The organism is Microbulbifer maximicatervae (SeqCode), assembly GCF_056231245.1.
This window is the reverse complement of sequence record NZ_CP174334.1, coordinates 4,222,230-4,305,000: the sequence shown is the minus strand read 5'-3', so window position 1 is coordinate 4,305,000 and position 82,771 is coordinate 4,222,230. Positions and strand designations below refer to the sequence as shown.

The 82,771-nt window shown below is 49.2% G+C and carries 64 protein-coding genes and 2 rRNA genes (2 of these 66 only partly in view); 18 read left to right on the top strand and 48 right to left on the bottom strand.

Annotated features, from left to right (window positions below):
* Positions 1–2,775: ribosomal RNA gene (locus ACJJIS_RS18815) — 23S ribosomal RNA — on the top strand; it begins 107 nt to the left of the window's first position.
* Between the two features lie 203 nt (positions 2,776–2,978).
* Positions 2,979–3,094, top strand: a 5S ribosomal RNA gene (rrf, locus tag ACJJIS_RS18810).
* 790 nt (positions 3,095–3,884) lie between these two features.
* On the opposite strand, the gene ACJJIS_RS18805 is transcribed toward rrf, so the two are convergent.
* The 5 genes from ACJJIS_RS18805 to ACJJIS_RS18785 all read right to left on the bottom strand — a co-directional run bounded on the left by ACJJIS_RS18805 (position 3,885) and on the right by ACJJIS_RS18785 (position 8,723).
* Entirely contained in the window at positions 3,885–5,294 is a 1,410-nt protein-coding gene (locus ACJJIS_RS18805) for a M20/M25/M40 family metallo-hydrolase (RefSeq protein WP_444906451.1), read from the bottom strand.
* Between the two features lie 30 nt (positions 5,295–5,324).
* Positions 5,325–5,675, bottom strand: coding sequence for a hypothetical protein (locus ACJJIS_RS18800; RefSeq protein WP_282934336.1), 351 nt, complete (start codon positions 5,673–5,675; stop codon positions 5,325–5,327).
* 4 nt (positions 5,676–5,679) lie between these two features.
* Positions 5,680–6,447 (bottom strand): TSUP family transporter, encoded by a 768-nt coding sequence (locus tag ACJJIS_RS18795; RefSeq protein WP_475708803.1) that lies wholly within the window; start codon positions 6,445–6,447, stop codon positions 5,680–5,682.
* Positions 6,448–6,458: 11 nt separating this feature from the next.
* Positions 6,459–7,076: a 1-acyl-sn-glycerol-3-phosphate acyltransferase gene (locus tag ACJJIS_RS18790; protein WP_444906448.1), complete on the bottom strand. Its 618-nt coding sequence runs from the start codon at positions 7,074–7,076 to the stop codon at positions 6,459–6,461.
* A gap of 63 nt (positions 7,077–7,139) precedes the next feature.
* Positions 7,140–8,723, bottom strand: a complete 1,584-nt coding sequence (locus tag ACJJIS_RS18785) for a peptide chain release factor 3 (protein ID WP_444959307.1) — start codon at positions 8,721–8,723, stop codon at positions 7,140–7,142.
* Positions 8,724–9,000: 277 nt separating this feature from the next.
* On the opposite strand from ACJJIS_RS18785, the gene ACJJIS_RS18780 reads away from it, so the two are divergent.
* Positions 9,001–10,767, top strand: coding sequence for an aminopeptidase P family protein (locus ACJJIS_RS18780; protein WP_475708802.1), 1,767 nt, complete (start codon positions 9,001–9,003; stop codon positions 10,765–10,767).
* A 34-nt stretch (positions 10,768–10,801) separates the two neighbouring features.
* On the opposite strand, the gene ACJJIS_RS18775 is transcribed toward ACJJIS_RS18780, so the two are convergent.
* The 14 genes from ACJJIS_RS18775 to ACJJIS_RS18710 all read right to left on the bottom strand — a co-directional run bounded on the left by ACJJIS_RS18775 (position 10,802) and on the right by ACJJIS_RS18710 (position 26,930).
* Positions 10,802–11,476 carry a response regulator gene (locus tag ACJJIS_RS18775; RefSeq protein ID WP_444895235.1) on the bottom strand — a complete coding sequence of 225 codons (675 nt, stop codon included), beginning with the start codon at positions 11,474–11,476 and terminating at the stop codon, positions 10,802–10,804.
* Between the two features lie 6 nt (positions 11,477–11,482).
* Positions 11,483–12,931, bottom strand: a complete 1,449-nt coding sequence (locus ACJJIS_RS18770; RefSeq protein WP_475708801.1) for an ATP-binding protein — start codon at positions 12,929–12,931, stop codon at positions 11,483–11,485.
* A gap of 534 nt (positions 12,932–13,465) precedes the next feature.
* The gene (locus ACJJIS_RS18765; RefSeq protein WP_475708800.1) at positions 13,466–13,987 is read right to left on the bottom strand and encodes a hypothetical protein; all 522 of its coding nucleotides are present in this window, start codon (positions 13,985–13,987) and stop codon (positions 13,466–13,468) included.
* A 245-nt stretch (positions 13,988–14,232) separates the two neighbouring features.
* Positions 14,233–15,531 (bottom strand): YHYH protein, encoded by a 1,299-nt coding sequence (locus ACJJIS_RS18760; RefSeq protein WP_475708799.1) that lies wholly within the window; start codon positions 15,529–15,531, stop codon positions 14,233–14,235.
* 283 nt (positions 15,532–15,814) lie between these two features.
* On the bottom strand, positions 15,815–16,357 hold the full coding sequence (locus ACJJIS_RS18755) for a hypothetical protein (protein ID WP_444895231.1): 543 nt from the start codon (positions 16,355–16,357) through the stop codon (positions 15,815–15,817).
* Between the two features lie 30 nt (positions 16,358–16,387).
* Positions 16,388–17,935, bottom strand: coding sequence for a YHYH protein (locus ACJJIS_RS18750; protein ID WP_444934851.1), 1,548 nt, complete (start codon positions 17,933–17,935; stop codon positions 16,388–16,390).
* Positions 17,936–17,965: 30 nt separating this feature from the next.
* Positions 17,966–19,330, bottom strand: a complete 1,365-nt coding sequence (locus ACJJIS_RS18745; RefSeq protein ID WP_444895229.1) for a YHYH protein — start codon at positions 19,328–19,330, stop codon at positions 17,966–17,968.
* A gap of 441 nt (positions 19,331–19,771) precedes the next feature.
* Entirely contained in the window at positions 19,772–21,082 is a 1,311-nt protein-coding gene (locus ACJJIS_RS18740; protein WP_475708798.1) for a YHYH protein, read from the bottom strand.
* Positions 21,083–21,285: 203 nt separating this feature from the next.
* Positions 21,286–22,668, bottom strand: a complete 1,383-nt coding sequence (locus ACJJIS_RS18735; RefSeq protein ID WP_475708797.1) for an MATE family efflux transporter — start codon at positions 22,666–22,668, stop codon at positions 21,286–21,288.
* A gap of 123 nt (positions 22,669–22,791) precedes the next feature.
* On the bottom strand, positions 22,792–23,268 hold the full coding sequence (gene rimI, locus ACJJIS_RS18730) for a ribosomal protein S18-alanine N-acetyltransferase (protein WP_444918962.1): 477 nt from the start codon (positions 23,266–23,268) through the stop codon (positions 22,792–22,794).
* On the bottom strand, positions 23,265–24,053 hold the full coding sequence (locus ACJJIS_RS18725; protein WP_475708796.1) for a uracil-DNA glycosylase family protein: 789 nt from the start codon (positions 24,051–24,053) through the stop codon (positions 23,265–23,267). The genes rimI and ACJJIS_RS18725 overlap by 4 nt, the downstream gene beginning before the upstream one ends.
* The gene (locus ACJJIS_RS18720; RefSeq protein ID WP_475708795.1) at positions 24,054–25,589 is read right to left on the bottom strand and encodes a 2-isopropylmalate synthase; all 1,536 of its coding nucleotides are present in this window, start codon (positions 25,587–25,589) and stop codon (positions 24,054–24,056) included.
* A 382-nt stretch (positions 25,590–25,971) separates the two neighbouring features.
* On the bottom strand, positions 25,972–26,451 hold the full coding sequence (locus ACJJIS_RS18715; RefSeq protein WP_445363201.1) for a MarR family winged helix-turn-helix transcriptional regulator: 480 nt from the start codon (positions 26,449–26,451) through the stop codon (positions 25,972–25,974).
* Positions 26,451–26,930: a glutathione peroxidase gene (locus ACJJIS_RS18710; RefSeq protein WP_282934317.1), complete on the bottom strand. Its 480-nt coding sequence runs from the start codon at positions 26,928–26,930 to the stop codon at positions 26,451–26,453. Before ACJJIS_RS18710 ends, ACJJIS_RS18715 begins: the two co-directional genes overlap by 1 nt.
* Before the next feature lie 171 nt (positions 26,931–27,101).
* Between ACJJIS_RS18710 and ACJJIS_RS18705 the strand changes: the two genes are divergently transcribed.
* Positions 27,102–29,033 carry a cytochrome c/FTR1 family iron permease gene (locus ACJJIS_RS18705; RefSeq protein ID WP_445355086.1) on the top strand — a complete coding sequence of 644 codons (1,932 nt, stop codon included), beginning with the start codon at positions 27,102–27,104 and terminating at the stop codon, positions 29,031–29,033.
* A gap of 49 nt (positions 29,034–29,082) precedes the next feature.
* Here ACJJIS_RS18705 and ACJJIS_RS18700 read toward each other — a convergent pair whose 3' ends face one another.
* The 4 genes from ACJJIS_RS18700 to ACJJIS_RS18685 form a co-directional block, all read right to left on the bottom strand.
* Positions 29,083–30,906: an MFS transporter gene (locus ACJJIS_RS18700; RefSeq protein ID WP_444906433.1), complete on the bottom strand. Its 1,824-nt coding sequence runs from the start codon at positions 30,904–30,906 to the stop codon at positions 29,083–29,085.
* Positions 30,907–31,080: 174 nt separating this feature from the next.
* Complete coding sequence (locus tag ACJJIS_RS18695) at positions 31,081–32,967, bottom strand: MFS transporter (RefSeq protein WP_475708794.1); 1,887 nt, start codon at positions 32,965–32,967, stop codon at positions 31,081–31,083.
* 170 nt (positions 32,968–33,137) lie between these two features.
* Positions 33,138–35,198, bottom strand: a complete 2,061-nt coding sequence (locus tag ACJJIS_RS18690; protein ID WP_475708793.1) for a M13 family metallopeptidase — start codon at positions 35,196–35,198, stop codon at positions 33,138–33,140.
* Positions 35,199–35,348: 150 nt separating this feature from the next.
* Positions 35,349–36,557: a TonB family protein gene (locus tag ACJJIS_RS18685; RefSeq protein WP_475708792.1), complete on the bottom strand. Its 1,209-nt coding sequence runs from the start codon at positions 36,555–36,557 to the stop codon at positions 35,349–35,351.
* Positions 36,558–36,902: 345 nt separating this feature from the next.
* Here ACJJIS_RS18685 and ACJJIS_RS18680 point away from each other — a divergent pair, with 345 nt between their 5' ends.
* The 4 genes from ACJJIS_RS18680 to ACJJIS_RS18665 all read left to right on the top strand — a co-directional run bounded on the left by ACJJIS_RS18680 (position 36,903) and on the right by ACJJIS_RS18665 (position 43,318).
* Positions 36,903–37,613: a Crp/Fnr family transcriptional regulator gene (locus tag ACJJIS_RS18680; protein WP_413664353.1), complete on the top strand. Its 711-nt coding sequence runs from the start codon at positions 36,903–36,905 to the stop codon at positions 37,611–37,613.
* 340 nt (positions 37,614–37,953) lie between these two features.
* Entirely contained in the window at positions 37,954–39,168 is a 1,215-nt protein-coding gene (locus ACJJIS_RS18675) for an efflux RND transporter periplasmic adaptor subunit (protein WP_475708791.1), read from the top strand.
* Positions 39,165–42,314: an efflux RND transporter permease subunit gene (locus ACJJIS_RS18670; RefSeq protein WP_444895218.1), complete on the top strand. Its 3,150-nt coding sequence runs from the start codon at positions 39,165–39,167 to the stop codon at positions 42,312–42,314. The genes ACJJIS_RS18675 and ACJJIS_RS18670 overlap by 4 nt, the downstream gene beginning before the upstream one ends.
* 83 nt (positions 42,315–42,397) lie before the next feature.
* Positions 42,398–43,318 (top strand): phosphoribulokinase, encoded by a 921-nt coding sequence (locus ACJJIS_RS18665; protein ID WP_444895217.1) that lies wholly within the window; start codon positions 42,398–42,400, stop codon positions 43,316–43,318.
* A 70-nt stretch (positions 43,319–43,388) separates the two neighbouring features.
* On the opposite strand, the gene ACJJIS_RS18660 is transcribed toward ACJJIS_RS18665, so the two are convergent.
* A complete protein-coding gene (locus ACJJIS_RS18660; protein ID WP_444895216.1) occupies positions 43,389–44,306 on the bottom strand; it encodes a hypothetical protein in 918 nt (305 codons plus the stop codon).
* Between the two features lie 1,183 nt (positions 44,307–45,489).
* The gene (locus ACJJIS_RS18655; RefSeq protein WP_282934304.1) at positions 45,490–45,894 is read right to left on the bottom strand and encodes a hypothetical protein; all 405 of its coding nucleotides are present in this window, start codon (positions 45,892–45,894) and stop codon (positions 45,490–45,492) included.
* Positions 45,895–46,166: 272 nt separating this feature from the next.
* Here ACJJIS_RS18655 and ACJJIS_RS18650 point away from each other — a divergent pair, with 272 nt between their 5' ends.
* Complete coding sequence (locus ACJJIS_RS18650; protein ID WP_413664359.1) at positions 46,167–46,619, top strand: methylglyoxal synthase; 453 nt, start codon at positions 46,167–46,169, stop codon at positions 46,617–46,619.
* A 185-nt stretch (positions 46,620–46,804) separates the two neighbouring features.
* Positions 46,805–47,230 (top strand): ExbD/TolR family protein, encoded by a 426-nt coding sequence (locus ACJJIS_RS18645; RefSeq protein ID WP_413664360.1) that lies wholly within the window; start codon positions 46,805–46,807, stop codon positions 47,228–47,230.
* Positions 47,231–47,357: 127 nt separating this feature from the next.
* Here the strand turns inward: ACJJIS_RS18645 and ACJJIS_RS18640 are convergent, their stop codons facing one another.
* Positions 47,358–48,140: a tryptophan 2,3-dioxygenase gene (locus tag ACJJIS_RS18640; protein ID WP_413664361.1), complete on the bottom strand. Its 783-nt coding sequence runs from the start codon at positions 48,138–48,140 to the stop codon at positions 47,358–47,360.
* Positions 48,141–48,269: 129 nt separating this feature from the next.
* Between ACJJIS_RS18640 and ACJJIS_RS18635 the strand changes: the two genes are divergently transcribed.
* The 3 genes from ACJJIS_RS18635 (at position 48,270) to ACJJIS_RS18625 (ending at position 51,521) form a co-directional block, all read left to right on the top strand.
* Positions 48,270–49,517, top strand: coding sequence for a Zn-dependent hydrolase (locus tag ACJJIS_RS18635; protein ID WP_444895215.1), 1,248 nt, complete (start codon positions 48,270–48,272; stop codon positions 49,515–49,517).
* An 88-nt stretch (positions 49,518–49,605) separates the two neighbouring features.
* On the top strand, positions 49,606–50,526 hold the full coding sequence (locus tag ACJJIS_RS18630) for a dimethylarginine dimethylaminohydrolase family protein (protein WP_475708790.1): 921 nt from the start codon (positions 49,606–49,608) through the stop codon (positions 50,524–50,526).
* Positions 50,527–50,741: 215 nt separating this feature from the next.
* Positions 50,742–51,521, top strand: a complete 780-nt coding sequence (locus tag ACJJIS_RS18625) for an enoyl-CoA hydratase (protein ID WP_444895214.1) — start codon at positions 50,742–50,744, stop codon at positions 51,519–51,521.
* Between the two features lie 45 nt (positions 51,522–51,566).
* Here the strand turns inward: ACJJIS_RS18625 and glpQ are convergent, their stop codons facing one another.
* The 16 genes from glpQ to ACJJIS_RS18545 form a co-directional block, all read right to left on the bottom strand.
* On the bottom strand, positions 51,567–52,655 hold the full coding sequence (glpQ, locus tag ACJJIS_RS18620; protein WP_475708789.1) for a glycerophosphodiester phosphodiesterase: 1,089 nt from the start codon (positions 52,653–52,655) through the stop codon (positions 51,567–51,569).
* Positions 52,656–52,809: 154 nt separating this feature from the next.
* The gene (locus ACJJIS_RS18615; protein WP_444895212.1) at positions 52,810–53,229 is read right to left on the bottom strand and encodes a hypothetical protein; all 420 of its coding nucleotides are present in this window, start codon (positions 53,227–53,229) and stop codon (positions 52,810–52,812) included.
* 459 nt (positions 53,230–53,688) lie between these two features.
* Complete coding sequence (locus ACJJIS_RS18610; RefSeq protein ID WP_444906427.1) at positions 53,689–55,320, bottom strand: long-chain fatty acid--CoA ligase; 1,632 nt, start codon at positions 55,318–55,320, stop codon at positions 53,689–53,691.
* Between the two features lie 100 nt (positions 55,321–55,420).
* A complete protein-coding gene (locus ACJJIS_RS18605; protein ID WP_413664368.1) occupies positions 55,421–56,884 on the bottom strand; it encodes a M48 family metalloprotease in 1,464 nt (487 codons plus the stop codon).
* 30 nt (positions 56,885–56,914) lie between these two features.
* Positions 56,915–57,577 carry a hypothetical protein gene (locus ACJJIS_RS18600; protein ID WP_475708788.1) on the bottom strand — a complete coding sequence of 221 codons (663 nt, stop codon included), beginning with the start codon at positions 57,575–57,577 and terminating at the stop codon, positions 56,915–56,917.
* Positions 57,578–57,589: 12 nt separating this feature from the next.
* Entirely contained in the window at positions 57,590–58,252 is a 663-nt protein-coding gene (locus tag ACJJIS_RS18595) for a hypothetical protein (RefSeq protein ID WP_444906425.1), read from the bottom strand.
* Positions 58,253–58,275: 23 nt separating this feature from the next.
* The gene (locus ACJJIS_RS18590; protein WP_413664370.1) at positions 58,276–59,280 is read right to left on the bottom strand and encodes a VWA domain-containing protein; all 1,005 of its coding nucleotides are present in this window, start codon (positions 59,278–59,280) and stop codon (positions 58,276–58,278) included.
* On the bottom strand, positions 59,277–60,359 hold the full coding sequence (locus tag ACJJIS_RS18585) for a VWA domain-containing protein (protein WP_444914769.1): 1,083 nt from the start codon (positions 60,357–60,359) through the stop codon (positions 59,277–59,279). Before ACJJIS_RS18585 ends, ACJJIS_RS18590 begins: the two co-directional genes overlap by 4 nt.
* The gene (locus ACJJIS_RS18580; RefSeq protein WP_413664371.1) at positions 60,349–61,653 is read right to left on the bottom strand and encodes a hypothetical protein; all 1,305 of its coding nucleotides are present in this window, start codon (positions 61,651–61,653) and stop codon (positions 60,349–60,351) included. Before ACJJIS_RS18580 ends, ACJJIS_RS18585 begins: the two co-directional genes overlap by 11 nt.
* Positions 61,654–61,691: 38 nt before the next feature.
* Positions 61,692–62,486 carry a MotA/TolQ/ExbB proton channel family protein gene (locus tag ACJJIS_RS18575; RefSeq protein ID WP_475708787.1) on the bottom strand — a complete coding sequence of 265 codons (795 nt, stop codon included), beginning with the start codon at positions 62,484–62,486 and terminating at the stop codon, positions 61,692–61,694.
* A 24-nt stretch (positions 62,487–62,510) separates the two neighbouring features.
* Positions 62,511–62,720 carry a hypothetical protein gene (locus ACJJIS_RS18570; protein ID WP_413664372.1) on the bottom strand — a complete coding sequence of 70 codons (210 nt, stop codon included), beginning with the start codon at positions 62,718–62,720 and terminating at the stop codon, positions 62,511–62,513.
* Positions 62,721–62,729: 9 nt separating this feature from the next.
* Positions 62,730–64,820, bottom strand: coding sequence for a PEGA domain-containing protein (locus ACJJIS_RS18565; RefSeq protein ID WP_475708786.1), 2,091 nt, complete (start codon positions 64,818–64,820; stop codon positions 62,730–62,732).
* A 273-nt stretch (positions 64,821–65,093) separates the two neighbouring features.
* On the bottom strand, positions 65,094–66,650 hold the full coding sequence (locus ACJJIS_RS18560) for an ABC transporter permease (protein ID WP_475708785.1): 1,557 nt from the start codon (positions 66,648–66,650) through the stop codon (positions 65,094–65,096).
* 101 nt (positions 66,651–66,751) lie between these two features.
* The gene (locus ACJJIS_RS18555; RefSeq protein WP_413664375.1) at positions 66,752–67,972 is read right to left on the bottom strand and encodes a hypothetical protein; all 1,221 of its coding nucleotides are present in this window, start codon (positions 67,970–67,972) and stop codon (positions 66,752–66,754) included.
* Positions 67,973–67,989: 17 nt separating this feature from the next.
* Positions 67,990–68,781 carry a hypothetical protein gene (locus ACJJIS_RS18550; RefSeq protein WP_475708784.1) on the bottom strand — a complete coding sequence of 264 codons (792 nt, stop codon included), beginning with the start codon at positions 68,779–68,781 and terminating at the stop codon, positions 67,990–67,992.
* A 542-nt stretch (positions 68,782–69,323) separates the two neighbouring features.
* Positions 69,324–70,622, bottom strand: a complete 1,299-nt coding sequence (locus tag ACJJIS_RS18545) for a hypothetical protein (RefSeq protein ID WP_475708783.1) — start codon at positions 70,620–70,622, stop codon at positions 69,324–69,326.
* A 618-nt stretch (positions 70,623–71,240) separates the two neighbouring features.
* Here ACJJIS_RS18545 and ACJJIS_RS18540 point away from each other — a divergent pair.
* From ACJJIS_RS18540 to ACJJIS_RS18530, 3 genes are all read left to right on the top strand, one after another.
* Complete coding sequence (locus ACJJIS_RS18540) at positions 71,241–72,305, top strand: branched-chain amino acid aminotransferase (RefSeq protein ID WP_444895206.1); 1,065 nt, start codon at positions 71,241–71,243, stop codon at positions 72,303–72,305.
* A 342-nt stretch (positions 72,306–72,647) separates the two neighbouring features.
* Positions 72,648–73,250: a Yip1 family protein gene (locus tag ACJJIS_RS18535; RefSeq protein ID WP_413664379.1), complete on the top strand. Its 603-nt coding sequence runs from the start codon at positions 72,648–72,650 to the stop codon at positions 73,248–73,250.
* Between the two features lie 76 nt (positions 73,251–73,326).
* A complete protein-coding gene (locus ACJJIS_RS18530; protein WP_475708782.1) occupies positions 73,327–74,355 on the top strand; it encodes an alpha/beta hydrolase in 1,029 nt (342 codons plus the stop codon).
* A 2-nt stretch (positions 74,356–74,357) separates the two neighbouring features.
* Here the strand turns inward: ACJJIS_RS18530 and ACJJIS_RS18525 are convergent, their stop codons facing one another.
* Positions 74,358–74,870 (bottom strand): hypothetical protein, encoded by a 513-nt coding sequence (locus ACJJIS_RS18525; protein ID WP_475708781.1) that lies wholly within the window; start codon positions 74,868–74,870, stop codon positions 74,358–74,360.
* A gap of 219 nt (positions 74,871–75,089) precedes the next feature.
* Between ACJJIS_RS18525 and ACJJIS_RS18520 the strand changes: the two genes are divergently transcribed.
* Both ACJJIS_RS18520 and ACJJIS_RS18515 read left to right on the top strand, forming a co-directional pair.
* Positions 75,090–76,385, top strand: a complete 1,296-nt coding sequence (locus ACJJIS_RS18520; RefSeq protein ID WP_475708780.1) for a parallel beta-helix domain-containing protein — start codon at positions 75,090–75,092, stop codon at positions 76,383–76,385.
* Entirely contained in the window at positions 76,375–77,535 is a 1,161-nt protein-coding gene (locus ACJJIS_RS18515) for an SO2930 family diheme c-type cytochrome (RefSeq protein ID WP_475708779.1), read from the top strand. Before ACJJIS_RS18520 ends, ACJJIS_RS18515 begins: the two co-directional genes overlap by 11 nt.
* 101 nt (positions 77,536–77,636) lie before the next feature.
* Here the strand turns inward: ACJJIS_RS18515 and ACJJIS_RS18510 are convergent, their stop codons facing one another.
* The 5 genes from ACJJIS_RS18510 to rsxC form a co-directional block, all read right to left on the bottom strand.
* Complete coding sequence (locus tag ACJJIS_RS18510) at positions 77,637–78,344, bottom strand: TetR/AcrR family transcriptional regulator (protein ID WP_282934272.1); 708 nt, start codon at positions 78,342–78,344, stop codon at positions 77,637–77,639.
* Between the two features lie 333 nt (positions 78,345–78,677).
* Positions 78,678–79,391: an electron transport complex subunit E gene (locus ACJJIS_RS18505; protein ID WP_282934271.1), complete on the bottom strand. Its 714-nt coding sequence runs from the start codon at positions 79,389–79,391 to the stop codon at positions 78,678–78,680.
* Complete coding sequence (rsxG, locus tag ACJJIS_RS18500; protein WP_413664384.1) at positions 79,391–80,095, bottom strand: electron transport complex subunit RsxG; 705 nt, start codon at positions 80,093–80,095, stop codon at positions 79,391–79,393. The genes ACJJIS_RS18505 and rsxG overlap by 1 nt, the downstream gene beginning before the upstream one ends.
* Complete coding sequence (locus ACJJIS_RS18495; protein WP_444906414.1) at positions 80,095–81,147, bottom strand: RnfABCDGE type electron transport complex subunit D; 1,053 nt, start codon at positions 81,145–81,147, stop codon at positions 80,095–80,097. The genes rsxG and ACJJIS_RS18495 overlap by 1 nt, the downstream gene beginning before the upstream one ends.
* On the bottom strand, positions 81,147–82,771 hold the 3' portion of the coding sequence (gene rsxC, locus ACJJIS_RS18490; protein WP_475710372.1) for an electron transport complex subunit RsxC. The gene runs 427 nt beyond the window's last position; only the last 1,625 of its 2,052 coding nucleotides appear in the window; its start codon lies off the right edge, out of view; the stop codon is at positions 81,147–81,149. Before rsxC ends, ACJJIS_RS18495 begins: the two co-directional genes overlap by 1 nt.

Genomic DNA, 82,771 nt, shown 5'->3' with positions numbered 1-82,771 from the left:
AGAATGTCCGAATGGGGAAACCCACTCCTTTTAGGAGTATCCATAACTGAATACATAGGTTATGGAGGCGAACCCGGGGAACTGAAACATCTAAGTACCCGGAGGAAAAGAAATCAACCGAGATTCCCTTAGTAGCGGCGAGCGAACGGGGATTAGCCCTTAAGCTCTTTATGTTTTAGTGGAAGGTTCTGGAAAGTACCGCGATACAGGGTGATAGCCCCGTACACGAAAAGGCATTTAGAGTGAAATCGAGTAGGTCGGGACACGTGTTATCTTGACTGAATATGGGGGGACCATCCTCCAAGGCTAAATACTCCCAGCTGACCGATAGTGAACCAGTACCGTGAGGGAAAGGCGAAAAGAACCCCGGAGAGGGGAGTGAAATAGAACCTGAAACCGTATACGTACAAGCAGTAGGAGCCCTTCGGGGTGACTGCGTACCTTTTGTATAATGGGTCAGCGACTTATTGTCTGTAGCAAGGTTAACCGCTTAGGGGAGCCGTAGAGAAATCGAGTCTTAATAGGGCGTTTAGTTGCAGGCAATAGACCCGAAACCCGGCGATCTATCCATGGGCAGGTTGAAGGTTGAGTAACATCAACTGGAGGACCGAACCCACTAATGTTGAAAAATTAGGGGATGACCTGTGGATCGGAGTGAAAGGCTAATCAAGCCGGGAGATAGCTGGTTCTCCTCGAAAGCTATTTAGGTAGCGCCTCGCGTCTCACCCTCGGGGGTAGAGCACTGTTTGGGCTAGGGGGTCATCCCGACTTACCAACCCCATGCAAACTCCGAATACCGAGGAGTGCAATCGCGGGAGACACACGGCGGGTGCTAACGTCCGTCGTGGAAAGGGAAACAACCCAGACCGCCAGCTAAGGTCCCAAATATCAGTTAAGTGGGAAACGATGTGGGAAGGCCCAGACAGCTAGGAGGTTGGCTTAGAAGCAGCCATCCTTTAAAGAAAGCGTAATAGCTCACTAGTCGAGTCGGCCTGCGCGGAAGATATACCGGGGCTCAAACTGATAACCGAAGCTGCGGATGCTCTTAGGAGCATGGTAGAGGAGCGTTGTGTAAGCCGTTGAAGGTGGATCGGGAGGTCTGCTGGAGGTATCACAAGTGCGAATGCTGACATGAGTAACGATAAGGGAGGTGAAAAACCTCCCCGCCGGAAGACCAAGGGTTCCTGTCCAACGCTAATCGGGACAGGGTTAGTCGACCCCTAAGGCGAGGGCGAAAGCCGTAGTCGATGGGAAACAGGTTAATATTCCTGTACTCGCTATTACTGCGATGGAGTGACGGAGAAGGCTAGGCCAGCATGGCGATTGGTTGTCCATGTTTAAGGTTGTAGGCTGGGGACTTAGGCAAATCCGGGTCCCTAAGGCTGAGAACTGATGACGAAGCCCACTTAGTGGGTGAAGTGGTTGATGCCCTGCTTCCAGGAAAAACTTCTAAGCTTCAGGTAATAGTGAATCGTACTCTAAACCGACACAGGTGGTCAGGTAGAGAATACCAAGGCGCTTGAGAGAACTCTGGTGAAGGAACTAGGCAAAATGGTACCGTAACTTCGGGAGAAGGTACGCCGGTTTTGGTGATGGGACTTGCTCCCTAAGCTGAGGCCGGTCGAAGTGACCAGGTGGCTGCGACTGTTTATTAAAAACATAGCACTCTGCAAACTCGTAAGAGGACGTATAGGGTGTGACGCCTGCCCGGTGCCGGAAGGTTAATTGATGGGGTTAGCTTCGGCGAAGCTCTTGATCGAAGCCCCGGTAAACGGCGGCCGTAACTATAACGGTCCTAAGGTAGCGAAATTCCTTGTCGGGTAAGTTCCGACCTGCACGAATGGCGTAACGATGGCCACGCTGTCTCCACCAGAGACTCAGTGAAATTGAAATCGCTGTTAAGATGCAGTGTACCCGCGGCTAGACGGAAAGACCCCGTGAACCTTTACTACAGCTTTGCACTGAACTTTGAGCCTATTTGTGTAGGATAGGTGGGAGGCTTTGAAGCAATGACGCTAGTTGTTGTGGAGCCGTCCTTGAAATACCACCCTGGTATGTTTGAGGTTCTAACTCTGGTCCGTTATCCGGATCGAGGACAGTGTATGGTGGGTAGTTTGACTGGGGCGGTCTCCTCCCAAAGAGTAACGGAGGAGTACGAAGGTGCACTCAGCATGGTCGGAAATCATGCAATGAGCATAATGGTATAAGTGCGCTTGACTGCGAGACAGACATGTCGAGCAGGTACGAAAGTAGGTCATAGTGATCCGGTGGTTCTGTATGGAAGGGCCATCGCTCAACGGATAAAAGGTACTCCGGGGATAACAGGCTGATACCGCCCAAGAGTTCACATCGACGGCGGTGTTTGGCACCTCGATGTCGGCTCATCACATCCTGGGGCTGAAGCCGGTCCCAAGGGTATGGCTGTTCGCCATTTAAAGTGGTACGCGAGCTGGGTTTAGAACGTCGTGAGACAGTTCGGTCCCTATCTGCCGTGGGCGTTGGAGATTTGAGAAGAGTTGCTCCTAGTACGAGAGGACCGGAGTGAACGAACCTCTGGTGTTCCGGTTGTCACGCCAGTGGCATTGCCGGGTAGCTATGTTCGGACGGGATAACCGCTGAAAGCATCTAAGCGGGAAGCCTCCTTCAAGATAAGATCTCCCTGAGGCCTTGAGCCTCCTGAAGGGCCGTGGAAGACTACCACGTTGATAGGCTGGGTGTGGAAGCGTTGTGAGGCGTTGAGCTAACCAGTACTAATTGCCCGTGCGGCTTGACCATACAACAGAGATGGTTACTAACGACTAGCTAAGCTAGCGGATTGTGAGTTAGAGACATACGATCGCTTGCGGTGTATTACTACAGATTGTTTTACCGACTTATTTGGGGTTATCGCCGGTCAATAACATGACCGAGGCAAACAGCGATAACGCGGCAGGCCAAGCACATTGCTTATAAGACCAACGCCAACCCAAGCCAGTTTGCCTGACGACAATAGAGTTGTGGAACCACCTGATCCCTTGCCGAACTCAGAAGTGAAACGCAACATCGCCGATGGTAGTGTGGGGCTTCCCCATGTGAGAGTAGGTCATCGTCAGGCTTCTAATCCGAAAGGGCCACCCAACAGGGTGGCCCTTTTTTTATGGCTAAAAATATTTTAAAGAAGCAAAAAACAAAAATAAAAAAACTAAGAAAGGGAAAGCAGGAATTACTAAGTCGAAATTAAATAGAAAAAATAAAATAGTTCTGAAGAACTTTAATACTCAACTTTCTATTTAAAAAATCAGTCAGTAATTAAAAAAAGAAAAACCTAAAACTACCTGAGCACCTTAAACAGACGCTCTCCTAAAAAGCCTATAAAAATAGGTCTTTACCGATCTTCTCTCCAAATGCCTTTACACTCACTCAAAAAATAATCAAACAAAAATAACTCGCGTAAAACTCAGAAAAGTACCCATACCACTCCCGCCAAAAATTAAATTTAGCCGGTAAAAATATCGGTGATTTTTTAGTCTCTGCAGTAATCCCTTGTAACACGGGGCCTGCAGCCTGTTTATTAAAGTTATACACAACTCTATCCAGACTTTCTGTTAGTAACACCTGGCTGTGGAAATCCGCGCAAAAAGTGCTGCTTTTTTACCCGCCTTCAATAGAGCCAAGCAACCACGGGGCTGGCCGGGGATATCCCGGAGTTATACACAACTCTATCCATGGTTTCTGTTGGTAACAAAGGCGCCATAAAACGGACATCAGTTATTAACAGTGTTATGAGCGATAAATCTGTGGATTACTGCGGCTGATTGGTACGCCAGTATTCGAGAGAAGAAAAATTTGGGGATAAAAAAAGCCCCACCAGGTGGGGCTTTAAAAATATCGTCTGTATCTTTTATTTATTCAGAGGCAGTAGGAACTCGGCCCAAGTCTCCTTCCATTTCTGTGGTCAGGAAAGACATTACAACCCAGGCCGCTACATTCTGGCGAAGATTCTCAGGGTCGACTTTATCCAGGGTATCGTTGGGTGTGTGGTGATAATCGAAGTAGTCGGTGCCGTCCTGGTATAGACCAAAGGCTGGCACACCGCGCGCAACAAACACACTGCTATCTGGGCCACCGTAAGATTCATTATTTCCGCGCTCAATACCCAGGGGGGCGAGGAGTTGCATCATTTGATCTGCAATATCAAATTTGCTCTCAGGGAGACGGGTATCGAAACGCCAGACTTTCCCTGCTCCAAAGTCTGATTCGGAGACGGCAATAATATTGTCCAGTTCTTTTACGTGTGCCTCAACATACTGCTTAGCACCTACCAATCCGATTTCCTCTGCACCAAACAGCACGACTCGCAAGGTACGACGGGGGCGCTGTGGCAGCTCAGCAATTAGACGTGCAGTTTCCATAACAATGGCAACCCCAGCTCCGTCGTCCAAGGCCCCGGTGCCTTCATCCCAGGAATCCAGGTGCGCACCGATAATCATGACTTCTTCAGGTTGCTCACGGCCAGTAATCTCACCGATGACATTAAAAGAGGGGCCGTCACTCAGTCGCTCAGTTTCAACATCAAGTTTTACCTGGACTGGCTTGCCGCGTTGGAGCATAGCCTCGAGCAGGTTTGCATCAGGAGCGGAAAGTGCGAGTGCAGGAACTGGGTTTTCCACATCATCAACCGACATCATACCGGTGTGGGCAAATCGGTCTGAGTCGGTTCCTACGGAGCGCAACAGCATGGCAGCAGCCCCTTTTTCAGCGGCAGCGCGCATTCCCAACTTGCGGCCTTGCGCCGCAGGGCCGTAGCCTTCTCCCGTGCGCGCTCTCTCCATACGCTTATTGATAAAAGCAATTTTGCCTTTCACTTGGCTGGCTGGGGCCTTCAACAGGGCCTGCACATCGGGAAACTCGATAATTTCCGCTGTTAACCCTCCCGCAGGGGTGGCGGCGCCATAGCCGAGGGAGGAGACAACTAGTGGCTGGGGGAAAGGGGATATGACTTCGGCGTGAGCATGGCCACGAATCCAGCGGGGTACCTCAATTTGCTCGGTATAGACGCGATCAAAGCCAAATGCCTTCATTTTGTCTTGTGCCCAGGCAACGGCTCTTTCATCGCCCTCAGTGCCTGTCCGTCGTGGTCCAACCTCGACGGTCAAAGACTCTACAATACTGTAGGCGTCGGAGCTTTCCAGTGCCCGGTCACGTAATACTTCCGCCACAGATACATCTTCCTGTGACAGAGGGGCTGCCTGGGCTATTCCCAGTGCCATGGTAGTGATCAGTCCCCCGGTAAGGGAAAGCAGTGGTTTCAACATCGGTCTATCCTTTGTTAATACTCTTCAGTCTTAAGCTTTTGGCTCGTTATTTGATGAGGCCGCGATCAGTTGCTCGCGAATTTCACGTAACTTGCGCAGGCCTTTTTCTGTAAATAAGTAGGGCGGTTCGCCTGTATATTCGCTGTCTTCAATATTGAGGCAACGTTGTCGCATCTCTTCAAGCTTTGGGTCGTGTCGCATTGGGCAGGCGAGGAGTGCTCGCCATTCAGTATCGCTGGCTTGCCCGGTGATTACATCTTCAAGGCCCTTAACAAAACTGCCTCGGTCCATTCGAAATCTGGGTCTGCGCAGGTGCATAAGAACCCAAACCACAATAACAAAGGCAATGAAAGAAAGAATAAGCGTTGCCAGCCAGGTCACGATATCAATCCTCCACTAATAGTTTTATTGCCACAGCAATGGTGGCAATAATGATTACCGGTTTGATAATACTGGCACCTCTTGCAATCACGAGGTTGGAGCCAATACGAGCTCCTACAACCTGGGCAAAAGACATAGCGATAGCGAGCAATAGAAAAATATGGCCTCCAGCGATAAAAATTAGCATAGAGGTCACATTGGTAGCGAGCACAATAGGTTTTGTTGATGCCGTAGCCGCACGCATATTGTAGCCGAGTAGCGCTGCGAAGGCGGCTGCAGAGATAGACCCCATCCCAGGGCCAAAGAAGCCCCCGTAAAAGCCGAGCCCACCGCCAACAACTAGATTAAAAGTAACGTTACTGATTCTGGGTTTTGAGTCAATGTCGGAAATGCGGGGGGACAGAATAAAGTAGAGGGCAATAGCAATGAGCAGGATGGGAAGTAAGGTATTGAGACCAGCCTCCCCAAATGAAGCGACTGTTAAGGTGCCTAGGCAGGAACCGATAATTGCAGCAAGTAGTCCTGGCCAGAGGGGGCGTAAATTCAACTGGCCTTTTTGCAGGAAGTTAATGGTGGATGATAGGGTGCCAAAGACGCTTTGAAACTTATTGGTACCGAGAGCATCGAGTGGGGGAATGCCGGCCCAGAGTAAAGCGGGGAGGGTGATTATTCCCCCTCCCCCGGCGATCGCACTGACAAAGCCTGCGGTAAAGGCGATTACTGTCAGTATCAGGTAGGTATAAGTAGAAAGCTCACTACTTAACTGTATCACGAGTGGACTGGTTACCCCTTTTCAAGAGTACTTTCATTATCGTGGTAATACCCCTGATACTTGCTAAAGCGCTTTTGGATCTCTGCCATATCCTGTTCCAGATCACCGATAGGCTGGTACAGGGAGTCAATGCAAATACGCTTATTGGGAAAGTCCCAGGCAACAAGCAAAATAGGAACTTGAGCGGTATAGGAAATCCTTAAAAAACCGTTCTTCCAGCGCCCTACTTTTTTGCGGGTCCCCTCGGGAGTAATCCCCACCCACATTTTTTCATTTTCCCGGTAACTCGATGCAACTTGTAGAGCGATATTACCTGCGGCGCGCCTATCGGTAGGAACACCTCCAAGCCACATAAATAGTCCTTTAAACGGGAAGAAAAAAGCTTCCTTTTTCATGAGCCAGGAAATTTTAATACCCAATGCCATAATAAATGGCATGGCAACCACAAAATCCCAATTGGATGTGTGGGGAGCCAAAGCTACCATGACTTTTCTTTCTGGAGGGATTTCCCCATCCATTCGCCAGCCGAGCACCTTGATTATCAACTTGCCAATAGCTTTGGTGATGCGATTGCCCAGCCGAGGTACTTCATTGGGTACTTCAGTAGGTATTTCTACAAACTGACTCATTATTTGCCTCTTTCTTACTGCTGTCACACTAAGGTTTCAACAAAGGTACTTAGCCTTGCTGCTTTAGTGTTCCCGCGTGGCATAAAAGCGAACTTCCGGATAGCGCTCTTCAGCCAATTGTAAATTAACGCGCGTCGGTGCCAGGTAGGTCAGGTGTCCGCTGCCATCGAGTGCCAGGTTGGTACTGGCCTTGCGCTTGAAATTCTCTAGTTCTTTGGCACTTTCACTATCTACCCAGCGCGCAGTGTTCACGTTGACGTTTTCGTAGATGGCTTCAACTTTGTATTCGTCTTTTAATCGGTAAGCGACTACTTCGAACTGTAGTACACCAACTGCGCCCACGATAATGTCGTTGTTATCCAGCGGGAAAAATACCTGGGTGGACCCCTCTTCAGAAAGCTGCTGAAGCCCTTTTTGTAATTGCTTTAATTTGAGAGGGTCTTTTAAACGTATGCGACGGAACAGCTCCGGGGCGAAATTGGGAATGCCGGTAAATTTCAGTGCTTCGCCTTCGGTAAAGGTATCGCCGATCTGGATAGTACCGTGGTTGTGCAAACCAATAATATCGCCGGCAATGGCCTCTTCTACGTGGGTTCGGTCGCCAGCCATAAATGTCACCGCATCGGCAATTTTTACATCCTTGCCAATGCGCACATGCTTCATTTTCATACCGCGATTGTAGGTGCCGGAGCAGACACGCATAAAGGCAATTCTATCGCGGTGTTTGGGGTCCATATTCGCTTGGATCTTAAAAACAAAGCCGGAGAATTTATCTTCGCTGGGCTCTACTTTTCTCTCTTTGGTTTCCCGGGATTGGGGTGAGGGCGCCCATTCAACGAAACCATCGAGCATTTCCCTTACGCCAAAGTTACCCAAGGCCGTACCGAAAAATACCGGGGTCAGTTCACCGGCAAGATAAGCTTCCTGGTTAAACTCATGAGTGGCTCCACGAACCAATTCAATCTCTTCCCGAATATCCTCTGCGTACTCGCCAAGTAGTGCGTCAGCCTCAGCGGAGTCCAGACCCTTAATTTGAATATCATCGGGAATTCTGTGGCCCTGACCCTGGGAGAATACATGGATGGTATCGGTATAGAGGTTATAGACCCCCTTGAAACCTTTTCCTGAACTCAAAGGCCAATTGATAGGGGCAGCCTGGATATTCAGAACTTCTTCAATCTCATCCATTACCTCGATTGGGTCGCGAATATCCCGGTCGAGTTTGTTGATAAATGAGAGAATCGGCGTTGTTCGCAAGCGGCACACATTCATCAACTTGATGGTGCGGTCTTCCACACCTTTGGCCCCGTCAATCACCATCAGTGCGGAGTCGACGGCGGTGAGTACCCGGTAGGTATCTTCAGAGAAGTCTTCGTGCCCCGGTGTATCCAGTAGGTTTACAGTCCTCTCTTTGTAGGGGAACTGCATAACGGAAGAGGTAACAGAAATACCGCGTTCCTGTTCCATCGTCATCCAATCAGAGCGTGCGTGGGGACCTTTTTTCCCCTTAACGGAGCCCGCTTGCTGGATTGCATTCCCGAACAAAAGAAGCTTTTCGGTCACGGTTGTTTTACCGGCGTCCGGGTGGGAAATAATGGCGAAGGTGCGGCGGCCGGCAAAGCCTGCCAGGGAAGAACTTTGACCCATACTTTAAGATTCGATCACTGGATATTCGAAAAAAATAGGGGCGTATTATACACGCAGGCGTTGCTCCGAGGGTGGGGTATACTGCGAAATTAGACTTGTCAGTTTACCAGCTCGGCGAATGGGGTCATGTCAATGGGCTGAGTTGCCAGCGGGACTGGCACACCTGGACAATTTGCTCAAATCCATTTGGATTAACGCTGTACTCTGCTGTGGCCAACAGTCATCGAGGGGCTTTTAGCGGTGCAGTGGCAAACTCAGTTATTGAAGGGGAGAGGTTATGAGCCGAGAGCGTTTACAGGCATTGCGGGAAGAGTTGCAGCGGCAGAGTGTCGATGCTTTCTTGATACCCCGGGCTGATGAGTACCAAAATGAAAGTGTGCCTGCGGCAGATGAGCGACTGCCCTGGCTGACTGGTTTCACTGGTTCCGCAGGAATGGCTGCGGTAGGCAGTCGAGAAGCGGCATTATTTGTTGATGGTCGCTATACCTTGCAGGCGCAGCAACAACTTGGTGATCAACCCATTGAGTTAATGAGCTTCAGTCAAGTCGCGATCATTGAGTGGCTGTGTAGTCAGCTGGATGCCGGTCAGTCTCTGGGGTATGACCCGCGACTGCACACGGAGCCGGGATTGGCCTTGATCAAGAAGCGATTGGCCGAAAGGGATATCCAACTACAGCCGATGGAACAGAGCCCGATTGATGCCATCTGGAATGACCGCCCCGCATCTCCCTGTGGGCCTGCACGCCCACACCCCTTCATCTTTACTGGTGAGCATTCCAAAGAGAAACGGCAGAGGATTGCCCGACGTCTCGCAGAAAAACGAGCCGATGCTTTATGGCTACCAAATCCTGAAAGCTGTGCTTGGCTTTTTAATATCCGTGGAGAGGATATTCCGCACTTACCAGTGGCCTTGGCCAATGCAGTCCTTTATCGGGATGGCAGTGCAACTCTTTATTTGGGGGAGGACGCTGTAGGGGATGCGTTGATCGAGCACTTGGATAAAGATGTAAGTCTAGTCGTGGCCAAAGGGGAATTATTTGAAAATATTAAGCGCCGCCACGTCAATAAAATATGGATAGATCCCCTGATTAGCAACAGTTGGACTTTACAGCAATTGCGGGCACTGGATATTGAACTAATGCTGGAAGGTGACCCGGTCACAGAAGCCAAGGCCTGTAAGAATGCGATTGAACTGGCAGGCAGCCAGGCTGCACACGAAAGGGATGGTGCTGCGGTGTGTGAATTCCTGGCGGAAATACCTGAACAGGTTGCCACAGGCCATTTTGACGAATTGTCCGCAGTAAAGCTTTTACGAAGTAAAAGGGAGGCTCGCGAAGGCTTTCAGGGCAACAGTTTTGAGACAATTTCCGGCTATGGTCCGAATGGGGCCATTGTGCACTATCGGGTGAGCCCTGAATCCAGTTTGGCTATAAAGCCAGAAGGGGTATATCTGTGCGATTCTGGAGGCCAATATCCAGATGGCACCACTGATATTACCCGAACTGTTGCTCTGGGTGAGTTCCCGCCTTCGGCAAAAGAAAATTTTACCCGGGTTTTAAAGGGACATATTGCAATTGCGACTTTGCGATTCCCCAGGGGGACTTGTGGAGAGCAAATTGATGCGCTTGCACGCCGTTCGCTGTGGGAGGTAGGGCTGGATTATGCCCATGGTACCGGTCACGGTGTTGGTAGTTTCTTAAGTGTTCACGAGGGGCCACAGCGGATAGGTAAGGCTGTAACAGGTGTTGCTCTTCAGCCGGGGATGATCGTTTCCAACGAACCGGGGTTTTATCTCACTGGGCAGTACGGCATCCGTATTGAAAATTTGGTGTTTGTGAAAAAGAGCGAAAATTATCCAGATTTTCTAGAATTTGAAGAACTTACGTTAGCTCCGATCGATCGTAATTTGATTGACGTGGCACTACTCACTGAGACTGAACGGGAATGGCTGAATCGCTACCACCAGAGGGTGCGAGATGTGATTACCCCGCTGGTTACTGAAAAAACTGCTGAATGGTTAAAATTGGCTACTGAAGCTTTGTAGTGTGAATCTGGGGGCTGCGTGCCCCCAGGCATAATTAATTTATCTCAAACTTATAGCCAGCACCGTAGACAGAGTGAATTAACTCTTTTTCAGGCATAAGCACTGATATTTTCTTGCGCACTTTTTTGATGTGGCTATCAATAGTTCGGTCGCTGATTACGCGGTAGTCGGAATAGATACGGTCCATGATTTGTTCGCGGGAAAAAATTCGACCGGGCTCACTGTAAAGTAGGTCAAATAGGTGGAACTCCAGCGCAGTAAGGTTGGCGTCTTTACCTCCGATTCGCAGTTGCCCGGTATTTCTATCTAGTTCGATGCCACCATTTCCGACTTCGCCCTTTTGTGGTCGACGGCGCAGCACCGCTTTCACCCGTGCGACGAGTTCCCTGGGGCTGTAGGGTTTACAAACATAGTCGTCGGCACCGGATTCCAGGCCGCGCAAACGATCGGGTTCCTCAATTTGCGCAGTCATTATAATAATTGGAACGTCGTTGCCTTTTTGGCGAATCTCTTCGCAAATCTCCATCCCATGCCGCCCAGGTAGCATCAGGTCGAGAAGGATCAAATCCGGTTTCATAGTTTCCACTTTGGGGACAACCTGATTACCATCAGAAATGATCTCGGCTTGATAGTCGGCGGCATGAAGATAATCCAGTAGTAGGTGCGCAAGTTCGGTTTCATCTTCGACTATTAATATTTTGGCGCTCATAACTTCCTACCATTTAATCCTTTGGCTTAGGGGTAAAAAAATACTTATTTCAAGGCCGCCCATAGTGGACGGAGTTGCAGAAATGCTACCCTCGTGTGCTGTAACAATATTTTGGCAAATTGACAGCCCCAAACCCGCACCGCCGGTTTCCCGGCTGCGTGAACTATCTGCCCTATACAGGCGCTCGAACAGGTGTGGTATATCAGCACTGGCAACACCGGGGGCGGAGTCGGCGAAAGTGATAATGGCTGTTCGGGCTTCACAGCGCGCAGTTACTTTGAGTTGTCCCCCACTATCGGTGTAGCGCAGGCTGTTGGTTAACAGGTTGCTAAATAACTGATTGAGGCGTGCTTCATCTGCGTAGACTAACTTATCTTCCGATAGTTGGAGGTCGCTGCCCAAGCGAATACCTTTCTGGTCGAATGGAATTTCAAAGTCTTCGATAACACTTCGTAGGATATTTTCCAGGGAGATGTCGGACTTGCAGTAACTTAGTGCCCCCGCGTCGGAGAGAGACAACTCATAGAGATCATCTATCAGGCGGCTCAATTGTTGAATTTTGCTGTGCAGTATAAGCAGGTTCTCTGGTGTGGCTGATCTGATACCGTCTTGAATGGCTTCAATCTGCCCTTTTAATACTGCGAGAGGTGTGCGCAGCTCATGCGAAATATCTGCCATCCATCGGTTTCGGGCATGTTCGTTTGCTTCCAGCGTTGCGGCGAGCCGATTAAAGTCAGCACTTAATTGGCCCAGCTCATCTCGCTGCTCTATATCAATACGGGTTTTGAAGTTGCCGGATGTAAGATGGGATGTCGCTTCGGTCAGCTTACGGATGGGCCTTACCAGCTGCCAGGCAAGGGGGATGGCAATGGCCAGTGCCAGAATGAAGGTGGCAACAGAGATAAGAGCGAAAGTCCGCGATTGCTCTTTAACAAACCCTACGGCCAAATCATCATCTAACACGGGTAGTGGATTGATAGCCAGGTAACCAACGGTTTCACCGTCCACAACCAGAGGCTGCATTACCATGTTCTCAGATCCTGAATAACGACCTATCAGAGGTCTTTTCTCTTTGTTCAACAGGACCAGGCGGGCATTAAGCGACTTGCCCACTGCGTGTTCAGGTGGGGGCTCAGGCGGGCGGCGGGGGCCCCTCGTACCCGGAGGTGGACGATGTGGGGGTGGCATATCCTCAAAGTGACTGGACATCACGCGTCTGTGGAGTCTTTGCCAGCGCCTGCTATTGCCGTCGATAGATTGCCAGCTCCCTTCGCTGGCGTAGATTTCTTGTAACTCATCTACCAAATCGCCGACCTCGCGAAGCTCCTGAGACTGGATATAGGTCATAAAGCCATGCTTAAAGCTCCACTGAAAGAATACGAACATTCCGCCAACAGTAATTGCTGTAGTCAATAAGAAAGCGAGGCTTAGTTTATAGCGAATATTTAACGACATAGCCGGTAGCTTGGATTTCAGTAGCCTGTGTTCACAGTGAGCTCAGGTGCATTTTACTCTGTTTCCACTGAGGAAACGCGGCTCAGAAGATCAAGCCTACACTTACTGTAAATATCAGAGCAATCTTTTAACACTCCGAGAGTCTCACGATAAGAGCCCGAGCTAAGGAGCCTCTGAATAACTCCGTAATACCTCTGCGGGTCTTGAAGTCTGCAGATGTTAGGCGCAGCTCGCCGAGAATGGCCGTAGCCCTTTGCAAGAGCTGCAACGCAGCAGATGCGGCCTTCAAGGCCCGCCCTTCGGGGCTTGCAGAGCGATTCACACTCCGCGTTGCGACTTCTTGAAAGATCTAGACATTCCTGCGAAGCCGCGCCTTGATTGTGAACCGCTCTGCATGCCAGAGGCATCACGGAGTTATTCAGAGGCTCCCTAAGTGCCAATATACTTAGCTTGGTTATCCAAAGCTGTTCTTGGGGCCTCCATGCCCTGAGTCGGTAGGAGAGATTGAGTCCTTACTGGTAGTTACTTCTATTATTATCCCGGTTTGCCTGTGCTTACTCCCGACTTTATTGGAGATGTAGAAAAACGATGCAATATCAGATCGGGCTTATCGAGCCGGATAAATAGAGTTGCAAGAATTCTCTTCCCTCCCCGGCTCCAGGTACTGTGGTCATGGGCATTAAGAGTGACAGTAATTTGGTTGAAGCCCGATTTAAACAGCTTGTCGGGAAGGTGTAAGTCTGGACCATAGATTCGCTGTATTTTCTTACCATTGATATAGAGATGGGCATGACCTTCCAGATATTGCTTTGAGGCATCATTGGCGTGGCGAGGGGATTCTAATTCGAACCGGTCGTAGTCTATATGTAGGTTATATCCGGACATTTTATCGCGACTAATGTCCAGTTCGATGCGCGGTGCAGCATTGTGTAAAGGGATCTCGACTACTGGGTGTTGGTCGCCGTTATGGCTCGTGTGTGAGTTTGGCTGTGCTGTAGCAAGGTTGTTCATTCCCCAGATAAAAGACCCGATAAGAACGGCTCGAAGAATTTTCATTATTGTCTCACTCCCAGGTTTGGCGATGGGGCAACAAACTTCATTCAAACTGCTGTTGCTGTGAATACTTCTGGTTACCAGTGCTTTTAGTCTATCGGGTGCTATTGCTCCAGTTACTTCCATTACCTGGGGTGTGGGTCCCCGTAAAAACAAGGGACCGCAAAGCTTACACTTACTGCGACTCCAGGGAGATTTCCGGCGTATTAGGAAAGTGGCTTGGCCTTCAATGTTAGTGCACCGCTGAACTACTGTGTTGAGCACTCATTGACAATAGTTTGATCATCTAGCTTGCCGTAAAAGCGGGGGCCAAAAGTATATGGGAAGGCGGGGACAAGCTCACCATCATCATCGACAGTGACAGTCAGGTGGTAATGGTATCCCCTTTCGTCATCTGAGTGACCGTTATGCTGGTCCAAATATACTCCGCCTTCATTAGTCAGGTCTTCGTCCCAGTAATAGTCCTCGTAGAAAAAGCCCGCTGCTGTAGTGAACTCATTGCCTGACAGGGAGGTATAAGAGCCACTTGTCGTGGGGCCGGTATTCGATGTTGTTTCGACTCCTTGGGAGAGGTCGTATTCATCCACCAAGAGACAGCTTCTCTCGCCTGCTACGCCGCAACCGCTCTCGGAGCTGGGGTCGTCATAATCTCGTACAGCCCAGCTGCTTTCTGCGAGTTCTCCTTCACTCTGCCAGGGGCCATAGATTGCGTAGCCATCGGCGGTATAGCCGTAGATAGGGGAGTGGTCGTAACCTATATCGCCAACAAGATCGGCTAGGCAATCGCTATAAAAGTGATGGTGGTAATCTCCGTTTGCGGCGTGTCCACCACAGATATCCACATCGTAGACCTCAGCAACCGGTGCCAGGGTTTGCCAGGTGCCATCCACTGATTGACCATCACCCCAATCATAAATAGAGACGCCATTTACCCAGTAGCCCTGTACGCCGAGCCCCGTTGCGCACTCCTCCGTTGCGGGCTCGGGTTCGACAGGGATGTATCCGACATGAGAGACATTCTCTGGGCAAACGAGCCCTGGTGGCCAAAATCCATAGCCGGCATCTACATCACAGGTGCCAATACCCGTATAGCCAATATCTTGCCCAAAGCTGACAATATCTCCAACGCTGACAGTGGGGCTGCCGGTTTCGAAATCAGAGGAGGCTAATGGACGTTCAAGTAGTTCGTCTAGAATACTTTGAGTAATTTCAATCTCGTAGTCGGGAACACCGGTTGCTGAGACAACGGTGTATTCCCGGCCATCTACGGTTTCTGATGCTACGCTCTGGACGTTGACCAGAACCTGCTCATTGCTGTTACTTTCATAAATGTAAGGCGCGCGTTCGTCATCAGTATTCATAATCCAGACACCAGAATCAGTGCTGGAATCTGACTCTTCAGAGGAGGTCTCAGAAGAGTCATCGCCATCCTCATCTGAGGAAGAGCCACTATCGCATCCCTGAAGAACTCCGAGAGATATTATCAACGCTAGTGTATAAGAGAGTGTAGGCTGGCCATTCCGGTCAAAAATTTTAATTATTTTCATATCACACCGTGGCATATGGAGGAGTTGCTCCCCGAACCTAGCGCACAAAAGTGAATGAAATGTGGATGGCCTGCTAGCTACATTTTATATCCTCTTTATCGCCTTAATTTTTTTCAGATTTGTGCACTGCGTTCAAAAGCGATACTCCGTGAGTCAGGCAAAAATATCTTATTGCTTTATTGTAAATAGCCTAAGTAGCCTTTAATTAGTGGGCCGGCTATTAATTAAATATTTTTTTGGGTATTAGCTCCAATTCTTTCTTTGAAAAATTCCAGGTCTTAATCTAATTATCAGGTCGGCTGACTTTGGCTATTTGTTTGTTGCCCCCGATAGGTGATGTTGAAAAGCGGTGTAATACAAGCTCTTTCTTATCGAGGTGCACAAATAAGGTTGCCAGTATTCGCTTTCCACCGCGGCTCCAGGTGCTGTGGTCGTGTGCATTGAGAGTTACGGTGACTTGGTTAAAACCGGGTTTTAGTAATTTTCCGGGAATATGTAAATCCGAGCCGTAAAGACGTTGGATTTTTTCCCCATTGATGTAAAGGTGGGCGTGCCCCTCCAGAAACTGCTCAGAATCGTCATTGGCAAAGCGAGGGGATTCCAGCTCAAACCGATCGTAGTCAATATGTAGATTATAGCCGGACATATCGTCGCGGCTCATGTCCAGTTCGATTCTGGGAGCGGCAACATGCAGAGGTATCTCTATCACCGGATGCTGATCGCCATTGTGGCCCGCGTGAGGATTTGGCTGTGCCGCATACGCGGTCATAGAGGCTGAAACAATCCAGGCCAAAGACCCAGCGATAAAGAACCTGTGCATTTTCATTTAACTCTTACTCCCAAGCTTGAATATGAGTTAGCGGCCAACGGTGGTTGAGCAGCGATTGACGATAGTTTGGTCATCCAGCTTGCCGGCAAAGCGCGGGCCGAAGGTAAATGGGAAAGCTGGAATTAGTTGGCCATTGTTATCCTGCGTCACTGTCAGGTGGTAGTGATAACCTCTTTCACTGTCAGTGTGTCCATTGTATTGATCCAAGTATTCGCCACCTCGCGCTGTCAGGCTTTCATCCCAGTAATAATCCTCGTAGAAAAAACCTGCCGGAGTTTCAAATTCGTTTCCAGATTGAGAGGTGTAGCTACCGCTGGTAGTGGGGCCGGTGTTATTTGTATTGGATACGCCGCGATCAATATCATATTCATCGACTAGCAGACAGCTGCGTTGCCCGGCAACGCCACAGCCGGTGTCTGAACGGGGATCGTCGTAATCTCGTATTGCCCAGCTGCTTTTAGCTAGCACACCTGTGCTTTCCCATGGACCGTAAATTGCGTAGCCATCGGCGGTATAACCGTAGATAGGGGAGTGGCCATCGGCGGTGTCCCCGGCAATTTCAGCCAGGCAATTACTGTAAAAGTGATGGTGGTAATCGCCGTTAGCTGCATGGCCGCCACAGATATCTACGTCATAGACTTCTGCCATGGGAGCCAGGGTATGCCAAGTGTTATTTACTGACTGCCCGTCACTCCACTGGTAAATTGAGGTTCCATTTACCCAGTAACCCTGTACACCGAGCCCAGTTTCACAGCTGTCAGTGGATGCCTCAGGCTCAGCAGGAATATAGCCTACATGGTCGACGTTTTCGGGGCACACGGGACCTGGGGGCCAGAAGCCATAACCGGCTTCTGAGCCGCAGCTGGAATTACTGCGATAGCCGATATCCTGGCCGAAGCTAACAATCTCACCAGTTTGTACCAAGGGGTAGCCATTGACGAAGTCTGTAGAGGCTTTTGGACGGCTGATGAGTGCGTCTAGTATTTCCTGGGTTATTTCAATCTGGTAGTCCGGGATACCGGTAGCAGATACGCGGGTATATTCTTTTCCGGCAACGGTTACAGATTCAACACTTTGCACATTAACCAGAACCTGCTGATTACTGTTACTTTCGTAAATATAGGGGGCGCGTTCGTTAGTTGAATTGATAATCCAGGTAGTACCGGAGCTCTCTGTTACCGAGCTTTCCTCGTTACCTGAAATGGTCGAATTATCTGAGGAGCCGGAATTCTCTTCGTTAACGTCCGAAGAAGTGTCCTCGTTATTATTCGATGTATTGCTTGTTTCGTCGGTAGTTGTTTCTGTTGGATTATCTATCGTAGTATCTGTTGGACTTTCCTCTTCAACTGTATTGCTGCTTGAGTCGGTGGAGGAATCTGCAGTGTTATTTCTAGTGTTTTCTGAATTTATCGAGTTGTTGTTTTGCCAGTTTCTTCCATTGCTATTGCGAACAGGTACTTCCCTAACCGAACGTTGATCGTTGTTATGCCCAGAGTTGGGATTAGGTTGAGCCACAACACTGGCTGCAGTTAGCCAGGCTAATGAGCCGGCAAGAAAGTACCCGTTAATTTTCACGAGAAGGTTACCTCAATTTATCTTTATTGGTTACCGCCCCACGGTTGTTGAGCATCGGCTGACAACAGTTTGGTCATCCAATTTTCCGTAAAAGCGCGGTCCAAAAGTGAAGGGAAAGGCGGGGATTAATTGTCCATCGCTATCGACAGTGACGGTAAGATGATAATGGTATCCTCGCTCATCATCCGAATGGCCATTGTACTGATCTAAATAGACTCCACCTTGAGCTGTAAGTTCTTCGTCCCAATAATAATCTTCGTAGAAAAAACCAGCAGCTGTTTCAAATTCATTTCCGGAGGCGGAGGTATATGAATCACTTGTAGTTGGGCCAGTATTAGAAGTAGTTTCCACGCCTTGGGAAATATCATATTCATCGATTAATAAGCAGCTGCGCTCGCCGGCGACACCACAGCCACTTTCGGATGAGGCATCATCGTAATCTCGAACAGCCCAACTACTTTCCGCTAATTCACCCTCACTTTCCCAAGGGCCATAAATTGCATAGCCGTCGGCGGTGTAGCCATAAATTGGAGAGTGGTCGTCACCAATATCGCCGACCATCTCTGCGAGGCATTCACTGTAAAAATGGTGGTGATAATCACCGTTTGCTGCGTGACCACCGCAAATATCAACGTCGTAGACTTCAGCTAGGGGGGCGAGTGTATGCCATGTATTATCAACACTCATCCCGTCACTCCATTGATAAATAGAGGTTCCATTTACCCAGTAGCCCTGTACCCCTAAACCAGTTTCACAACTGTCAGTTGCAGGTTCAGGTTCAACGGGAAAATAGCCAACATGGGAAACATTTTCAGGACAGACAGGCCCCGGTGGCCAAAAGCCATAACCAGCTTCTGCACCACAGGACGAATTACTTTTATATCCAATGTCCTGCCCAAAACTGACAATATCGCCAACGCTGACATAGGGGCTGCCGGTTAAAAAGTCAGAGGATGCTTTTGGACGTTCCAGGAGTGCATCGAGAACAGTTTGCGTAATTTCGATAGTGTAATTTGGAATGCCGGTTGCTGATACAACAGTGTATTCTTTACCGTCGACAGTTTCAGATTCAACACTCTGAACATTTACTAGTACTTGTTCATTGCTGTTACTTTCATAGATATAGGGTGCGCGCTCATCATCAGTATTTAGAATCCAAACCCCGCTATCGGTGCTCGAGTCTGAGCTGTCACTATCATCTGATGAATCGTCATCGTCATTATCGTCACCGGAATCTGAGCCGCTGTCACTAGTATCTTCAGATGACGAATCTGAATCAGATGAAGAGCTGCCGCCTCCACCGCATGCTTGGAGTACGCCTGAAAGCAATACCAGAGATATTACATAAGGCAAAATGGACTTTCGGTCCGTGTCAAAAATTTCCGTTAATTTCATAGCACACCGTGAACTAGATGGGGGTTAGCCCAGAAATTAGCGGATAAAAGTGGAGAAAATGTGGATAAATATTAACCTAATTTGCAAAGGGTTAAATTGGCTCTCTATTTCTGCTTAGTTTGTGCGTAAGTTCAAAAGGATGGCTTTTCTTTCGGAATCAACAGTTAAAAAGTTATTTGCTGAAAAATTACTTACCTCGTTAATGACTTTCTTTGTATTTAATTTAAATAAAATATTATTCTTGCGATATTTTTTTGACTAAAAGGTCTAGTAGTTGGTTGGCTGTATCTAGTGAAGCCAGCTACTGAAAGCAGAGGCCTGGATTCTGAGACTGTATTTGGGAGAGTCGCCAGTCTGGAAGCTTTAACCGGTTCCAGGCTGGCGTGGGGCTTTATCAATGATTTATAGGTGATATAGGTAAGCTGTTTTCTGCTGGCCTAGCTACATGGGCGGTGGGCCAGGGGGAAAACCTCCGCCGACTTCATCGGAGCAAACGTTCACAATTGTCTGGTCATCAAGTTTGCCGTAAAAGCGGGGCCCAAAGGTATAGGGAAATGATGGTGTCAGCTGCCCTTCATCATTCAGCTCTACCGTTAGGTGGTAGTGATAACCACGCTCGCTGTCACTGTGCCCATTGTATTGATCCAGATAAGCGCCCTCCTGACTGGTCAAATTGGAGTCCCAGTAATAGTCTTCGTAAAAAAAACCGCTGGTGGTTTGAAAAAGATTGCCTGATAGGGACGTAAAAGTATCGCTGGTACTGGGGCCGGATTGGGCAAGTGTATTTGTGCCCTGTGATAAATCGTATTCATCTACCAGTAAACAACTGCGCTCACCGGCAATCCTGCAGCCGCTGGTAGAGTCGGCATCGTCATAGTCTCTAGTGACCCAGCTACTTACTACAAGTACACCACCGGCCTCCCAAGGGCCATAAATGGGATAGCCATCAGCGGTAAACCCATAGACGGGGGAGTGGCTATCTCCAGTGTCTCCAACCAAGTCGGCCAGGCAATCGCTGTAGAAGTGGTGGTGATAGTCTCCCCGAGCAGCGTGTCCACCACAGATATCAACATCGTACATCTCAGCGACCGGTGCCAGAGTATGCCAGGTACCATTCACGGACTGTCCATCGCTCCACTGGTAGATAGAGGTGCCGTTGACCCAATAGCCCTGTGGTCCGAGTCCACTTTCACAAGCTTCTTCTGAGACCTCTGGCTCAGTTGGAAAATAGCTGTTGTGGGAAACATTTTCTGGGCAGACAGGGCCCGGCGGCCAGAATCCAAAACCCGCTTCGGCGTAGCAGGTATGTGGATTGCTGCTAAAGCCGATATCCTGACCAAAACTCACGATATCGCCAATTTGTACCGTGGGGCTGCCGTAGACAAAGTCGGTGCTCGCTTTGGGGCGATTGATTAGCTCGTCGTAGATAGCAGTGGTGATTTCAATTTCATAATCCGGGATGCCAGATGCTGTGACTTGAGTGTATTCCCTGCCGTCGAAAGTGACGGTTTCGATGCTTTGTACATTGACCAGGACCTGCTCATTACTATTGCTTTCGTAGATGTAAGGCGCCCGTTCATCGTCGGTATTTAGCACCCATGGGCTGCTGTCATCGCCAGTATCGTCATCTGATGGGGGTGGATCTGAATCGTCATTGTCGCACCCTGTTAAAGGTGCACAGACCAGAAGTATTGTCAGTGCGCTGATTAATAGGGTGCGGGTTTGAAGGGGGGAAATCTCCTGAAGCCTCATCGAATCACCATCCATGTTTCGCAGTAAGAGAAGAAGGCGGGCTATGCTGCTGTCTGCCGGGGTTTGGAGGAATTTGAAGTTATCGGCAAAAATGGCAAGTAATGTGTACGCTGCCTGTTAAGGCACTGATTTCCTTGTGTTGTGTTTTGGGGGGTGGTGGATAGATATGGGCCGAATCAGGAGTGATTCGGCCCATAGATTGATCAGTTGGTTGACAGCTCGGGGCTGGATGTTGTCTCTGCTGTGCGCTGGTGCGTATCGCGGCGCAGCCACCACCAGGAAACAAAGCCTAGAATCAGGTTGGATGCTGCTGTAGCGACAAACAGGCCGGTCATGCCCCACAGGCTGTTTCCAATCCAGGCCAGGGGTAGGTATAGGCCCAGTACCCGCAGGAAAGAAATGACAGTTGCAGGCAGCGGTTTCCCGAGTCCATTGAATGCGGCATTGGCAGACATCACAAAGCCGTACCCGGCATAGCTGAGAGGTACCAGGGTCAGGTAGGCAACAGCGACGGCGAGAACTTCAGTGGAATCACTGAACAGACTTACGATAGGTTCTGCAACAAAGTAGAGAAGCACCGCCAGTCCCGCTCCAAATAACAGGCAGAATCTTGCCAATACGCTCACGGTTTCCCGTAGGCGGTCGGTCTTTTCCGCCCCGGCATTCTGTCCCATAAAGGGGCCGACCACAGAGGAAAGCGCGTAAAACACAATGAGTGCCAGGGGTTCTACTCGGAGTGCGACTCCCAGGCCCGCGACGGCGTCTTCGCCGTGCACGGCAACGAGTGCAACGACAACACCCCCCGATACGGGAATAATGACATTGGTGAGTACAGCCGGAAGCCCGACAGCCAACACTTTGCGCCAGGATTCGAGTAGGCCGCTCAGCCGCCATTGCGGGGCTGTCATCAGGTGTTCTTTTTTGATGATGAAGTAGAGTGCAGCAATAAAGGTCAGGGCGCGCACGATAATCGTAGCGATAGCTGCTCCCTGGAGCTCAAGTCGGGGAAAGCCGAAAAGCCCAAAAATCAAAATGGGGTCGAGAATCAGGTTCAGCAGGGCTACCGCCACCATGATACGGCCGGTTACCGCGCTGTTACCAATGGCGCGAAGAGCGGCGAGCGCGACGGTCGGGACAATGACAAAGATGGTTCCCAGATACCAGGGGATCATGTAATCGGCAATAAGTGGAAGCATATCGGGGCCGGCGCCCAGCAGCTCAAATAGAGGGCGCATGGTGGCCAGGCCGACTGCAGTAATCACAATAGCAATCAGCAGTGCCAGTACAGATGCGTCAGTTACCAGGCGGCGAACGTTTTTTATATCTCCAGCGCCGTAAACCCGGGCCACAGCCGAAGAAGTACCTGCGCCGAGACCGATGGCAAAGCTGTTTATGGCCATCACTACCGGGAAGGTGAAACTCATCGCCGCCAGGGGGCCATCGCCCAGCTGGGAGACAAAATAGGTATCGGCGATATTAAAGGACATGGCGGCGAGAATTCCCCAGACCATGGGTAGTGCCAGTCTCTGTAAGTGACTGGAAACTGAACCTTCCAGCAGTGATGGGCTGCTTTTTGATAGAGACATGTATAACTCTTGTCAATCCAACGAGGGGGTTGGGAAGTCGGGAATAGTGTTACAGAGCAGGAGTGGCTGCCTGCCGTTCAAGGCCTTGTCGGTAAGGCGGGAATTCCGAATGAGAGGCTCATTCTACGACTGAGTGTCATTCAGAGCGAGACTCATGAGTACAGCGTCCTCGCGCATGCCATTTTGCGCGGGGTAATAATTTTTGCGTATCCCGTCTTCAGAGAAACCCAGTTTGCGATAGAGGGAGCGCGCAGCGAGATTGGATACCCGCACTTCGAGCAAAACTCGTTCAATTTCGCTGGGCAATTCCGTTTTCACGCTGTTCAGCAGTGCCTCGGCGAGGCCCTGTCGGCGTCGCGCTGGGGATACGGCAATGTCCAGGATTTCTGCCTGGTCAAACAGGCTACTGATCACGCAACAGGCGATAATGTCATCCCCTTGGATCAGGACCCAGCAGTAGTGGCCGGCGCTGAGACTCTGCTGGTATTGGGCTTCACTCCACGGATGACTGTGGGCACTTTTTGCCAACTGGGCCAGAGATGCACAGTCGTCGGCATCGGCGGAGCGCAACTGTAGCTCAGTGTAATTTAAATAGGTCATTCTGCGCGGGTTTCAGTCGGGTAACTAGTGCGCAACAGGTTCCACAGGGGGCGTTTTAGTTCGGGGGCTCGCAGTAGTTGCGAGAGGCTGGGCATACTAATTAAGCGGGCCTTCTGCCATTCGACAACCTGGCTTTCCAATGGGATCGGAGTGCAAAAGTCTTGAGCTTCACTGCCCATCAGCCAGATGGATTTAACCGGCATACGGGAATAAGAGGCCTCCAACCAGCTGGAGAATGTATCGCGAGCCTGTGAGGCGTCTTCGGCAGGACCAAAGCGATTTTCTGTTAAAGGCCATTGCAGGCGCTCCTGTTGCCGGGGGAGCTGGTGCCAGTGCAAGGCGCGGAGAATATTGTTGAACAGGGCTTCCAGGGGAAGCGCTGCACCGGGCTCGTGGCTGTCCACGGCCAGGAGTTCCTCCCCAATACGCCAGCAGTTCAAAACAAAAGGTTTAACACTTTGCTGGGGGGGGGCAACAGGAGCCGGCGTCACTGCCACCGTCTCTTGTGGGCGTTTTGCCTGGTCGGTGAGAGCGCTTATTTCATCTAGCACACGGGCGTTGCGCTCCGGACTTTGCACCGGCTGGGTGATTATCTGATCTGCTGAGTGGGGCAGTGGGTTTTGAGCTATTCCACTTGCAACCGGAGGCTGCTGAGTCCCAGCAGCTTCTTCGGCGGGAGGCAGTTCGGCCTGGCGAGGATCGGGTGCGAGCGGCAATACGAATCGGGGCACATAGCTTGGAACCCCAAGTACTGATAAATATTCCGCTCGCTGAAGCTCGTTCACTTATACGCCCTGTTTCTTACTCTCACTGCTGGCGAGCAAGTTTAACGCATCCATGTAGGCTTGTGCTGAGGCAATCAGGATATCTGTATCTGCGCCAACGCCATTGACCAGACGGCCGTCTTTTTCCAGGCGCACTGTAACGGACCCTTGAGAGTCTGTTCCCTGGGTGACCGCATTTACAGAATAAAGTTTTAAGTCGGCGCCGCTGTTTACCAGCTGTTCAATAGCTTTGAAGGTGGCATCTACTGGGCCGCCACCGCTGGCTTCAGTCTGTCGGGGCTCTCCGTCAATGGTGAGGCTGACAAAGGCCTGGGGGGCTGAGCCGATTTTGGTGCGCACATCCAGGTCGCTCAGTTGGAACCGTTCCACTGGGGACTCGCCTCCGCTCACCAGAGAGTGCAAATCTTCATCAAAGATCTCATGCTTCTTATCGGCGAGGTCTTTAAAGCGGGCAAATACCTGCTGGAATTCTTCGGTATCGGCGAAATCTACCCCCAGCTCTTCGTAACGGGCGCGGACGGCAGCCCGGCCGGAGTGTTTACCGAGAACCAGGCGGTTTTGACCCCAGCCTACATCTTCAGCGCGCATGATTTCGTAGGTCTCGCGGTGTTTCAGAACACCGTCCTGGTGAATACCGGACTCATGGGCAAAGGCGTTGGCGCCGACAATGGCCTTGTTGGGCTGTACCGGGAAGCCGGTAATCGACGACACCATTCTCGAAGTGGGCACGATGTGGCTGGTATCCAGCCCTGTTTCTACCGGGTAGAGATCCTGGCGGGTTTGTACTGCCATAACGATTTCTTCCAGGGAGGCATTACCGGCGCGCTCTCCCAAGCCATTGATGGTGCATTCCACTTGGCGCACACCGTTCATCACGGCTGACAGGGAGTTGGCAACGGCGAGGCCCAGGTCGTTGTGACAGTGGGTCGAAAAGATGGCTTTGTCGGAGTTGGGAACGTTTTCGATAACACGGCGGAACATAGCCCCATACTCTTCCGGTTCCCCGTAACCAACGGTGTCGGGAATATTGATAGTGCCGGCCCCTGCCGCGATAACCGCTTCGATGATGCGATACATAAATTCCGGCTCGGAGCGGCTGCCATCCTCGAGGGAGAATTCCACATCGTCGGTAAAGTTGCGCGCTGTTTGAACCGCTTTCACTGCCTGCTGCAACACCGCTTCCGGTTCCATTTGCAGCTTGTATTTCATATGGATTGGAGAAGTGGCAATAAATGTGTGGATACGCGAGGCGTTGGCATTCTTCAGGGCTTCGCCAGCGCGCACGATATCGGCATTGACCGCTCGGGCCAGGCTGCAAACCCGTGATTCGGTAACGGCTTCAGCGACGGCCTTGACCGACTCGAAGTCCCCGGGACTGGCTACCGCGAATCCAGCCTCAATGACATCGACACGCATTCTCTCGAGCATGCGGGCGATGCGAATTTTTTCCTCTCTCGTCATAGAGGCGCCAGGACTCTGCTCGCCATCGCGCAGAGTGGTATCAAAAATGACTAACTTATCTTTTTTTGTGCTCATTTTCGTTTGTTCTCCTTATTTGCTTTGAGGCTAAACAGGGGGCCTTGCCGCTGTCTATGCATCGCTCAAATAAAGTTTGGAATTCTGTTGGGGGTGGGGGGGAGAAAAATTATATGCCGCGCAGGGGCAGTCGTAGCGAGAAAGCTAGGGCAAGAAAAGACTGGCGCTGAGTGATAAATGGAGTCTTCATATACAACAGTTTCCGCATTAGGTCGGATTCAGGGCATTATGAAGCGGAATCAACCGAGAGGTCAATGTATATCCTAATATTGGCGTATTATTTTCTTGTTTTGTTATATTGTTTTCGCCGATGGCTATTTTTTAGTGTTTATATCCTGTTTTTGAAGGGCTGCCCCACTGAGGGTTTCAATGGGGTCCGCTATTAAAGGGTGGTATCGGTCAATTTATGCAGAAACTGCCACAAGTCTCCGTGTAGTTGCTCTACCTCGCTGCGGCTGATACGGCTGTTGTCCAGCTGTGCTGTCACCCACTCTCTGGCTCTTGGTTTAAGGGCAAGGCCTTCCTCTGTCACAGTGATCAGGGTTATCCGTTCATCCTGATTGCTGCGGCGGCGCTTGACCAGGCCGTTTTGCTCCATCCGCTTAAGCAGCGGGGTCAAGGTGCCGGAATCCAGCATCAGCCTCTGCCCCAGTGCACTGACGCTCTGCTCTTCTTCCGATGGCGCCTCGGTGTTGGCCCACTCCCACAGAACCATTAAAACCAGATATTGCGGATAGGTGATCCCCAATTCCTTTAGCATCGGCTGGTAGGCGCGGGTCATGGCTCGGGATGCGGCGTAGAGGGCAAAACATAGCTGGCGGTTCAGTGCCAGCTCGCCGGAATCGTCATCACAGACAACCATCAGAGCATACGCTCGATTTCTGTCTCCAGGGATGCCGGTGCATCCTTTGGCGCGTAGCGTTTAACATTCTCGCCATTCTTACCGATCAAGAACTTAGTGAAATTCCACTTAATGCCCTCGGTTCCCAATAGGCCCGGCGCACGTTTCTTGAGCTCCACAAACAGCGGGTGAGCTTCATCGCCATTGACGTCCAGCTTGGCGTAGACGGGGAAGCTGACTCCAAAGTTCAGTTCACAAAACTCCTGAATTTCCTCATCGCTACCGGGTTCCTGCTTGCCAAATTGATTGCAGGGAAAGCCCAGGACGGTAAATCCACGGTCTTTGTATTTTTTATATAAATCCTCAAGGCCCGCATATTGCTTGGTGAAGCCACATTTACTGGCCGTGTTAACAACTAGCACCACCTTGTCTTTGTAATCGGCCAGAGTGGTCTTTTGCCCATCAGCGGTTTGCACGGGAATTGAGTAGAGATCGGTCATTGGGAGAGCCTCGAAGGTTTGTATTTTGCTAAATTTAGTTGTGCGCAACCTTTTTTGCAACTGCTTTATTTGGGAGTAGCCCTTTTGCAGGCTTTATTGTGAGAATGATTACCAATTATATTATGCGCCAGATTGATAAAACCCTTTTGCAATAACAGTAAAGGATTCTCCATGCGCCTCACCTTACACTTGGCCCGCCTGCTAGTGGCGCTACTGGCCATTACGGTTCTACCCGTCCAAGCCCAGGCCTCCGGTCTTTCAGAGCAGGAATTGCGCCAGCTGATGCAGATGGCAGAGTACATCGGTGTAGATTACCCGGAAGCGGTGGCAGACGGGGAGATCATTAGTGACGATGAGTTTGCAGAGATGCAGGAGTTCGCCTCGGTACTGATCGATCGCGGCGCACAACTGCAAGAGTCGCCTGAAGCGGCGATGATCCGCACCGAGGCGGATGCGTTGCAAGCGGCGATTCTCCGCAAGGCCAGTGTGCAGGAAGTGCAAGCGCATACCGCCAAGTTGCGTCAGGGGCTACTATCTATCGCCCCCGCGCTATCTTTGCCCACTGCATTGCTGAATGTGGATGAGAGTCGCGCTATCTACCAGGCGCAGTGTGTTACCTGCCATGGTATCGAGGGTAAAGGGGATGGCCCCTTAGCGGCACAGTTGGAGCCGGCGCCGACAAACTTCTACGAGTTGGAGCGCGCTGAAAATCGCTCCCTGCTGGGCCTTTACGATGCTATCAGTAACGGTATCGATGGCACTGCAATGACCGCCTTCAAAAACCTGAATGAGCAGCAGCGCTGGTCCCTGGCATTTTATGTTGGCGGCCTGGCTTTCCAAGGTGAAGCGGGGGAGGGCGAAGGCGTTGAGCCGAGCTTGCAGGATATCGTGATGTACAGCCCCAATGTGCTGCAGAGTGATCGCCCGGAACTGTCCGGCGCGGCAGTTGCTTCCCTGCGTGCCGACCCCACACCCTTCTTTACTGGTGAGGAGAGCCTCAGTAGCCAGCCGATTGAGATAGCCCGTGCGCAACTGGAAAAGTCCCTGGTGGCCTACCAGGAAGGTAACTACGATCACGCCCGCACCCTGGCTATTAGTGCCTACCTGGACGGTTTTGAGATGGCGGAGAGTTCTCTGGATTCCCTCGACGCCGATCTGCGTAAAGCCACTGAGCGGGAGCTGCTCGGGCTGCGCAGTCAGCTGAATGCCGATAGTAACCCCGAGCAAGTCGGGGCTCAGGTACAGGTAATTCTTGAGCAACTCGGGCGCGCCGAATCTTTAATGCAGGAGACAACTCTCTCTGCGGGTGCACTATTTATTGCCAGCTTGGTGATACTTCTGCGCGAAGGTCTCGAGGCGCTGCTGGTTGTGATTGCACTGACAACGATCCTGGTAAAATCCGGTCGTCGCGATGCGTTGAAATTTGTTCACTTCGGTTGGATCAGTGCCGCGGTCGCAGGTGTTGTTACTTGGGTTGCCGCACAGAGTTTGGTTTCCATCAGTGGCGCCAGCCGGGAAGTTATGGAAGGGGTTGCAGCGCTTCTGGCCGCAGTTGTGCTCTTCTACGTGGGTTTCTGGATGCACAGTAAGACCCAGGCGGATCAGTGGCAGCAATATATCCAGAACAGCATCAACCGCAGCCTTAGCGCTGGCGCCCTGTGGGGCATTGCCGGTCTCGCATTTGTCGCTGTGTACCGCGAAATTTTTGAAACCATCCTGTTCTACCAGGCCCTATTGGTGCAAACAGCTTCCAGTCAGTACAGCGCCCTATGGGGGGGGCTCGCTGCCGGTGCGATATTGCTGGTTGTGTTGGGCGTTGCCTTTGTGCGCTTCTCTGCTCGCTTGCCTATAGGCAAGTTCTTCTCCATGACGACCTATTTACTGTTGGCGTTGTCATTTGTTCTTGCGGGCAAGGCTGTCGCGGCGCTGCAAGAAGCGGCGTGGATTGCGATTTCCCCGCTGCCGGTAAATCTCAGCTTTGACTGGTTGGGTATCTACCCGACTTGGCAAGGTGTTGGTATTCAGGGGGCAATACTGGTTGTCGCTCTGTGGTTGCTACTGAAAGGCGGCCGCTCAGATTCCAGTTCCGCTAAAGCGGCCTAAATGGCTTTTGGGTACCAGCAACTCTGTGGGTACCCTATTCTGCCTCTCTTTATTCGGCACCCTTCAGGTTATCGGATAGCAGTTCTGGAGAAATTTCTGCAAGCGGTATTGGGCTGCCAACCCGTACTATTGTCTTTAGGTTTCGTTTATAGCTAAACGAACCTTGGATCGATAGAGGGATAAATGGCAATGATGCGCCTTGAAAACTCTCCTTGAGCAGCGTGACAAGCTCCGTAATTTCTTTCCTGCTGTTTTCCTCAATCAGGATGCAAAGAAGATCCCTGTTTGCCTCTGCCTCATGAATCGCATTGTGCTTTCTCTTGAGCTCTGAAGCTTCGATTTCATAGTAGTTTTTGGGGAAATAGTCACTTTTGCGTAAAAGTGCGTGAAGCCTAGGGCTGTTAGTAATGGCGTCGCTGGGGATAAAGCGAACCTTGCGTTGCGTTGCCCCGCTAACAATAAATGGGGTTAGCAGGTTAGAGTAGCGGGCAACTAAAAGTGCTGAACCTTCGCTAGGGATTTGCTCAGTCCCCTCGTATTTCGTGCGCCTGGGCAGGATATAGGTAAGCCAAGAAAGGGTGTCAAATAACATTTCCGGCATTCGAAAAAGCAGGAGTACTAAAAGAGCGAAATTTAGTACGGCCAGCAGGGTAAATACCTGGGGAATTGTCATTCCCACAGGCCCGAGTAGCCCAATAATAGAAAAAGATATAATGACTACAAATACGGCATTAAGGACATTATTTACAGAGATAACCTGCGCGCGAATTTGCTCTGCTGTCCTTTCCTGAATAATGGTGTATAGCGGTACGATAAAAATACCGCCGGCAACGCCAATGAAAGTCGTGATAAATAAAATGGTCAGTCCACCATCACTCTGTAGGAATTGGCTAAGGGATGCGTTGGAGAGCATCTGATAGTTTCCCGATAGGATGCCCAACCAAAGTCCCGCCACCGTCATTCCCAGCCCGCCGGCTGCCACCAAGCCCAGTTCAATACGACCGCGAGATAAGCTTTCACACATTAGTGAGCCTGTAGCAACGCCAACAGTTAGGCAGCAGAGTAGTATCGTGATTATTGGTTCACTGGCGCCAAGCACATTTCTGACAAAACTGGGAACCTGGGTTAGGTATGCGGTGCTAAATAACCAGAACCAGGAGTTTGCAATAATTGCGTAAAAAACAGTGGGTGTTTTGATTACTTCCCGCATAATTTTCAGCGTTTGGCTGATAGGGTTCCAATCTATTTTTAAATTGGGGGCGGAGGATGGAGCGGGGGGGATTGCCCTACTTGCGAGATAGCCTAGTACGGCGACAGTGACCATCACCAAGCTTAGATATAAAAGCCCTGGTTTTCCCTGGCCCACATCACCGGCTAGGAGGGTGCCGACAATTGTTCCAACCAGTAATCCGAAAAAGGATGCAACCTGGGCTAAACCATTTCCTCCAAGTAATTCTGATTGCTTTAGGTGCTGAGGCAAGATGGCATATCGGACAGGGCTAAAGAAAGCTGTGTGGGTGGCAAAAAGTATTAATACGATAAAACTTAAAACTCGGTCATCAGTGAGTAGTGCAATGGCCCCGAGGATACTGATTAGTATTTCGGCGGCTTTAATAATTCTTATGACTCGACCCTTTTCATACTTGTCAGCCAATTGTCCAGCGGCGAGTGAAAATAGAAAATACGGTATGACATAGAGGCTACTGGCAAGGTTAATCAGTGTATTGGCTTCTGCTTTGGCCAAATGAAATGCCAGTATGACTAGCAGGGAGTTTTTAAACAGGCTGTCATTAAAAACACTGCCTAACAGTGAGAGAAACAGTGGCGTAAAGCGGCGACTGGCGAGGAGCTTGAACTGGTTGCTTTGAGACATGGTTAAGCCTTCGTCCCTGTGCCGCCCTTAGCAGCTATGTATTTATATTCCCGCTATCAGAATAGGTGATCGGAATGATTTAAGGAGGGGGCTGGTGTCGTGGGGCAGGAGAAGAATTTATGTGCCTACCAGTGAAGTAGGCACATATCCTTGTTGGTTAAGAAAAAGGGGAGGCTAACGCTTCTCTCCGCGCAAGCCCAGCACCTGGCGGTATAGAGCCTCTGCCTTGGCACCGGCTGCTTCGACAGGCCTGCCGGCAACGACGCTCACCCGCGACCAAAAACGCTTAGGCAATGTAGTGAAGGCATGACCGTCTTTGTGGCTGAAAAAGCTACCCCAGAGACCTTGGAGGGCCATAGGAATTACAGGGACGGGGGTTCTCTCCAGAATTTTTTCTATGCCGGCTTTAAATGGCTGTAGTTCTCCGTCTTTAGTTAACTGACCTTCGGGGAATATGCAGAGAAGATCTCCATCTTTTAGCCCGTCCTCAATGGCTTGAAAAGCCTGTTCATACCCTTCAGGGTCTTTCTGCTTGGAGCAAATTGGAATTGCCCTGCCTGTTTTGAAGACGAAGTGCAAAATTGGAATTTCATAAATGGGCTTGTACATAATAAAGCGGATAGGGCGGCGAACAGCGCCGGCGAGTAATAGTGCGTCGACATAACTCACATGATTACAAGCGATTAGGGCTGGTCCCTCTGTGGGTATCTGTTCAAGCCCTTGGTGCTTTACCCGGTACATGGTGTGGGATAAGGCCCAGATCAAAAAGCGCATAGCAAATTCTGGCACCTTGGCGAACACAAAAATGGCGACCGCCGCATTCATAAGGGCAATTACAAGAAAGAACTGCGGTATGGTCGCGTCTAGCATATTGAGGAACAGAATTCCAAGTAGAGCCGAAACCACCATGAAGAGGGCGTTCAAAATATTGTTTACGGAGATGATTTGTGCACGAATTGCCGGGTCGGATCGGTCCTGGATCATGGTGTACAGAGGAACGATGTAAAGCCCCCCAAACATCCCCAGCAGTACCAAGCAACTGAGAAGAGAGTATGCACCATCGGTACTTAGAAATGCAGTAAAGCTGGCTTCATGGAGTTCTGCAAAGTTTCCCCCGACAATACCCAGGGCGATACCACTTATGGTCAGTCCAGTCGCGCCAACAGGCACCAGGCCAAGTTCAATAAATCCACTGGAGAGGCGCTCGCAGATCAAGGACCCAATGGCAATACCAATGGTAAAACTGCATAGTAGCAATGTAACCACTGATTCACTGCCACCTAGGACATTCTTGGTAAAACTGGGAATTTGTGTCAGATATGCCGCTCCCATTAACCAAAACCAAGATATTCCAATAATGGAGTAGAAAATTGAGGGAGTATTCGCGCTGGCACGGAGTATTTTATGGGTTTGAGTAATTGGGTTAGGGTTTATTTTGAGATTGGGTGTGGGGGCTGGCGCCGCAGGAATTGAGCGGCTGGCCAGATATCCCAGGGTAGCTGCACCCATAATTACCAGGCCTAAGTAGAGGACCCCTTGTTGCCCATGGCCTGTGAGGCCTGCGAGTAGGCTACCGACAATCGTTCCCGTCAAAATGGCCACAAATGTCCCCATTTCCACCAGAGCATTGCCCCCTATCAGTTCGGAACGCTTCAAGTGCTGAGGGATAATCGCGTACTTCACAGGGCCAAAAAAGGCGGACTGTATGCCCAGGAGAAAGAGCACAGTTAAACAGAGTGCGTTGCTTCCGCTAAAAAGGGCGAAAACACCCAGAGCACCGATTCCGATCTCTCCTAGCTTAATCCAGCGTATCAACCTCCCCTTGTCGTATTTGTCTGCGATCTGACCGGCGGAAGCAGAAAATAAGAAAAAGGGAAGAATAAACAAACCAGCAGCCAGGTTAATTAGTGCATTCGCTTCGCTTTCCACCAGGCGAAAGGCGATCATGACAATTAGGGCATTTTTATAAACATTGTCATTGAAGGCGCCCAGGAACTGGGTGCAGAAGAACGGCAAAAAGCGGCGGCTAGTGAGAAGATGAAACTGAGACTGGTTAGCCATTGGCAACTCTCTTCTTATTTAAGTGGGCTAATGGTAAGTCATACTGCCGACGGGAGGTATCCCCTGTGATAGTGGGTACATTGGTACGATAGATTAGGGGTTGTTGGGAGAGAGGTAGAATTGGTTGGGGGGAAACCTGGCCGCGTGGGCGGCCAGGTGAGGGTACCGGTTTACCAGACAGTTACCCGTTCCTCTTCAGGCAGGTACATACCGTCGCCTTCCTTAATATCGAATGCTTCGTAGAAGGCATCGATATTTGGCAGTACGCCTTTCACACGATACTCAGCGGGAGAGTGGCTATCTACCTTCAAACGTCCACTGAGGGCTTTATCGCGCATCTTGCTGCGCCACACCTGAGCCCAGCCCATAAAGACCCTCTGATCGCCAGTAAAGCCGTCAATAACAGGTGCCTCTTCTCCATCTAGAGACATTTTATAAGCTTTATAGGCAATTCCCAGGCCTGACAAATCGCCGATATTCTCGCCCAGGGTCAGCTCGCCGTTGATGTGCTCACCCTCAAGCGGCTCGTAGGTGTTGTACTGGGATACGAGCTTGCTGGTCAGCTGTTCAAAATTGTCACGATCGGAGTCGGTCCACCAGTTGTTGAGATAGCCGCGCCCATCAAATTTACTGCCTTTATCATCGAACCCGTGTCCAATCTCGTGGCCGATTACACCGCCGATACCACCGTAGTTGACTGCATCATCCGCATTCATATTAAAGAATGGTGGTTGCAGAATCGCTGCAGGGAATACGATTTCATTCATGGCTGGGTTGTAGTAAGCATTCACCGTCTGTGGGCTCATGCCCCACTCATCACGATCAATTGGCTTACCCAGCTTATTGCGATCGTAAGAGGACTCAAACAAGTTGGCTGCCAGAACGTTGCCAATCAGGTCATCGGATTTAACCGTCAAGTTACTATAGTCACGCCACTTGTCTGGGTAGCCGATTTTTGTGGAAAAATTGCTTAGCTTAAACAGAGCCTGCTTTTTGGTGTCTTCGCCCATCCACTCGAGGGACTCAATGGATTCCCGGTAAGCGGCTTTCAGATTGTCCACAAGTACAATCATTCGCTCTTTGGCTTCCGGTGGGAAGTGCTTTTCTACGTAACGCTTACCGACCAGCTCGCCAACAGAACCATTAACGAATTCCACTCCGCGCTTCCAACGGGGCTCCATCTGCTCGATACCGTGAACGGTGGTGCCATAGAAGTCAAAGCGCAATTGTGCGATTTCGTCATGCATGTAGGGCGCCGCTGCATTGAGTACTTTGACCTTCAGATAGCGCTTCCAGGTTGCCAGTTCAGTATTGGCAATAATCTTATTGGCCGCTTCCAGGTACTCAGGCTGGCCGACAATAAAATTATCTGCTTTTTTCAATTGGGCTTTGGCCAGGTAGCTGTCCCAATCTACAACGGGCATTAGCTCTTTAAGTTCAGCAACAGTTTTCTTGTTGTAATACTTTTCCGGGTCCCGGTTATCAACGCGGCTGCGATGGTGTTTTGCCAAACTTTTCTCGAGTTTGAAGATTTTGTTGGCAAAGTCGTCAGCCTCTTTAAGTCCCGCGAGGTCTTGCAGGTCAGTGAGGTAGGTTATATAGGCTTCGCGGAGCTTTTTACTCTTCTCAGTGTCTTCGAAGTAGTAGTCGCGATCAGGGAGTCCTAGGCCTGCCTGCCACAGGAAGGTCATGTAGTTTTCTACTTGTTTCAGGTCCTGCCAGATGCTGCCACCAAATGGTACATCGTAGCCGACGGTGTCCGCATAGGCGAAGAAATCGGTAAGACCCTTGCGGCTCTTAATTGCATCAACTTTGGCGAGTTCGCCGGAAATAGCGGAGAGCCCTTTTTTCTCGATCAGCTTTTTATCCATAAAGCTGTTGTAGAGATCTCCGATTTGCTTGGCATCGGCGCTCTTAGCTCCTTGGCTGGCTTCCATAATCAGAGCTTTGACTTGCTCGGTACTTTGATCTCTCAGAATAGAGAAACCACCCCAGCGGGACTTGTCCGCAGGGATTTCAGTATTCTTCAGCCAAGTGCCGTTTACATAAGCAAAGAAGTCGTCTTGAGGCCGTACACTGGTATCCATGGCATTTAGGTCAATACCTGAGGAGAGCTTTACCTGATCAATGGTAGCTTTACTGTTAGTGTGGTCATGAGCGACTGCGAAGAGGGGAGCCTGGACTCCGATCAGGGTACCAGCGATAGCGAGTGGTAATAGTAATTTTTTCATCTTTGCTCTTTTGGCTGAATGTCCGTAGAGCATACTAAAAGCAGGGGGGAGCCTGGGCAAGGGGGCTGCGCCTAGCGGGGGATAGGGGGTGTTGAAGTGAGTTGAACTCTCCAAGCCCTGTTGAGCAGAGCTTGGAGTTTAGGTGTCTTATTAGTCTGGTAAGCGGAATGTGATAGGAATTGAAAAACTGTAGCTATCAGCACCTAACTGCATAGGTACACCAGGGTAAGGCTCCGCTCGGCGAACGGCAGCTTGGGCTTCTCGGTTGAGACTGGAGAAACGGGACTCCTGGATCGGCTGGATGTCTATCAACTGTCCCTGGGAGCCGATCGTCACATTTAAGCGAACACTACCTTCTTGGCCCCGCTCTTGGGCCCGTTTAGGGTAGCGAATGTAGCGGAAGGTGTGGCGCAGTAAGCTGGAGTGGTAGATCTGACGTGCCAGAATCATATCAGCCGTTAGGGGAGCCTCCTCTTCCATCATATCTTCGACATCTGCAGCCAGCACCGGGCCATCCTCGGGGGGGACTGTAATCAGCTCAATCTCATCCTCAGCTTGTGCTGGAAGGGCCCCTTCCGGTTGTGGTCCCTGTTCACTGTCCCCTTGAATACTATCGGCCTCAGTTACAACCGTTGCTGCGGGAGCGGTTGCGGCTAGGGCCAGAGTTGGAGGCGGAAGATCAGCGATTTCAATAGCTGGTTTAGGCTTAGTGGCTTCGGTTGGCGCCCCTTCGGCGGCAATGGCCTCTTCCTGGCTTATTTGCTTGAGTTGTAATTCGGCAATTCTCTCGCTTGTTGGGGCCAGGGACTCGAATGTAGTTACCAGGCTACCTGACACTTGGCCGGCGGAAAGCAGCCCATCTTTAAAGTCAGTAGAGGGAGGGACAGAACCAATCCAGGCTCGTAGCAAGGTATTGAAGAAGTCGGGGTCAGCAATCTCTCCAAGTCGAATACTGTTAAGGGAGATTGTTGTCGAGCCGGTATCGGCGGCGAACTCGATACTCAATTGATCACCGTGAGCAAAGCGCCCCTTAAACAGATTGGCAAAGGTCACCATGTTTTCTGCCTGACTGCTGAGCGTATCTCCACGGTTGTTAATCGCAATGGCTTCCATCCATTGATTGCGGAGTCGCCGTGCCGGCAGACTTTTGGTGATAACACGAACCTCCAAGCGCCGAGGAATATTGTTATCGAGTAGTGTGCTGGAATCCCGGGTTAGATTTTCCGAGTATATTGCAGCGATATAAATGTCTTTATTAAATTGTTTTTCTAGTGCAAGACCGTTTAAAAGTGGTGCAGCTTTCGCAGTGAGAGCAAATGTAAACACCCAAAAAGAGAGGACAATTTTTATCGATTTCATTGTTCTACGGTGTCTCAGTAGCAGGAGTAAAATGTTCCGCTAAGTAAGAATTCAGGGGCCCCAACCCCAATGCACACAAGTCAGATTAAAAAGTGCGCGCCCAAAGCTTGTGAGAGTACAATGTACTACTCACTACATCTAACTCTACTGTAACTGGAACGGAGTTCAAGCCTGATAAGGTCAGACTGTCCTCATTCGCCCAAGATAAAGGGTTGGTAAGGAAACGATTGTCACACTTAGAAACAGGTGTGCTAGGTCGATATCGTTTAGAATGGCACTTTGCAGAGTGGCTTAGGCCACTCTTTTCAGGAAAATGGAATAGTTTTCACTAAATTTGAATTGTGCATGGAAATTAAACCTCTTAGCGAGTATCCACGGGATGCTGTGGATCGTCTTCTCAATGTCATCCATCTATTTCGGGATATTCGTGCCTCGAGTGAGTGGCAATACGATGTATTGCTAAAGCGCTCCCGGTTGGTCAGCCTTCAGTCGGGTGAACAGCTGCTGCGTGCAGGGGATGTGGATCAATGGGTCTACTTCTTGTTACGCGGTGAGTTACATGTGAAGGTGAACAGTCCCGCAGCTGAGGAGGCTCCGGGAAATGAACGTCCTTTGGCGGTAATACGTCCAGGTGAGTTATTTGGTGATTTGTCGATGCTATTGGCGGAGCCCCGCAGTGCCGATGTATTTGCCGCGAATAATAGCCAGGATACTCAGGTTCTGGGCGTTGATTGTACGCTGTTTGGTGACCTGGAAGACTTATCACTTTTACAGTTGCCAGCAAAACTGGTTTTCTATCGCAATATGGTGCATTCATTGCGTTGGAAACTGGAGGTCTATAGGTCCAAGTATCCGGGGCATCAGTTGGCGAATAGCCATAGAAAGCTGAAACTTTATACGGGACCAAAAAATAGCCGGGAAGAGTTAATTGCCTTAGCGGAACAGGCTAAAGCTTTGGCTCAAATTCTGCTCGACTGGAATGCGGAGTTTGGTTCTGGTGAGCTGGTTGATGATGAATCCGACATGCTTGGATTTCTGGAATCTATGCTGTCGTAGAGATATCCCGTTCAAACCAAGGGCGAGAGAATTATTTCCTCGCTCCTGACTGCTCTCCCTCCTCTTTGTACTTATTTTTATTGGCACATGTGTACACCTTTCTTAAGGGGGGACTATCTGCTGATTTCAGTCTAAATTTGTAGATCACTCGGATATTTCATTTGCCCGACATTAACCACGTATTTATTGACAGAATTCGAGTGGGACACAGCGGAGCTTTTTATATGTCGCTGTGATTGTGTAAAAATCGCTTCGCTTCAGTTGTTATCGCAGATCCCTTCGATTGGATTTAAGACCCCTTTTACGATGGCGCATCATTGCCCAACAGGTTTAGTAAGTTATGAATGTATTGGTATCAATCTGGTCAAGGCGCAATTACCGGATGGCAATTATTGTTTCGGTGATCGCTATTTTATGGCTGCTGAGTGGGCAGTTATTCTCCGATGCAGAGGATGAGCAGTCAGAACCTAAAGAGGTAACTGCCAAGAAGCCAGAGCCTGAATTGCGAATTCAAGCCCAAATCATTGAGTCCAGCCCATACGCCACTCAGATACTAGTGAATGGACGCACTGAGGCTAACCGGCATGTACGTTTGCGCGCTGAACTGGATGGCATTATTGCTGCACTTCCAGTTTCGGAAGGGCAGACAGTTAGACAAGGGGATGTCATTTGCGAAATCGAGGCTGAAGATCGTATCGAGCAACTGGCATTAGCTGAAGCGGCAAAACGCAAAGCAGAAATAGACTTTGCCGGTGCTGAGAAACTTAAGAAAAAAGGATTGCAGTCGGATACAACAATGGCCCAGCAGCAAGTTGAGCTTGCCCGAAGTAAGGCGGAGTACACACGTGCCAAAGTGACGGTAGAGAAACTGAAAATTCGTGCACCATTTGCTGGAGTAGTGAATAGCCGAGCGGTGGAGCTGGGAGATTTTATTCGCCGGGGAGAGGAATGCGCGACCATTCTTGACTTGGATCCCATCTTAATTGTTGGCGAAGTTTCAGAGGATCAAGTGGGGAGCCTTGTTGAGGGCGGGCCGGCCAGAGCCCAATTACAAAGAGGGCTGCTAGTAGACGGATACCTCCGTTATATCAGTCAACAGGCGCAGGAAATTACTCGGGCTTACCGAGTGGAGGTAGCAGTAGATAATCCAGGTAATCAACTTCCCGGAGGCTTGAGTGGTCAGCTGGTCCTCCCGACCGGTGAAATTACGGCCCACCATATTAATGCTTCTCTACTCACGCTGGATGATAGCGGTGAATTGGGGGTACGGACTCTCAATGATAAAAACCAAGTGCAATTTATCAATGTTTCACTGGTTGGGGATGGTGATGGCGGCGTCTGGGTTTCTGGGCTGCCCGACACAGTCACTCTGATTACTGTGGGACAAGAATATGTCACTACGGGAGATTTGGTTCGTGCGGAAATACTGAAAACTGGGGTGGAGTTTTCCCGGGAGAACGAAGCGAAGAAAGCTCCCGCAGTAGATTCCGCAGATTCCGCAGAGGTGACTCCGGTATCCGAAACTTCAGTGATTCCCGAGGGGGATTCGCGATGAAGCTGTTGGAAAGCGCTATTCAAAGAAATCGCAGCACAATATGTCTGATGCTGCTGATTGTTTTAATTGGCATAGTTGCTCGCGCAGCGATGACAATTGAATCAAGCCCTGAGGTGAACCCCCCATTTGTAATTGTACAGGTCACTCATGAGGGAATTTCCCCAGAGGATGGTGTACGCCTGTTGGTCCGCCCTCTGGAGAAGGAAATTCGTGCGGTGGAAGGGGTTGTCGAGGTGATTGCTGTCGCCCGGGAATCCCTTGCATATATCGTGATTGAATTTGACTCTGCCATTGGTGTAGATGATGCCGTCGATGATATTCGCAATGCTGTAGAGCGGGCCAGGGCTGAGCTGCCCCGGGATGCCGACGAGCCTACCGTGGAGGAAGTATCCGCTCAACCTTTCCCCACCATCGTCGTTACCCTATCCGGCGAGCAAGTGAATGAACGGGTTTTACTGCGCTCGGCTGAATTGCTTAAGCGGAAGATAGAGAGTATCCCTGAGGTGCTAGGTGCAGATCTCCATGGTAATAGGGAGGAGGTCGTTGAGGCAGTGATTGATCCGGTGCGACTGGAGCACTATCAAATCACCAGTGCGGAGTTAATCAACGCGGTATTGGGGAACAATCTGTTAATTCCTGCAGGGGAGCTGGAAACCAATCGGGGCCGTTTTTCAGTGAAAGTCCCAGGGTTGATTGAGACCGCTCAGGATGTTTATGAAATTCCGCTCAAGAAGTCACGCGATGGAGTTGTGACCTTGGGTGCTGTTACAGATATTCGCAGAACCTTCAAGGATGCCGTGAGCTACACCAGTATCAATGGCCGTCCGGGGCTCGCTATTAATGTTGAAAAGCGCAACGATGCCAGCTCTGTCGATGTTGCGGATCGAGTCCGGGAAGTGGTTCAGGCTGAATTTGGTGTTTTGCCGCAGGGAATTACGGTTGAGTTTGTTTTTGACCAATCTGATTTTGCACGGGATATGGTCAGTGAGATGCAGGGAAACATCCTGACCGCGATGCTATTGGTAATGATTATTGTCGTTGCCGCGCTCGGCTTTCGCTCGGGAATTCTGGTGGGGCTGGGAGTGCCCTTCTCTTTGCTGTTTGGTTCCATCATCACCTGGTATCTGGGTTATTCGTTTAACTTTATGGTGATGTTCGGAATGTTGCTGGCCCTCGGTATGTTAATTGATGGCTCCATTGTGATCACCGAGTTTGCCGATCGGAAAATGGCTGAAGGCTTGTCAGCAAGGGAGTCCTATATTGCATCAGTCAGTCGGATGTTCTGGCCGGTAGTTGCCTCAACGGCGACTACCCTTGCAGCATTTTTGCCTATTATGCTGTGGCCTGGAGTGGTGGGAGACTTCATGCGTTACCTGCCCGTTACAGTATTTGCAGTATTGGCGGGGTCACTCTTGTACGCCCTGTTTTTTGCTCCTGTGCTGGGTTCACTGTTTGGCAAAAGCGCAATGGATGCCTCTACTCGTAACTACCTGAGTCAGTTAGAGGATGGCTTACCTCGAGCCCTGCCTGGAATTACCGGCTGGTATGCGCGTATTCTTGAGAAGGTTCTACAGCGCCCATTGGGTGGGTTCTTAACCACTATTGCCATTCTGGTTGCCATCTTTATTGGCTTTGTCAATTTTGGTGCGGGTGTTGAATTTTTCACGGATACAGAAGAGCAATACGGCAATGTAGAAATTAGGGCCCAGGGCAATTTGTCCATGGAGGAGAAAAAAGCCCTGGTGGTGCAAGTGGAAAGAGCCGTGCTTAGTGTGCCTGAGGTCCGAATAGCTCACACTACTATTGGTTCTGGCGGAATTTCTGGAAATTCTGATCGTTCCCCAGATCAAATCGCCAATATGTTAGTGGAGCTTTATCCCGCAGAGGAACGCGAGCGGCGGAGCCGCGACATTTTTGCCGATATCCGTTCCCGCACCTCAGATTTTGCCGGAATTAAAGTAACCGCAAATGTAATGGAGGGAGGACCGCCGGTAGGCAAGGATATTGTTCTGGAGTTGCGCAGTCAGAACTATGAGCAGCTACTGCTGGAAACCTGGCGACTACACCGTGCAATGGAGGAAATTGGCGGGTTGCGAGATATTGTAAACACCGCGCCACTACCTGGCATCGAGTGGGAAGTGAAAGTCGATCGAGCCAAGGCTGCCCTATATGGTGCCGATCTAACTGAAGTTGGCAGGGCGGTGCAGTTGGTTACCAATGGCGTCCGGGTTGCAGAATATCGACCCGATGATACGGATGAAGAAGTAGATATACGTATCAGGTACCCCAGAAGTGCCAGAGGCATAGCCGCGCTCGATCAGCTAAAAGTTAATACCGTGCAGGGTACCGTTCCGATTAGCAGCTTCGTACATACGGAAGCCATGCCCAAGGTCGATAAGATTGAGCGAATCGACGGAATTACTCGCATGCAAATTAAGGCTGATGCGCAAGAGGGGATTCTGCCGGATGACAAAGTGAAGGAAATAAGGAAGTGGTTGCAGAGTAATCCGGTGGATAACCGGGTTGAGCTGCTATTCCGTGGGGCGGACGAGGAGCAGAATGAGTCTTTTCAATTCCTCGGCATAGCCTTCCTCCTGGCTCTGTTTTTAATGTTTATCCTGTTAGTAACACAGTTCAACAGCTTCTATCAGTCTTTATTAGTACTTTCATCTGTGATTATGTCCACTTTGGGGGTGATGTTTGGTCTGCTAATAACACAAAGCACCTTCAGTGTGATTATGACTGGAGTGGGGATTGTGGCGCTGGCTGGAATCGTGGTGAACAATAATATTGTACTGATAGATACCTATAATTTCGTGCGTAAGAATGAGCCGAGCCTGACACCAACGGAAGCAGCAGTAAAGGCATCGACACAGAGGCTGAGACCGGTCTTTTTGACAACGGCAACAACTATCCTCGGGTTGTTGCCCCTGGCGCTAGGCGTCAGTGTGGATATGGTCGGACGCAATATTGTTGTCGATGGAGTGATAGCCTCTTTTTGGGTGAAGCTAGCCAGTGCAATTGTTTACGGGCTTACCTTTTCCACTTTGCTGACGTTATTGGTTACACCCATTATGTTAGTACTACCGGGCCGCTCCAAGAAGAGGGGTAATCCAGAGGGGGTTATTGAGTCGGTAACGAGTTAGTGACGGCTATATAAGTACTGTAATCATACTTAGTGATCACAAAATTCGGGGGCTTAGGCCCCCGTTTTTATAGCAGGGAATTTATGAATAAGGCTAAATGGCCGAATGAAGTTTTAGAGCGTAGTGGACAGCTTAAGGAGAGTTTATCGGGGCCTTTTAAGGAGTTGTTGCGTGAGCACCAATTACCATGCGATTTCCTCCAGGTACTCGAACAACTTTTTCTTCCCCTCGGAGTTTGGGTACTGACTCGCCATAAGCGCAGCAATCCATTATTAATTGGGGTTAGCGGGGGGCAGGGTACCGGCAAGTCGACCCTGGCGGATGTGTGGCAATGTATTTACCAGGCGATGGGCTATCGCTGCTGTGTTTTGTCTCTGGATGATATCTATTTAACGCTGGAACAGCGCCGCAAGCTGGCTACACAGGTACACCCTTTACTCGAAACTCGTGGTGTGCCGGGAACCCATGATATCGGCTTGGGAATTAGCATGCTCAAGGCCCTGTGTGCAGCCAATACTGATTCCGCTATAGCATTACCTAGGTTTGATAAAGGACGTGATGATCGGATCCCTGAGCACTTGTGGCCCGTATTCAAGGGGCAGGTTGATGTTGTTATCTTCGAAGGATGGTGCCTAGGGGCCAAGCCTTCAGAAGGGCATGAAGGACCGCTCAATGAACTGGAGTGCAGGGAAGATAGTACTGGCGAATGGCGAAATTATATTAATCAACAGTTGGAAGGTTCTTATCGAGATCTTTTTTCGCTTATCGATGTATGGGTGATGCTCAAAGCGCCGAGTATGGAATGTATCGTTGAGTGGCGTAAGTTACAGGAACATAAACTCAGGATTCGCTCCGGAATGGGGATGACAGATCAACAAATTGTTCAGTTTGTACAACACTACGAAAGAGTGACGCGGAGCTTACTAGAGGATATGCCGGGTTGGGCAGATTGTGTTATTGAGTTGGGGGAGGACCATCAGGTGAAGGGCTTGCGGATGCAGTAAGTTCTGTTTAAACCCTGGCGAGGCCAGGGTTTAAACTAACTGAATAAATCAGTTTTACTTAAGCGCTGGCTTACTTAGCCTTGGGCGGACGACCGCGACCGCGCTTTACAGGAGCAGCTTCAGTTGCTGCTGCGGCTGTGGCTTCTGCTTTTTTGGGGCGCCCTGGCTTTTTCTTAGCGGCTTCCGCTTTTGCTGGGCGACCGGGCTTCTTTTGTGCGGATTCTGCCTTAGGTGGGCGGCCACGACCGCGTTTTACAGGAGCAGCATCAGTTGCTGCGGCGGTTGCGGTCTCTGCTTTCTTGGGGCGGCCGGGCTTTTTCTTAGCGGCTTCAGTTTTAGCTGGGCGACCGGGCTTCTTTTTGGCTTCAGTGGCGTCTTTTTTGGGACGGCCAGGCTTTTTCTTAGCTTCTTCGGCCTTAGCGGGACGACCAGGCTTCTTCTTGGCTTCTTCAGTTTTAGCTGGGCGGCCGGGCTTTTTCTTAGCTGCGGTGGCTTTCTTCTTGTCAGCAGCAGCGGCTTTTTTAGCGGCAGCAGCAGTTTTCTTTGCTTCGGCAGCGGCTTTTTTCTTTTCAGCAGCAGCCAGTTTCTTAGCTACAGCAGCTTCTTCTTTAGCGACGATCTTAGCTACCTGAGAAGCCAGCTTGTTGGCGGCTTTGATTTCAGCCAGTGCATCTTTGGCTTCAGTTGCGGCAGTTTTGGCTTCAGTTGCAGCAGTTTTAGCTGCAGCGGCGGCTTCACGTGCTTTTTTCAGCTGTTGCTGTTGAGCAGCAGTCTTTTTCTTAGCTCTAACAGTCGCTACTTTATCTTGAGTAGTTTTTGCTTTAGCAGCAGCTTTCTTGGCACTGTTTGCCAATTTCTCGGCTTTGACAGTCAGGTCTTTTTCCTGCTTAAGGCGGGCAGTTTCCAGTTTAGCGGTAAGGGAGCGTAGCTCCGCTTCCATTTTTGCGACGTCGCTGGTAGCGACTTGAGCAGCTTTTTTAGTAGCCATTTAAATATCCCTGCAAAATGAATTGTTTTAGTAAGTGGGGGCATTCCTATCAATTATTCTCAGCCATCTTTAACGGAATTAGGCACCGTCCAAGATGCATGTTTTCGGCAGAAAACAATTGATAGTGAGTCCCCCCAAGCTAGCGGCGCTAATTGCAGCTTATTTGTATACCTAATTGCAAGTCCTTTAGATGGTTTTTTTCTATTTAATGTAAAAAAAATGGCTTTTTTTTACATATTTTTCAATTGGGGGCCGTTTGAACTGTGTTTTTGATCTTTTTGGGAACTTGAAAGCACTCATTACTGGTGATTCTTTAACTTCAATATTCCTTGTATCAGGTCAGTATCGGTGGCGTTAAATAGTTGAGTAATTTTGTAAGCTTTATGAACTTGTTGGTTTAGTTGTTTTGGCTTTTATAGTTGGATTTTGATGGTGGCAGATAGTTTCTGTTCATCAATTAACAGAGAGCCGGATTAACAAAACTTAACTGCGAGCTTTTGCCTGCGCCAATTAGCGGGCAACCTCCATAGCTGGTTGTGTAACCTTGCGTATTGAAGTGTGATATTCAAATTGCGGAAAGTTGCAAGTGTCAAGATGTCAGAGACAGTTTGAATCCTACTGCCGTACCCTGGCATTTAGTAAGGAATTAAAAACTGGGAGCGAACTTACACTCATGTACGGGATCTACTGCCCAGTATATAAGTTCCAACCGGTTGGGGTATTTGGGGTCTTGGCTGCCGGGATTTGACATTATTGCTGCGAGGTTTACTTTTACATAGCGGAAAGCAAACCAGTGATAAATCTAGTTATAACCATGTATTTAATGGGACGGAACTGTATTAGTTTGTGCTCTTCAGTTGAGGTCTTTTTAATTACCGAGAAAGCGAGCGCTTGGTCTCCAGTCATTTGTTTTGCTATCACGTGACATCCCTGCTAGCCATAAAAGGAGTAGAGGGCAGTTGTTCAGAGGCAAGTAATACCAGAAGCTATTTGAATGCAGTCCTGATTATCCGTGCGTTGATCAACAATCTTAATGATATTTTTATGGGCAATGCTTCTGCTTTGGAGTGGCTGCTCTTACCGAAGGCAACCTTATGAGTTTTGCAATGGGAGAGGGGGACAGGACTGACCCAGTAACAGAATATCTCTGTCACTGGGGTGATATGGAGTCAATCGCGTAGCTTTATAGTGGCCCGTAGGGCAAATAACGATTGTTGGAATTCTGGCGAATCCATAACAGTTGTTCTTTTGTTAATGGCGTCGAGCGTTGCTTGAGTACTTTGGCGAGGGGAATTACTGCAGACTCAGCGCCGGCGTCCCAGCCTGGCAGATTCATTTCTGCCAAGGTAAAGAAGCGGATCAGTTGCCATAGCTGGGCACTGTTCCAATGTTCGCTCTCTTCGATCCAGTGTTGGAAGGGAAGGCGAATAAGTGTAGAGGGTACTTTTTCAAACGCTCCTACTGATTCTGTAAAAGGTTTATCTGACTCTGCAATTTCGATAAGTCTGAGCAACTGCTCCCGGTTGAATTCTTCACTGGTTTCATTTTGTGGGCCACTTACCTGTGGCTCCCAGGCTCCTACGCTCATACTTACTCCTTATAAAGGTCCGGTTTCTTGCTGTTGCATTATAGCGAGGGGGGCTGTGTTCAGGGGGATCTTACTCTAGATAACAATGAATAAAGAGGTCTTTGAATTAATCCACATTACTTCTTCGAATCTAATGAATCGTTTTGTAGTAATTTTGGAAGTCTCTATAAAGGAGTTGGGTTGCGATAACAGGGACTAAACCTACGGGAAAATCAAATCTGTCGGTGCTTATTTGAGATACTATAGAAGAGACTCTTGATATTGAGGTTCAAATGGAATTTATTGCTAAAGCACTGCCGGCGACAAAGCGAGTGGCTCTGGTAGCCCATGACAACCGTAAAGATGCCATGATTCAGTGGTGTCTCAGACATCACAATCTGCTCAAACGACACCAGTTATTGGCTACGGGGACTACTGGTGGAAAAATTGAAGATGCGACGGGTTTAAGTGTCGAAAAGCTCTTAAGTGGCCCTCTGGGAGGTGATCAACAGCTCGGAGCGAGGATTAGCGAGGGGCAGGTGGACTTACTGATATTCTTCTGGGACCCCTTTGAGCCCATGCCCCATGACCCAGACGTCAAGGCACTACTGCGTATTGCTGCAGCGTGGAATATCCCAGTGGCTTGCAACCAGAGCAGTGCAGATATGGTGGTACAGTCACCATTGATGGACCAATCCTTCGAGCATGAGGTGCCTGACTATCACAGCTATCTAGCAGGACGTTAGTCGGAATTTTTGCTTAAAATTTGATCTTTTCTGTCGGCTCGATTCTGTAACTTATTGATTTTTAAAGTTTATTTATCTCTGTTATCGCTCGCACTTGCAATGCTTGCGAAATCGCGGCAATCTTGCCCACCAGATTAGACCGGTCAATCCGGCACCCCTGATATTTGAAAATTGCACGGTGTTTTATGAGTAGACGACGCGGAAAGGCCGTAGAAGAAGAAAAGGCAGATATCGACCTGACGCCCATGTTGGACGTTGTGTTTATCATGTTGATCTTCTTTATCGTGACTGCTTCATTTGTTAAAGAGAAGGCGCTGGATGTGAATGTGCCTGATCCGAATGAGACCAGCAATGCTGAGCCAGATCCTACCAAGCAGAATATTCTGTTGATGGTTAGCGCAAATGATGAAATCACCATGGCGGATGGCAGCCGTATTGACAGCCGTGCTGTACGGGCCCGTATCGCCCAGATGTATGCGGAGAACCCGCAGGCAATGGTGATTGTGCGTGCACACAACAAGTCTAGTGCGGATACTTACGTACAGATTGCGGATGCCGCGAAGGAAGTGAGCCTGGGTATTCAGGTCTCCCTGGTACCTTACGAGGACTAAGTTCCCGGTGAGTTACCCGCGCTTAAAAAGCCAGCATATTGCTGGCTTTTTTCATTTGTGAATTATGGTTTTGAACTGGTCACAAATTGGGGTGGTACTTAAGTACCCCCTCAAATGAAATCCGATATCAGAATTCTGAACGAATTGCCCAGAGGTCGGGGAAAACCGGTCTAAACAGGGTTCCCTGTAAATAACCTACTCCGCTCGATCCACCAGTCCCCATTTTCCTGCCAATTGTTCGCTCGACCATTTTTACATGTCTGTAACGCCACTGTTGTAACGAAGTATCGATGTCCACCAAAGCCTCACAGATTTCACTTACCAGTGGATCATTGCGATAGATATCGATCAGTATTTTCTGGACGGCTGAAGAAGGTTCCGCAACTTGGCTAAAATCCCTTTCAAGCTCATTAGCGGGTACCTTATGCCCTTCGTGAACCAAAAAGTTTAGGAAAGCATCCCAAAGGGTCGGCGCCTCAAGGCGCTTCATCAAGCGCTGGTAGTGCTCTGAGCCAGGGGTATAGTTTTCCAGTTTTTTCGGGTCCTTGGCTCCGTAAAGAAATTCCAACTCGCGAAACTGGTACGACTGAAAACCACTAGCCGTGGATAGTCGATCGCGGAAAGACATAAACTCCAGTGGGGTTAGGGTTTCCAGGATATCGACCTGTTGAATCAAAGTACGATAAATCGTGTCGACACGTTTAAGTGTATGCAATGCGCGATTGCGTTCACCTGCGTTGAATAGTCGCACCAGGAAATCCAGTTCATGCAACATTTGCTTGAACCAGAGCTCGTAGCTTTGATGAATAGTAATGAAAAGTAGTTCGTCGTGCTCGGGACCATCGGAAAGGGGTTTTTGGCACTGCAAAAGCTCGTCTACTTTTAGGTAAGAGCTATAAGTTATTGTCATAGTCAGCTGCTTCCTGAGTGTGTTTTGACCAGTTACAAAATAATGCTCTCTTTAGCCGGTGTGGATCAAAACAAAAATTACGGCAAAGTGATTTATATTGGACCCATTATAAAGCCCGGAGCTCTTTGAATGGAAAACCCAGCGCAAAACCTACGTGTCAATGGCTCTCGCCTTTGGGATAGCCTGATGGAAATTGCTGAGATAGGCGCGACCCCAGCGGGCGGGTGCAATCGACAAGCCCTGACAGATGAAGACCGTGAAGGGCGCGACCTTTTCGTGCGCTGGTGCCGAGATATAGGCTGTGAGGTCAGAGTGGACCAGATGGGCAACATTTTTGCCCGACGACCGGGAGCAGATAACAGCTTGCCTGCGGTAGTGACTGGTTCTCATTTGGATACCCAGCCCACGGGTGGCAAATTTGACGGTGTATATGGCGTACTTGCCGGCCTGGAAGTTCTGCGCACTCTAGAGGATCAAGGTATCAGGACCAAGGCCCCATTAGAGGTGGTTGTATGGACTAATGAAGAGGGTGCGCGCTTCTCTCCTGCAATGGTGGGCTCCGGGGTTTGGGCTGGCGAATTTAGCTTGGAGTATGGGCACAGCCGCGCGGATAAATCGGGCATCACCATCGGTGAAGAGTTGGAGCGGATCGGCTATCTCGGTACTGAGCCAGCTCAGCCGAGGGCTATTAAAGCTTCATTTGAAGCGCATATCGAGCAGGGCCCGATCCTCGAAAAACAGGATCAGGTAATTGGTGTTGTCACTGGTGTACAGGGTATTCGCTGGTATGACGTAACTTTTTACGGAACGCCTTGCCATGCGGGTCCAACTCCGATGGAGGACCGCCGTGATCCGGTCCAGGCAATGTCCATTCTGTGCGAGCGCATGTATCGTGAAGTCCGGGAGTATTCAGAAGATGCGCGTATGACCTGTGGGGATTTAAGGGCGGCGCCGGGCAGCCGAAATACAGTTCCTGAAGAGGTTGTGCTGGCACTGGACCTCCGTCACCCGTTACCTGAAGGGTTAAACCATCTGCATAAAGCCTTGTATAAGGCGGCTGAAAGAGTACAGGAAGAGACAGGTACCAGAGTCGATATTCGTGAAGAGTGGTACTCACCTCCCGTCGCCTTTGATAAGCATTGCATTGATTCGGTTAGCAGTGCTGTGCAGACCTTGGGATATAGCAATCGCAAGATGGTTTCAGGTGCTGGGCACGATTCCGTATATGTTTCCCGAGTCGCCCCTGTCTCTATGATCTTTGTGCCCTGTGAAGGAGGGCTGTCGCACAATGAAGCAGAATCGGCGGAGCCGGATCATCTTGAGGCGGGTTGTAATGTGTTGCTTCACGCAATGCTAAACAGTGCGGAGCAGGCTTAAGTAGCAGTAAAACAAGTGCTTCTGTCAACTCTCGGCGTTGCACTGTCTTTGTTTTGGCATAGTTGATAACAAGTTGGAATTTAGGCGAATGAGTAATTTTACTTTGAAGCACCGTCAGGATAACGGCGGTACGGCACCCCTGAGTGAGTGGGGGATGGATTCAGAATACGGTGTACTGAGAGATGTTCTAATTGGGCCTGTGGATAACTTCAGCTGGCGCACTGGTAATGCGAGTGCGCGACGTGCCGAGCGCCTCGGTATGAAGTTTGATCACAAGGTGGCGATGACACAGCATGGAGAGATGCTCGATGCTTACCGCCACGCAGGAGTGAATACGCACCTTATTCCAGCGGATAACACATTGCCCTACCAAATTTACGGTCGCGATTCCTCGGTAATGACCCCTTGGGGGCCTATCGTGACTCAGATGTTCAGCCCTTGGCGCCGTGGTGAGTGGGCGCCCATAGTGAAGAAATATGCAGAGCTGGATATCCCTATTTACGACATTATCACCGCAGGCTCTCTGGAGGGCGGTGATTTTATGGTGTTAGAGCCCGGCGTCATTCTGTGTGGCTACTCCGGCGAACGCACCAGCCCGCAGGGATTTGAGCAGATGAAAAGTTGGGTGGAAAAAGAGGGCTGGGAAGTTAAAGGCTACCAGTTCGATCCGTTCTTCCTGCATATTGATGTGATGGTAGCCATGCTTGCGGAAAAGCTGGCAGCAATTTGTGTTGATGCTGTTGAGCCGGAGCTGGTGCAGTGGTTTAAAAGCCGAAATATAGAGATTATCGATATTCCCTTCCCGCAAGTATTGGAACTTGGAGTGAATGTCGTTGCCCTGGGGAACGATCGAGTGATGCTACCTAAGGCCAATACCGGACTGGCGGAGAAGTGTCGCGCACATGGCCTGGAAGTTATCGACCCGGATATTTCAATGATTACTCCGGGGGGCGGTGGCGTTCATTGCATGTGCCAACCTCTGCGCCGGGATTCAGCCAATAAAGTTTGATTACTGTTGATGGTTATCTAGAGGGCCCGGTCACTGGTGACCGGGTTAATCCCGTCAACGAAAGTGGTTGATTAGGAACTCGAACCTCTGGGAGTAGCGGTTAATATGAATCTCCTAAATAGATGGCCTACAGCGGATTAAAAGTGGCTTCCGTTGGGGTTCCATAATTAGGCTACTGAGAGTAGCCCAATCTACTTCTTACCCCGGAGAACAATATGCAAAGCGAATGCGCTGAAATTCAGGCTCAGCTTAAGGACCGCATCCTCGAGATTACGATTAATCGACCCGGGCGCAAAAATGCCCTGACTATGGCCATGTATACCGCGATGGCAGGGTTATTGAATAGCGCAGCTACAAACCCGGATGTTCGCGTCGCGATTATTACCGGTGCTGAGGGTATATTCACCAGTGGTAACGACCTGACAGATTTCCTGGGCGGCTCTGCCGAAGGGGAGGAGTCTCCGGTTTTCCAGTTTATGAGTGCTCTCTACCACTTCCCCAAGCCGGTAGTTGCAGCCGTTAATGGCCCCGCAGTAGGTATTGGTACGACCATGCTGTTGCATTGCGACCTGTCTTTTGCTGGAGACGACGCCATGTTCCAGATGCCGTTTGTGGACCTGGGGCTGTGTCCAGAGTATGGCTCCAGCTACTTATTGCCCAGGATCGCCGGCCATGCCAAAGCTTCTGAACTATTACTGTTGAGCAAGCGTTTTAGTGCTCAGGAAGCCGTTGAGATTGGTATCTGTAATGCCGCAGTGGCGCCAGAACACGCCATAGTTCGAGCACGTGAAGCCGCAGCTGAGTTAGCGAGGAAAGCTCCGGCCGCCCTGCGTTTAACTAAGCAGCTTTTGCGCAGAGCAACTCAAGAGAAAGGGTTAGAGTTTATTCAAGACGAAGGCCGTTACTTTAAGGAACGCCTCGCCTCTGATGAGTTTAAAGAGGCTGCTATGGCCTTCATGGAGAAGAGACCAGCGGACTTCTCCAAGTTTGATTAAGTAAAAAAAGGCCGCACTATGCGGCCTTTTTTCTGATTTCATTTTTTAACGATCCCTATGTCCCCGGGAAAGATAGTTAACGGCTCTGTCGGGGTGGTCGGTAAAGAGACCGTCAATGCGCAGCTGATATACAGCGAAATGCAGGAAGTCCTCGAAGCTTTCAAATTCTTCGGGAATCTTGCCTGTATCGGCGCGGAAAGTGTAGGGGTGAACCTCTAGTTGTCTGCGGTGTGCCCGGCGGACAACACTGTTAGCTCTTGGTTGGCCATTTGTCACTTCCATTAACATAGGATACCAGGGGCCAATCCCATCTGCGTAGGTGGCGATTTTGCGCAAGCCCCCCTGTTGCAGCATCCAGTCATAATTGTACTTTTCAATTTCTCCATTCACTTCGACCAATTTTTCCCCCCAGTCGGTGGCGGCGATCAATTGAACTAATGATAGATCCATCCCCATGGAGGGCATCAGCTCAAATTTAACTCGCTGAAGCTCTTCTGCATCAAAGCACTGGAAGAAAACTTTGTGATCGCGATCGGTATAGCCGTATTTCTTGAGTGATTGCAAAGCTATAGAGGCAATATCTTTTCCTTCCCAGTGATGGAAGTAGGGTTTTTTAATCTCCGGGTAAATGCCAATATCGTAGCCCAGAGATCGGTTAAGCCCCTGAATTAATTCCAGTTCTTCCTCAAAGGTGGATAGCTTAAAGCTAGATTTCCATATTGGAAATCTCTCGGGGTATTTTGCTTGAAGTCCATCCTCACTATCTATGAAGGGCTCTGATACCTGAAGCTGTTTAAGTTCGCTCAGGGTAAAATCGATAGTGTAAAAGTGACCATCATCGCGAGCGCGCTGGGGAAAAACGTTGGCGACATTAGTTACACTATCTAGATAAATATCGTGCATTACGATCAAGTGATCATCTTTGCTGAGTACCAAATCTTGCTCGATATAGTCTGGACGCATACCGTAAGCCAGCGCTTTGGATTCGAGGGTGTGTTCAGGTAGGTAGGCTGAGGCACCTCTATGAGCTACCACAATAGTTTGTTTATTTCTCTGATCAAAGTTATCCGCGCAGGTTAGTGTTGCGGCTATAGAAAAGCCAATCAACACTACTGATAGAATGTTTTTTAACATCTGATAAAGGCCCGTGATGAATTGTGGGGCACTTTCTAGCAGAGAAATGTGACAGGGATATAACTGAATACGAGAGCCCTGCCGGGACGAGGCTTTCGCAGAGCTATTCAGCGCGGCTTCGTCTATCTGATAGGCATTATGAACCCTGGAGACTCTAATTTCTTCTCTCTTGAAGGTTGGCTTTGAAGGCTGCTCGATTTTCTTCTTGAAGATTTTTGAACTCTGCTAATTGTTGATCCGTCAGTACGGTGGACATTTCACTGAGCGTAGATTTTCTGATAGCGGCCATTTCTTTGCCTAACTGGCGCTTCTCACGAAAGCTCATCTTTTGGATAGCGCCAGAGGGACTTTCTATGTTAACGCCGTATTTTGCAAGCACTTGGCGGCGTTGTTCATTGGCTGATTCCAGGATTGGCTTTACTTTTTCTACCTGCTCATCAGAGAGGTTAAGCTTGGCTTTAGTTGCCTCTAAGCGCTCCGCAAGTTGTGCGGCATGGTCATTATCTGCCCAAGCTAGGGTATTTGCAGAAATGGTAATTATTGCAGCGATTACCAAACTGAATAATTTCTTCATTGTGACTTCCTCGTTAATGAGTAAATGCCGTTGCTGTGAGGAGTATGATAATGGCTAGATTGTAAGCCAGTGCCATCCAACGCAAGGAAGTGTAAATTCCCTATTCCCTCTCACATGGACTGAGATATTCCAGGATATCCACAGTCAGATACTTCTACTCAAGATAATTCTAGACAATTCTGGTTGGCTAGTGCGCCTAGGTAAGTCAATAGAAGATAAACCGATATCCAGTCAGCCCGGAAACCATGAATCGATAAGGGTTAATAGTCAGCAAGCAAAGATTGTCGCCTACAGAGGAACCGCTGGTTTAGGTATTAACAGGAAGTTAAGCATTCTAAAACGGCGCTATTTCAGCGCCGTCAAAATTTAATCAAGACTTGAGGCAGGTAAAATTGCGTTATTACAGTGCAACGCTTTGCTATGCCGCGATGATGCCTGCCAAAAGCGTCTTAATCCCCTTCACACAGTGGCTTCGTGAGACCATAGATAGTCGGCATAGATTTCCCGAAGGTCTTTTTTGCTGACTTTGCCTGTAGCCGTATGGGGGATTTCCTTGGCAATGACACAGTCATCGGGAATCCACCAGTTGGCAAAATGCCCTTTAAAGGATGCCAGAATCTCCTCAGTTTTTAGTGTTTTGCCTTCAGCGGGAACAATGATCAGGAGAGGCCGCTCAGCCCACTTTTCATGGGCAACCCCAATAACAGCGGCTTCGGCTACTCCCGCCTGTGTCATAGCAAAATTCTCCAGCTCAATAGAGGAAATCCACTCGCCGCCGGACTTGATAACATCCTTAGTGCGATCAGTGATTGTCAGGTAGCCGTCAGCATCGATCGTGGCAACGTCACCAGTATCAAACCAGCCGTCTTCGGTAAGTGCTGACTCTTTGGATTGGTAGTAGCGCTCACAGACCCAGGGACCACGCACTTGAAGGGCTCCAAAAGCCAGCCCGTCTTGTGCCAAGGTATTTCCCTCGGGGTCTACAATACGCATCTCGACCCCAAAGCCCGCTCGGCCCTGCTTGAGCCTGAGGGCCTGTGCTTCGTCTTTAGAGAGGTTCTCAGGTATGCGGGCATTGTAGGTTCCCAGTGGGCTCATTTCAGTCATGCCCCAGGCGTGATGGGTGTATACCCCATGCTTTTGCTCGAATTCCTCCATAATACTCCAGGGGCAAGCCGATCCACCCACGACTACTCGATTCAAGCTGGGTAGGGTCTCTTCACTTTCCCGCAGGTACTTGAGCAGGGCGAGCCAAACGGTTGGAACGCCGGCAGCGATAGTAACGGCTTCCTTTTGAATTAATTGACTGAGCGTTTCTCCACACCCCATTTGGGGGCCAGGTAACACGAGTTTTGCTCCAACAGCCGGTGCCGCATAGGGTATTGACCAGGCGTTGACGTGAAACATGGGAACAACAGGCAATATGGCTTCGTCCCTTCTAATCGCAAAGACATCTGGCATCAATACGCCGTAGGTATGCAGCATCAGAGAGCGATGGGAATAAAGCACCCCTTTGGGATTGCCTGTTGTGCCTGATGTATAACAGAGTGCTGCTGCACTCTCTTCCTCTAATTCAGGCCATTGAAACTCAGTGGGCTCTGCTGCAATCAATGTTTCATAGCAGTAAACATTGCTCAGGCTTGTGGCGGGCATATGTGCTTTATCAGTTAGCACAATGATGCCTTCAATCGAATCTAGATATTCTGCCAGAGATTCGATTAGGGGCATAAATAGTGGATCAATAAACAGCCATCGATCTGTGGCATGCTCAATAATGTAAGATATTTGCTCAGGGAAAAGCCGGGGGTTAATGGTATGGCAAACGAGCCCGCTGCAAGAAGTTGCGTAGTAGAGTTCAAAATGCCGGTGATCGTTCCAGGCAAGAGTACCAATTCGATCTCCATCATTGGCTCCAAGCTTTTGTAGTGCATTTGCCAATTGCGAGACTCGCTCAAAAGCTTGTTGATAGCTATAACGAAAATCGGGGTTATCCAAGGTAACTGAAACAATCTCACTATCCGGTGAGTTGCTTAGAGCATGCTTCATAATACCGGTGAGGATGAGCTGGGATTGCATCATCATGCCATTCATCACTTACTCCTTATTATTATCTTTTATTTTCAGATAGACACTAACCCTCCAAAATTTTGGGGGGTGATAGAAAAAGGATTAGGGGCTGCTTCTTATAAAATTATTGAACGATCTTTATCCATTCTCCGGGCTTGGGTTCTCCTCGGGGATAATAACCATTTAAGAGGCGTAATTGCTCCTCTGCATATTCGCCGATTTCCATATGTTTTGCCAGGGAGGCAAAAGTAGTTTTTTCATTGGCCTGGACGTAGCGCAAGCGTTTGATGTCCTTCTCTTCTACAATGTCAGTTTGTCGTAGCGGCCTGAAGCTTCTAATGCTGGTCAGGAATAAATTGTCATATTTATCAATAGCTTCTGGATCTGAGTCTTCATCATTTGTGACTTTCCCCTGCAGTACAAATTGTCTGCTACCATAAAAAATTACCGCAATTCTGTCTGGATCTGCATCCTCTTTTTCAAGCGGTGGAATTTTTCCGGTATGGCCTTCAAGTCGATATTGATTGAGTTTCTCCCCTTTTTCCAGTTGTCGTAGATCGAACTCTGAACGCAGAGCCATATCAGCGGGCTGGTTGCCATCACGTTGGGTCACTGTAATGGTAATTTGTGCACTTTTATCAGGTGCAGAGCCGACAATGGCTGAACGTTGATTTTCTACCAACCAGCCATCGGGAAATAGAAGGGAGAAACCCAGCCGCTTGTGATTGTAGCGATTTTTAGTGGACTGCTGTGTGTTTTGTCCATATACAAGGCCATCTGTTTTTTCCCGATAGTATTCTACTTTGGTTTCTTTGTTATCTTCGGGAAGCTGGCCCGCAGCGTTTACAACTTCCTGTAGGCGAAGGTCATTTCTCGGGTGAGATGCAAAAACACCATGGTAAGTTTGCGGTTTCTTGCCCTCAATACGGGCACGGCGCCGGGCAAATGTCTCCTGATCCTTTAATAGCCCAATAACATTGATCATGGCCTGGGGATCATAACCAGCGTTGAACATATACTGGGCGCCGAAGCGATCCGCTTCCAGTTCCATCTCACGGCCGTAGCCCTTCACAGCAGCGGTGCTATATAAATTTGCAACATCTCCGACTACACCACTACCGGTAACCAAAACTGACAATACTGATACAACGCTGGCTCCGGTCGCAGCTGTTTTTTGCCTTACCGCATGGCGGGCGGTGATATGGCCAATCTCGTGAGCTAGTACAGCCGCCATTTCAGCTTCAGAGTGCAGGTAAGTTAGAAGGCCTCGGTTGATGTAGATATACCCACCGGGAAGGGCAAATGCGTTGATATCCTGGCTGTCGATGATCGTAAATTGGTACTTGATATCCGGTCTGTCGCTGGCGGCGGCAACTTTTTGCCCGACATGATTAACATAAGCGGTTAGGACTGGGTCTTTATAGATCGGAGTGCTCTCTATTAGCTTCTCATGCATCTCTTTACCAATGGAGATCTCCTTGTCCTCTGACATTAGAACAAGGTCAGGCTTATTGGTGGCAGGGTTAAATGCACAGCCTGCACTGAGTATTAGGATAGCGCTGGCAAAAACACGCTCGATAAATTTCATTACCCCTGGCCTCCCGTAGCGTCTTAATTTTTATGAACTGGGTGTTACTGCTGGCATCAAGAATTGTTGGAGCTGCAGCGCCATTCCTTTACAGGCATTATTCTGGACCCTGGCGATTAGTGGTATTGGAACCACGATCGCGGGCATATAGGAGGTTCCTTTGGCATCTGCACTAAGTTTCCCAGATAATTCGCGGTCCCTGAAATCCCATACTGCCGCTTCGTAGTCAGATTCCTTATCCCAGGTCCCAAAGCCAAAGCACCCTGCACCGCCGGTACTGATGGTACAGCTGATAGAGCCGGCACTGGCTGTGGTCTCTGTTGAACCATCAATCCAGACGATGTACTTCACTCCATAGGTTTCCATTCGCTCACGCACACTTTCATTTTCCATCAGGTGATCTAGGGAGCGAACATGCATAGGTGCTGTCCTGGGTTCAAACCAGGGGTACATAAGATCGACAAAGTCTTGCTCTGGAATAATGTTTACACCTAACTCAGGGTTGTGTAGTTCTCTACCAACACAGGCAATTAAATCAGGCTCTGTTTCATATTCACTGGAATGACGGCGGCCCAAGATGACGACGGAATCTCCTTCGGCAAGCTCACCATCGGAGCGTCGATACTCATCAATTACGACAGTGGTACAACCGCTAATAAAGATTATCGCTGCAACTAGAAGTGGCTTGAACACGATTTACTCCTCTTATTCAGCCTTTTTGGCTTTCACCTTGATTTCTCTCAGTGATAGCGATCGGCGCTTCCCAGAGAGAAAGGCCTGTAGTTCAGGGACTTTCCCAAACCCGGTATAAAGATTTGCTCCGGCATCGCGCAGGGCGATATTTATCGCCTGAGTTAATGCCTGTTCCTGGGACTGTAAAAATGCGGTAGGGGTTTTTCCGTATGCGGTTATTACCCAGTTGGCAACCTGTCCGCCACTGGGGTCAAATGCGGTCATGTTATATTTAATCCATACCTCAAAAATATTGACCCTTGTCTCTCTGGGCATTGTGAACTGCAGCTCTCGCACTTCTGGAACTATCACCAGTTCGACATTGGCGGGGACTTCTTGTGGATAACTGGATAGAGATACGGTATCGGTAAACATGGAACCCAATACTGTTTCAAACAGATTTTTTTGTGCTCTGCCTGTGCTTATATTCCATTCTTCACGATCTTCACTGTCTTCTTTATAAGTGAAACTTTTAAAGTCCTCACTGAGGTAGAAGCCTACGGTTATTGGCAATTGATCGCCTATTGGGGATGGGTAATTGCCATCCACCTGTACTGTATGACTGCAAGCACCCAGGAAGAAACTTACAAGAATAAGTACCTTTAGGTGTCCAAAGGAAGTCGACCTATACCTCATATGTTCCTCCTTGAATCATTTAACTAGCGAAAGTCATTCAACCCCACGAAAGTGCCGCCATTTCGATAGGTGAGTTCGCGCATAAGGGCCGCAAAGCGCAGTCCTGTGGTTTGTAGGTGTGGAGGGCGAGAGAACTGTACAGGGAATCCTACTGCATGGATTCTGATATTTCGTTTTCCCTCACCGTGCTTAGCATTTACCCGTTCGACAGCTAACATAACCCTGCGGATTGATTTTCCGGTGAATTCATCGCCAAGCACATAAATACTGATTTTCTTACTGGGATCATAAAAGCTGCGGACAGCTTTCTGGATACCTTCAACAGGGCTGGAGTTACTAAAAGGATTCCAGGACTTCAACCGCTTTAGTATCGCTTGGCGGCGCCCAGGGGTATCTGGTATCCACTTGTTTCGATAATTGAAGAACATATAGTCCCCCATATCATTCATGACCTGGATACCTTTAACATTGGGATAAAGGTCTAGAGTATTGACCATCTCCGCCATCATTCGGTCCCAGCCGTAATTAAACATACTGCCGGAGGTGTCGATAATGAAGAGTATGTATTCGCTGTCGACAGGGATTCCGCCAATAACATTGTTTTTACGCTGGTAGTTCTCGCCCAGTAGGCGACGCATTTCATCAGTGATGGATTGTAGTGCAATGGTCAGCTCACCTTTGAGTTTGCCATCCTCACTTTGCCCCTCGGTTTTACTGGCAAATTCCGCTTGGAGCGCTTCCAACTCACCGCGCAGGTTGGCAATTCTCTTGCGCTCGATATCGATTTGTTCTCGCTTTGAATTTAGATCCCGGTTGATAACTGTGGTCTCACCACGGATTTCTGCCAGCTGTTGCTGTAGTTCCAATACCTGCCCTTCGAGGTCTACTTCAGCTTCCTCTAATACAATCGGTTCTGCAGTCTTGGCGATCATCAGCAGCAAAACAATTGCGCCAAATCCGCAGCAGATAACATCCAGGAAGGAAATGCTGAACTCCTCCTGGCGACGCTTTTTCTGTGCTCCTATCATGGCCAGTCCCTCGAAGGTGCAAGGAAAGAGCCTTTGCTTTGCATCGCCAGCTTCCAAAATTCACTAGCCGCAAATGGGTCCCCCTCCATAGGGGCAAGAATGACATTGATGGGGATATTCTTGGGGAGCACTTTGACCGCGCGCTTGAATAGACTGCGCCTGTCTCTACCAGAAATAGTGGGTTTTCTGGGCGCACTCATCCCTTGGGTCGGTAACCCATCGGTAATGAGAATAATGTTGTCGGGCAGTGGCGTCATAGCGTTAATAGCGTTAAATACTCTCTCTAGACTGGTACCATTTTCTGGCACTACTTCATCTAGCCCTTTGATAGCCTGGTCCAACTGGTCGCGGTCATCTACATTGAGCCAGCGATCTTCTGTACCGGCTATTGCGGCACGAAAAGAGGTATTAAAAGTATAGATCTGGTATTGGCTATCCCTGGGAAACTGAGCAGTTAGCCAGGAGACTGTGCTGACGGCCCTGCGCCATTTTTCAGTTTTGCGTTTGACCGGTGAAGACATGTTACGGGCGCGTATTATTTTAATAAGCTCGTCGCCGAGCATGGACGCAGATGAATCCAATAGTATCAGGATGCGATTACCGCCTAGGCGCAGGCCGGTGAGGTATTGACGGTCCCCATCACCGACAAATTTACGAACGTTATTTCCCAGCTTTTTATTTTCTTCCTCAAGGTTCTTTTTCGCCTGCTCCAGTTTTTTGAGTTTATCTTGTAGCCTCTTGATATCCTCTTCTTCATCGATACTGTCGATTTCAGCGATATTGCCTTTGGTTTCCTCTATTTTCTCCAAAATGCGCCTGGCAAGCCCTTGAGCCTCAACCAGTTCATCACTAACGACATCCAGAGTATTTCTGGCTTGAACTAAGTGTTCCTGTCCAAATTCCACCTCCTCTTCCAGAAGGTTCACCTCGGCAGTGAGATCTTCAGTCTCTACTTCAACTTGGTGATCGGAGCCGTGTTTGATAATAAGAAAAATTAACGCTACTGCCCCAAAACCACAGGACATGATATCGAGGAAGGACAGGCTAAATGTGGAAAAACGACGCTTTTTACGCCCCATATCGCTCCACGCTAATCGCAGTTATCACATCTTGATAATCTGCAACTCCAATTGTATCGCCGGCGTTGAGATTAACGGGTGACTCAATCTCTTTTCCATTGAGTGTGAGCTGAATTCCAGCATCCACCCGCAAAGCAAGTCTGCCGGCATGATTTGTGACTGTTGCGGCAGGGTGCTCCGGTGGTGTTGGGGTGACTTGAAATTTCTCGTCATGCCAGAAAACGAATAGAGGTTCCTGGGCGGCCAGTGCCTTGTGGCCAAAAAGTAAATGTGTCGCTACGGTTTCTGAGGATTTCTCTACATGCACCTTGACCTCGTTGGGGGGGAGGGCAGTGACAGAGTTGATCAGTTTCAATGTACTGCTATCACTGCGCAATTCTTTCCAGCGATGATTGATGGCATGTGCAATGGAGTCTCTTGAGAGAAGATGTACACGTTGGGCAAGCTGAATTCCCCCTGGAATATCAGCCCAGCGATGGGAGATAAAACTCACACTTTGACTTTCCTCCAGGTTTTCAATCATTGCTCGTATACGGGATAGGAGAGGGGTTGTTGCATCTTGAAGCTGCCGCAGGCTGATCTTTGCTGTTCGATCATCAAGTTCAGCTAGAACTTCTCCGTGACGCATCGCTCGATCAGTCCACTGGGGCATCAAATCATAGAGTTGCTGTTCTGATTCAGCTGAATGGAGAGGGTCAAATCGGCACTGCATAATAAATGCATCGGTAAATACACGAGCCCAGGATTCCTGGAAGTTGTGTAGTCCTGCGTCGGCAACAGTTTCTACCGTTTTCACCGTGGCTTGCTTATCCACAGCAATCTTTGTTACCAGTGTCTGGTGGAGTTGTAGGTCGATATGCAGCTGGATTCCAGCAGGAGCCAAATTACCCAGGCACGCGGTTGCAGCATCAACAATGCCTACGATATTGATATCGCTGACTTTAATAACTCCCAGAAGTAAGGCCAGTTGTTCGTGGGTAAAATTGCCGGGAACAGCGAGAACAATTTCATCGGGAAGGTCACAGTGCTCCGCTATTTCCTGAAGGTGGCAGTAGACCAAGTCGGCATGGTGGCGGCAGCGTTGATTTTCTGACTTTAGCGACTCGAGGCTCAGTCTTCTCCAAAACTGGTTGTTAACCTGAGTCGGATGGCTCCTGGCACGCATTTGAGCTGAGGTACCAATATGAATTTTATTGTGTTCAATAACTGCAATTCCAGGACTTTCCAGTACTTCGTTAGTATTTGAAAATACACGTAATCCGCAGTCATTTATTTCCAGGACGCCTTGTCCCATGGGTTTATTCCTCGCTACGACTTATTCAGGTAAAACCGCTAGCTGATTTTCAGGAAACGCAGTAAGCGGTTGTCACAGTAACTTTGTGTATCCAACACCAGGCGCTCCTGCATGAGTTGTAGCTGGTGAGTGAAAAACATAATGACGATACTAATTACCAGGGCGATAAAGGTAGAGTTAAACGCGACCCCCAGACTTACCGTCACGCCAGCTATATCCCCCTCTACGGCTCTATGCGCCTGTGATAATGCTTCGCCGATACCTCGTACCGTGCCAATAAAGCCGATAGATGGAATAGCCCAGGTAATATAGCGAACCATTGCCAGTTCAGAATCGAGTCTGTCTCCCTCAGTTTCGCAAACCTCTTTTACAGAGTTGGAAACGGCGGCGACATTCTTGGTAGAACCGAATCGCTGCAGGGCGGTGAGTAGTGCCCTGGGAACTAAATATCGTCGTTCCTCTTCAGGAAGGGCTTGTATCGGGCGGGATAAATCACGGGTATCCTCGGGAAGAATAGGAGTTCCCTCGCTGATATTAAGTAGAGCTTTGTCCAGTAATTTTCGCTCGCGAATGCTTCTCTGTGCCTTTAGTCCCATAATGGCCATTGCCCACAACATCAGAACAAAGCAGGCCTCTTGCTCATAGTCGCGCATCACAATGTAGATAGAGCGTTGTTGAACGTAGGTTTCCCCAGCGGCCTCCCTCGCCAGTTGCTCCTCAATTAGCGTATCTGCATTAGGGCGAATAATGGCGACATAAATCGCATGGACCAAAATAATAGACCCCAGAAGAGCAAAGACCTGGAAGACAAAATCTGATGATTTAAATTTCATGGCGATACTCGCTAGAAGCTATTTCTATATATCTACGGGAAAGGAAACTGATAAGTCTTCGGAGATTTCTTCCGAGGCTTTATAGTCATCTGAATTACTTTTATTCCTAGTTATTGGTGCTTCTTTTTTGGGGATTACTGCCGCTGTTTGTTGGTTCTCCTCCGGCTTGTTTTCATCTTCTGCGTACGCGAAGTTGATAAATAGAAGCAGTAAAGTTAGTAATAAAAATTTCACACTAGTCTCCTAATTCACCCAGCGGGCAAGGCGAAAGCCAATATCATTACGAGCGGATTCTCCGTAATCACGGTAGGAGAGGCGTAACTCAGTCAACCCCGAATGACGCCAACTGGAACCGCGGATTACATGGAAGTCCCCATCCTCTGGACCGACAGGGTTTTCTTCGATACGTCGGGATAACCCGGTCCCTATCGTGTATAGATCGTGAATCCATTCAGAGACATTTCCACCTAAGTCATAAATACCAAAAGCATTAGGACTGTAGCTACCTACCGGTGAGGTAGCTGCGTAACGATCACTGTAGGTGCGAAGGACTGCAGGAACTAGTTTTGTGGCAGTAGTATCTGCGTAGTTTCCGGAATTGCTCTTTATTGGTAGCTCATTTCCCCAAGGGAATTTTTTCATGGTGCCCTGATCGTATCGTGCGACCCAGGCCCATTCGGCTTCAGTCGGTAAACGATAACCGTTGGCTGCGCCATCAAAGCCGACAACACGCCCGGCTTCCGTCAAATAGACCGGTGTGAGACCGTCTTTTTCACTGAGCCAGTTGCAAAATAGTACTGCCTCTACCCAACTGACATTTACAACTGGCAGATTGTCATTGTCGAGACTGACACCATTGACATGGCTTGAGGTATGCAGGCGCTTGAAACGCCGATATTCCCGGTTGGTAACTTCAGTGGTGCCAATATAGAAAGGCCGATTTAGAGATACCTGACGCATAACCTCGTTTGCCCGCCGCCCCTGTTCTCGCCGGGATGATCCCATGGTAAATACGGCGTTGGGGCGCATGAGTTTCATGGTGCCGCCAGCTGCGTGACGCAAAGTTGAGGGGGTTTCTCTCCAGCGCGCTTGTTCGGATGTAAGCAGTACCGCCCTGACAGTTTGCTCCAGTTTGGTGCTGGGAATGACACGAGTGTCAAATTCCTGGTAGCCCTGTTTGCGTACGACAATGTTATGGCTGCGAGCTGGTAGGTTAAAAGTTTGTCCACTGTTCCCGGCGTATTGACCATCAATGTAAACTTCCGCATCTGGAGGGACGCTACTGACGTGAACCCTGCCGTACACAGCATTTAGGTTTATATTCAGGTCCCGCTGTGTTCCAGCACCGAGGTCAACTGTGTGCTCAATAGAGGCGTAGCCATCCTTGAAGAAGCGAAGTCTATGTCTGTGGCCGGAGGCCAATTCCAGTTCCAGTGGGGTATGACCGCGAAACTCTCCGTTGACTGTCACTCCCGCTCCCTCTGGGGTGGTAACAACGCGTAAAAGTCCATCAGCGGGTCCCAGGCTGACGGTTGCAAGCGTTTGATCGACACCGGCTGTAACAGCGACAGGAATATCGACAGTTTTATGTTCCGGCAGTGAAATGGATACGGTTCTGTCGCCCTGAACTAATTCAGTGGTCAGTGGTGTTCTGCCGAGAACTTTTCCTTCAACCGTGACCGTGGCCCCGGGAGGGTTGCTGCTGACGGTGATATTGGCCCAGGCCGGTCGAAGCGCGGTCTCCAGTGTGTGGGTATTGTCTAGCCCCTCAACATTGATTTCACGGGTGAACGGCAAGTACCGGTCTGATAGGACAGTCACACGCATAGGACCTGCGTTGATTGCCTCCACAAGACCATTTTTATTGGGTACTTCCCGTCCATTAATAAGGATTTTTACTGGTACAGGGGGCGTTGTTTTAACCTGTAGGTGGCCTGGAAGTTTTTCCAGGGAAACGGAGTGGCGACTGTGCCCGTCACGTTTTACTTCGACTTCGCCACTCTGGGGCAAATAGCCGTCAGCACTGATCGTGAATTGATAATTACCAGGTAAAACCAAATGTCCATCGCCCAGAGGGATGGCGAACCCACTGACTTTGATGCGGGCATCAACCGGGTTGGTATCAAAGATTAATGACCGCGCCATAATCAGATAGCTGAGTGCAAAAGTAGCGAGTAAAAGGCAACCTGCGACAATCAATGCTCGCTTAGAAAGAAAGAGTCGCGCGCGGGTAGATTTTATTTGTACAGGGGTGAATCCAACTGGCTCAATCAGGCTTTGTTCCTGAACTGGCGGCTTCTCATCCTGGACAGGTACTGCTTCCTTCACTGTCATTTATGTTTCCCTATTGCTGGTACTTATAGATTTTTCGCAATGGCATTGGTTTGGCACGCATAGCTTTATGCTCAGTCAGCCTGACCAAAGGTGGGTACACAATTTTCTATCTGCAGAAAGCTTAGCTTGCTGGCGTAATCTGCATGGGGATTTATAGGGTGTTTGTCACAGAACACCTCGTTTCGCTCAGCTCAACGAGGTGTCTGTTGTCATCGCAGCTCATTACGGAAAATCTTATTTTTAGAGTTTATGCTGCTGTCTGGGTTCTCTCATTTAACTATTATTGGCACCGTTTATTCTTTCGGCACATTGGATAACAACTTCCGTTGTGGGCTTACCTGGTTTTACAACAAACTCTTGGCGAACGTCTCGGTAACCTTCTCTGGTACCAATGGCGATATAGCGCCCAGGTTTCAGCGCGATTTCCCGTTGGTCAAAATTACCTAATTTCCCTACATGGTAAATGGTGACACTGGTGGTTCGATCTGACTTGAATTTAACCGGTAAGGGGATCAGGGCTTGTGTTAGGGCATTTTCAAGGTCTTCAATTTGTCTTTGCAGCCTTGGGGTTTTAGTATTGAGTTTGCGAGCGTCTGTTAGTACTTGTCGGGCAAAATAGTTCCTTTTACCTTCGCCAAGGGTTAATGGATCTTGAATTAAGTCTTTTAACTGGTCATCCAGTTTTGCTCTGGCAGCAGCTCTAGCCTTGCCTGTTATTGCGTCCACCAGGCTAGAGTCCTTCTTGACCAGATCTGTATAACTTTTTAGGGCTCTGTGCCATTCTTCCTTGGTTTCTTCCATGCGGGCTTGTTGGAGGAGTTTTTCTATCTGCACTCTGTCAGCTTCATTTTGTGCTTGTGCTAAGCCGATATCGGGGGCTTTTGCTGTTGGCTTTAAGTTCTTTGCTCGATGAAAATAGGATTTTGCCGATTCAAATTTTTCTTCGGCAATTGCACCGTAGCCAGATGACATCGCGCTTTGATAATCCCTTTCTGTAATTGCACCCTCAACCTTTGCTAATAGATCCTGAGCATCGGCTGTTTCTGAGTCGATCGCGAGAGATTTCTTGAGCTGTTCCTGGGCCAAATCCAATTTGGCCTGTTTAAATGCCTTTGTTCCTTGAGTTAAGTGCCACCAAGCGAGGGGGAGTTTGTCGGCTCGCTCAATACCCTTAAGGCCTCTGGGATGGTTATTGGATATGGTTAATACCATCTTGAAAGCATCGCTGGCGGAATCCTTATCTCCCTGACTCAGAGCTCGATTACCTTCACTAATATGCGTTTCAATACGCTCGGGAATACTATCTTTCAGGTACTCTAATGCCTGGAGTGATTCCCGGTATTTTTCGAGCGCTGCCATAAAATTTCGTTTGCGATAAATTTCATCAGCTTTTAGAGCCAAGTCTTCAGCAGAATAGAATTCTTCAAAAGCCCATACTTCTACCTTTCGATCTTTGAGCTCTTCTTTGATTTCAAGAATTTCCTGGAGAACCTTTTGAACCTCCCTGCGCTGCTGCATTATTTCTGCATCGCTATAAGGAGATTTTTGGTTGCTCTCCACAGGTGCGCTGTTTCCAGGCTGTACGGAGACAATTGTATCGGCTGAACGCTTTGGTGGTTTTACAACTTGAGGAAGCCCCCAAAATACACCGACCAGTGCGCTTACCATTATCACCCCAAGAACGGCGGGCCAGTAGGACCTTTGCTCCCGTTGATGAATAGCGTTGGCAGTCGTTGACTTAGGGGATTTAGAGCTTTCCTCTCCGCCGAATGTGAATTCTGCGGGCTCTATATGAACTGTATCTTCCTTGGAGTTATCGCGGTGCTGCATAGTGATTCCGCCGTGTTATTCAGTGACCCAGTGAAGATGTTGGGTATTCAGTAATAACTAATCACAATGATTAGCGTGCTTTTGGGTACCTCTAACGTGATTTAAATGCTGTTACTGACTGCGCCAGTTTCGGCTTCATAGATTTCCTTTAGAATTTCCCGCCATTGCCGATACTGATTTTCTACAGTACCTGTGAGGGTAATAGTGCGATCTTCCAGCTCAACAATTTGCGGTTCTACCTCTGCCTCGATGGAGTCTCCTAATTCCTGCAGAGCTTCCAAATGCATCTTGGCATCGGATTTTCGGTCAAATGCACTTTTAACAAGATAGCCCCCGGCACCGATTCCAACCTGCCCAGCTGCCTGGGCGCTTCCAGTACCAGCGCCAGCAGCTGCGATACCTCCAATAATGGCTGCTGCTCCCATAATTGTGTGATTGCGGGCTTTGCGCTTTAACTCTCGCATCTCCCTTACTTCTTCATAGCTGCGGGCTCGCCACTCCTGATAGGGAACTTCCATACTTTTGGCGAAGGTGCCGTAGTACTCCTGCAGAGTGTCGACAAACAGATAATCCCTTTCCCGTATTTTTCTTACCCTCTGCAACATGGGGTCATTCTCTGCGGGTAAAGCACTTAAAAAATAGACACCCTCAGCACTTTGAGTTAAATAGCGATTGAATGCCTGGGGAGAAAAATCCCGTGCAAACCGCATCTCAGAAATTGTGCGCAGCTCTACGATTTGCTGATTTGAAAGCTTTTGTCGGTAATTCAGCATATCGTTAGCAATACGGTTATAGATTCCCTGAAAAGCATCTCCTTCAGTAGGGTGCTTTCGGTCGTAGGCATAGTGGGATGCGTTCTCTGAATACTGCTTGGTAAACCACAACTGCCCCCGGGAATCGGATACGGTGATTTCCACCGTCAGCTTTTCTCCATCAGATTGCAAAATACGCCCGGATACGGTCACATCAATATTGGTGCGGCTCGATGGAATAACCCTTACAGCTCCCCACCCCAGGCTGGACTGCAATGAATCGGCAAGGGTGACAGCCATATAGCGGGATTCAGCTTGACGAAGCTCGGGAAAAACAAGCTCATCTTCATCTGCTTGTGCTGTATCGAGACCTGGATTGAATTGAATAACGCCGACATCCAGCAGTCTCTCTTCGGGAACATTGTTATCTTCGATTGTTAGCGGAGTAAATGCGGTAGTTCTGACTTCGGTAGTGGTACAACCATTGATAACAACAAGAGTTAGTAAAAATGCTGCGACTCTTGTTATGAACTGATACTTAACCGGTCGGGTTTTTTGGTTGGTCGACATATCGGCGTTCTCCAAGACTACTGCGTTGCACTTTTATACTTGCGATACTCTTCCCAAAGCTTTTCGCGCAATTCGGGGTCAGTCTCGCGTGTGGCAGCTTCACGAATCTGTCGAGCTACGACGTCATCATCTGTACCACTGGGTATATCGGCAGGCACAACTGCCTGTGAACCACCGTGATTAAAATCACCTTTACGTCCAGAGGCGGGCAGTCCGGGACCGGTTATTTGTCCACTGGAGTTATTATTTTTGGGGCCGTTACCTGATGTTGGGCCTGCATTGGGGGGAGGTGGAATTTCGGCTTCTGCAGATTGAATTAAGTCTTCTAGGGATTCCCCTGCTGGTGGTGCCTCATCCATCGCCTCTTCTTTATTTTCATCGGAGGCTGACCCCGGTCTGTTTCTTACAAAGTCACGCTCCCGCAAAATCATGCCGTCATAGCTGACCATAGTGGATTCAAACTGGCCCTCAAGTTCTGCAACGCGATCTGCCGATGAAGTGGGAGCTTCATTGGGGGCACTGCCGGAACGTGGCGAACCACCGCCGGGTTGCCCAGAAGCTGAACTGCTGGCAGGCGCGCCGCTGGCCGCTGAGTTACTACTGGATGAGCTGCTGCTAGAAGCTGAGCTACTAGATGATGCGCTGGAAGACGAAGATGATTGCTCCTCCTCAGAAAAATCAATTTCTTCGGGAGGCGTTCCATCTTCACCAGACGAAGGATCAGTAGGTTTCTCTCCATTTTGGCTGGTTTGTTCGGGATCCGTATAAATTGGTGACGATGGATCATTTGAACCGTTTGGGTCCGGCATTTGATCCCCAGGTGAACTTTGATCCCTCGACTCTGATCCGCGACTTCCACTACTGGAGGACTGGCTCTGTTCTGATCTCGCTGTAGGCATATTCGCACTGGGCTGGCTGGAAGAGCTGCTACTAGGCTGCCCACTGCTCGAAGCCGTTGATTGGCCAGATCTTTGCGAACTACTGCTGCTACTAGATTGCGATTGCGATTGTGATTGCGATGCAGAACTGGAAGATGAACTGGAGGATGGTAGAGATGGCATTGCTGGTGGCTGTGACTGAGTTTGTTGGCTCTTGCACCCACCGGTTAAGATCGCCGCCAAAGCAATTGGTACCAGTACATTTGACAAACAGCTGTGGCGGTGAATTTTTTCTACCGCTGCTCGAGGTGTCATCTCTTTCTCTCCTAGACTGTTTGCCGGTGTGACCGCGTGAGACACATGAAGTGTTTTTCCGGTACTAGCAAATGCTCAATGTGGAACTTTAAAAATAGTTGTTATTTGATTATTTGCGTAGATTCCACATCGAGCTGGTGTCAGTGGTGATAGGTTTCTCAGTCGAATATAAAGCGTTGCACAATTCCGCGGGTTTCCACCGCCTCTCCATCTTCAAACCTTGGTCTGAATTTAGCGCGTTTTAGAATGTTTCTAACTTTTGAGCGGATCTTCACTTTATCTGAAGGGTAAGCCCTGAGTATTTTTATATTCCTCGCCTTGCCAAAAGCCGTGACATCATAGGAGACCGTAATCCGGGAATTGGCTAGGGCTTTGCTGTCCGACTCCAAAACGGGGAGTGCGGGTAAAGCCACAGGTCGTCCAAATATGTCCTCAATTTCATCGTTAGAGGCACCGTTATCCCAAAGTGCCTTGTAGGCCTTGCCGTAGGTTTGGCGTGCGGAGTGCCACTTGTTAAACATCATGTACCAGTCGCCGAGTTCAACTTTGGCTTTGGCTGAGGCTGCCGGGGGGGACTTGGGGTTTCTTTGGTAGACATCAACGATACGGGTAATGGCTTTTTTCCCGGTGTTAAAACTCTTCATCCGGTAGTGATCTAATTTGGTTCGCTGATGTGAGTCGGGGCCACTACCACCAAAGCTGGCGTTAACAAAAACTGGAGAGTTGGGTTCACCCTTATAGGTGGCCAGATAATAGTTAGTTGCTTTTAATCCGCGCAGGGCATCAATAAGGCGAAGGTCGGTGGAGCCAAAGTTTTTTGTAATAATATCTACCGCCAAACTGTAAAGATTGGTTGCACTAATTAGATGCTCAAATAGCGTGTCCCCTTTTTCCTCCACATAAGCCTGTAAATGCCAACGACTCAAGTTGTTGATTACTGGCAGCATACGGGGGTCTTTTTCGCCGTAATTTTTCTGGTAGAGCCAGTAGAGGTACTGCTGGTTGTCGTTAGCTTCTTCCCACTGATTGAGCGCTATTTGACTCTCGATCAAGCGCTTGATCATAGGGATTTGGCTTAGTGAATAGAGCCCCTCATTGACTCTGCTAATCAGCATTGCACGACGAAATTCAGTGACAGCCTGCTCATGATCGCCAGCTTTCTGTAATGCGGTGGCCAGCCCCAAAAGCTGTTCATCAATACCGGCGCCATAAGCACCATATTGGGCTTCGAGCTCCTCTATACGTTCACGGTAATTTTCTACAGCCTCGGAGGGCCTTAGCTGTCGAGGTGTTTTCTTGAGTGGTTTCGAGGCGGCTTCAATAAAGGCTTTTGGAGGTGCATTAGTTTGGACTGCCACAGGTGCGCCATCGTCGGCCAGGGCGCCATTACACAGCAGTGCTGTGGCTGTAAACATCAAGCCGATAGCAAAGGAATTGCTGGTATCTATCTGTGTCACGATTGAACCACTTCCGTTTCATATTTGGCTTCACCGAATACCAAACAGCTGAGGTTGGAACCTGCACCTGTCAGTTTTCGGGTCTTATTTCCGCTCGCCCACTGCAACAGCGAATACGGCGGAAGTTCTCTCCTGAATGTGGTTCTCTCGACCCTGAGCGCATTGAGGGGGTATCCTCAAGCTCACAGTGACGGCGCGACTGGATGCTTATAAATGCCTGCCTGGCCGCGTATTAGTCAGTATAGCTAGCACTATGTGCCAAGAAGGAAGCTGCGGCGGGTACTTCAGCCACTTAATGCCCATTGCGCCAGCATGCCTGTGACCACCCTTTTGGTTTAGCAGTTGGGAGTGCAAATTAGGGGTGAGGGACTGTAAGTAGATGCCAAAAATTTGTTGATTACGTCCGATATCGCGACTTGGCAGCGAAGTGTAGCGAGTGGCTTGGTTGGCGCTGGTGCCACATCAGGATGGCGGAAGCTAAATAGGTGGATCATCGTCCTAACAAGTATGCTGAATTTGGGGTTAGATTACTGCTGTTGCTGTATCAGAGGTTGATCTATTTGGATTGCAGCGTAACAAGCGCCATAATCAGCTGATTCGAATTCAGAGGAGAGCTCAGTGAGTATCTATATCGATCCAGAGATCGCGGTAAGCCTTCGGGGCTATGAAGCACCCGAGAAGCTGGGCTTTGGAACCGCCATGGCCCCAGTAATGTTTCGCGCCATTTGGCAGGATGGTTGCTGGAGTAGTGGAGAGTTGATCCCCTATGCGCCTCTGACCGTCGACCCTGCTGCTAAGGTACTTCACTACGCGCAGTCATGCTTTGAAGGAATGAAGGCCTATCGAACTTCCGAGGGGGGAGCTGCACTGTTCCGGCCCGAAATGAATGCTGCACGAATGGCATATTCAGCGAAGCGCTTATGTATGCCTCCGGTTCCTGAGTCCCTGTTCCTGGATGGCGTTCGTGTTGTGACTGCTTACTGCGCTGGCCTGCTCCCGAGCAACAGCGGTGAGTCCCTGTACCTGCGTCCTTTCCTAATGGGAACCCAGCCGGACCTAACGGTTTCAGCCAGTAATGCCTATGAATTTTATGTAATAGCTAGTCCCTCGGAAGCCTACCATTCCGGCAATATGCGTTTGTGGGTTGAGAGAGAAGATGCTCGAGCTGCAGTAGGGGGAACTGGGGATGCTAAAGTTGGCGGAAATTATGCCAGTTCTCTACTTAGTATCGGCCGCCTTAAAGAGCGAGGTTATGATCAGTCGCTTTGGTTGAGCCCCTCTAATCGGCAGAGTATCGATGAGCTGTCAGGGATGAATTTTTTTGCGGTCATTGATGGCGCTATATATACCCCAGCGTTGAACGGCTCAATTCTCGAAGGCATCACCCGATATTCTCTGATCCAGCTTGCGGAGGGATTGGGGTACAAGGTTGTTGAGCGGGCGATCCCCATTGATGAACTGTTAGAACAGGTAGCTTCTGGAGACTGTAGCGAAGCTTTTGCTTGTGGTACTGCTGCAATAATCAGTCCTATCAGCGTAATCGGTGATGGCGATAAGGAGTACGAACTAGCCGATGCCCCAGGTCCTGTTGCAGAGCGTTTGCGACAAGCACTGCTGGATATTCAGGAGGGGCGTTCTGAGGATGCTTACGGGTGGATGCACTCTGTTGAGCCTGTAGTTTAAGTACTAAATCTTCGTACCCGGGCAGTTTCCAAGGCTGCCTGGGTCTAGTAACCAGCTTTTCCCCACCGTAAATCCTGCTTTATCCTTCGCGGGTTTTTTTGTAGCAGTGTTTTCTATTTACTTGTTTCCAAGCGAAACGCTCGCGTAAATATTCCCGCCAATTTAATTGAGTTTGTTGACTTGTGCGACCTTAACACCTAAAAGTGAAGGGGTTAAATAAGAAATAAATTGGAGCTTGAGAGTGGCCTGATTGCGGTACACCTCATTTTGACAAGCAGTTCCAAGATCAATTTGAGCTAATAGGTCTCGCTTATAGTTCCTTGCACAGTCGAGGATAACGAGATGTTGACCCATATGCTTGGCCTTATGCTGCAACCACGTAGACAGTGGCAGCTTATTGGCAGTCTCTCTGAACGTAATCTGCGTAGACAGGTTCCTTATGTCATCGTTCTGGCATTACTTCCTGCAGCTGCTTGGTATTTTGGCACGACACAAGTTGGCTGGACGATTGGCACTGGTGCCCCGGTGAGAATTACGGGACAAAGTGCTTTGGAATTGGTCGCCGTATTTTATTGCACAATGGTTTTGGCTGTTACTGCTATTGGTTATTTTATCCATTGGATGGCCAAGACTTACGGAGCTGAAACTCACCCCCTTAAAGGCGTTGTTGTAGCGGGTTTCACTGCCACGCCTATTTTTATTGTGGGTATTGCAGGGATTTACCCTGTGTTGTGGCTGGACATACTGCTCGCAACTCTGGCGGTTGCTTACGCCGTCTATCTGCTTTATTTGGGAATTCCTATTGTGATGGGTGTTTCTGAAGAGCGTGGCTTCCTTTTTGCCAGTGCAATTATTACGGTGTCACTCGTCATGGCAGTCATTGTTATGGTTGCTACAGTTCTATTCTGGAGCTATGTATCCGCACCGGTCTTTTACTCCTCTTGAGTAGTTTGGGCTCCTAGCTATCACTAGATGAAATGTCGTTTCAGGCATTTTCGCCAGGCGATTTAGGGCTGTTGTTGTGGTGGGGATACAAGCTATCGACGTCGTACCCGGTGAAGGGGCTCATATTCACGGGTACGGCGAAGTCTCTTCTATCCTGGCTGTAACGACAATGCGTAAAGTAAATGACCGCCTTTCGGGGTTTCTTGAAGAATTCAACAGCTCTATGAAAGAGCTCTACTCAAAGGGCTTTGAGTTCAACCCCATCAATGTTCGGGAATCGACCACAAAGTTTATAGATAAGTATGTCACTGATATTCCAGATGTTGCCTCGGTACGAGATGGCATTATCTATGCCTCTGCATATGACGTACCTGTAAGAGTCTTTGTCCCCTATCCCGATGAAGTTCTACCTGTTCTTGTCTATTTTCATGGCGGTGGCCATGTAGCTGGAAACGTTTATTCATTTGACCCGATTTGCAGAAAGATTGCCCGGGAGACTCGACATATTGTTGTTGCGCCTGAGTACCGGTTGGCCCCTGAGAACCGCTATCCGAGCGCAGTAACAGATTGCTATGCTGCAGTTATTGGGGTTTGGGCGGCACTGGATAGATTGGGCCTATATTATCAACCGAGTTTGTCTGTCGCTGGGGACTCTGCAGGTGGCGCTCTGGCCGCCACAATGTCTCACCTGGCTCAATTTGACTACAGCGTTAAGATTAAAAAGCAGGTTTTAATTTATCCGGTTCTCGATTACACCATGCATTTACGGTCCCATGAAGAGAATGCGGTAGGCTATTTTTTAGAGGCACGAAAATCAATTTGGTACTTGGGGCAATATTTTGCTGAGGGGCAGTGTAGAAAAAAAGCATCCCCTCTTTTTATGGATTTTACGGCAGCTCTTCCTGAAACCTTAGTTTTTACCGTGGAGTTTTGCCCGCACCGGGATACTGGGGATATTTACTACCGGAAAGTGGAAGAGGTGGGTGTTAGGTCTGAAAATGTTCATTTTTCCGATATGATTCATCCATTTTTGATTCTTGAAGATTTAGTGAAAGGGGAGTGCGCAAAAGTTTATGCCGGCATGAATAGTTTCCTGAATGACTAAACTTACGGCGTTCCTTTTGTAATTGAGTACTGGTAAGATAATTTATACCCGTTATCAAACTCTAGTATTTCTTCTGAATTTATTGATCTTTCGATCACTATCTCCGCTATTGATTTAATAACTTGTTTAGGTTCTGCGTCCATGCAATGTATGCTCATGGAGTTAATGGCTATGTCAGCGCTAATTACTCGGTGTTCAACAACCTGAATGAGCAGCTGCTTATCACTTTGGTAGAGCTTGAAACCAGGCCCCTCCGTCATCCATTTTTTGTACTTTGTAGCGCCCCACGGGCCTTTGCACTTTATTGCTTGATATTGAGTTGATGATATTTTGATATAGATAGGCTCGCTTCCTTTGATATCTGTACTTTTATCGATAGGTTGTTCTGTGTAGAGGTTTGATCCATTAGGAGCAGAGATCTGTATCGCTATCATTTCGGCAGCAGCGTCAAGTGAGCAGAATACGTAAATAAGAAAACACAAAAACTGACATTTTTTAATTGAAGTGCTGGCCATCTTGATTTCAATAAGTGGTTTTTGTTTTTGAGAGTATGGCGCTTAAATGAATTTCTAGGGTTGTCTTCTGTACTAATAATAGCGCCTTGATAACGAGGTGTTGGTTGGATAGTATCAAAGTGTGTATTTAGTCCTGTTTTCACCTTTAAATTGGTACAGTAGTGCCAATTTGAGGTTTGAGTAGCTCAATTGACAATAATTTATATAAAAGGTGTGGCTATGAAGACTTTAGCGAATATGGGAGTAATTCTGGCTTTAATAGTACCCGTTGGATGTTCTGAACGGCCTGAATCCAGAGTTGAGGACAGTTCCAGTAAGGTTGATTTTCAAAAGCAACTACTAAAAAAACTGATATCCGCAAAGACTGGTGATGTTATTACTATTCCTGAGGGTAAATTCCATATCAATCGTAGTTTATCCCTGAATACTGATGGGGTAACGCTACGTGGAGCTGGCATGGATAAATCTGTCCTCTCCTTTGAGGGGCAAATTCAGGGTGCTGAGGGGATATTAGTTAATGCCAGTAACTTTACTATTGAGGGGTTGGCTATTGAGGATACCATAGGCGATGCCCTGAAAATTAATGAGGGCAAAAACATTATCATCAGGGATGTTCGTGTTGAATGGACCAATGGTCCGTCTACCCAAAATGGTGCCTATGGTATTTATCCTGTACAGACTGAAAATACTTTAATCGATGGTGTGGTAGCCATTGGCGCTTCAGATGCAGGGATTTATGTCGGTCAGTCGCGGAATGTTATTGTTCGCAATAGCCGCGCAGAATTTAATGTGGCGGGTATTGAGGTCGAGAATACGATCGGTGCAGATGTTTACAACAATATTGCTGTGAATAACACTGGGGGAATTCTTGTTTTTAATATGCCTAATCTTCCGCAGCCAGGGCACAGTACACGTATCTACAATAACCAGATAAAGAATAATAATACTGGAAATTTTGGTCATGAGGGCACGCCGGTTGCTGCCGTGCCAGCAGGATCTGGGGTGGTTATTAACTCGAATGATCGGGTGGAGATTTTTGAAAATGATATTTCTGATAATGATACTGCTAACATATTGATCAGCAGCTATTTTACGGCTGGATACTATAGTGATAAGTCTACGCAGTCTGATTTTGACCCATACCCAGAGGGGATCTATATCTATGCCAATAACTTTTCTGGCGGTGGTACATCGCCAGATCATCTTAAGTTAAAAGCTCTGAAGTTAGCTATGTTTGGAATATCAGGTGCATTGCCGGATATTCTTTGGGATGGAGTGGTTGATCAAAGTAAACTGGTGGATGGTCAAATACCTGAAGCATTAAAGTTATGTATTGATAACGAGCCTGCAGGAATTCTCAATATAGATTTTGGAAATGAGTATAAGAATATATCCACGGATATAGAACCTCATCAGTGTCATTTGGAAAAGCTTGCCAAAGTAGTTTTAGACTTTGATTCAAAGCAGGAAAATGAAGACCATTTGGCAGTGATAGAGGTAGCTAATGAAGAATAATAATCAAATAAGTAGGAAGCTTATCTACTCTATTTGGAGTCTTATATTATTGGTTGGCCTTGCAGGGTGTGAATCATACAAAAAGGATGTTCATTTATTTCCAGTAGAAGAGGTACCCGAAAAACTCAGTGCATGGAATTTATTGAGGCTGGAGAAAGGTGTGCTCTTCCCTGCGGAAAGAGCATTACCTTACGATTTAAATACGGGGTTATTTACCGATTATGCTCATAAGTTCAGAACTGTCTGGCTGCCTGAGGGGGCTTTTGCAACCTACGGAGAAGAACAGTTTAATTACCCTGTCGGAACTATCCTAAGCAAGACATTTTACTATCCACAGGAGAGTAGTGGTGTAGTTCGTCGTACCGATGACTTCTCTGCGGATTATGTTGAGGGGAGCTTTGGGCAGGCACTTGATTTAAATCGTGTCCGTCTCGTTGAGACACGGCTTTTAATACGCAGGCAGGAAAATTGGCAGGCGCTGCCCTATGTCTGGAATAAAGAGCAGACTGAGGCAACTCTTGAGATTGCTGGAGATGTGAAAAGTTTTCAGTTGGTTAGCCTGAACGGACAGCAGGAAAACCTTAGTTATGTAGTACCTGACGCCAATCAATGTGCTGGTTGTCATGCAGAAAAGTTTACTGAAAAAGCCATTTCTCCTCTCGGCCCTAAGGCTCGACATCTGAATAAAGACTTTCCCTACCGTAGTGGAGTAGAAAATCAATTGCTGTTTTGGCAAAAGGCCGGCTATTTACGTGGACTGCCTGATCTGAAAAGTTTGCCGAGAAATGCCAATATTTACGATGCGACTGTGTCGCTGGAAGATCGCGCCAGGGCATATTTGGATATCAATTGTGGCCACTGCCACAATCCCACTGGGCCGGCAGATACCTCAGGGCTTATGTTGCATCATAGCGAAACTGATTGGCGCAAACTTGGGCTATGTAAACCGCCTATTGCTGCGGGTACAGGCAGTGGAGGGCATTTATTCGCAATAGTACCGGGAGAGCCTGAAAATTCTATTTTGAATTTTCGTGTAGAGTCTACCGCGCCTGGGGCCATGATGCCTGAATTAGGTAGAAGCGTGGTGCATACAGAGGGCGTTGAATTACTAAAGCAGTGGGTAAGCTCCCTACCGGGAAGCTGCACTTAATCTTTATTGGAAGCTATCTGGAAAGAGCTATGTGAAGAGGAGTTGGGTATGGAGGGGACAACTCCATACCCGTTTCCTGGAGACGAGTAATTCAGAAAGATTCAGCCGTATGCTGCAGTTTCAGCAACAACTGTTGCCGCTGGAATTAATCCGTTGATCATCAAGGTGACGGTGCGTTCCAACAGCGGTGAGTCGATAGCAATAGCACCACTCAAAATTTCATACTCAAGGTTCAGGATCGTACCGTGAGCAATTTGTGCAGCCGCTTCAGAATCCGCTAGACCCAGTAATTGGAAGAATTCCTTAATCATTGACTCTCTGGCGTGATTGGCCATCCGCACCGCGCGGGTCAGCTGCTCATTGCGAAGCGCTTCATTGCGGAATGCCAGTTCAACCAATCTGCGATCCCGGTCTTCAGCCTGGGTGCGAACATGAGTAAGAATAAAACGGGTCAATTGTTGAATCAGCAGTTTACGACTGCTATGTGATGCCCGTTCCTGTGCGGATAAATTACGTGCCGCACTAAAACTCTCTTCATGCAGTTGGCGTGTAGCCTCGAGTCCCTGCTCAACAAAATAAGTAAATGAATCGCTGATCAGGTCATTCAGGTCTTTGAAATAATAAGTAGTAGCCGCGAGAGGAACGTTAGCTTCGCGGGCGACTGCACGGTGCCTGATGCCGCGGATACCTTCTTTAACGATCAGTCTCAGGGTGGCCTCTAGAATCGCCTTGCGCCGCAGACGGCTATCTGCGCGTTGGGCCCGGCGGCCGTGGTAGACCAATTCAGACTTTCCAGTGTCTACAGTCATAGCATTATCCCTGTCTTATTGCGTTGGCGCCGATAGCAAGGTGAAGCTGGTCGGCCGTGCCATTCTAGCCAAACAAAATTAAAAAAAGGGAATAATGCTATTACATTCGATTACACGAATATTGCACTGGTACAGCGCAATAAATGTAAAAAAGTGGGGATTTGATGATGTATCTCATCATACTGAAAAAGTGAAAGATGAAAAATCCGCAAGATACAGATTAGTGAGGAGGTTCACATTTTGGCTTTTGGTGAAAAAATTAAGTTCTGCAATCGATTGGCAGGATAAATAGCCATTCAATTGCAGAATTAAATTGGTTAGCTGCTGCTTATCTTAAGAGATTTTTCCGGTAACACGTACGCGCTTTGAGCCTGGAATGATCTTAACTTTCTGGCTTTTATGTCTTTCAATACCGATATCAATGGCGTTTTTTGCTGCGATCAATAAGCCGGCGACAAGGAATGCACCGGGAGGAAGCACGGCAACAAGAACGCCTGGATAGTCACTGCCAAAAATGGAAATACCCCAATCTTTTGCCATTGAACCAAATAACAAGTCCATATCTGAAAATAGCGTGCCTTGGCCAAGAATTTCTCTGACTGCGCCAATGGCGATGAGTACTGCAGTGAAACCTATACCCATCATAAATCCATCTGCCAAGGACGGAAGCACGGGGTTTTTACTGGCAAAAGCATCTGCTCGCCCGAGGATCGCACAGTTGGTTACGATTAGCGGGATAAAAATACCTAGCACCAAGTAAAGCTCGTAGGTATAAGCCTTCATCAATAGCTCAACGCAGGTAACGAAGGTGGCGATGATCATAACGGAGGCTGGTAAACGGACAGTATCCGGAATTTGTCGTCGGATTAGGGAGACCGCAAGGTTGGAGCAGGTGAGAACTCCGGTAGTGGCCAAACCGAGGCCGATGCCGTTCACTACGGAACCGGTGACCGCCAGCAGGGGACAGAGGCCAAGCAATTGCACCAGCGCGGGGTTATTTTTCCACAGCCCATTTTGGGCGATTTCTGTGTAGCCGGGAGTTGCCATCAGTTCTGCTCCTCAACCGCCGCAGGTACTTGTTCCGAGTCGATTTCAGAGTTCTCAATCTCTACCGCTCGCTTGGACATTGGCGCATTAAATATTTGTTCGTGGTGCTGGGCTACAAACTCAAGCACCTGGTGCACTTCATTGACAACAGCGCGAGGAGTAATTGTTGCGCCAGTAAATTCATCAAAAACGCCGCCATCCTTTTGTACCTTCCAATCGGCTGAGGGCGGATTTTTTAGTGACAGGCCGTCAAACTGGAGCACCCAGTTACTTTTTTTCAGCTCGACTTTATCGCCCAGCCCCGGAGTTTCTGTGTGGCTTGTTACCCTGACGCCAGCAATAGTGCCATCGCGATTCACACCAACGAGTATTTTTATCGGGCCGGAATATCCATCCGGTGTGACTGCGGGCACAATGACTGCGGAGACTTTTCCGTCCTCTTCCCGCGCGAGATTGATATCTCCACCTTGTTGCAGGCCTAGCTGATTCCAGTAAGGTTTTGGAATTGGATAGGTGTCTACCAACATGTCATTACTGTGGCGTTCCAATGGAATAATTTCCAGTAGCGCTTTCGCCGAAGCTTCCCGGATAGCTCTCTCAATCGGTTCTTTAGTCGTAATTTGGGTCACTGCGAGTGTACCTGCAGTGACCAGGGCGATAAGAGTGAGAACGGCGGCATTGGAGGCCATTGACTGTTTAAGCATCAGCTCTCCTCCAGGTCGGTAGCGCGGCGGGAGCCCTTGTGGCCATAGGTCCGTGGAAGCGTGTAGTTATCAATGGTTGGTGTTGCAAAGTTCATCAGCAATACAGCAAAAGCCACCGCATCGGGGTAAGTGCCCCAGGCCCGGATTACATAAGTGAGCAGCCCCACACCGGCCCCAAAAATCAGGCGGCCCCGGTTACTGGTGGCACCGCTGACAGGGTCGGTAATAATAAAGAAGGCCCCAAACATGGTGGCCCCAGAAAATAAATGCAGTACGGGGGATCCCTCTGACAAGGAACTGCCGCTGTCGTAGAAAAACAGGGAAATCAGAGTGAGGGTGGCGAGCATGGCAACCGGTGCATGCCAGGTAATAATGCCGCGAAATAGTAAGAACAGCCCACCTAATAGGAATCCGAAGCTGACGGTTTCCCAACCGACTCCAGCAAATGTGCCTTTATTGAGGACCGGCTCCATTTCATAGAGCTGGGAGAGAAGCACTGACTCGTTTAACCGCACGATTTCCAGCGGTGTAGCGCGGGTAAAACCATCGACATTGTAGGTACCGATTACCAGAGAGAAGGCCTCTTCCAGGCTAGGTGTCCCGCCGATAACCTCTGCAGCTCCCACCCAGCGGGTCATATCTACCGGGAAACTAATCAGCAGGACAACATAGCCCACCATTGCGGGGTTAAATGGGTTGTACCCCATACCGCCATAAAGATGCTTGGCCAGGACAATAGCCACCGCAGTGCCCACTATCGGCAGCCACCAGGCACAGTAGGCTGGAAGCGCGATACCGAGCAGCAGTGCAGTTACAAAAGCACTGCAATCCCGCAGATAGAATGCTGCCGGCCTGCCGCGTAATCTCATTACCGCTGCTTCACACAGAAGCGCTGTGATTGTGCACAGGGCAATATTGATCAGTACTCCGATACCGAAATAAATCACCATCGCCAGCACACCGGGTATGGTGGCCGCGGCGACTTGTAGCATGACTTTAGTGGTGTCATTGCCGGAGCGGGCGTGAGGGGAGGTGGCGCGCATCAGAGACATTATTGCTTTCCGTCCTGTGCTGCTTTGTGTTCGCGCATTTTGTCTTCCAGTTTCTTTTGTAGCTTCTCCAAGGCGCTTTCGAATGCGCCCAGATTAGTATCATCTTCATCCCGAGCCTTTTGCAGGCGAGTCTCAGCTTTGGCGACGCGCTTGCGCAGTGCCTCGATATCTGCAGCAAGTCTGTCGGCGTCACTCATCTGGGCCCGCGCCTCTGCGGAGGCACGGGCTTTGGTAATTGCCCGCACAGCTGCATTGGTTTCTTCCTGGTTGGGCTCCCGGGCGGTATCCCTATCGGCGCGTCGTTCGGCAAGGGTCAACTTGTGTTGTGCTTCCTGCAATTTCACTTCAGCAGCTTTGAGTTGCGCTGCCAATTGGTCGCGCTGGCTCTCATCGGCAGCTTCCAGTTTATTGCGCATGCGTTCCACCCGGCTCTCGGCACTGGAGAAAGTACGCTGGGCGCGGGCCAAAAGCTGCTTAGGATCCTCCTGGCGGGACTTAACTCGCGCCAGGGCGGCGGCGACAACATCTGCTTCCTGCTTCTCAGCTTTGGCTGTCGGAGATTCAGGGTTTTGTTCCCTTTGCTGGCGAGCTTGTTCAGCGGCTTTGCGCCGGGCTTCGCGTTTTGCTTCTTTCTCTTTTTCAGCTTTTTCAAGGCGCAACTTGCGGAATTCGAAACGATCGCGTGCGCGATCGGACTTCTCTTTTTCCGCTTCAGCAGTGCGAATTGCACCTTTGGCAGCGCGATAGTACTGAACCAGGGGAATTGTACTGGGGCAGACGTAAGAGCAGGCACCGCACTCGATACAGTCAAACAGGTTATAGGCCTGTAGCTTCTCCCGTTCGTCGGCGCGGGCATACCAATAGAGTTGTTGCGGTAGCAGCGAAGCCGGGCATGCCTCTGCGCAAAAACCGCAGCGAATACAAGCTTGGGCCACCGGTGCTGGCGGTAGCTCCTCACGGGTCGGTACCAGCAGGCAGTTGGTGGTTTTCACGATTGGAGCGCGTTGATCGTCAATCGTATAACCCATCATCGGACCGCCGATGATCACCTTTTGCATCAGGCCCCGATGGACACCGTGGTATTTGAGGATATGTTCTATGGGAGTGCCGATAGGTACATCGATATTGCGCTGCTGCTCCAGCGCTTTGCCGACAACAGTCGTCACTCGGCTGATCAGGGGTTCGCCAAATCGAATCGCGCGATATACCGCGCGAGCAGTGCCGACATTCTGGCATACAATCCCCACATTGGCCGGTAGCCCTTTGTTGGGCACTTCTCGGCCGGTAAGGATTTGGATCAGCTGTTTTTCGCCGCCGGACGGATACTTTGTGGGGAATACCACGATATCGAAACGGGTGCCTTCAACGGCTTTGCGCATCGCGCGGATAGCTTTGGGCTTATTGTCTTCAATACCAATCAATACCCGTTCGGGCTGGTCGAGGATATGGGCAAGAATTTCCACGCCGGCGATAATTTCGTCGGCACGCTCCCGCATAAGCATATCGTCGGCAGTAATATAGGGTTCACACTCTGTGCCATTGATAATCAAAGTATCAATTTCGGCGCCGCCGTGAGGGTCTAGCTTCACAGCGGTTGGAAACCCTGCACCGCCCATGCCGGCAA

What these genes read in the sequence shown, in the direction of transcription:
- ACJJIS_RS18805 (WP_444906451.1), bottom strand. Translation starts at nt 5,294, where the DNA reads ATGTTGAAACCACTGCTTTCCCTTACCGGGGGACTGATCACTACCATG.
- ACJJIS_RS18790 (WP_444906448.1), bottom strand. Translation starts at nt 7,076, where the DNA reads ATGAGTCAGTTTGTAGAAATACCTACTGAAGTACCCAATGAAGTACCT.
- ACJJIS_RS18785 (WP_444959307.1), bottom strand. Translation starts at nt 8,723, where the DNA reads ATGGGTCAAAGTTCTTCCCTGGCAGGCTTTGCCGGCCGCCGCACCTTC.
- ACJJIS_RS18780 (WP_475708802.1), top strand. Translation starts at nt 9,001, where the DNA reads ATGAGCCGAGAGCGTTTACAGGCATTGCGGGAAGAGTTGCAGCGGCAG.
- ACJJIS_RS18775 (WP_444895235.1), bottom strand. Translation starts at nt 11,476, where the DNA reads ATGAGCGCCAAAATATTAATAGTCGAAGATGAAACCGAACTTGCGCAC.
- ACJJIS_RS18770 (WP_475708801.1), bottom strand. Translation starts at nt 12,931, where the DNA reads ATGTCGTTAAATATTCGCTATAAACTAAGCCTCGCTTTCTTATTGACT.
- ACJJIS_RS18765 (WP_475708800.1), bottom strand. Translation starts at nt 13,987, where the DNA reads ATGAAAATTCTTCGAGCCGTTCTTATCGGGTCTTTTATCTGGGGAATG.
- ACJJIS_RS18760 (WP_475708799.1), bottom strand. Translation starts at nt 15,531, where the DNA reads ATGAAAATAATTAAAATTTTTGACCGGAATGGCCAGCCTACACTCTCT.
- ACJJIS_RS18755 (WP_444895231.1), bottom strand. Translation starts at nt 16,357, where the DNA reads ATGAAAATGCACAGGTTCTTTATCGCTGGGTCTTTGGCCTGGATTGTT.
- ACJJIS_RS18745 (WP_444895229.1), bottom strand. Translation starts at nt 19,330, where the DNA reads ATGAAATTAACGGAAATTTTTGACACGGACCGAAAGTCCATTTTGCCT.
- ACJJIS_RS18740 (WP_475708798.1), bottom strand. Translation starts at nt 21,082, where the DNA reads ATGAGGCTTCAGGAGATTTCCCCCCTTCAAACCCGCACCCTATTAATC.
- ACJJIS_RS18735 (WP_475708797.1), bottom strand. Translation starts at nt 22,668, where the DNA reads ATGTCTCTATCAAAAAGCAGCCCATCACTGCTGGAAGGTTCAGTTTCC.
- rimI (WP_444918962.1), bottom strand. Translation starts at nt 23,268, where the DNA reads ATGACCTATTTAAATTACACTGAGCTACAGTTGCGCTCCGCCGATGCC.
- ACJJIS_RS18720 (WP_475708795.1), bottom strand. Translation starts at nt 25,589, where the DNA reads ATGAGCACAAAAAAAGATAAGTTAGTCATTTTTGATACCACTCTGCGC.
- ACJJIS_RS18715 (WP_445363201.1), bottom strand. Translation starts at nt 26,451, where the DNA reads ATGGTTGTCTGTGATGACGATTCCGGCGAGCTGGCACTGAACCGCCAG.
- ACJJIS_RS18710 (WP_282934317.1), bottom strand. Translation starts at nt 26,930, where the DNA reads ATGACCGATCTCTACTCAATTCCCGTGCAAACCGCTGATGGGCAAAAG.
- ACJJIS_RS18705 (WP_445355086.1), top strand. Translation starts at nt 27,102, where the DNA reads ATGCGCCTCACCTTACACTTGGCCCGCCTGCTAGTGGCGCTACTGGCC.
- ACJJIS_RS18700 (WP_444906433.1), bottom strand. Translation starts at nt 30,906, where the DNA reads ATGTCTCAAAGCAACCAGTTCAAGCTCCTCGCCAGTCGCCGCTTTACG.
- ACJJIS_RS18695 (WP_475708794.1), bottom strand. Translation starts at nt 32,967, where the DNA reads ATGGCTAACCAGTCTCAGTTTCATCTTCTCACTAGCCGCCGCTTTTTG.
- ACJJIS_RS18690 (WP_475708793.1), bottom strand. Translation starts at nt 35,198, where the DNA reads ATGAAAAAATTACTATTACCACTCGCTATCGCTGGTACCCTGATCGGA.
- ACJJIS_RS18685 (WP_475708792.1), bottom strand. Translation starts at nt 36,557, where the DNA reads ATGAAATCGATAAAAATTGTCCTCTCTTTTTGGGTGTTTACATTTGCT.
- ACJJIS_RS18680 (WP_413664353.1), top strand. Translation starts at nt 36,903, where the DNA reads ATGGAAATTAAACCTCTTAGCGAGTATCCACGGGATGCTGTGGATCGT.
- ACJJIS_RS18675 (WP_475708791.1), top strand. Translation starts at nt 37,954, where the DNA reads ATGAATGTATTGGTATCAATCTGGTCAAGGCGCAATTACCGGATGGCA.
- ACJJIS_RS18670 (WP_444895218.1), top strand. Translation starts at nt 39,165, where the DNA reads ATGAAGCTGTTGGAAAGCGCTATTCAAAGAAATCGCAGCACAATATGT.
- ACJJIS_RS18665 (WP_444895217.1), top strand. Translation starts at nt 42,398, where the DNA reads ATGAATAAGGCTAAATGGCCGAATGAAGTTTTAGAGCGTAGTGGACAG.
- ACJJIS_RS18660 (WP_444895216.1), bottom strand. Translation starts at nt 44,306, where the DNA reads ATGGCTACTAAAAAAGCTGCTCAAGTCGCTACCAGCGACGTCGCAAAA.
- ACJJIS_RS18655 (WP_282934304.1), bottom strand. Translation starts at nt 45,894, where the DNA reads ATGAGCGTAGGAGCCTGGGAGCCACAGGTAAGTGGCCCACAAAATGAA.
- ACJJIS_RS18650 (WP_413664359.1), top strand. Translation starts at nt 46,167, where the DNA reads ATGGAATTTATTGCTAAAGCACTGCCGGCGACAAAGCGAGTGGCTCTG.
- ACJJIS_RS18645 (WP_413664360.1), top strand. Translation starts at nt 46,805, where the DNA reads ATGAGTAGACGACGCGGAAAGGCCGTAGAAGAAGAAAAGGCAGATATC.
- ACJJIS_RS18640 (WP_413664361.1), bottom strand. Translation starts at nt 48,140, where the DNA reads ATGACAATAACTTATAGCTCTTACCTAAAAGTAGACGAGCTTTTGCAG.
- ACJJIS_RS18635 (WP_444895215.1), top strand. Translation starts at nt 48,270, where the DNA reads ATGGAAAACCCAGCGCAAAACCTACGTGTCAATGGCTCTCGCCTTTGG.
- ACJJIS_RS18630 (WP_475708790.1), top strand. Translation starts at nt 49,606, where the DNA reads ATGAGTAATTTTACTTTGAAGCACCGTCAGGATAACGGCGGTACGGCA.
- ACJJIS_RS18625 (WP_444895214.1), top strand. Translation starts at nt 50,742, where the DNA reads ATGCAAAGCGAATGCGCTGAAATTCAGGCTCAGCTTAAGGACCGCATC.
- glpQ (WP_475708789.1), bottom strand. Translation starts at nt 52,655, where the DNA reads ATGTTAAAAAACATTCTATCAGTAGTGTTGATTGGCTTTTCTATAGCC.
- ACJJIS_RS18615 (WP_444895212.1), bottom strand. Translation starts at nt 53,229, where the DNA reads ATGAAGAAATTATTCAGTTTGGTAATCGCTGCAATAATTACCATTTCT.
- ACJJIS_RS18610 (WP_444906427.1), bottom strand. Translation starts at nt 55,320, where the DNA reads ATGAATGGCATGATGATGCAATCCCAGCTCATCCTCACCGGTATTATG.
- ACJJIS_RS18605 (WP_413664368.1), bottom strand. Translation starts at nt 56,884, where the DNA reads ATGAAATTTATCGAGCGTGTTTTTGCCAGCGCTATCCTAATACTCAGT.
- ACJJIS_RS18595 (WP_444906425.1), bottom strand. Translation starts at nt 58,252, where the DNA reads ATGAGGTATAGGTCGACTTCCTTTGGACACCTAAAGGTACTTATTCTT.
- ACJJIS_RS18590 (WP_413664370.1), bottom strand. Translation starts at nt 59,280, where the DNA reads ATGATAGGAGCACAGAAAAAGCGTCGCCAGGAGGAGTTCAGCATTTCC.
- ACJJIS_RS18585 (WP_444914769.1), bottom strand. Translation starts at nt 60,359, where the DNA reads ATGGGGCGTAAAAAGCGTCGTTTTTCCACATTTAGCCTGTCCTTCCTC.
- ACJJIS_RS18580 (WP_413664371.1), bottom strand. Translation starts at nt 61,653, where the DNA reads ATGGGACAAGGCGTCCTGGAAATAAATGACTGCGGATTACGTGTATTT.
- ACJJIS_RS18575 (WP_475708787.1), bottom strand. Translation starts at nt 62,486, where the DNA reads ATGAAATTTAAATCATCAGATTTTGTCTTCCAGGTCTTTGCTCTTCTG.
- ACJJIS_RS18565 (WP_475708786.1), bottom strand. Translation starts at nt 64,820, where the DNA reads ATGACAGTGAAGGAAGCAGTACCTGTCCAGGATGAGAAGCCGCCAGTT.
- ACJJIS_RS18560 (WP_475708785.1), bottom strand. Translation starts at nt 66,650, where the DNA reads ATGCAGCACCGCGATAACTCCAAGGAAGATACAGTTCATATAGAGCCC.
- ACJJIS_RS18555 (WP_413664375.1), bottom strand. Translation starts at nt 67,972, where the DNA reads ATGTCGACCAACCAAAAAACCCGACCGGTTAAGTATCAGTTCATAACA.
- ACJJIS_RS18550 (WP_475708784.1), bottom strand. Translation starts at nt 68,781, where the DNA reads ATGCCGGACCCAAACGGTTCAAATGATCCATCGTCACCAATTTATACG.
- ACJJIS_RS18535 (WP_413664379.1), top strand. Translation starts at nt 72,648, where the DNA reads ATGTTGACCCATATGCTTGGCCTTATGCTGCAACCACGTAGACAGTGG.
- ACJJIS_RS18525 (WP_475708781.1), bottom strand. Translation starts at nt 74,870, where the DNA reads ATGGCCAGCACTTCAATTAAAAAATGTCAGTTTTTGTGTTTTCTTATT.
- ACJJIS_RS18520 (WP_475708780.1), top strand. Translation starts at nt 75,090, where the DNA reads ATGAAGACTTTAGCGAATATGGGAGTAATTCTGGCTTTAATAGTACCC.
- ACJJIS_RS18515 (WP_475708779.1), top strand. Translation starts at nt 76,375, where the DNA reads ATGAAGAATAATAATCAAATAAGTAGGAAGCTTATCTACTCTATTTGG.
- ACJJIS_RS18510 (WP_282934272.1), bottom strand. Translation starts at nt 78,344, where the DNA reads ATGACTGTAGACACTGGAAAGTCTGAATTGGTCTACCACGGCCGCCGG.
- ACJJIS_RS18505 (WP_282934271.1), bottom strand. Translation starts at nt 79,391, where the DNA reads ATGGCAACTCCCGGCTACACAGAAATCGCCCAAAATGGGCTGTGGAAA.
- rsxG (WP_413664384.1), bottom strand. Translation starts at nt 80,095, where the DNA reads ATGCTTAAACAGTCAATGGCCTCCAATGCCGCCGTTCTCACTCTTATC.
- ACJJIS_RS18495 (WP_444906414.1), bottom strand. Translation starts at nt 81,147, where the DNA reads ATGTCTCTGATGCGCGCCACCTCCCCTCACGCCCGCTCCGGCAATGAC.